Genomic DNA, 115,343 nt, shown 5'->3' on the forward strand with positions numbered 1-115,343 from the left:
GTCCGGCTTCTTCGACGGTATTACCGAGAATATCCATGGCGAAGACTGAGGCCGGGAAATAACACCCTTTTTCCAGTTTTGCCAATGCGGCGATGGGAATGCGTTTACCGCGAAATACCCCATTTAAATCATTAAGAAGAATATCGACATACTGCGTTTCAGGATGGCGTTCCAGCCAGGTTTTCACCTCCAGCTGGAACGCGCTTGTTCGTTTCTCTTCACTATGTCGCGTGAAGTCTTCTACTTCTACGAGGTTCGTCATGATCCCACCCGCCCTTTACCGTTTAGAATTGGTGCGCGCAATGCTCAAAATAACAGCCATTCCTCTAACATAGCGCTAACGCAAAAAGTGTGCAAATGTAACAAATCTGTTTGAAGAACGAACAAGCGGTTGCTAGATTGACAAAACATTGCACACTTTTAACGCCAGCCGTGCCATTTCGGCGAAAATATTGAACAGCAGCGCGGAGACGTTATGGGCATTATTTTTGACAAGCCTTTGATTGGTGTAGTGATGTGCCAAAATGTTATTGGCAACCATTCAGCGCAAACGGTTCACAACAAGTATCTCGACGCTGTCGTTTTGGCCGGTGGCGTGCCGCTGCCGTTGCCCCACCAACTGATGCATTCTCCACATCTATTAGAAAACAGTATGACGGTGCTGGATGGCATTTTGCTGACCGGCAGCCCCAGCAATATCGAACCCTGGCACTATGGCGAGGATGGCAAAGAGGCGCATGCCGATCCGGCGCGCGATCGTCTCGCCTTCGGGCTTATCACACATGCGGCGGGTAAAAAGATGCCGATGTTTGGCATCTGTCGCGGCTTGCAAGAGTTGGTGGTCGCGAACGGCGGCGCGCTGCATCGCCAATTGCATATGACACATCTTTTCCACGAACACCGGGAAGACGACACGCTGTCGCTGGATGAGCAGTATGCGCCGGTGCATGAGGTGCAGCCAGAAATTGATGGCATGCTGAGCCAGCTGCTCGGCAGCAGCGAGGCGTTTGCTGTCAATTCATTACATGGTCAGGGCATTCGCGAGCCTGGGCCGCAATTGCGCGTCGAAGCACGTGCGCCCGACGGGCTGATTGAGGCGGTAAGCCTGCGCCAGCACCCTTTCGCGCTTGCCGTGCAGTGGCATCCGGAATGGCACTCCGATCGCGATCCGATTTCGCGCCAGTTGTTTGCGGCCTTTATCCAGGCCGCTATCCATTATCACAACGAAAAACAGCCATGAATCGTGCCACTTTGGCATCTGGAAAAGTGCATACGTCAGCTCATTTCTAAGGTTGCGCGCTTAAGGAGGATGTTATGCAACATGTGGGAAGTTATTACGCGGCCACCGCCAACGCTCACGCGCCGTGGCCTGAACTGCAAGAATCGGTGCAGTGTGATGTCTGTATTATTGGTGGAGGCTTTACCGGCCTCTCTTCCGCCCTGTTTCTGACGGAAGCCGGTTACGATGTGGTGGTGTTAGAGGCGGCAAAAATTGGCTTCGGCGCCAGCGGTCGTAACGGCGGCCAGGTGGTGAACTCCTACAGCCGGGATGTGGATGTGATTGAGCAGCGTTACGGTAAAGAGACCGCACAACTGCTTGGCAGCATGATGTTTGAAGGCGCGGAGATTATTCGCGATCGCATCGATCGTTATGCCATTGCCTGTGATTATCGTCCCGGCGGGATTTTTGCGGCGTTCAATCAGCGACAAATGGGCCACCTGCGCAGCCAGAAAGCCAGCTGGGCCCGCTATGGCAATCACGATTTGGAACTGCTGGATGAACGCGCTATTCGCCGCGAAGTCGCCACCGATCGTTATGTGGGTGGATTACTCGATAAGCGCGGCGGCCACCTGCATCCCCTGAATCTGGCGCTGGGTGAAGCAGAAGCCATTCGCCGCCATGGCGGACGCATCTATGAGCAATCGGCGGCAATTGAAGTGCAATATGGCGCACCGCATCGAATAAAAACCGCCAAAGGAGCAGTCTCCGCCACCTTTGTGATTTTTGCAGGCAATGCCTATTTACCTGCGCAGCTCGAACCGCGCCTGAGCCGCAAAAGTATGCCGTGCGGCTCGCAAATCGTCACCACCGAACCTTTAACGCGCGATCAGGCGCTAGGGTTGTTGCCAAACAATTACTGCGTGGAAGATTGTAACTATCTGCTCGATTACTTCCGTCTGACTGCCGACAACCGCCTGCTGTATGGCGGTGGCGTGGTGTATGGTGCGCGCGAGCCGGATGATATCGAAGCGCTGATTCGTCCTAAACTGTTGCGTACGTTCCCACAGCTGCGCGATATCAAAATCAGCCATCGCTGGAGCGGCAATTTCCTGCTGACCTTGTCGCGCATGCCGCAGTTCGGCCAGGTGGAGAAGAATGCCTTCTTTATGCAGGGCGACAGCGGCCACGGCGTTACCTGTACGCATCTCTCTGGGAAGTTGATTGCTGAAGTGCTGCGTGGGCATGCGGAGCGTTTTGATGCGTTCGCGAAACTGCCGCACCTGCCATTTCCGGGCGGACGAAGATTTAAAGTGCCGCTCACGGCGATGGGCGCGGCCTGGTATGCGTTAAGGGATCGGTTTGGGGTGTGACCAGGTCGCCATGAATGGCGCCCCTACATCGTAGGGTGCGCATTAATGCGCACCTGAAAAACTACTCCAGCGGCATTTTCATCGGGTCATCGTAGGTGTACTCAAAGCCCAGCTCATTGGCGATTTTTGAGCCATCCACCACTTTTCCGGCCGAGCGCTCCGGCTCCGCCACAAACGTTGGCGGCTCTAGCCCTAACTGCTTCGACACGCTGGGGTAAAAACTGTCGCGCGACGGATGTTTCGAGGCACACAGATTGTAAACGTGGCCGCCCTTCGGCGTTTGCAGCAGCAGCACAATCGCGTCCACTACGTCGTCGAGATGCACCAGATTCACCGCATGGCCGCCATTTTCCAGCCCGGTTTTGCCCGCCAGGAAACGCCCCGGATGACGATTCGGCCCGACTAATCCCGCGAGGCGTACAATGTCCACGCTGGTGCCCGGCAGATCGTGCAACCAGTTTTCCAGTTCCACCAGCGTCTTACCGGCCACCGTTTCCGGCTGCAGCGGGCTGTTCTCTTTCATCACGCCCTCGCCACTGCCGTAAACTGACGATGAGCTGGTAAAGATGATGCGCGGCACTTTTTTCGCCAGCGCAGTATCCACCACGTTCTGTACTGCCTGCATGTAATCTTCCGCGCCTTTCACCGTGCGGCTGGCGGGCAAGGTCACCACCAGCGCATCCACTGCCATCAGCGTATCTAATTCTTCGGCTTCACACTCCAGTTCGGGCGTCAGCACCAGCTGAAACGCCTCAATGCCGCAGCGGCGTGCGGCATCCACGCCATCCGGCGAGGTTTTACTGCCGGTCACCTGCCAGCCGCGTGTCGTTAGCGCCATCGCCAGCGGCATACCCAGCCATCCCAGACCTACAATCGCGACCTTTTTCATATCGACTCCTGCTATGGGCTCAGACTTCATCTTAGTGCCGGTAGATGTGCCAAACCAGCGCAAACTGTTTCGGGAGATTCCGGAAATTGACGCTTAAAAAAGGGTTGCCAATTGTCACCATCTTCGTTAGGTTAATCAGCACGCAAATGAATACTCATTCAGCAACGGAATTTACTATGACACGCGTTCAGTTCAACCACCATCATCACCATCATCCTGACTAGTCTTTCAGGCGATGTGTGCTGGGAGACGATTAGGATCTTCCAGTGGTGCGAACGCAAAGAGAGCCCCCGGAAGATCTTCTTCCGGGGGTTTTTTTATGGGCGGACGCAACCCAATACGTTCAGACAGGATTGAATAAGAGGACAGGAACCATGTTAGATAACACCCGAATTCGCATAGCTATGCAGAAATCTGGCCGTTTAAGCGATGAATCACGCGAACTGCTGGCCCGTTGCGGTATCAAAATCAACCTTCAGCAGCAGCGTCTGATTGCGTTTGCGGAGAACATGCCCATCGATATCCTGCGCGTGCGTGATGACGATATTCCTGGCCTGGTGATGGATGGCGTAGTGGATCTCGGCATCGTCGGTGAGAACGTGCTGGAAGAAGAGCTGCTGAACCGCCGTGCTCAGGGCGAAGATCCGCGCTACTTCACGCTGCGTCGTCTGGATTTCGGCGGTTGTCGCCTGTCGCTGGCGATGCCGGTTGATGAAGAGTACACCGGCCCGCAATGCCTGAATAACGCCCGCATCGCCACCTCTTATCCTCACCTGCTGAAGAAATATCTCGATAAACAAGGCGTCGCCTTTAAATCCTGTCTGCTGAACGGTTCTGTCGAAGTCGCACCACGTGCTGGCCTGGCCGATGCGATTTGTGACCTGGTGTCTACCGGCGCCACGCTGGAAGCCAACGGTCTGCGCGAAGTGGAAGTCATCTACCGCTCTAAAGCGGTGCTGATTCAGCGCGACGGCGAACTGCCTGCCGCCAAGCAGGAACTGGTTGATAAAATGATGACGCGCATTCAGGGCGTGATCAAAGCGCGTGAGTCTAAGTACATCATGCTGCACGCGCCAAGCGAGCGTCTGGAAGAAGTGATTGCCCTGCTGCCGGGCGCCGAGCGTCCAACCGTGCTGCCGCTGGCCGGTGACGTGAGCCGCGTGGCGATGCACATGGTGAGCACCGAAACCCTGTTCTGGGAAACCATGGAAAAGCTGAAAGCGCTGGGCGCCAGCTCAATCCTCGTACTGCCAATTGAAAAAATGTTGGAGTAACACGATGAGCAACCTGATGACACCGATTGATTGGCAACAGTGCAGCGCAGAGCAGCAGCAAGCGCTGCTGATGCGTCCGGCGATGTCGGCTTCAGAAAGCATCAGTCACATCGTGCGCGACGTGCTGGTGAAAGTGAAAAATGAAGGCGATGCAGCGCTGCGCGAATTTAGCGCGCGCTTCGACAAGGCGCAGGTGGATAATTTGCGCGTCACGCCAGAAGAGATGCAAGCCGCCAGCGATCGCCTGAGCGACACGCTGAAGCAGGCAATGGCTGCCGCAATGGCTAATATTGAAACCTTCCATAACGCACAGATTCTAGCCGAAGTGGATGTCGAAACTCAGCCCGGCGTGCGCTGCCAGCAGATTACCCGGCCGGTGAAATCGGTGGGTTTGTACATTCCTGGCGGTTCCGCCCCGCTGTTCTCAACCGTGTTGATGCTGGCGACGCCAGCTCGTATCGCCAGTTGCGGCCGCGTGGTGTTGTGCTCGCCGCCGCCGATTGCCGATGAAATCCTTTACGCCGCGCAGCTGTGCGGTGTGAAAGAGGTGTTTCAGGTTGGCGGCTCACAAGCCATCGCCGCCCTCGCCTTCGGCACCGAAACTGTGCCGAAAGTGGACAAGATTTTTGGCCCAGGCAACGCGTATGTGACGGAAGCGAAACGTCAGGTCAGCCAGCGTCTCGACGGTGCGGCAATTGATATGCCTGCCGGTCCATCGGAAGTGCTGGTAATTGCGGATGAAGGCGCAACGCCGGCATTCGTGGCATCCGATTTGCTGTCGCAGGCGGAGCATGGCCCGGATTCGCAGGTGATTTTGCTGACGCCGTCGCTGCAGCTGGCTGCAGGCGTGGCGCAAGCGGTTGAGGAACAGCTGGCACAGCTGCCGCGTGCCGCCACCGCGCGTAAGGCGTTAGAGAGCAGCCGTTTGATTGTGCTGCGCGACCTGGATCAGTGCATCGAGATCTCCAACTTGTACGGCCCGGAGCACCTGATTATTCAGACGCGTCAGCCGCGCGAGCTGGTAGACAGCATCACCAGCGCCGGTTCCGTGTTTCTTGGCGACTGGTCGCCGGAATCGGCGGGCGATTACGCGTCTGGCACCAATCATGTGCTGCCGACCTACGGTTACACCGCCACCTGTTCCAGCCTTGGACTGGCCGATTTCCAGAAACGTATGACGGTGCAAGAGTTAACGCCACAAGGTTTCCTTAATCTTGCCGCGACAATTGAAACCCTGGCCGCCGCCGAGCAGCTGGAAGCCCACAAAAATGCCGTTACCCTGCGTGTTGCCGCGCTGAAGGAGCAAGCATGAGCCTGAATATTGAAGAGTTAGCGCGCGCCAACGTGCGTGCGCTAACGCCGTATCAATCGGCGCGTCGTCTGGGTGGCAACGGTGATGTGTGGCTGAACGCCAACGAATTCCCGCTGCCGGTGCCGTTTGAACTGTCGCAGCAGACGCTAAACCGCTATCCGGAATGCCAGCCGAAGTTGGTGATTGAGCGTTACGCCGCTTACGCCGGTTTAACGCCGGAGCAGGTTCTGGTGAGCCGCGGTGCCGATGAAGGCATTGAGCTGCTGATGCGCGCTTTCTGCGAGCCGGGCAAAGATGCCATTCTGTTCTGCCCGCCAACCTACGGCATGTACAGCGTCAGTGCCGAAACCATCGGCATTGAATATCGCACCGTAGCCGCGCTCGACGACTGGCAGCTCAATCTGCCAGCGATTGCCGAGCAGATCGACGGCGTAAAAGTCGTCTATATGTGCAGCCCGAACAATCCTACCGGCAACCTGATCAATCAGGATGACATCCGCGAGCTGCTGGCGATGACCGCCGGTAAAGCGCTGGTGGTGGCTGATGAAGCCTATATCGAGTTCTGCCCGGAAGCGACGCTGGCGAGCTGGCTGCAGGATTATCCGCACTTAGTGATTCTGCGTACGCTGTCAAAAGCCTTTGCGCTGGCCGGTTTGCGCTGCGGCTTCACCCTGGCCAACAAACCGGTGATCGATCTGCTGATGAAGGTGATTGCGCCCTATCCGCTTGCCACGCCGGTGGCCGATGTCGCCGGGCAAGCGCTGAGCGAGCAAGGCATCGCGCTGATGCGCCAGCACGTCGCCGAACTGAACGCCAATCGCGCCTGGCTGTTTGAGCAGTTACCGCAGATTGAGGTGGTGCAGCAAGTGTTCCCGAGTGAAACCAACTACATTCTGGCGCGCTTCACGGATTCACCAAAAGTGTTTAAAACGCTGTGGGATCAAGGCATTATTCTGCGCGACCAAAACAAAAACCCCGGCCTTGCGGGATGCCTGCGCATCTCCATCGGCACCCGTAAAGAGTGCGAGCGCCTGATCGCCGCGCTGCAAGCCTTATCAGTGGAGCAAGCATGAGTCAGAAGATCCTTTTTATCGACCGCGACGGCACCCTCATCTCTGAGCCACCTACCGATTATCAGGTGGATCGTATGGAGAAGCTGGCGTTTGAGAAGAATGCCATTCCTGCGCTGCTGGCGTTGCAGGAAGCCGGTTATCAGCTGGTGATGATCACCAATCAGGATGGCCTGGGTACCGACAGCTTCCCGCAGGCCGATTTTGATGGTCCGCACAACCTGATGATGCAGATTCTCAGCTCGCAAGGCGTGAACTTCAGCGACATCCTGATCTGCCCGCACATGCCGGAAGATAACTGCGATTGCCGCAAGCCGAAAACCAAAATGGTGGAAGCCTGGCTGGCCGCTGGCGCGCTGGATACCGCCAACAGCTATGTGATTGGCGATCGCCTCACCGACATTCAGCTGGCGCAGAACATGGGCATTCAGGGCCTGCGTTATGGCGCGGAAGGCGAAGATTGGGATGCGATTCAGGCTCGCCTGACTAAGCGCGATCGCTACGCGCTGGTGCAACGCAACACCAAAGAGACGCAGATTAAAGTCGAAGTGTGGCTGGACCGCGAAGGCGGCAGCAAAATTAACACTGGCGTCGGCTTCTTTGATCACATGCTGGATCAGATTGCGGTGCACGGCGGCTTCCGCATGAACATTGATGTAAAAGGCGATCTCTATATCGACGATCACCACACGGTAGAAGATACCGGTTTGGCGCTCGGCGAAGCGCTGCTGAAAGCGCTGGGCGACAAACGTGGCATCGGCCGTTTCGGCTTCGTGCTGCCAATGGATGAGTGCCTAGCGCGCTGCGCGCTGGATATCTCCGGCCGCCCGCACATCGAATTCAAAGCCGAATTTAGCTATCAGCGCGTCGGCGATCTCAGCACCGAGATGGTTGAGCACTTCTTTAGCTCGCTCTCCTACGCCATGATGAGCACGCTGCACCTGAAAACCAAAGGCCGCAACGATCACCATCGCGTAGAGAGCCTGTTCAAAGCCTTTGGCCGCACGCTGCGCCAGGCAATTCGCGTGGAAGGCAACACCCTGCCGAGCTCGAAAGGAGTGCTGTGATGAACGTGGTGATCCTTGATACCGGCTGCGCCAACCTGTCGTCGGTGAAGTGGGCGATTGAGCGCCTTGGCTACACGCCGCAGGTTAGCCGCGATCCGGACGTGGTGCTGCATGCTGACAAACTGCTGTTGCCGGGCGTGGGTACCGCGCAGGCAGCGATGAATCAGCTGCAGGAGCGCGATCTCATCGACCTGATCAAAGCCTGTACCCAGCCGGTGCTGGGCATTTGCCTCGGTATGCAGCTACTCGGCCGCGGCAGCGATGAGAACGGTGGCGTGACCACGCTCGGTTTGATCGATGAGCCGGTGTCGCTGATGGATACGCAAGGTTTACCGCTGCCGCACATGGGCTGGAACCAGATCACCGCCAGAGCGGGTCATCATCTGTTCCGCGATATTCCCGATGGCAGCTACTTCTATTTCGTGCACAGCTACGCCATGCCGGTGAATGCGGCGACCATCGCCCAGTGCGACTACGGCCATCCGTTCACCGCGGCCCTGCAGAAAGATAACTTCTTTGGCGTGCAGTTCCACCCGGAGCGTTCAGGCAAAGCCGGCGCGCAGCTGCTGAAAAATTTCCTGGAGATGTGATGATTATCCCCGCATTAGATTTAATCGACGGCAAAGTGGTGCGCCTGCATCAGGGCGATTACGGCCAGCAGCGCGATTACGGTAGCGACCCGCTGCCACGCTTGCAGGACTACCAACGCCAGGGCGCCGAGGTGCTGCATCTGGTGGATTTGACCGGCGCGAAAGATCCGGCGAAACGCCAGATTCCCCTGCTCACCACCTTGCTGCGCGGCGTGAATGTGCCGGTGCAGGTGGGCGGCGGCATCCGCAACCGTGATGACGTGGCGGCGCTGCTGGCTGCCGGCGCTACGCGCGTGGTGGTCGGTTCCACCGCGGTGAAGCAACCGGAAGAGGTGAAAAGCTGGTTTAGCGAGTTTGGCGCGGACGCCATCGTGCTGGCATTAGATGTGCGCATTGACGCCAACAATCGCAAAGACGTAGCGATCAGCGGCTGGCAGGAAGCGGCGGGCGTCACGCTGGAAGAGGTGATTGGCTGGTATCTGCCGGTTGGCCTCAAGCATGTGCTGTGTACCGATATTTCTCGCGACGGCACGCTGAGCGGCTCTAACGTCGCGCTGTATAAAGAGGTGTCTGCGGCCTTCCCGGATATCGCTTTCCAGTCTTCCGGCGGCATCGGTTCGCTGGATGATATCGCGGCATTACGCGGCTGCGGCGCGCAGGGCGTGATCGTTGGTCGCGCTTTACTGGAAGATAAATTCACGGTAGCGGAGGCGATTGCATGCTGGCAAAACGGATAATTCCTTGTCTCGATGTGCGTGACGGGCAAGTGGTGAAAGGCGTTCAGTTCCGCAACCACGAAATCATTGGCGACATCGTGCCGCTGGCGCAGCGTTATGCGCAGGAAGGCGCGGACGAGCTGGTCTTCTACGATATCACCGCCTCATCGGATGGCCGGGTGGTGGACAAAAGCTGGGTATCGCGCGTAGCGGAAGTGATTGATATTCCTTTCTGCGTGGCGGGCGGCATTAAGAGTGAGGAAGACGCAGCGCGCATTCTGCAGTTCGGCGCTGACAAGATTTCTATCAACTCCCCGGCGCTGGCCGATCCTACACTGATTACGCGCCTGGCCGATCGCTTTGGCGTGCAGTGTATTGTGGTGGGCATTGATACCTGGTTCGACGAAGCGAGCGGTAAGTATCACGTTAATCAGTACACCGGCGACGAAGCGCGCACCAAAGTCACCACGTGGGAAACCCTCGATTGGGTGCAGGAAGTGCAGAAACTGGGCGCAGGTGAAATCGTCCTCAATATGATGAACCAGGATGGCGTGCGTAACGGCTACGATCTGGTGCAGCTGAAGAAAGTGCGCGATGTCTGCAAAGTGCCGCTGATCGCCTCCGGCGGCGCAGGCACCATGCCGCACTTCCTTGAAGCCTTTGAGCAGGCAAACGTCGATGGCGCGCTGGCGGCTTCGGTGTTTCACAAACAAATTATCAATATCGGCGAGTTGAAAAACTTCCTGATCGACAACGGTGTGGAGATTCGCGCGTGTTAACTGCAGAACAACTGGCCAGGCTGGATTGGGTCAAAACCGCGGGCATGATGCCCGTTATCGTCCAGCACAACGTTTCCGGCGAAGTGCTGATGCACGGTTATATGAACGAAGAAGCGCTGCAAAAAACCCTCAGCGAGGGCAACGTCACCTTCTTCTCACGCACCAAAAACCGTTTATGGACCAAAGGCGAAACCTCGGGCCATTTCCTGCAAGTGGCGAGCATTACGCCGGACTGCGACAACGACACGCTGTTGGTGCTGGCGAATCCGATTGGCCCAACCTGCCATCTCGGCACTTCCAGCTGCTTCTCACCGGCCGCGCCGGACTGGACGTTCCTCTATCAGTTGGAGCAGCTGCTGGCTTCGCGCAAAAGCGCCGACCCTGAGAGTTCGTACACTGCGAAGCTTTATGCCAGCGGCACCAAGCGTATCGCGCAGAAAGTGGGTGAAGAAGGCGTGGAAACGGCGTTGGCGGCAACGGTTAACGATCGTCACGAGTTGACCAATGAAGCTTCGGATCTGCTTTATCACCTGATGGTGCTGTTGCAAGATCAGGAGCTGGATTTGAGCACCATCATCAATAATCTGCGCGCGCGGCATAAATAATTTTCCGTAGGGTCGCCATTCATGGCGACCAATCTTCCAGGTGCGCATAAATGCACACCCTACGCTATTCATCAGCATGGAAAAAAACATGACCACCCATGAAAAACTGCTCGCCCTGCTCGACCAGCATCGGGCGCGCTATCGCGTGATGACGCATGAAGCGACTGGCAAATGTGAAGCGGTGGCGGCGATTCGCGGAACTGAAGTGGGACAAGGCGCGAAAGCGCTGGTGTGTCATGTGAAAGGTAACGGCATCAAACAGCATGTGCTGGCGGTGTTGCCCGCCGATCGGCAAGCCGATCTCAGCAAAGTGGCAGCGGCAGTTGGCGGCCGTCGTGCGTCGCTGGCCTCGCCGGCGGAAGTGGATGCGCTAACCGGCTGCGTGTTTGGTGCCATTCCGCCGTTTAGTTTCCATCCGGATTTACAATTAGTGGTGGATCCGCTGCTGTTTGAACGCTATGACGAAATTGCCTTTAATGCAGGCTTGCTGGAGCAGTCGGTGGTGCTGAATATCGCGGATTATCAGGCGCTGCATAATGGTAACGTGATGAAAATAATCCTCTAATTGCCATGTCCGACGGTGAGCGGTACTCTTCGTGATTCAACATCACAACACAAGAAGACCGATATTATGGCAAGTTCTCGTTTTACCGCCCGCCTGCGTCAGACGCTGGCGCTGGCTGTGCTGGCAGGTTGCGCATTCGGCGCACAGGCGAAAATTGATCAGGTGCGTTTCGCGGTTGATCCAACCTATCCCCCATTCGAATCCAAAACGCCACAGGGCAAGCTGGTCGGTTTTGATATCGATCTCGGCAATGCGCTGTGCGAACAGATGCAAACCAAATGCGTCTGGGTAGAGAGCCAGTTCGATGGCATGATCCCGGCGCTAAAAGCGCGTAAGTTTGATGCCATTCTGTCTGATATGGGCATCACCGAAGAGCGTCTGAAGCAGATTGATTTCACCGTGCCGCTGTATGACACCCATACTCAACTGATTGCGCGTAAAGGCTCCGGCCTGCTGCCAACCGCCGAATCACTGAAAGGCAAAACCGTGGGCGTTGAGCAAGGCACGGTGCAGGAGCGTTATGCACTTGCTAAATGGCAACCACACGGCGTGCAGGTGGTGCCTTACGGCGATCAGGCGCAGGTTGAGAGCGACTTAATTTCAGGCCGACTTGACGTGGTGTTCACCGATGCGGCACAGGCGGCCAATGGCTTCCTGAAGCATCCGCAGGGTAAAGATTTCGAACTGGCGGGCCCGATTGTGCAGGATCCGATTATCGGTCCAGGCACCGCCATTGGTCTGCGTAAAGGCGACACCGAACTGAAAACCGCACTGGATAACGCGTTTGCCGAACTGAAGAACAACGGCACTTTCGATAAAATTCAGAAACAGTACTTCGCGACTGACATCTCCATCCAGCAGTAATCTTTTGGGCGGCTTTTTTGCCGCCCTTTTTGCACTCAGCACTATAATTCCATCAGAAAATGCATCTGGCGTCGCTGAAAGCGTGCCATGAATAAAGGACATCGATAGCGTTATGCAACAACAACATCATCCTCTATTAAGCGCCTCGCTGGGCACGCAACGCGAAATTGTTAGTTTCCACTTTGGTACTGATTCGCAGCAGCGCGTTTATATTCAGGCCGCTCTGCATGGCGATGAACTGCCAGGTATGGCGGTGGCATGGTATTTGAAGCAAAAGCTATTAGCGCTGGAATCTGCTGGCAAGCTCAAATCCAAAATCACACTGGTGCCGGTGGCTAATCCTCTGGCGATGGGCCAACACTGGCACGGCAGCCATCTGGGCCGTTTTCATACTTTATCGGGTCAGGACTTCAATCGCCGCTTCCCGGCACTGGGAGAAGCCCTGATTGAGGAGCTGGCAGACTCGCTCACGCAGAGTGAATACGAAAACAAACGTCTGATTCGCGAGGCGATCGATCGTCACTATCGCAGCCTGATGGCGCGCACCGAGCTCGATTCTCAGCGCTTTACGCTGATGCGTATGGCCAGCCAGGCAGATTTGATGATTGACCTGCACTGCGATTGGGACGCGCTGCCGCATCTGTACACCACGCCGCACGCGTGGCCGGATATCGAACCGCTGGCGCGCTGGCTGGGAAGTGAAGTGCAGCTGCTGGCACAGATATCAGGTGGTGAGCCGTTTGATGAAGCCTGCTGTGAGCCGTGGCTAACCCTGGCTGAGCGCTTTGGCGACGAGTACCCTATGCCGCGCGGATTGCTGCCGGTAACGCTGGAGCTGCGCGGTTTGGCGGATGTATCGCCAGAGCAGGCGGAAAAGGATGCTGACGCGATCATCAATGCGCTGATTGAAGGCGGCTATATCACCGGCGAATTGGGCGATTCCCCTGCCCTGCTCCATCCAGCGACTCAGCTGGCAGGCTGTGAGTATATCCATGCGGCGCATTCGGGGCTGGTGCTTTATCGACGCAAGCTGGGCGAATGGATTAAAGCCGGGGAAGTTGTCGCAGAAGTCGTAGATCCGATTACTGACCAGGTAACACCGCTGGTGGCTGAGTTTGGTGGCGTGCTGTATGCAAGGAATCTGACTAAGTTTGTCACGGCTGGGATGCTGGTGGTGCGGCTGGCTGGGGAGAATGCGGGGAGACGGGGGGAGTTGTTGGTATAAAAAAAGGCTTCCCGAAGGAAGCCTTATTGCTATTAATCCAACCACTCGGTGTGGAATACGCCATCTTTATCGATGCGCTTATAAGTATGAGCACCGAAGTAGTCACGCTGAGCCTGAATCAGATTAGCTGGCAGAACTTCTGAACGGTAGCTATCGTAATAAGCGATCGCCGCTGAGAAGGTTGGCGTCGGGATACCATTCTGAATTGCATAAGAAACAACATCACGCAACGCCTGCTGGTATTCATCAGCGATATTCTTGAAGTATGGATCCAGCAGCAAGTTAGCGATGTCTGCATCGTTCGCGTAAGCATCAGTGATTTTCTGCAGGAACTGAGCACGGATGATGCAACCCGCACGGAAGATTTTAGCAATCTCACCGTAATGCAGATCCCAGTTGTTCTCTTCCGATGCAGCGCGCAGCTGAGAGAAGCCCTGAGCGTAAGAAACGATTTTGCCCAGATACAGAGCGCGACGCACTTTTTCTACGAACTCAGCTTTATCACCAGTGAAGGCTTTCGCCTGCGGGCCGCTCAATACTTTGGAAGCCGCAACGCGCTGGGTTTTCAGGGAAGATAAATAACGGGCAAATACAGATTCAGTGATCAGTGAAAGCGGCTCACCAAGATCCAGTGAGCTCTGGCTGGTCCATTTACCGGTACCTTTATTGGCTGCTTCATCAAGAATCACATCAACCAAATATTTACCGTCTTCGTCTTTCTTGGTGAAGATATCTTTAGTGATGTCGATCAGGTAGCTGCTCAGCTCGCCGTTGTTCCACTCGGTGAATGTTTCAGCCAGCTCTTCGTTGTTCAGACCGAGCGCGCCTTTCAACAGCGCATAGGCTTCAGCAATCAGCTGCATGTCACCGTATTCGATGCCGTTATGTACCATCTTCACATAGTGACCAGCGCCATTCGGGCCGATGTAAGCTACACAAGCTTCACCATCTTCCGCACGCGCAGCGATCTTATCCAGAATAGGCGCAACCAGTTCATATGCTTCTTTCTGGCCACCAGGCATGATAGATGGCCCTTTCAGTGCACCCTCTTCACCACCAGAAACGCCGGTACCGATGAAGTTGAAGCCCTGGTCAGAAAGCTCTTTGTTACGACGAATGGTGTCTTTATAGAAGGTGTTACCGCCATCGATCAGGATATCGCCCTTATCCAGGTGCGGAGTCAGGGAAGCGATGGTTTTATCAGTCGCTTCACCAGCCTGTACCATCAGCAGGATACGGCGTGGTTTTTCCAGCGATTCAACAAACTCTTCAACAGTATAGAAAGGAGCGAGTTTCTTTTCTTGGTTCTCAGCGATGACTTCATCAGTCTTTTCGCGTGAACGGTTGAAGATAGAAACAGTGTAACCGCGGCTCTCAATGTTAAGAGCCAAGTTGCGGCCCATTACTGCCATACCTACAACACCGATTTGTTGCTTGGACATTTTGTACTCCTGTCTGAAGGTCTCATTACCAGACAAATTCTGCTGGCGAACAAAGGTGGAAATTATGTTAACTCACTACAGTCATATTCGGGTAGTGAATGATGCTAAAGTCACCAACCAAAAAAACAACTACTTTATCAATGACTTATACAGAAACTGGTATGCTGAGACCATTTTTTCACCTGTAAAATGTTCCCGGTAACGCTCGTAAGCCTTATTTCCGTAAGTCTTTGCCAATTCCGGGTTTTCCCACAATGTCTCTAGCGCCATTGCCAATGCTTCCGGATCAGATGGTGGAATGACAATACCAGTCTCATTATGAATGTTTATCCATGATGTTCCTGTACCTATCTCACTCGAGATGAGAGGTTTGCTAAACATCGCCCCTTCTAATAATGAAATACCAAATGCTTCTGATCTTAAATGTGATGGGAAAACCATCGCATAGCAGAGATGTAACAACGCTATTTTATCAACGTCATCTAGTGCACCAAGGAAAATAATATTCTTGAGACCAAGTTTTTCGACTTGCAATTTCAATTCATTCTCGATGGGTCCAGATCCCACAATAATTACTGGGAAATCTTTATCCTTATTAGCATCTAATAGTACATGCAATCCTTTATAATAACGAAGTGTTCCGACAAAAAGAAAAAAACGCTCAGGTAGTCTGGTTCGCCAGGAATTAAGCACCGCGGAATTTGGTAGGTCATACCCTTCCTGATTAATTCCAATAGGTATTACCTCAACCTTATCTAGGTATTTTTTTAAGGTTGGACTTGTTTCCACATAGTTTGGTGAAGTAGCAATTATCTTGTCTACAGATGATAAAAACTTATGCATTAATGGTGTGTAAATTTTTAGTAATTTCTTCTGACGCACTATATCAGAATGATAGCTTACTACCGTTGGCTTGTTTATCTTACAAATAAAATGCAAAGCATCCATGAATGGCCATGGGAAGTGGTAATGAATAATGTCGGCCTCACTTGAAAGTTCTTTAAACAGTGATAGTGCGCTAAATGAAAATGGACTTGATGCTACGGAGAAATCCGAATGGATCTTGAAGGCGTTATGAGAGGCTATGGTTGCGTTAAGATTTGTCTCACCGGGGGTCAATGAGAGAACATTAGTCTCAATATCGCTATTTTTTGAGCCCTCGGCAAGTTGGAATATAACTTGTTCAATACCACCGAACGTATCTGGATAATAAGTTTTATAAAAATGAAGAACTTTTATCATAAATGAATTAATTCTTTATAAACATCCATCGTTTGTTGGGCGCACTTTTCCCAACTGAAACGTCTGGCATGAATGATTCCCCGCTCAATTGCATGATTTCTATGTTCATCAGAGCATAATGCAATTTCGAGCTGATTTCGTATACCCTCAACATCCCCTGCCTCATGAAAAAATGAGTTTTCACCGGCTACCTCTGGTAATGAGGAGTTATTTGAACATACTACCGGAACACCAGACTGTAGTGCTTCTAAAACAGGCAAGCCAAACCCCTCATAATTACTGGGAAAACAAAATACTTTGGCTGCACTGTAAAGCAGAGGTATATCCGCATTAGGAATATATCCCAGGTAAATCAGCCATCCCTCACTTTGTGCTTTTTTAATTCTAAAAAGAATCTGCTCGTTTCTCCACCCCTTAAACCCACTAATAACCAGTGGATAAGAGAGCCTAAGTTCAGCTGGCATAGATTCATAAGCGTCGATGAGAGAAACTATATTTTTACGGGGCTCAATAGTGCCGACGAATAGTGAAAACCCTTGGTATTTTAAGTTATATTTTTTTAATACCGATGATGTTTGTAACTCATCCCTCGGAAAAAAGTTCTTTGAAGCAGCCAAATGCGTAGTTTTTATTTTATCACTCGGGTAATCGAAACGCTCACACAGTTCTTTTTTGATATATTCCGAAACCGTAATAATAAAATCGCTGCGTTTAAGTCCTTTTAGAATTTCTTGCTGGGTGTATTTACACCTTTTCGGCTCAAAAAAACTCGGGTATATGAACGGACTGAGATCATGAAATGTACACACTTTTTTAGCTTCATGCTCTGGTAAAAAAAAATTCGGACCATGATAAATATAGTTGCCGTAGCGTGACAGTATTCTTTTTTTTATTTTTGGTGAAAGCGTTTGATATATTTTAATTGCTGCGGAATTGTTTTTAAGAATGTTTTTTAATCCATGTGATAATGTTATACCTGTGTTTTCATCAGGTATATCCTGAACAATCTTTTTCCCATCAAAGTAGAGAAGCTCATCGATTTTTTTTATTTTTTTTAACGCTTTTGCTAATTCGTAAGTATAACGACCAATACCTGTTATGGGATATTTTATTGGTTCGATAGAGAGAATAACCTTCATAAATTCCTCATGAGAGCCTTATAACTATGGCTCATAGTACAATTAATTGAAATCTTTGATTACTCTATTTCTAATCAAACCGTTACAGATATTATCAAGTCGCATGCCTACAACACGATAATCATGCTGACTGCGCCAACTCTCCGCTGAATTCGTAACCGCTTCCCATTTCGGGCTTTCGCTTTTAATTTCATTAAGCTGTGTAGTGATGTCTTTAGCAATCTGGGCGGCAGTGAATCCATTAAACTTAAATACTGCATCACCAAGGTCGTCAAAGATGGGAATAGGAGTAACCATAACAGGTTTGCTTGTAGCCATCCCATATCGTACCGCCCCGCTAGCAGACTCCCCAGTATCTTGATAGGCAAAAAGGAGCAGATCAGCTTCTGACAATAAGTTTAAACTTTCATCATCAGATAAGAAACTATTATGGAATTCCACGAGATCGCAAATATTATTTTCGTTAACATATTTTTTCAATTCAAAAATTAAATCTCGGGACTCACCAACAGGAAATTCAGCATTAACCAGTTTTAATTTAACTGTATTGTTTTGGTCTCTTAGAATTTTTACCGCTTGTACAATTTCACTAAGACCTTTATGAGGTAAGCAGAAACCATAACTAGCGATAACTGGCATGCTTTTTTTAGTTTGTGGCTTAAGTGATAAACTTCCGTTGCTTAAAACACCATGGGGAAAAAGCATTACGTTTTCTTCCACCCCAAGAGACTTTAAGCGATTCATGTCGGCAAAGGAATGCACTAACAGACGGTCACAGCATTTTAAGGCATCAAGCATATGCTCTAATTTAAAATTCTGTTCTGGTTTCTTTTCAGGATCAACTGTCGAATGCAGTGTCATCACAATAACTACATTTTTTTGTTTTAATGCGTAGATTAATTCTGACAGCTCGGCATGATTAAAAAATCCAAAATTAAACTGAATAATAATAGTATTAAGTCCAATACGCTCTATATGCTGGATGATAGAGTCGAAATCATTTCTTTCTTTACCAATATTCCAACTACGTATACTAAAGTCATTTTCTTTGTCAATGAGCTCTTGCCCATTGGGTGAAAAAATAACTGGATTAACACCAGACATATTATCAATCAAATGCTGTGAGTAAGTTGCGATGCCGCATTTGGTATTCCAGGTCGTTATCCAACCTATTTTTGCTTGTTGATTACACTCCCAATTTTTAGTTTCAAGAGAACGTATTGCAGAGACAGAACGCTGTGCGACAGCAGACCACGTAAAGCCAGAAAGAATTTTCTCACGTCCGTTTTTAGCCATTTCACTTCGCTGCTCTCTTGGTGTCAACACTGCAAGTTTCATATTTCTCGCCAGGTCATCAACATCGATATTGACCCAAGCAGAAGAGTAAAGACCAAAATGAGTTTTGGCATGAGCATAATGGTAATCCACCAGCCAACTATTCGTTGAATCACAAAAATCCTTTTGCCCGCTCCAGTTTGTGACAATAGCAGGCATTCCACTCAACATGGCTTCCGCAATGGGTAGCCCAAAGCCTTCCGCACAACTTGGCGCAACGAGCACATCGCATTGTTCATAGATGCTCTTAAGGCTACTTTCGTCAAGATCCTCTTTGATAATGATAACCTCAGGAAAATTCGGGCGTTCTTTCTGCCATGCTTCAAGGCTCTCAGAGATTGTATTATGGGGGTTGTCAAAAGTCTTAATGACTAAAGTCACATCATCTTCACGACTGAATGCTTGACCGTAGGCCTCAAGCATTGCTTCTGCCCCTTTACGCGGGAAGCATGATGAGACATGCAGAAAATGGAATCTTTTAATGGTTCCAAGTGAGTAGTCCTTTGCGTAAACACTTTCCCAGTGATCACAACCATTACCCGTTACTATTGCAGGTATGCGCAGGCCGTTATCAATGAGAATCTTTTTAACATGGTGTGAAGTACAGAGAACCGCATCAAGCTCTTGATTAAAACTATGAATCCACTCAAGCGGATATCCCGTTTCTTCCCAAGCATAACAGTGTAAAAATTTTACCTTAGAATTGAGCCCAGACACTCTTGGCGGGTAGATATTACGTGACTGAATGGAAACTGATTGAGTCTTCTCTTTGTCAGCCTTCTCATTCCATGCTAGCAAGTCAGCATTGGCCGATCTTTGCATGAAAGATAAGTTTGGGGAGAAATCGCCAGGCCCCTCAGTGGAATGCAGAATAATCTCTACGCCTTCTCTGGCAAGGCCACGAGCAAATTCACGATTGACCAAGGCGAGACTATAAGATGAGTCAAAGGGGCCATCGACCTGCCATTCCAATGGTTTAGATAGAACATGATTCAGTTCTACCCGTTTAAGATTACGGTCTAGCGCCTCGGCGACGCGTAAAATGTCCTGATCATTAGGCCTCACTTTGGTGCTAATTTTTTTTATGCTGTCGATTGCAGAGATAGCCTCTAAGGTACTCCCGCCTGCAACATTGATTTCAGACTCGAAGTGTTCAAGAGCTTCAAGAGCACGTAGAGCAGAAATGTCCCAAGAAAATTTTGTGGCTTGACTCGAAGCATGCTTTTGGAGGGAATGACGGAATTTGTCATTAATAATAACGTCACGAATTTTACACTTGATGGAGTTGACAGAAAATGGGTCGAAAAGCGCCTCTTCCAACCCAATAACTTCAGGTATACTGGTCACATTCGAACCAATTGTTGGCGCGCCACATCTCATTGCTTCTAAAATAGGAAGCCCGAACCCTTCATGCTCAGAGGCAAAAATAAATAGGAAGCAGTTCCGATAGAGAAGAATTAGTTCATCATCACTAACATAACCGGTCAAAATAACATCATTTTTTGACAGACCTGCCTTTTTTACGATAGATAGCAGATAGTTGCGTTCAGCCTCATTGACCTTGCTGATAATAACTAATTGCTTACTAAAGCGCAGTTCAGGTTCAATTTCAGAAAATGCAACAATAAGTCTTTCAAAATTTTTACGCTTATCAAAACCACCAGGCGCATAAAGAATAATATCTTTATTGATTGAGAATTTTTCTTTTACTTTATCGATTGTAATATCAATGATCTCTTTATCGTACCAGTCATCCTCAGTGGCAGATGAGATTGAAACAATTTTACCTAAAGCTTCAGGTAAACATTTATGAGTTTCATGGGCGGTATAATCTGAATTTGTCAGAATAAGATCTGCTATTTTCAGACATTCAATTTTCTTCATGTAGTATTGGCGAAAATGACCATCTTGCAGATAAGTCTTTTCATTGACTAAGGGTATAAGATCGTGATGAAGCACCGCTACTTTCGTATTGGTTTGCAATTTTTTAATGGTGAGCGTGGCGTCATCAATATGACCTTCGAATAGGCTAGTAATAAAAACCCAATCAACTGAAAGTGTGCGTATCATTTCCTCGCGAATAATTGCAGCAGCACTCTGTCTCCATTCATTTCCTTCATCGCAGGCACGAAGAGGTGCCGGTAGTTGACATACCAGAATGTTTTTTTCAGGTAACAGACCATCTAGAGTATTTTTTATGCCCTCAATAGTATGTTCAAAGTTACCATTAAGAAGAACATAGAAGTCGTGGTACCTGTTATTACGTAGTAAACTTTTAGTAATAGATAATGAATAGCGCCCTATCCCTCTGAATCTACTTTCAGTTTGTGCGCCCTGTAAATCGATTATAATTCTCATTATTTATTACCTTTATGATTCTTTACTTCATGGTCATGAAGATCTTGGTAGATCTCCTTAGCCCTGGTTGTCAAATTATCAAAATGCGATACAGATGAAGAATTATTATAATGATGCACGTGTTTTTTTTCTTTTAAAGATCTAAAATATACACTCTTTACTAAAGAATATATTCCGAGTTTACGCATCAAGCCCAAAACTCCAGACCTAGCCTTTGGGTATTTCATGGACACAAGGACAAGCCGCTGCAATATTTTGCGTACTATAGCTTTAGCAAGATATTTATGGCCTTTTTTACGAGCAACGTTTGCACGCTTACCTATTTCTATCATACCCCGTAAAGGAGCAGTAATGCGCCAAGAATTACTAGAATAAACTGCAGACAATCTTTGTTCTAATTCTTTATTAAAATCATTATTTCTTTTAATTTCAGCACGAATGCTTTCAATTTCCTTAGCATGCTCCAAGGAGATAACATCCAGTTTATCTCCTATTACCATATCGTAGCGATCAGCAAGTTCATCTAAGGTTACACCGATCTTTTTAACAAAAAACTCGTCAAATTCGGTAGTTAACTCTAGAGAAGCTGCCTTTTGAGAAACACAACTATAATCCGGACTGACCCCCTTCAATACTTCCGATAGTGTAAGTTTAGAAGAACTATCTTTAATTCGGGCACTTTCTTGGAGTCTGACTATTCGCGTTCTTTCAAATCCATAATAATCATGCAGAAACTTTAATAGTTCCGGTGGGATAGGGTTATGATGAGTAGGATCCATGTAGAACGAACAACTTCCTACACTTATATTTTCGGGGTTCGGCGTTTCAAGTATAAGAAGACCACCGGGTTTTAATACCCGAAGCGCTTCTAGTACCAGCGTATGAACAATTTCAAACGGAAGATGCTCGACAATATGAAAGCCCGTGACTGCAATAACACTGTCACTATTTTGCCTCTTGAGAAAATTGATACAATCGTCTAATTCAACTGTGAGGCCATCTTTATGTGCTTCAGCAAGCATCCCCTCATCAAGGTCGACCCCTACTGCCTGAATATTGTTATCACGCAGTAATTTTAACCATTCACCACGTCCGCAACCTATATCGACGACGCTCGCATCAGGAAAGTAAGAATTAAGTTTAGTAATTAACGGCAAGTATACTGTTAATCTTTGACGGATATCGGCAACGCTACCACGATGTTTGTCTTCAAATGCACGGTAAAAATTATTACTCACCTTTAATCTCCAATTGGGGTGGCATCCAGGCTACGCCTATAAAGGATGGTTTACCGCTGTTCACAACTGTGAAAACTAAAGCAAGATCGCGCCATTCATAGTTTCTAGCAACATGTGTATCTGATGAATGTAAAGCGACTGCAATGGAATAGGAGCCAACGCCCAAATTGGCGTCAAAACTAAAGGTATACTCAATTTTTTTTCCAGCCGCAATCCCACTCAACACTTTATTCATGTGATGAGTATTTGTACCAAACACAGGCTGCCCTAAGCGATCTTTAATAACATAGCCCACGACTAATTCATCAATATCGTCATGTATATCAGCTTGAATTTTTAGTGAGACAGCTTCTCCGACCTGTAAAGTTTCAATCGACTCATTATCTTCATTTAGCAGCTCTATACGGCTAATACGCGCTTCTGCAGTACCTGAGAGCGTCGCTAATTTTCCATTATTATCACTCAACTTAATGGATTTTTTTTCTTTATCTGCAAGCAGCGCATTATAATAATCCATTACAGCCTCTGGTTTCCCCTCCATAGCCACCTCACCTTGGTTTAATAGGATGGCTCGATCGCAAATGCTTTGGATAGCCTGCTTATCGTGCGAGACTAGAAGCAATGTTGTTCCCTTTCTTCTAAATTCGCGAATGCGTTCGAAACTTTTGTGCTGGAAATAGGCATCTCCAACCGACAGCGCTTCATCAATGATCAGGATGTCTGGTCGAATAGCCGTTGCCACGCTAAAGGCCAGCCTTACCTGCATACCACTTGAATAAACTCGGACGGGTTGGTCAATATAGTCATCAATCTCAGCAAAGGACTCAATTTCTGGCATTAGTTGATTAATTTGTTCAATCGACAAGCCGAGTAATTGGCCAGACATGTAGACGTTTTGCCTGCCGGTGAAATCCGCATGAAATCCCATACCAAGTTCAAGCATTGCGGCAACACGGCCTGAAATATCAATATTACCTGTCGTAGGTTTAGCTGTGCCAGTAATTAATTTCAGCAATGTGCTCTTTCCAGCACCATTGATGCCAATGATGCCAACTGCTTCACCCTCATTTATTTCAAAATTAATATCTTTCAAAATCCACTTAAGGGAGTGTTGCGGCTTAATACCGGGAATCATCCATTCCTTCAATCGATGAACTTTTCTCTGATAAATTTTGTATGCTTTTCCAAGGCCGGAAACCAAGATATGAGTCATCAGAGTTCATCCACCATTTCAGTCGCGTGTCTTCTAAATAAAATAAATCCGTAGACACAAAAGATAATACTCAAAATCAGTACCGGAATTAGTGAGCTCCATTCTGGTATTTTATGGTAAGCAAATATCCCCTGATAAGACTGCATCAGACGTGCAACCGGATTAAACATAAGGATTTTGTGCGCCCATTGAGGCAGAGAATTTAATACGTAGACAATCGGGGTAAACCAGAACCAGAATTGTAATAACACACCAACAAACTGCCCAACATCTCTGAAAAACACATTCACAACACCAAAGATCATCCCTAACCCTGTCGCAAATGCTATTTGCAGCAAGATAACTGGAATCATTGTTAGAATCAGCCATCCAGGGAAGTTTCCGGTAAATATAAGGAATATAATGAAAAGTGAAAAAATTATTAAAAAATTAAGTATAGCTGATGCGACAACAATTAACGGCAAACAAATTTTAGGGAAGCTGAGTTTTTTTATCAAGTTGGCATTATTAATAAATACGCCCTGACTTTTATCTAAAATTTCGGTAAACAGCCCCCACGTTAAAACACCTGAACAAAGATAAATGCTATATGCAAATGATCCTGTGTTATCAGGCATTCTGGCTTTCATTACTTGAGAAAAAACCAATGTATACACTAAAATCATCGCAAGTGGTTGGAGCACTAACCATAGTGCTCCTAACATACTTGTTTGATAACGAGATTGAAAATCTCGCTTTATGCTGCTGATAATAAAACCGCGATATTGATAAATAGATTTCAACATGTCAAACATAATTACCCTTATCAAGTAAAGACAATATATCTGATGTCTTCTTCATCATGAGCTCAGGATTCTGTCGACTCTCTACGTTCAATCTCATTAATGGTTCAGTATTGGACGTTCTCAAATTAAAACGCCAATCCTCAAACGACATACTGAGTCCATCAGTTTTATCAATCTCCAGAGCGCCTGCACTGTATTTGTCTTCTATCAACTCAATGAGTTTGGCAGCATTATTAACTTTGCGATTAATTTCACCGGAGGCGGGAAACTTAGCCATTCGCTCTTTGACTAAAGATTGAAGACTCGCCTCATTCGTTTGGAGGAGCTCAGCCACTAAAAGCCATGGGATCATGCCGCTATCACAATAGGCAAAATCACGAAAATAGTGATGGGCGCTCATCTCACCACCATAAACAGCATCTTCTTCACGCATACGTTCTTTAATGAATGCATGCCCTGTTTTTGACATTATCGGGGTTCCTCCCACACTATTGACGACATCAACCGTATTCCAGCTGAGTCGAGGATCGTGGATTATTTTAGAACCTTGTTCTTTTTTTAAGAACGCTTCGGCTAATAGACCAACAATGTAATAGCCTTCAATAAATTCCGCATTTTCATCAAACAGGAAGCAGCGATCAAAATCACCATCAAAGGCAATACCCATATCTGCTGTATGCTCACGCACTGCATCAGACGTATCTTTGCGGCATTCAGGTAACAGAGGATTAGGAATACCGTTCGGGAAGTGACCATCTGCCTGATGATGAACCTTGATGAAACTAACCGGAGCATTAGCCTGCTGGAAGCGCTTTTCAATCTCGTCAATCACATGACCAGCGGCACCGTTACCTGAGTTAATCACCAGCTTCATTGGCTTTTTAAAATTAGCCAAATCAATGTAACCCATCAAATGATCAACATAGGCATCCAGAACGGAAATCTGCTTATAACTACCACGCTTGGCAGGATCAATTTCTGCAAATTGATTAGCTTCCGCGAGGCGCTGAACATCACGCAAACCAGTGTCACCGCTTATAGGGCGTGCACCTTCACGAACTAATTTCATTCCGTTGTAATTCATAGGATTATGGCTGGCCGTTACTTCAATGCCACCATCAATTCCCAGATGGAAAGTGGCAAAGTAGATCTCTTCTGTGCCACTCATACCAATATCCAGCACATCGGTGCCGGCATCCATTAAGCCATTTGCCAGCGCCATTTTAAGCGGTTCGCTTGTCAGGCGGACATCGCCTCCAACCACAATGGTTTTGGGTTTGATAAATTCGCCGTAAGCGCGGCCAATACGATAAGCGATATCTTCATTGAGCTCTTTACCAAGCTCACCGCGAATGTCATACGCTTTGAAACAAGTCAGTGCTTCCATTTTTTCTTATTATCCTTCTTTGCGAGCAAACTGTTCTTTAATCAAGATAAGATCATCATCACCAAGGTAAGAACCAGACTGGATTTCGAGGAGTTCTAATGGAATTTTGCCCGGGTTCTCTAACGTATGCTGGTGGCCAATCGGGATGAAGGTCGATTGGTTTTCCGTCAGCAGCAAGGTTTTATCCTGAATAGTAACTTTGGCCGTTCCGGAAAGAATGACCCAGTGCTCAGTTCTGTGGTAATGCATCTGCAGATCAAATGCTTCACCTGGTTTCACCGTAATGCGGTTTACGTTAAATCGACCGGTATTTACGATTAAATCGCAGCGTCCCCAAGGCCAATACGTTTCGCGGTGGCGACGATATTCGCTACGACATTCACTCTTCAGGAATTCGACCACGCGTTTAACGTCTTGTACCTGATCCTTACGCGCTACCAGCACCGCGTCTTTAGTATTAACGATGACCAAATCTTCCACGCCAATGGCAGCGACTAATTGATCTTCGCTATTGATGTAACAATTTTTGGTGTTATGCAGGAAAGTGTCACCTTTGAGCGAGTTGCCTGCAGCATCTTTCTCGTTTACTTCCCACAGCGCTGACCATGAGCCGACATCGCTCCACCCTGCATCAAGTGGCACAACCACCGCAGCATCAGTTTTTTCCATCACGGCATAATCAACCGATTCATCTGGACAGGCAGTGAAGTCTTCTTTATCAATGCTGATGAAGTCGCTGCCTTCATTAACATTAGCCATTGCTCGATGGCAGGCTTCCAGAATATCGGGACGGAACTTCTCAAGCTCTTGCAGATAGCGCTTGGCACGGAACATAAACATACCGCTGTTCCAGTAATATTCACCGGACGCTAAATAATCTTCTGCGGTTTTTAAATTTGGTTTCTCAACAAAGCGCTGCACGCCAAATGGCGCATCTTCGGAACCGGCAATCTGTGCACCACGATGGATATAACCGTAACCGGTTTCGGGGCCTGTTGGCACAATGCCAAAAGTAACTAAATGCCCCTGTTTGGCATATTTAGTAGCCGTTGAAATAGCTTGATGAAATGCCTCGCAGTTTTCGATCACATGATCAGCAGCCAGAACCAGCAGCACAGGATCATCACCCTGCTCAATCGCATTAATGGCCGCGAGAGCTATCGCCGGAGCGGTATTACGGCCGACCGGTTCGAGAATAATGTTGTGTGAAAGTTTGTTGATTTGACGCAGCTGCTCTGCAACCAGAAAACGGTGCTCTTCATTACAAATCACCAGCGGAGCACGGGCTTCCACGCCGTTAAGGCGATTTACCGTTTCCTGCAGCATTGAGTGCTGTCCATGCAAGCTGATGAACTGCTTGGGATAGAGTTCGCGTGAAAGGGGCCACAAACGACTGCCGGTTCCTCCGGCCATGATTACGGGAAGTAACATTCCACAACCTCTAATGTGTCTCTTTTAGACTGCTATATCATTTATCAGCGGGTTATTTTTTCATCAAAAATAAAAAACAGCCACGCTACCGCCCTTGGCTTGCAGCAACCACTTTGCTGTGTAACAAGTCAATCCTGTGCTTTTTATCTCAGACTGTTAAGCGCTCAATTATTCTGCAAAAACTGACTCAGTCTGAGACCACCGCAAATAATACATTTTGTGCTGCCGAATTAACATGGTTATTGTCTCATGGATTAGCCTGGAATCTTCACAGTGGCTTATCGGATGAGCTGAACCCAACCAAATGATTCAAAAGAATATAGTCTATTTTTCAGACAATTAAAGCCTCGGTAATTTTCATGCTAAAACAGCAAGATGGATAGAGCTGCTGGATATTTTATACTGATTTGCGTTTAGGAGTTTTCCTGCTATCAAAATGATTTTGGCGAATAAATTTCAATCAATCTAGATGCAGGAAAAATTATTAAGACGTAAAAAAACCCGGCATTTGCCGGGCTTCTAATTATACATTCAGCTTTACTTAAATCCATTCGGATTCTTCGACTGCCAGTTCCACGTATCACGCATCATGGCATCAATCCCGCGCGTCACGCGCCAGTCCAGCTCTGTATTGGCGAGACTTGCATCCGCCCAGAACGCCGGCAAATCACCATCACGGCGTGGCTTGAACTCGTACGGAATCAGCTTACCAGACGCCTTCTCGAACGCCTTGATCATCTCCAGCACGGAGAAGCCCACGCCGCCGCCGAGGTTGTAAGCTTTGTAGCCTTCAACCTTCGCCAGATGGTCCAGCGCCTTCAGGTGCCCTTCCGCCAAATCGACAACGTGAATGTAGTCACGCTGTGCGGTGCCGTCTGGGGTGTCATAATCGTTACCGAATACGCCCAGCTTATCCAAACGTCCAATCGCGACCTGTGCGATATACGGCAGCAGGTTGTTAGGAATGCCGCTTGGGTCTTCACCGATTTCGCCAGATTCATGTGCGCCAACCGGGTTGAAGTAGCGCAGCGCGATGGCTTTGAAATTCGGGTCGGCTTTCGCGAAATCGCGCATCACGAATTCAACCATCAGCTTAGAGGTGCCGTACGGGCTGGTGGTACCGCCGATTGGTGTGGTTTCCACATACGGCACCGGCGCATCTGCACCATAAACGGTAGCGGATGAGCTGAAGATAAAGTTCCACACGCCAGCAGCGCGCATCTCTTCCAACAGCACCACGGTACCGGCGACGTTGTTCTCATAGTATTCCAGCGGCATGCGCGTGGATTCGCCAACGGCTTTCAGCGCGGCGAAGTGAATCACGGCGCTGATATCGTTGGTGGCAAACAGGTCACGCAGGCAGGCGCGATCGCGGATGTCGCCTTCAACGAAGACGGCTTTTTTACCGGAGAGCTTCTCTACGCGATTGATAGCTTCGCGTGAGGCATTGCAAAGATTATCCAGCACCACCACGTCGTCGCCGCGCTCTAACAGCGCCAGCACCGTATGGGAGCCGATATAGCCTGCCCCGCCCGTTACCAAAATAGCCATGTGTACTCCTTTAAAACCGCGCGATGGGCGCGGTAGAGAATGAGAAAGCTTATTTCGCCAGGATTTTCTGGATGGATTCGCGGAAATCACGACCCTGTGCGTTGTTACGCAAGCCGTAAGAGACGAATGCCTGCATGTAACCCAGTTTACGGCCGCAGTCGTAGCTGGTACCGGTTAGCAGTTGCACGTCCACAGGCTTCTTCTTGCTGAGTGAGGCGATAGCATCGGTCAGCTGAATGCGGCCCCATGCGCCTGGCTCAGTACGCTCAAGCTCTTCCCAGATATCCGCAGAAAGCACGTAGCGGCCAACCGCGGTCAGATCGGAATCGGTTGAGCCCGCTTCTGGCTTCTCAACAAAGCTGGTGATGGTGCTGATATCGCCTGGATTATCAATCGGCTCTTCGGTGGTCAGCACGCCGTATTCGGTCAGATCTTCGCCCGGCATGTGTTTTGCCAGTACCTGGCTGTGGCCAGTATCTTCGAAACGCGCAACCATAGAAGCGAGGTTGTAACGCAGGTGGTCAGCGGTGGAATCATCCAGCAGCACGTCTGGCAGCACAACCACAAACGGGTTATCGCCAATCATCGGACGCGCGCACAAGACGGAGTGGCCCAGACCCAGCGGGTTAGCCTGACGCACGTTCATAATTGTCACGCCTGGCGGGCAGATTGACTGCACTTCGCTCAGCAACTGGCGCTTAACGCGTGCTTCAAGCAGCGCTTCCAGCTCGTAGGTGGTATCGAAGTGGTTTTCCACTGCATTTTTGGAAGCATGCGTGACCAGCACAATCTCCTTGATGCCAGCCGCGACGCATTCGTCAACAATGTATTGAATCATTGGTTTGTCGACGATTGGCAGCATCTCTTTCGGAATGGCTTTCGTCGCCGGAAGCATATGCATACCGAGACCTGCAACGGGGATTACTGCTTTAAGCTTGGTCATATTTATTCCATTTCATGAAGTGAATGCGTGAGGTCGATTATGCAGGATCGGCCGGTCGAGCAAGTATAATCTTAATCTGAAAATCCGACACTAACTCTCTGTCACGACATCAGAAATCGCCATTTTGGCCGGTAAAAACGCCGCAGTCCCAATGGGAAACGGATGCCCTAAACCGCTGAAAAATCGTGAAAGGATTTGTGATGATGAGACCAGAGATTGATAGAAAGGTGTGCCAACATCGCGCCATAAATGGCGCCGCTACGGACCGTGAAAATGTTGCGTCAGCTGTAGCGGCGCGATTCATCGCGCGTGTTTGAAGTTGATGACTACAATATGCCTTCAAACCACTCCGGCATAATAAACAGGTTGAAGTGGTTCACCAGCATCATCAGGCCAACGAACACCACCGATACCGATACCCACTGGCGCGCATAAGGCAAAAAGCGAATGCCAATCACCGGCTTGATGAAGAACGGATGCGCGAAGGCAGAGATCAGCACCTGCGAAATCGACAGCGTCAGCGCCACGTACAGCACATTCGGCCAGATATAGGTCGTCGCAAGAACGGCTACCACCACCAGGCTCGCCACAATGTTCCAGTAAAACTCAACGTTGGTGCGCCCGTTCGCCTGCGAAATCGCGCCGGTTAAGCCGCCCATCGGACGCAGCATGCCAAACAGCAGCATCAGCGGAATCAGATGGTAAACCTGCTCGTGCGAAGCGCCGTATAGTACGCGCACAATCACCGGTGAAAGGATACCAATCGCCAGATACATCGCGCTGCTGAACAGCATGATGACGAAGGTGCCTTTCAGGAACAGCTTTTTCAGCTGCTCGGGATCCTGCTGCTTCTCCGCAAAGCGCGGCAGAGCCAGACGGTTAATCACCGGCGAAACCAACTTCAGCGGCTGCAGAATCAGCTCTTTTGCCAGCGAGTAAATCCCCAGCATCTCCGCACCCATCACTTTACCGACGATCAGCGCATCCGCCTGAGTACGCAGCTGGTTAATGGTCTGCGAACCGAGCTGATAGATGCCGTAACGCACGGCGCTAACAAAGGTTTTGCCGTCGAATTCCCAGGTGGGACGCCACGATTTCTCGCCGAAGTAGATCATGCAAAGAATGCGCGTAAAGGCATTGATAAAGAGACCAAGAATCGCTGCGGCGACCGTCAGAGAGGTGAAATACAGCATCGCTACGGTACACAGGAACGCAAACAGCTTGGTGGCCATCTCAATCTTCGCCAGCGTTACCATGCGTTTGGTTTTCACATAGTGCGCCTGATACTGCGACAAATGTCCCAGCACCAGGAAGTTGAGGCTGGTGAGCATAATCAGCCCCACCAGTTCCGGCAGGTGATAGAACCACGCCACCGGATAGGCAATCGCCAGCATAATCAGGCCAGTACAAAAACTGAGCGAGACGTTCACCCAGTAAATAGTGCTCTGTTCACGGCGATTGATATCCTGACGGTGCACGATGTAGCTGCTCATGCCCATATCCTGCAGCACGGTCGCTACCGCCAGAATCGCATTGATGATCGCCAGTAACCCCAGCTCGTGGGTTTCCAGTTTGCGCGCCAGTACGGCGAGCTGTAACACCTGAAGCAATGCGGCAAAACAGGTACTACCAAACAGCCAAACGGCCTGTTTTTTTAATCCGCTCACACCATGCGCTCCAGAATTTTCGCCAGCTCACCGTAAGCGATGTGCTGATTGAACTCAGTTTCCACTTTCTGCCGCGCCGCCGCGACCACCGGTGCCACATCCACATCGCCGCGTGACAAACGCAGCAGCGTCGCCGCCAGCTCGTCCGGATCGTTTTCCGCCACCAGCCAGCCGCTCACGTCATTCTCAATCAGCTCGGGAATGCCGCTGTGATAGGTGGACACCACCGGCAAGCCAACCGCCATCGCTTCCATCAGTGCCACCGGGATGCCTTCCATATCGCCATCCGCCGCGGTTTTGGACGGCAGCAGGAAGATGTCTGCTTCGTTCAACGCCTGACGAATCTCATCCTGCGGTTTAAAGCCCGGCATGGTGACGAACTCCTGCAGTCCGGCGCGCGCAATATGCTCGCGCATCATGCCATCCTGCTCGCCGTTACCGATGATGGTGAACTGGAACTGGCCGCCGTTATTGCGCAGAATTTCACTGGCTTTCACCGCCACATCCAACCCTTTTTTCTCGGTCAGACGCGCCACCGAAACGATACGCAGCGGCTGATGGAACGCGTCGCGCGGTCGGAAGTTAAATTTCTCCGGCTCGATGCCCATGCGCGTCACGCGCACTTTTTCCCGCGGGCAGCCCATCTCAATCAGCTTGTTTTCCCACAGGTGGCTGATGGGCAGCATCAGTTCGCTCTGTTTGAACAGGTTGATGTAGTCGAGCTTATGCTCCTCAAGAATATGACGACGTGAAATGTCCGCGCCGTGGAACACTGTCGCCTGTTTGCCTTTCAGCACGCCGAGTTCGCGCAGCTTATTAGCCAGCGCGCCGGCATAGCCAAAGTGCACCAGGAAAACATCGGCGGTGTAAGGCTGCTTAGTGTTGGCGACAATCGCCGGCAGCAGTAATTTGCTGGCCTGTGCGCCATAGCGGCGCACGTTTAGCGACTTAAGTAACGCGCCCTTGGTGATTTTCGGCAGTATCAAACCGATACGCTGCGTCAGCTTATCAAGGTTGGATACCTTCTCTTCCGGCAGTAAATAGTGGGTTTTCGCTGCCAAATTGTAGTCATCGAACGCGGCGTGGCGATTGATCATATCACCCGGAAACACGGAGATAATCTCCACGTCGTAGCCTGCGTCGATGAAATGCGTCACCTGATTGAGCACAAACGTCTCAGAGGCAACAGGAAAACGCATGGTGAAAAAGGTCAGCTTCATCACTTCACCCCAGGACGTTGAGAATTTCTGCTGTAATGCGGTTGCCAATCTCACGCTCCTGCGCCACCGCGGTATCAACTTTGCGTTTCACATTGTCGTAGTCGGCCAGCACCGTCTGCACTTTATCGATGAGCGATCCATCCATTAGGCTCTGCACATCGGTGGCCATCTGCGGCAGGCCGAGCTGCTTCATCACACCAAGCGACTTGTGCTCATAATTGATAGCCACGGCCGGCGTACCGAAGTTCATGGAGATGATGGCAGAGTGCAGGCGGGTACCAATCGTCAGATGACAATGGCTCAGCAGGATGCCGAGTTCGAGGTCGTTGAATTCGTCCATGATGACATGGTAATGCTCAGGATGCTCGACATGATCGCGCAGCGTCAGCGCCACCATGCGGTCATCTTTGGCGTAGCTGTCGATACCGGTGCAGGTTGAAAATGCAACCACCTGATAACCCTCAGCAATCATCGCATTGATGACGCGCCCAAAGGCAGCTTCATACTCTTTCTGCGTCACGCCAAGACGTTTATCGAACGGCGCCAGTTCACGAACGGTGATGGCAATGGTTTTGCGCGCGCTGATAATTGCCTGCCAGTGCAGCAGATTGTGGCTGGGATTCTCCACTTCGCGAGCCTGCACCAGGAAGGCGGTATCGACGCCCTTCTTCACTTTGCTGGTGGTAACGCCGTCTTGTTTCAGACGATCGTGGCTCACCTCCTCGCGCAGTACCAGGCTATCGACGCGATCGAACACGAAGTTGGCCAGCGCGTTGACGCGTGGATTTTCAAACGGCCCCACCGAGTGGCCTACCATATGCAGCGGCTTTTTCGCCATCAACGCACAGAGCGCGTGGTCGAACTGCGTGACGCCATACAGATCGACGAAGAACGAGCCGCCAACCTGAATGATCGCATCATATTGCGCCAGGCTTTTAGTGAACGCCGCCAAATGCGGTGGCACCGAAAATGATTTGTACAGGCCGCCTTTTCCCAGATGCGCCATCATGATGTCGGGCATCAGACGGTTCGCCACTTTGCGTTTCAGGCTGCCCACTAAACCCTTGCCAGATTTGCTGTTATGCAGGAACAGGGAATCCTGCTGAATATCCTGCTGCAATAAATAGCCAGAGCTTGTCGGATAACGGCTGATGACATCGATCTGCAAATCCGCGCGCGCAGAGTTGAGTGAATCAATCAGCCCACGTAAAATCGCGCCATCCCCACGATTTCCACAGGTATGGTTTCCTACCAATAAAATTTTCATAAAAAAACTCCGGAAAAATTTTTGTAATTTTTACAAGCCGCCAACTATCGAACTGGCAAAGTGAACTCTGTGTTAAATGACTGCAATGGGATCAAAACCCAAAAAGTAGTGCTAAACAGCGGTACTGCTATCCGGTGCGCATCAATGCGCACCCTACAAAACCATCATCAAATGCTGAGTCAAGGTAGGGTCGCCATTAATGGCGACCGGTTTTATCCATCACTGATTACGATTTAATGGCGAAATACGGCATAGCCACCTGCTCACCATTAATGACGACGGAAATAAATCCCTTCGGCTCACGCGTATCCACCTGTTCCGGCTTCAGCGCGCGCGATGCCAGCAGCAAATCGCCCTGCTCGTTGCCACCGACGCCCGCTTTACCATTGTGCAGGCTAAAGCGCTGCGGAGCCTGCTGGGTGCCGCTCCCCGGCGCGCCTTTGTCCATCACGGCATCCACGCGCGCACAGCGACCGGTCAGGAAGCGATCCTTGGCGGTACTTTTAATCAGCACCGCGGTGGTCGGCGTCCAGCCCGCCAGCTTGACGAACACTTTGGTATCGGTCTCGGTGCGTGGCTCAATACGCACCTCAACCACAGGCGAGCTGCCTTCGGCTGACCAGCTGGCTTCAGCTTTGCTCTTCTTGCGCTGCAGATGGATTACCGCGCGTCCACCCGTGCCTTTGCCGTCGATAACCTCCATCAACGGCTGATTAGTGGTGCCGTTGCTGAACTGCGACTGGCCAAACACTTCGATTTCCCAACTATCGCCCACCGTCGGCGAATAGAAGTTGCCCAACTCAAACCAGGTTTCCTGATTGGTGTTGTTGGTCAGACGGAATCGCGAAGTGATGTAGTTGTATTTCAGGCTGCCATCAATCGCCACGCCGTAAGATTCAACGCGCGTTGAGCCCATCTCCCAAATGTTCAGCCAGCGATCGCCTTCAAGCGAGTTATCAATCCAGCTGCCCGACTGCAAATTGGTCTGACGCATATTCAGGCGCGAGTTGCGTGCATTGAGCGGGTTCTTACAATCCTCGATGCTCAGCGCATCAATAATCCACTGTCCGTTCGAGATATCGCCAGGAAAATCACTGTGTTCAATCCAGCCGTTATGAATGATCGATTGGCTGCAGCGCGGCAGATTCAGCACCATGCCGCCTTTACAGTGCTGAGCATTGAAGTTAGAGAGCTCAATCGCGGTGCTGTGATCCCAGGCTCCCGCCTTTTGTCCTGACCAGCTGGCTTTAATCACATCACCCGTACAGGCGTTGGCGTACCACTGATCGATTTTACAATCCAGCGTATCCAGCAGGCTGAGCGAAACACCGCCGACCTGATTGAAGCGCAAGCAGGCACCGCGGAAGAACTGGCCACCCGGGCAGGTATTGCGGAACAAGCCCTGCTTGTTGGGACGCTTATCGTTGTTACCGTTGAAGTTGAGGTTGGAGATTTCGGTCCAGCGCGCATTCACCTGGAACAAAAATTCAGAACGTCCATCCGAGACCAGCGTGGTCGCCGGGAAGTATCCAAAGTTGACCATGGCGCCGGAAATGCGGAAGAAGCGACGTCCTTCGTCACCAAAATCACATTCGGTGACGAAGAAGGTCCCTGCCGGGAACTGCACGCAGATTTGCTGGCTGGCATCAATCGACCATTGGTACATGGCTTTAATTGCTGGTGCCGTATCGGTTTTGCCATCGGCAATCGCACCGAAATCAAACAGCGTCAGGCGGTTAAAATCTTCTACCACGCGGCGCCAGGTAAACCCGTTGCCGCTGAAGTTCACGCCGCCATCATCTTTGCCATCGCCGAAGGTGCCAACGAATTCGCCGCCGCCCACTTCCAGCCCTTCGTGCCAGCTTTTCAGCTTAATTTTGGCACCGGCGAACAGCGGACGCGTTTTGCGCAGCTCTTCGACCGACGGGATTTCACCAATCAACTGATAGCCGTTCGGCTGCGCCAGACGCTGGCTGAAGTTGCTCTGATTAGGGCGTGAGACATCGCTGATGGAAAACAGCGTATTGCCCTGATTATCTTCCACCACCATTGAGTGAGCAGGATCGGCAATTAACGCGGCGTTATCATGAATAAATTGCGCAAAGTTGCCCTTATTCAGCGCGATAGGCTGGCTGATTTGTGACACTTTGCCATTGGCGTCGCGCAGGAAAACCGGGATTTGATTACCGGACTGACTGGCATCGCTACCCGCCTTACCAATCCACAGTTTGCCTTCAAAGTTCTGCCAGAACTGTGGCGGCATGGTGTAAACGTTTTCTGGCGTTAAAATCGGTACATCGCCCGGCGGTACGCTAGAGGGATCGACCGCTTTTAAGGCCGGTTGGCCGCTTTTTGCGGCGTAGCTGGAAAACGCACTCACCGAGAGCGCGGCAACAATGGAGGAGGCTGCGGTCTGCAAGACTTCTCTTCTTTTCATGCTTCAATTCCCGTGGTTATACGGCCAAAAAGGATTCCCGAGGCACGATAGTTGTCGCTAAACAAGCGCGAGCCAGCTCTGTTTGATCTGGTTACCGTCAAACTTGAGCGCGGTTTCTTTGGTTTTTTCACTCATCGCGTAGAACAGAGCATCATCACTGGCCAACTGTTCCATGCGCTTTAAGAACTGGGTTTTGTCATTCATCGGCACCAGGAAACCATCTTCACCATGATTGATGATCTCCTGCGGGCCGGTTGGGCAATCGTATGCCACCACCGGCAGCGACCAGGATTTCGCTTCCAGCAGCACCAGCGGCAAGCCTTCGTAGCGCGAGGTCATCAGCGCCATGTCGCTTTCGCGATAGTAATCGTTGATATTGCTGACTTTGCCAACAAAGTTGACGCTGTTGGTGATCCCCAACGCCGCAGCCTGGTCGTGCAGCTGCTGACGCAGTTCACCGTCACCGGCAATCACCAGCGTCCACTCTGGATGTTTCTTGCTGAAATCCGCCCAGATATCCAGCAGCAGGTCGAATCCTTTCTGGTTATCAAGACGCCCCACCGCTAATGCCTGGCGGCTGCGCGTCTGGCGCTGAAACGCCTTATAAACCACAGGATTGGGGATTTGCTGGCTGGCGATGTTCCAGCGATTAAACACCTGATGATCTTTGTCGGTTAAGACGATCACCTGGTCGTAATAGCGCAGCATCAGCCATTTCAGCAACTTGATTGGCTTGCTGAAGGAGTTAATCGCGATATGTTCGCAGGCATAGGCTTTAAAACGCTTTTTCTTCAGCGCCATCAGGTTCCAGAACGCAAACATCACGCTCAGGCGGCCCATACTGATCAGAAATACGCTGTCGAAGCCTTCCTGATGAATACTAGCGACGGCGCTTTTAATCGGGTTGCTGTGGCCTTCAAAGCTGACAATCTTCTTCACCCGTTCAAACGGATAAAAGGTTTTGCCGCTGCCTTCCAACGAGTAAATGGTGACGTCATGCTGTTCGCCGAGGCACTCAGACATAAAGTTGCAGATGTTTTCCGTGCCCGCATACGAGTAGGCATCTTTAATCACCAAAACGATCTTTTTCATTAATCCTTTCCACCTCAAACGACTGTTTAATTGAGACCCAAATCATTCGTGCTGCAACAAGGCGGCAAGTGCGACCATCCCCCGGAGCTTACTTCAGTAAGTGACTGGGGTGGACGTGCGCAGCCAACGCAGTTGCAGCGTGAAGGATGCCGGGTATCAACGATGCTTCAGAGCGAAAAGAACCCCGTTCACCATGTACCACGTGTAATAGTAATATACTTTTAACGGATTGTTTTTATAGATAATTCTTAATAGTTCGAGGTGCCACTTCGCCGCTTTATTCTTGTTACGTGACAGGGAATCACCCAGCTCGTAATAGTTGACCAGGATGTTCTGGATCACGCGGGCTTGTTTGTAGCGCTGGAACAATTCATAGAGGAACAGGAAATCTTCGTGACCTTTACGCTGGAAGAAGATGCCTTGAGGAGGACGGCGGAAACACACCGATGAGAAGCACACGCGATACTGCTTCTTCACGAAGTTTTCCTGCTGCAGGTAGGGTTTGCTGTAAGTAATGTCGTGATCGGCGGTTTTGGTTTTGTAGTGATAGTGCGTAATCACAAAATCGTCGCCAGCGGCGATGGCCGCAGCCTGCTCCGCCAGCTTTTCCACGTGCCATTCATCATCGCTGTCAAGAAACGCGATGATCTCTTCTTTTGCCGCGCGCAGCCCAACGTTACGGGTCTCGGCGGCACCAAGATTCATCTCATTATCCAGGATGGTGATACGCGTGTCCTGACAGTGTTCACGCACCAGAGCAAGTGAATCATCGGTCGATTTGTCGTTGATCAGGTAAAGATGCCAGTCGCTGTAGGTCTGGTTGCTGATCGACTCAACCGCGCGCAATACGGTATTCCGCGCGTTATACATCGGCATCACAATACCGATGGTGCCAACATGATTTGTCATTTATCTACCCGGAGTTTCAGGAACCAAAAAATTGCCCCCGTTATGGGAGCAAGTGAAAGTCAAATAAGTGAATCAGGAAACGGCTCTTCTACCCGTGAAGCGTGACTTGACCTTATCGAGCAGGCGATTCATGAAGTAAGCGCGATTGTCACGATTGGTCAGAAAGAAGTAGCGCGCGAAACTGAGGCTGGCCTGCAGCGATTTGCCATCCATCTTGTAGCGCAGCGGTAGCTTGAATGCCTTATAAGTATGGATATCGCGCGTGGTCAGATGCGGCTTCATGGTATCGAGCCAGAAGAACGAGTATTTCACCGACTCGCCTTTGTGCTTGGAACCAAATTTGGTCACCAGATGGTACGTTGCCAGCGGCTTGTCGATCATCACGAAGTCATAACCCATGCGGTCGGCACGAATACAGAAATCGTAATCCTGATGGCGGATATAACGCGCATCAAACTGGATTTTCGCTGCATCTTCACGCTTCAACACAATGGTGCTGGTCTGGATAAAGCCATAACAGCCAAACAGATACTCAGCCACGGTTTCGTTTTTACCGGGCGGTTGCATCGGCATCACCTTGAGGAAGCTGCCATCCTGATGGATGTTCACCTGACTAAAGATGACGTAGCGTGACTTGCCCTGCGCCTCGAGCCTGGCGATGGTTTCACTGACTACCCGCAGTTTATCGGGATGCCACTCATCATCGGCATCAAGGAAGCTGATAAAATCGCCCGTTGCCAATTCGATGCCTTTATTACGGGCACCCGCGCCGTTGAGTTTCACCTCAGACAGCTCAAGTTTGATATCCAGATCCTGATAACGCTCGCCGCGTACTACCTGCGCCAGTTCGGCTGCATCAGCCGATTTGTCATCCACAATGATGACTTCAAAATTGCGATAGGTTTGCGCTTTGACGCAATCAAGCGTCGTAACAATCGATTTCGACGCGTTATACGCGGGAATTACAATTGAGAAGCGGATGTCCTGCATTGCCAGCACCTCTTAAACAGCTGTTCCAGATTCAACGGTATCGCGTTCGGCCCTGAGAAAGGAATCGGCTTTGCTCTGAAAAATCATGCCGTTAGTATCTTTTCTCATTAGGACTTTACGTACCATCACGGGAATACCTAAGACTGTGCTGTGTGTATGTGTTTGGACGCAAAATGCACCCGATAAAAATTGCACCGGTCGCCCTGTATGGCGCCTCTACAAGACGTAGAGTGCGCATTTTTGCGCACCTGGCGTAAAGCGTCATTGCCATAAAAAAGGGGCGGTAAACCGCCCCCTTTGTTTACTGCTTAGCTTTTGGTTTCTTTGCCGTATTCGTAGTTGTAGTAGTCGTAGCCATAACCATAGGCATTCGTCGCTTTACGTACGACGGCGTTGAGGATGACGCCTTTGATCTCGATGCCATTCTGCGCAAAGCGCTTGTAGCTGACATCCAGTTCTTTGCTGGTGTTGGTTTCGAAGCGCGCCACCATCAGCGAAGTGCCGGCCAGCTTACCGATGATAGAGGCATCGGTGACGGCCAGAATCGGCGGCGTATCAATCAATACCAGGTCATAGTTTTTGCTCGCCCAATCCAGCAGCTCACTCATACGACGGTGCATCAACAGCTCAGACGGGTTCGGCGGTACCTGACCGCGCGGCAGGAAGTCAAAGCCGTAAACGCCTTTCTGAATCATCGCAGGCGAGAACTCGCTTTTACCTGACAGCACGTTTGACAGACCGGATTTGTTATCCGCACCCAGCAGTTCGTGGGTATAGCCGCGGCGCATATCACCATCAATGAACAGCACGCGCTGACCCGCTTTTGATACCAGCGTTGCCAGGTTGGCACAGATAAAGGTTTTACCAATACCTGGGCTTGCACCGGTGATCATCAGGATGTTGTTTTTCGCTTCCATCATGGCGAAGTGCAGGCTGGTACGCAGGCTACGAATCGCTTCAATTGACAGATCGGTGGGATTACCCAACGCCAGCAGCGTATTGTGCGGGTCACTTTTCTCTTTATGACCGCGACGCGCCAACGCTTCGGTATCTTTCTTACGTTGCCATTCAGAGAGCGGTACGCTGGCATAGACGTTCATGCCCAGCTCTTCCAGCTGCTCTGGATTTTCGATGCCGTGGTGGAACAGCGCTTTCAGCAGAATCAGACCTACAGAGAGCATCAAGCCGAGAATCAAGCTAGCAGCGATGATCAGCGGCTTCTTCGGTGCCACCGGGCTACCGGCCGTTTCGGCGCCATCGATAATACGCACATCACCGACGGTGCTGGCTTTACTGATGCCCAGCTCCTGCTGACGATTCAGCAGCTGCATGTAGATTTCCTGACCTGACTGCACATCACGCGTCAGACGCAGAATCTCTTGCTGAGTTTGTGGCATACCTGAAATGCGTTTATTCAGTTTTGCCTGCTCATCTTCCAGCGTTTTGCGTTTTTCCAGCAGGGCGCGGTACGTTGGGTGATCTTTGGTGAACAGCTGCGAAACTTCCGCTTCTTTGAAGGTCAGTTCGTTCAGCTGGCTCTGCACGCTCACAGAAGAGTCGAGTGCCGATTTGGCTTCCAGCGACATATCCACTGACTCATTCTGACGACGGAACGTATTCAGCTTATCTTCAGCCTCATCCAGGTTGCTACGCACCTGTGGCAGCTGAGTGCGCAGGAACTCAAGGCTCTTCTCTGCCTGCTCTGATTTGCGCTCAACGTTCTGCAGCAGATAGTTGTTAACGATCTGGTTCAGTACGCGGCTGGCCTGCTCTGGATCTTCATCCTGATACTCCAGACCAAGGACGCCGGTGGTTTTGCCTTTATCCGCCACGGTCAGTGCACCCAGAACGTTTTTAATCGCCTGCAGTTCGCTGAGTTTCGTTACGTTGAAGCTGGTGCCTTCGTCCGCCTGAATACCACTGACCAACATGGTCACGTCGCCGTGGTTTTCCAGTTGTCCAACCCGACCTTTAAACAGCTCGTCGCCATTGTTGGTGACGGTGTAGGTTTCTGGGCCAGTCACTTCCAGCTGCACGGTGCGTTTGTCGATAGACTGCGGAATTTCCAGACGTGAGATAGCGATTTGCGCCGGTTTGTTGCCCATCAGGCGCGACATACCTTTACCAATCACCGGGAAGTACTTTTGCTGCACCACCGTGTCCAGACCGAGGTCGGCAACCGTTTTACCAATTACCATGCGGGATTCAACAATCTGAATCTCGGTATCGGAAGCTGGCGTCGTCGGCAATACATCCTGCAGCTCGTTCAGAACCGAGGCGGTGTTCTTCTGCTCAACCTGCACCATGGCATCAGCGCTGTAGATTGGCGTGGCAAACAGTGTGTAGAGGGTCGCCACCAGCATAAAGAATGCGGTAACGGCAACAATGATCCAGCGATGATCAATCAGCTGTCCCACAAGATGCGCCAGATCCCATCCATTCGAATCTTCCTTTGGCGCGGTCATAACCTTGTTTTTGATATTCATGGATAATCCCAACTATCGGCTTAATACGTTGACCCATTTCTGGGTAGCGTTTTCCAGTAACCCGTAGACCTCTTCAAAGGCCTCGCGACTTTTTTTGTACGGATCCGCAATTTCCTGTTGGTTGAGCCAGTGCCCAAGCAGCATGGTTTTTCCGCGTGCGGCTGGATCGATGCGATTCACCTGCTCAACATGACGCTTTTCCATCACCAGAATCAGGTCAAAGTCACGGCACATGCTGGCCGTTAACTGTTGTGCCTGATGGCCCTCGAGCGACACGCCGTGTTCGGCGGCCACATCAAGCGCGGTCTGATCGGCCGGATAACCTTTCAGAGCGCCCAGCCCTGCAGAAGCAACCCGGATATTCGGAAGTGCGCGTTTGAACAGACGCTCCCCGGTAGGGGAGCGGCAAATGTTGCCGACGCAGACGACTAACACGGACTTAATCATGGCGAAACCTTAGTTACCCCAGGTGCGGAAACGGAGTGCCGCGGAGCTGGCGTCGTCTACACCGACGATGGTCGGCAGCAGACCTGAAATCACACGGTTCCAACGGGTAATTGGGGTGGCGGTGACGTAGACGATGTCGTACGGCTCCAGTTGGAATTCGGTACCCATCACCATGGATGCCGCATCTTTCGTGTTCAGCTGATAGATGTTGGCAATCTTAGTGCGATTGGCGCCGCGAATCGGACGAATTACGAACACGCCGGTAGCATCAGAGGTGGTCTGATCCATACCCTGCGAGTTGCCCAGTGCTTCAGCCAGCGTCATGCCGCTGCGGTCCATCTTCAGCGTTGACTGCTGCTTCACTTCACCCATCACGAAGACTTTCAGGTCATCGTTACGAGGTACGTAAAGGATATCGCCCGGATAAAGCAAGTGGTTCTGGCTCAGGTCGCCGTTTTGCATCAGCGCCTGCAGCGAAATACGTTGTTCTTTACCGTTGTGCGTCAGCACCACGTTGCGCCAGTCAGCGTCGGCGGCTAAGCCACCTGCGGCGTTCACGGCATCCAGTACGGTCAGCGGTACGTTGGTGATCGGCTGTTGTCCCGACGTCGTCACAGAACCGGTGATGTAGGCTTTCTGCGAACGGAACGAGGCTACGTTAACGTCAACCTGCGGGCTCTCGATGAACTGTGCCAGACGGCGCGCCATCTCGGTGCGGATCTCTGTCACGGTACGACCGGCTACGCGCACTTTACCGATATACGGGTAGAAGATGCTGCCATCGGCCTGTACCCAGTTACCGGTGTCGCTGGCGCTACGGTATTGACCGGCTGGGGTGGTCAGCTCGGGGTGATCCCAAACGGTGACGTTAAGCACGTCGCCCACACCGATGCGATATTCATAGCTTTGGATTTCATTTTGCAGCAGCGGGTTAGCCTGCGCGACCAATGGCTTCGGACGCATCTGCTCAACCAGACGCGGCGTGAGCGGGAAGACGTTTACATATTTGTCGATGTCATAGTTGCTATCCTGTTGCTCAATGACATCTTTTCCACTGGTGGAAAGGTGAGAACCCGGCTCAATGGTACATCCGGAGAGAAAAGTCGCGGATACCAGTAAAGGTATCAATTTAGTTTTCATTATCATCTGATTCTTCGCTATCAGTTAATGATTGATAGAGGCGAAATCGCCCGCTGTGTAAGCGTCTTACAAAAAATTAATGTGACGGGTTAAACACTGAAACTGTGGGTCATTATTATGCGCTCCCTTGGTTTTATGTTGTCACCGTGCCATAAGACGACATCAATTAAAGTGGGTAATTCATCAGCCGGCAAATAACCCGTTTAATCAGGCGCATTGACGGCAGTTGTTTTTATAACGACACGCCCAGCGCCGGCAGTTTATAGGCGAGGACGCCACATCCGTCCCCTGCCCCGCTGTCTATCAATAGGCGCCATCGCGTTTGAGTACTACGCCAACCGTCTTGAACAGAATCGCAATATCGTTCCACAGCGACCAGTTCTTGACATACCACGAGTCGAAATAGACGCGCGTTTCATAGTCAACGTCGTTACGACCGCTAACCTGCCACAATCCCGTCATGCCTGGTTTCGCCATCAGGTAATAATCGACATCACCGGCATAACGGCAGAGTTCATCTTCAATCACCGGGCGAGGGCCGACCAGGCTCATATCGCCACGCACCACGTTCCACAGCTGCGGCAGCTCATCCAGGCTGGTTTTACGGATGAAATGGCCGACTTTGGTAATGCGCGGATCGTTCTTCAGTTTGAAGTCTTTATCCCACTCGGCGCGCGCCACCGGATCGGTACGCAGTACTTCTTCCAGCACCTCTTTCGAGTTGATCACCATTGAGCGGAATTTCAGGCATTTGAATTTGCGGCCGTTGAGCCCCACACGTTCGTGACCATAAATAGGCGGTCCACCATCGCGACCCACCATAAAGCCAAGCACCAGTAACGCCGGGGACAACGCCAGGATGATGCTCAGCGCGCCGACGATATCGAAAGTGCGCTTGAGGAAACGCGAGGTGCGCTTCGCCAGGTTGTTATTCACACGCAGAATCATCACTTCATGGCTGAAGATATAGGCCATGTCAGTGCCGTAAAGCGGTACGCCGCGCAGCGTGGGGATCACCGATACGGAACGGCAATTATGCATGGCTAAGGTTTTCAGCCAGTGATCGCGATGTTGGCTCTGCTCAAACTCCACCGCGACGATGAATTGGGTTTCACTGTTGGTCAGCTGCCACAGCTCTTGCTCGTTGTGCAGCACCGGCACGCCCGAAATGCTGGCTTGTGGGCAGCTTTTGTCCACGTCGAAAAAGGCAATGACATCAAAGCCCATCACTTCTTCGCTCTGCAGTGCCTGCCAGGCTTCCTGTGCATTGCGGCTGCTGCCGATAATGATGGTCTGCTTCTTCCACATGCCGTAATGATTCAGCACGCGCTTGGAGATGGCACGCGCCAGCGGCAGGAGAATCAGCGCCAGGATCCAGGTAGTGACCCAGACGAAGCGAGACATTTGCCATTGTGAAAGTGCTGAAATTGACAAATCAATGACAGAAAATATAAGAATGGTACGAAAGATCTCTTTAAGCTCGAACCAGAATGGCTTGCGGTAGGTATAATGACGCAGGCGAACCCAGAACCAGCCTACACAAATAACCGACAGCGCAATGTGCGTGGCTATTTTTAACTGCAGATATTTTTCAGATATATCTGCCAATGGTGAGTCGGTGAACGAATTAATCAGCGCCATAGCAATAAACAACGCCGCGTTGAAACAAATTAAATCCGAGCACGCCAGTAAAATTTTGGTCAGAAGACTTTTATATGTAATTTCGTTATCGCGCATATTTAACTCTTTTATATTATTTCTCTAATCCCTAACGCCTCAATGCTGTTTAATAAATGAGCGATATATTCGCTGCATTCGTTGAGGCAATCTGCGGCAAATTCTCTGAGGCCAAACCAATTCTTACTTTAGTAAGCAAGAGAATTATGATTAATACCAACAGATTAGTCTGACTTCCCTTGCCACAGTGACAGACTTTATTACCGAGTAAAAACGCGCTTTAGGCACGCTACCGCCCTTGGCTGTCGCTGCCAATGCCGCTTTCATCATCCTATTTACAGCCTGTTTTATGCGGCATTTATGCGCTAATTACTGGCCGTGGTCCGCGTGCGATCACAATTCACAACATTAGGAGGCTGAAGAGCACGCTATTAACAACATTGGCGCAGACATTTACTAACACGTTGCTATACTAGTTATTACTGGCTTGTTTACAAGTAGGCCCCGTCTTCCCTGCACTATTTTAGGAAAAAGACTACCAGCGATAAGTATTGGTGCCAGCGCTTTCAGGCCATTCCCCGCTAAAATTCAGATTAATTCGATACTCCCCGCATCATTATTTTGCATTAAAAATGCACGTGCTTAGCTGTGGATAAGAAATAATAGTGGCCTTCACTTTGCTGCGTTGTTTATCCATACTTTCGTCTTATCTTTCGCGGACAACCAACATGAATATTGTGCATGCTTGACCTATTGCGCGGATTCAACGCGCTGGAAGGTATTTGTACCCTCTTCGACGATTCACTATCATCAGATAAAGCTCAACCCCTAGACATTAAGGTGATTAACACATGTTGGAGTGGATCGTTGATCCATCGCTCTGGGCTGGATTAGTAACGCTAATCGTTCTGGAGTTGGTATTGGGCATTGATAACCTGGTTTTCATTGCCATCCTCGTAGAAAAGTTGCCGCCGACGCTGCGCGATCGGGCGCGCATATTTGGCCTGCTGCTTGCGCTGATCTCGCGTTTAGCGCTCCTCGCCTCACTTTCCTGGCTGGTTACGCTGACTCAACCGCTGTTAACGCTGTGGCAACACGACTTCAGCGCGCGCGATCTGCTGCTGCTCGCCGGAGGATTCTTTCTTCTTTATAAAGCCACTACCGAGCTGAACAGCCGCCTTGAAGGCGGTGATGAGGAAACGGGTCAAAATAAGAGCGGTGCTAAATTCTGGCCGGTGGTGGCGCAAATAGTGGTGCTGGATGCCATTTTCTCTCTGGATTCGGTGATCACGGCCGTTGGCATGGTGAATGAGCTACCGGTGATGATGGCCGCCGTCACCGTCGCGATATTGCTGATGTTGCTGGCGAGCAAGCCGTTAACGCGTTTCATCAATGGCCATCCCACCATTGTGATTCTCTGCCTGAGTTTCCTGCTGATGATTGGTTTCAGCCTGGTGGCAGAAGGTGTGGGTTTCATTATTCCAAAGGGCTATCTCTACGCCGCTATCGGCTTCTCAATATTGATAGAGATCCTTAACCAGCTGGCAATTTTCAATCGCCGTCGTTATCTCTCTGCAGGCCGCCCGCTGCGCCAACGCACATCGGAAGCGGTGTTGCGCATTCTGCGTGGCGAGGCACAGCGCGCAGAACTGGATGCCGATACCGCTTCATTAGTGGGCGACAGCGAAGAAGGCGCGCTGTTTAATCGTCAGGAGCGACGCATGATTGCGCGCGTGCTGGGACTGGGCCAGCGGCAGATTAATAGCATCATGACCTCGCGCCATGACGTTGAACACATCGACCTCAGCGAAGATCCCGCGGAGATTATGGCCAAGCTTGATCGTAATCAACATACGCGCATTCTTATTACCGAGCAGGGACGCGACCCGCTTGGCGTGGTACACGTCATTGATCTGCTTCATCAATCACTGCATACCAAATCACTGGATTTACGCGCGTTGGTTCGCCAACCGTTGATCTTCCCTGAGCGCGTTACGCTGCTGCAAGCGCTGGAGCAGTTCCGCAATGCTCGTACTCATTTTGCCTTCGTGGTCGATGAGTTTGGATCGGTCGAAGGGGTGGTTACGCTGAGCGATCTCATGGAAACCATTGCGGGTAATCTGCCTATTGAAGGGGAAAAAGTGGACGCGCGCTACGATATACAGCCGCTGCCAGATGGGGGTTGGGTGGCGAATGGACATATGCCGCTGGAGGATTTAGCGGTTTATGTGCGCCTGCCGCTGGATGAGAAACGTAATTATCACACGCTGGCGGGATTACTGATGGATAGCCTGCAGCATGTGCCGCAGGAAGGGGAAGAGTTACAGATTGGCGATTATTTGCTGCGGACGCTTCAGGTGGAAAACCACCGCGTGCAGAAGGTAGAGATTGTGCCGGTGGCATCGATATAACAAGGTGGAATATTTGGTAGGGTGCGCATTAATGCGCACCAGGTCGCCATGAATGGCGACCCTACAACATTCGCACCGGCCCATTGTAGGGTGCGCATTAATGCGCACCAGGTCGCCACCAATGGCGCCTCTACAACATTCGCACCGGCCCATTGTAGGGTGCGCATTAATGCACACCAGGTCGCCACCAATGGCAACTCTACGAATATTGTTACGGCTGCTTCGGCGGTTGCTGGCGATCCAGCCATTCATTCAGGCGGGATTTAGCTTGGTTCTGCAGCTGCTGACGCACCACATCATCCACCGGTAACGAATACTGCAAATTATTCCATCCGCCATACATGCGCAGCGGAATAGTTTGCTGATTCAACAAATTGGCGAGCTTATCGTCACCCTTCCAGCCGCGCAGCATCATATTGACGGTGACGTCCAGCTGCTGTTTCACCAGATCGACACTGCCTTTAGTTTGTACCGCCAGGCGACTGTTGCCACCTTGCAAGTCCGGCATAGAGATAATGCCCTGCTTAAGGCTGACTCTTCCGCTCAACTGCTGAATGCCCTGATCGTCAGGCTGATCGTTAGTTACGCGATTACTGACGCGCGCCACCGCACGACGCACCATCTGCTGCAGATTCAGCTGTGCCAGTTGCAGATTGGCCGCTTCCAGATCTGCACTGCCCTGCCAGTTGCGTTTGCCCTCTTCAATGCTCAAGCCTGCTCCGCTGAGATCGCCCTGCAGAGAAATGGTACCCTGTAAAGTTTCCGGCAGCTCTAACGCTTTGAGCAATGGCGCAATCGCGATGTTCTCCAGTTCTGGCTGCAGCGTGACTTGCGTCACCGGATTGCGAATGTCGACCGTTCCCGGCAGAGAGAAATGGCCTTCACCGAATTTCCCCTGCAGCTTACTCAGCGTCATTAACCCCTGCTGATTGCTGGCGTCGATCTGTAAACTGGTGAGCGTTAAGCCGCGCCACACGCTGCTATCTGCGGTGAGGTTGAGCATCAGATCCATTTGATTAAGCGGCGAGTCACTGTTATCGCGCATGCGCGGCTCGGCGATCACCGGGGTCCGCATAACGCTGGCGTGCTGTGTGGTGCTGCTGTCAGTCGCGGGCGCGCTGGCCATCAAATTATCGAGATTTAACGTGGTGGCATGCAGCGCCAGATTGAGCTGCTGCGGTAATGCCAAACGCCCCTCAGCGTTGCCGTCTAGCGCACTGTCATTGGCGGTAAGCTGCATGTTTTGCAGTGAGAAGTGCTGGTTATCGCCGTTCCATTCGCCCTGAGCGCTCAAGGTCCCTTTAATCCCCTGCGGCGGTAGATTGGCACCGTCCAGCGCATAGTTCAGCTCACTCAACTGTCCAACCAGACGATGTGGATACTGCGCCACATTCATTTGCCCTTTGAGATTTACGCTGAAGTTGCGCTGGTTGCGCGAGACACGCGTAGCGAGTTCGATATTCGCCTGCTTGCTGGCATCCTGATCGAGGTTGAGATTGAGGTCGCGGAAGTTGTACTCATCGCCGCCCTGCTGTTGCCAAATCAGCAGGCTGTCTGCCAGACGCAGTTTGCCAATATTGAATGACCAGCCATTATTAACGCTACTGACCGGTTCCGCGTCGCTCGGCCCCACCGGCGCACCGCTTGGCTTCTGCGCGTCGCTTTCGGGCGTCACACGGATAATGGCATTTTTTAACATCACCTGGCTGACGCTGAGCTGATGTGATAACAGCGGCCAAAGATTGACATCCAGCCGCATATTATCGGCTGTCACCATTGGCTGTGTGGCACCGGGTGCGGTTAAGCTCATGCGCCCGGCAAGGATGCTCAGCTGCGGCCAGACATGCCAGCGCAGATCGCCGCTCACCTGAAGCTGATAACCACTGCGCTGCTCAACCTGCTGCACCATATAGGTACGAAAGTCGTTGGGATTGACCAGCAACACCAGTGCCGTCATGCCCGCTACGACCACCACTAACAGGATGGCCAGTGTTGTTATCACTCTTCTCATCAAATCCTCATTGCCTTGATGCTTCAAGTTGCAGCAGCGTTGGCTGCGCTCGCTCACCCCAGTCACTTACTGATGTAAGCTCCCGGAGATTGACTCGCTTGCCGCCTTGCTGCACCTCGACGTATTTTGGCAAGCCTTTTTTAGTCAGTCTTTGTCGATGCGGCTGGCATCCGCGCCCTGCTGACCACGATATTTCGCATCTTCGCGGCGGTTATACGGGCGTGCCGCCGGGCCTGATAATGGCTCAAAGCTCAAAGCACCAATTAACATGCCCGGACGCAGCGCCAGCGGCAGTTTGCCCGAGTTGTAGAATTCCAGCACGATACGGCCTTGCCAGCCAGGGTCGATGCGGTGTGCCGTCACGTGCACCATCAGACCAAGACGCGCCAGCGAAGAGCGTCCATCCAGCCAGCCGACCAAATCGTCTGGAATGGTCACCGATTCCAGCGTCACCGCCAGCGCCAGTTCGCCCGGATGCAGGAAAAAGGCTTCGCCTTCCGGTAGCACAATCTCATCGCTCATGACGCGGTCCAGCGCGGCACTGACTTCGTGCTTCGGACCACTCAAATCGATAAAAGCTGCCGTGTGGCCGCTAAACGTACGGAACTGATTGCCAAGACGGACATCTACCGTCGCGCCGTTAATACGTTCCACTGGCGGGCGCGGCTCAATCGCCAACTTTCCGTTGTCCAGCCAGGCTTCAATATCGCGATCGCATAATCTCATCGCTGGTACTCCCTGATTTAAGTGTAGCGAAAGGCTACGACAGCGCGTCACGCTCATCCGGACGCCGTGTCGTTAAAGATACTGATTAATCTTGGCCTTAAGGATATCAATCGCGATACGGTTTTTCCCGCCGCGTGGCACAATGATGTCAGCGTACTGCTTAGAAGGTTCAATAAATTGCAGGAACATAGGGCGCACCGTCTTCTGATACTGACTCATCACTGAATCCATCGAACGTCCGCGCTCATTCACATCGCGTTTCATGCGGCGCATCAGGCAAATATCCAGCGGCGTATCGACGAAGATGGAGAAATTCATCTCCTGGCGCAGGCGCGCATCGGTTAACAGCAGAATGCCCTCAAGGATGATCACTTTCTTGGGTTTGAGATGAATGCAATCGCTGGTGCGGGTGTGTTCAACGTAGCTGTAAACCGGCAACTCAATATCCTGTCCTGCCTTGATCGCACGCAGATGCTGCAGTAGCAAATCGTGATCCATCGCACTCGGATGGTCGTAATTGGTTTTTACCCTCTCTTCCATGGTGAGGTGGCTCTGATCTTTATAGTAGGCATCTTCGGGGATCACACCGATATGCTCGTCACCGACCTGGTCACGGATTTCACGATAGAGCGTGCTGGCGATAAGACTTTTTCCGGATGCGGATGCACCTGCGATGCCAACGATCACGCACTGATGAGACTTGTCAGTCATACTTTTTTAAGACCTGATAACTGGAGCCTGCCTAAGCCGAAGCTGCAACGGGCCGAATGAGAGGGTTAGTTGGCGGCAATTATAGGTATTTCACCGGTTTGATGCCAGAGAAATGGGCCAGCGGCTTTTCAGAATATCCCCTTTTGCAGCCAGACGCTTAATCGATACACTGTTCATCTGCCAATACTGTAACCGTATTGGCTATCGAATAAGAGCCGCAAGGAAAAGTATGAGCTGGAAAACCCTGACCTATTTTGGCGACAGCATGTTGCTGATCCCCACCGCGGTGATTATCGCACTCGTTTTACCCTGGAAAAGCGACAACCGCCAAACCGTTTGGTATTGGGTGTTAGCCTTTGGTCTCGCCGGCCTGCTGGTGAGCATCTCGAAAATTATGTTCCTTGGCTTTGGCATTGGTAGCGCCAGATTCAACTTTACCGGTTTTAGCGGCCACAGCGCCATGTCTGCCACGCTGTGGCCGGTCATGATGTGGCTGGTCTCCGGGCGCTGGTCGCCGCGCTGGCGCGTGGTCACTATTGGCATTGGCTACCTTATCCCGCTGATGGTCGGTTTATCTCGCCTGGTGATTCATGCCCACTCTAAAAGCGAAGTGCTGGCTGGACTGATGTTGGGCTTCATGCTCAGCACGGCTTTCTTACTGAGCCAGCGCCACACTGCGCTAAAAGGCTTCAGCCTGGCGCAGATCAGCGTGGCATTATTGGTGCCGCTGTTACTGCTCGGTCATGGGCGTGTAGCAACCACACAACAGTTTCTTGAACGTTTCTCGGCCAACCTTGCAGGTTTGGAAAAACCTTACACCCGCGCCGATCTTTTTCGCCATTAATCGTTTGGCCCTTGGTGCGCAAAGGGCCAATTAATTCAGGGAATAAGCCGTAAAATAGATTTCCCCACAGATATCTTAAACAGATGTGCTAGCATGAAAAATAGAGATTAGATTGGCGCATTTTCCAATGTGGCGCAGCTGGATTCCTGCATGACCCTCGAAATATTAACCTCACAGGATCGACCGCAAAATACCTGGCTTCATGCGCTAATTTTTGGCGCGCTGGCCTTTCTGCTGACACTGTTTTGTCTGGAACTGATTGTCATTAGCGGACGTATTTCCCCGCTGTGGTACTCCACCGCGCTGATGACCGTCATTGTGTTTCGGGCGCCTTTAAAATATGTGCCTTTATTGCTTATCGCGTGCGTGATTGGCACTGCGTTAGCGAGTCTCATCATTATTGGCCCCGCCCTCAGCAACATTAAATTTGCCATCTTAAATATGTGTCAGGCTATCCTGGGTGGCCTGATGCTGCGCGCCCTGCTCGATCGCCGCGCGCCGCTCAATTCGCTGCTGGACTGGGTGCGTTTTGCGTTATGCGCTGGCCTGCTTGCGCCGCTGCTCGGTGGGTTGCTGGCGTTATGGATGTTGCATGTCGAAGGTCACGCTTCCCTGCCCTTTTTCTCAACGTGGGTTATTTCGGAAGTGATTGGCGTACTGGCTTTTGGCCCCGTTTTGCTGCTCTGGCCCAACAAACCGCTGCGCCAGTTGATTACGCCCGGCCGCCAGCTGGAAACATGCCTGACCTTGTTCGGCACCCTGCTGGCAAGCTATTTATCGCTGCGCTTTCTGCCCTGGCCCTTTACCTTTATCGTAGTGATCCTGTTCTGGTGTTCGGTACGCCTGCCGAAATTTGAAGCTTTCCTGCTGTTCTTCCTGAATGCCAGTTTCATCTCGATACTGCTCGCTTTTAACTGGGTGAACCTGACGCAAAATGGCCTGCTGCTGGGTCAGGTCAGCACCTGGCTACCGTTCCTGTTGGTGCTGCTGCCCAGTCATGCTATGGCGCTGGTGATGGATGCTTTCCAGCGCGAAAAGCGCCATATCAGCGAGAGTGAAACGCGCTTTCGCAATGCCATGGAGTATTCGGCCATTGGCATGGCGTTGGTCTCTCCCAACGGTGGCTGGCAGCAGGTTAATCAGTCGCTGTGCCGGACGCTGGGCTTCCCGGCGGATGAGTTAAAAAAGCTGACCTTTCAGCAAATTACGCATCCTGACGATCTCAACAGCGATCTGCAGCAGCTGCAACGCTTGGTGGCCGGTGACATCATGACGTACACCATGGAGAAGCGCTATTTCCGCAAAGATGGCGAGATCGTCTGGGCGCGGCTGACCGTCTCTATGGTGCGCGACGCTGCGCTGCAGCCGCATTATTTCATCGCTCAGATTATCGATATTTCCGAACTGAAGCAGAGCGAGCAGATAAATCGCCGCCTGATGGAGCGCATCACGCTGGCGAACGAAGCCGGCGGCATTGGCGTCTGGGAATGGAATTTGCTAACCGGCGAAATGCTGTGGGATAAACGCATGTATGAGCTGTTTGCGCTGGCTCCTCATCAAACGCCAACCTATGATTTGTGGCTGCATCTTCTCGACCCGGCAGAGCGCGAAAGCGCAGCGCTGATTGTTCAGCAGGCCATTGAGCGCCGCAGCGCCTTCCAGATTGAATACCGTATTAATTTGCCCGAAGGCCCGCGCTATGTGCGCTCTGAGGCCAACCGCATTCTGAGTCAGGATGGACAGATTGAACGCATGTTGGGCATCTGTCAGGACATCACGCCGCTGCGCGCGCTGAACGAAGCGCTATTCCAGGAAAAAGAGCGCATGGCAATCACCCTGGATTCTATCGGTGAAGCGGTCATCAGTACCGATGATGAAATGCGCGTTACCTTTATGAATCCGGTGGCAGAAACGCTCAGCGGTTGGTCACAAGAGAAAGCCGCAGGCGTGCCGATTACCGAACTCCTTAATATTACCCGCGGCGAAACCGGGCCGCGCGTGGATAATCTGCTGCTGTGCCAACTGCCCGGTGAAAAAATCTCACCCGATCTTGATGAAGAGCTGGTGCTGCACACGCCGGATGGCGCATTAGTGGAGATCCACTACAGCATTACGCCGCTGAAAACCTTAGCGGGTAGCAGCATCGGCGCGGTGATGGTTATTCAGGACGTCAGCGAATCCCGCAGAGTGATGAAGCGCCTGAGCTACAGCGCTTCACACGACATGCTGACGCGCCTGCCGAATCGTCATAGCTTTGAGCAGCGGCTAAAACGCCTGGTCAACGATGCCGCGACCCACCACACCCAGCATGTCCTGGTGTTTATCGATCTCGATAAATTTAAAGCGGTCAATGATACCGCCGGACACGCCGCGGGTGATGCGCTACTGCGCGAGCTCGCAGAACTGATGCCGCATTATCTACGCTCCAGCGATATGCTGGCGCGCTTAGGTGGCGATGAATTTGGCCTGCTCTTACCGAACTGTGAAGTGGATCAGGTGCGGGATGTGGTACAGCAGATAGTTGCGGCGGTGAGCGAACACCGTTTTATATGGCACGATGCACCTTATTACGTCGGCGCAAGTGCAGGCATTACGCAAATCGATGAAAACAATTGCATCAGCACCGTAGTGATGTCACAGGCGGATGTTGCCTGCTATAGCGCAAAACATGCCGGCCGTGGTCAGTATCACGTTTATCAGGAAGTGCAGATGTAATCTGCCACGTCTACCCATTGCCAGCCCGCGCTGGCTGCGCTAAAGTCGCCCCCTTTTTTCCGGCATGGGGGATAAATATGTTTATCGGATTCGATTACGGCACGGCCAACTGTTCAATTGCAGTCAGTGATAATGGCACGCCGCGTCTGCTGACGCTGGAGAATGGTCAGCGACTGCTTCCCTCCATGATTTGTGCGCCAACGCGCGAAGCGATCAGTGAATGGCTACATCGCCATCATCAGGTGCCAACGCCAGACAGTGAAGGCACGGCATTATTGCAGCGTGCGCTGCGCTTTAACCGCGAAGAAGATATTGATGTCACGCCGGGTAGCGTGCAGTTTGGCTTAACCGCCTTGCAGCAATATATGGTCGATCCCGAAGAAGTGTGGTTTGTGAAATCACCAAAATCCTTCCTCGGCGCCAACGGCCTGAAACCGCAGCAAATCGCCTTCTTTGAAGATCTGGTGTGCGCCATGATGCTGCACATCCGCCAGCAGGGTGAAACCCAGCTCGATCGCCCGATTGAGCAAGCGGTGATTGGTCGCCCGATTAACTTCCAGGGATTAGGTGGCGAAGACGCCAACCAGCAGGCGCAAGGCATTTTGCTACGCGCGGCACAGCGTGCGGGTTTCCGTGATGTGGAGTTTCAGTTTGAACCGGTGGCAGCGGGCCTGGATTTCGAAGCCACGCTGGAGAAAGAGACGCGCGTGCTGGTGGTGGATATCGGCGGCGGCACCACCGACTGCTCAATGTTGCTGATGGGTCCGGAGTGGCGCAATAAAACCGATCGTCGGGAAAGTTTACTGGGACACAGCGGCTGCCGCGTGGGCGGTAACGATCTCGACATCATGCTCGCGTTCAAAACCCTGATGCCACTGCTTGGTCTGGGAGGCAACACCCAGAAAGGGACCGCGCTACCTGCGTTGCCATGGTGGAACGCGGTGGCCATTAACGATGTGCCAGCGCAAAGTGATTTCTACTCCGCCGCCAGCGGCAAGCTGCTGCGTGATTTAATTCGTGATGCCGAGCAAGGCGACAAGGTGGCGCATCTGCTGAAGGTGTGGCAGCAGAAGCTGAGCTATCGTTTGGTGCGCGCGGCTGAGGAGAGCAAAATTGCGCTGTCGGAAGTCACCGAAAGCGATGCCTCACTGGCGTTTATCGCCGCCCAGTTACAGGCCCAAATCAGCGCGACACAGCTGGAAGAAGCCATTAATCAGCCGCTGGAGCGTATCCTTGAACAGGTGCATCTGGCCCTTGCCACCTGCGAAACCCAACCCGAAGTGATCTACCTCACCGGCGGCAGTGCACGTTCTCCAGTCATTCGCGCCGCATTACAGCAGGCGCTTCCCGATACGCCGATCGCCGGTGGCGATGATTTCGGATCGGTCACAGCCGGTTTGGCGCGCTGGGCGGAAGTGATGTTCGGTTAAGCTAATTGGGCGGCATAAATGACGCCCCTACGATCGGATGTAGGGTCGTCATTGATGGCGACCCACATTAAACATCAGAAATTCACGTTCGCACTAATCCCACCAACAAACGCATCTTTCACTTCGCTCACGGCGCCCGGCGCCACCACATACTGCAGGTTCGGGCGCAGCTGCAGCCATTTGGTCAGCTGGGCGTTGTAGTAAATCTCATAGTTGTACTCCGAGCCATCCTGAATCGGCAGATAGGTTGGGCTATCGAAGTTGGTTTCACCGTTGGCATCGTTCTGGTCACGCAGCGAACGCGTATAGGCGCTGTTGACGTGAATACGCGCCGCACCTACGCCAATCTCATCCTGTGGACGTGCATCGAACGGCCCTTTCCAGGTAAAGCTAACGGACTGATAGTTGTCTGTTTTTGAGGTTTTGTGGTCATTCATCACCGCTTGCACGGTTACGCCCAGGCCGCGGCTGACATCGCCGCCTTGCGCGGTCAGCTGTTGTTGCAACAGCACGTAACCGCCGTAGGCGTGATCCTTACTCTGGTACGCACCATCACGCCAGCTGCCGTAGTTATCGCCGTTAGCTGACGAGTAGTAATAACCAATACGGTAATTACCCGGCAGCTTGTCTGCGCCTAAGGTCGGTTTCCAGCCCAACTCCACCGGCACCAGATTCCCTTCAGAGTTACTGGTGTCGAGACGGAAGCCATCGCCGCGATCGTAGTTCGCGCGGTTTTGGTTATAGAAGCCTACCTGGAAGAATACTTCCGGCGTGAAGTTCACTTTCACACGGCCGCCCCACTGGGAAACAGGCCAGTTGAACCAGCGATCGCCACGCCAGTTACCGGCCTGGCCGCTACCAAATGCCAGGTTCTGGAACTTGCTGTCAAAGTTATCGAAGTCTTCACCGACGGTCACGCGACCACCTTTCAGGTTCACGGTGTTATCAAACAAACCTTTGCTCAACCAAAACTGGGTTAAGCGCCAGGTTTGTCCACGTCCGTAAACTTCCTGGGTGGAAGAGAGCATACCGGTACGACGATCGGCAACCTGATCGGAGATGTTCTGACCGTTACGATCGGTAATCGTTACCTGGAACTGCGCATCCTGCCAGTCAAGTAGCTTTTGCAGATCGAAGTTCGCGCCAAACGCCCACTGATCGCTATAACGCATGGAGGTATTAGTATCGGCACCACCGCCGAGGTTAGAGGCGCTTTCCATGGTGTAGTTGACGTCAAATTTAATGCCGTCATTTTCCAGCTGTGATCGGTATCCGCCCCAATCGCCAAACATGTAGGGTGAGTCGTAACTGAATGCATCAGCGGCCATCGCTGAGGCACTCAGCATCGCAAACATCAAGGTTCCCGCTGCCAGGCGAGGTAATTGCTGCACTGCTTCTTTTCTGTTCATGATAATTTTTCTTATATGAGTGACTGAAAGGGATCGAACAGAGGATAGTGCTGGGGATATGTCAGTTTTTGCAAATATGTGCGCAGTAAGGGTAATGTTGCCAGTGGGTTAGCGCAATTGTGACGACGATCGATGAATGGAAATTTTTTAGCAGGAATGGCATTTTTTGCGTGGCAAAAAATGAAAATAAAGGGACGCCGTAACGCCCCTAAATCATTACAGTTTACTGGCGCTCGCCAGTTCTTCGATTTCTTGCTTACTCAACTCAAGCTGAGTTGCTTTTACCAGCTCATCCAGTTGCGCCAGCGACGTGGCGCTGACAATCGGCGCGGTAATGCTGGGACGCGCGATTTGCCACGCCAACGCGACCTGCGTTGCCGAAACATCGTGTGAGGCAGCAACATCTTCTAAAGCTTCAATAATACGCTTACCGCGTTCGTTCAGATATTTATCCACGATGCCCTGCCCGCGCTTACTTTTGCTGGCGTCTTCCGGTTTTTTGTATTTGCCACTGAGGAAACCGCTGGCCAGCGAATAGTAGTTGATCACGCCCAGGCCATTTTTCACCGCCACCTGCTCCAGTCCGCTCTCGTACTCCTGACGATCGTACAGATTGTACTCCGGCTGCAGAGTTTCATAACGCGCTAGCCCGTGTTGCTTGCTCACATCCAACGCTTCCTGCAGACGGTTGGCGCTGTAGTTAGACGCACCAATAGCGCGCACTTTGCCCTCTTTGATCAGCGAATCGAAAGCTTTGAGCGTATCCAGCAGCGGCGTGGTGTCATCATCGCGGTGCGCCTGATAGAGATCGATGACGTCAGTTTGCAGACGACGCAACGAATCCTCTACCGCCTGGCGAATGTAGGCGGGCTTCAGCCCGGTTTTCTCGGGTGACAACTCCATGCCCACTTTGGTCGCCAGCACGATGCGGTCGCGCTTGCCGCTTTTCTTCAGCCATTTACCGATAATCGTTTCCGACTCACCGCCTTCATTGCCCGGTGCCCAGCGCGAATAGACATCGGCGGTATCAATGAAGAACAAGCCTTTCTCCACCAGCGCGTCCAGTAGTGAAAATGAGGTCTTTTCATCTACCGTCCAGCCAAATACATTGCCGCCAAACGTAAGACGGGGAACCTCAATACCACTGTCGCCAAGCTGGCGGAGTTTTTGTTGACTCATTTTGTTCTCCTTTATTCAAACGAGACATGCCTGTTATTGAGCTTAGCAAAGTAAATCGATGCGCTTATGCGTATTACTGCCAGAATATTTACAGAATATGAATACTTAGCCTCGCCGGGGCGATATTCTTATTTCCTTCAAATTTTGCCCGATTCGGGCGACTACAATCATTTCGTTTGCGAAACGGCTTTTTTGTTTTCGCATTTGGGGAAAACGAAACCGCTGGAGAGCACACACATTGAGCAATCGTCGACTAAAAACAACCTTGCTAGCCATCACTGTTATCGCCGTGCTGGCAGGAGGATATTTCTGGTGGCAGCATCCAGCAGAGCCAAATAAACAGGCGCAGGCGGAAGGCCAGCAGCATCGGGGACGCGGGGCTGGCGGCGGCTCAGCTCGTCGTCCGTTAGCACCGGTGCAGGCAGCCACGGCCACCACCCAAAGCGTGCCCTATTATCTGAGCGGCCTTGGCACGGTGACCGCCGCGAATACCGTGACGGTGCGCAGCCGGGTTGATGGGCAGCTGATGGCGCTGCATTTCCAGGAAGGTCAACAGGTCGCCGCCGGCGCGCTGCTGGCGGAAATCGATCCCCGTCCCTACCAGGTAGCGTTAACGCAGGCGCAGGGTCAGCTGGCAAAAGACCAGGCCACGCTTGCCAATGCGCGTCGCGATCTCAGCCGCTATGAAAAATTGGCGAAAACGTCACTGGTTTCGCAGCAGGAGCTTGATACGCAGCGCTCGCTGGTCAGCGAAACCCTCGGCACCATCAAAGCCGATGAAGGCAATGTTGCTAGCGCCCAGCTTAATCTCACCTATAGCCGTATTACTGCGCCAATCGGCGGACGCGTCGGGTTGAAACAGGTGGATGTCGGCAACTACATCACCTCTGGCGACACCACCGGTTTAGTGGTGATCACTGAAACGCACCCGATCGACGTGGTATTCAGCGTCGCAGAGAACAACATCAGCCAAATTCTCAAGGCGCAGAAAAGCGGCCAGCCGCTCATCGTCGAAGCCTGGGATCGCAGCAATAAAACGTTACTGACCACGGGCGCATTGTTGAGTCTGGATAACCAGATTGATGCCACCACCGGCACCATCAAGCTTAAAGCGCGCTTCAGCAACGAAGATGACACGCTGTTTCCCAACCAGTTTGTTAACGCCCGTTTGAAAGTCGACACCTTGCAAGATGCGGTAGTGATTCCGACCGCTGCGCTGCAAATGAGTAACGATGGCCACTTTGTCTGGGTAGTGAACAGCGACAATAAAGTGAGCAAAAAACGCGTCACGGCCGGGTTGCAGGATAGCCAGAAAGTGGTGATTAGCGCCGGACTTGAAGCGGGCGATCGCGTGGTGACCGACGGCCTCGATCGTCTGACCGAAGGCTCAACGGTAGAAGTGGTCGCCCCGCAAAGCACCGCAACGCACAGCACGCGCGCCGCGCAGCCGGCACGTGGAGAGCGTCAATAATGCAGGTCATGCCTCCAGACGCCAGCGGCGGCCCATCACGCCTATTTATTCTGCGCCCGGTTGCCACCACGCTATTAATGATCGCCATTCTTTTGGCAGGCGTACTCGGCTACCGTTTTCTGCCGGTCTCCGCGCTGCCGGAAGTGGATTATCCGACGATTCAGGTGGTAACGCTCTATCCTGGCGCCAGTCCGGATGTGGTGACCTCATCCATCACCGCCCCGCTGGAACGCCAGTTTGGCCAGATGTCCGGCCTGAAACAGATGGCATCGCAGAGTTCAGGCGGAGCTTCGGTGGTGACGTTACAGTTTCAATTGACGCTGCCACTGGATGTGGCCGAGCAGGAAGTCCAGGCGGCGATCAACTCCGCTACCAATCTGCTGCCGAGCGATCTGCCTAATCCGCCGGTTTACAGCAAAGTAAACCCGGCAGATCCGCCGATCATGACGTTAGCGGTGACGACCACCAGCATGCCGCTTACGCAGGTGCAGGATATGGTGGAAACCCGCGTAGCGCAGAAAATCTCGCAGGTGTCTGGCGTCGGTTTAGTGACGCTCTCGGGCGGACAACGCCCAGCGGTACGGGTGAAAATGAACACCCAGGCGCTGGCCGCACTCGGTTTGACCAGCGAATCCGTGCGAACTGCCATCACCAACGCCAACGTGAACTCGGCGAAAGGTAGCCTTGACGGTCCAACCCGCTCAATTACGCTGTCGGCCAACGACCAGATGACCTCGGCGGAGGACTACCGCAAGCTGATCGTCAGCTACAACAACGGCGCACCGGTGCGGCTTGGCGATGTCGCGACCATTGAACAAGGGGCGGAGAACAGCTGGCTTGGCGCCTGGGCTAACCGCCAGCAGGCAATCGTACTCAATGTGCAGCGCCAGCCGGGCGCCAATATCATCGCCACCGCCGATAACATTCGCGCGATGCTGCCAACGTTGACCGCCACGCTGCCGAAATCGGTGGATGTGAAGCTGCTCACCGACCGCACCACCAACATCCGTGCCTCAGTCAGCGATACGCAGCACGAGCTGATGCTGGCGATGGGTTTGGTGGTGATGATCATCTATCTGTTCCTGCGTAACGTGCCGGCGACCATTATTCCTGCGGTCGCCGTGCCGTTATCGCTGGTCGGCACCTTTGCCGCGATGTATTTCCTCGGCTTCTCGATCAACAACCTGACGCTGATGGCGCTGACCATCGCCACCGGTTTTGTGGTCGATGACGCCATCGTGGTCATTGAGAACATTTCGCGCTATATCGAAAAAGGCGAAAAACCGCTCACCGCGGCGCTTAAAGGTGCGGGGGAAATAGGCTTTACCATTATCTCCCTCACCTTCTCGCTGATTGCCGTGCTGATTCCGCTGCTGTTTATGGGCGATGTGATTGGTCGCCTGTTCCGTGAATTTGCCGTAACGCTGGCAGTCGCGATTTTGATCTCCGCCGTGGTGTCACTGACGCTGACGCCGATGATGTGCGCCCGCATGCTGAGCGTCGAATCGCTGCGCAAACAGAACCGTTTCTCCCGGGCGAGCGAAGCGCTGTTTGATCGCGTGATCGCCAGCTATGGCCGCGGATTAACGCGCGTGCTGCGTCATCCGTGGCTCACCCTTTCCGTTGCGCTGGGCACCTTGGTGATCACCGTGCTGCTGTGGGTGGTGATCCCCAAGGGCTTCTTCCCGCAGCAGGATAACAGCATCATTCAGGGCACGTTGCAGGCACCGCAGTCGGTCTCTTATGCCAACATGTCTGAACGTACGCGCGATGTTGCCTCGATCATCATGAAAGATCCGGCAGTACAAAGCATGACGTCATTCGTCGGCGTCGATGGCACCAACGCTGCGCTCAACAGCGCACGGCTGCAAATCAACCTCAAACCGCTCAACCAACGTGACGATCGTATTCCAGCGGTACAGCAGCGCCTGCAGCAGGCGTTAGCGCAGGTGCCGGGCGTCTCGCTGTGGCTGCAGCCGGTGCAGGATTTGACCATTGACACTCAGGCCAGCCGCACGCCTTACCAGTTCACCTTGCAATCCGGATCGCTGGATTCGCTCAGCACCTGGGTGCCGAAGCTGCTGGAACAGCTCAACACGCTGCCGCAGCTGCGTGATGTCAGTAGCGACTGGCAGGATCAAGGCCTGGAAGCCTTTGTGCGCGTCGATCGCGACAGCGCCAGCCGGCTAGGCATTAGCATGGCCGACGTCGATAACGCACTGTACAACGCCTTTGGCCAGCGGCTGATCTCTACCATTTACACCCAAGCCAACCAATATCGCGTGGTGCTGGAGCAGAACAACGATGCCACGCCAGGGCTGGCAAGCCTCGACGGTATTCGGCTCAACAGCAGCGATGGCGGCAGTGTACCGCTGAGCGCCATTGCGCAGATCGAGCAACGTCACGCGGCGTTAAGCATTAATCATCTCGACCAGTTCCCCTCCGCCACCTTCTCGTTTGATGTCGCGGAGGGCTATTCGCTGGGTGATGCGGTGAAAGCGGTGAGCGCGGCGGAAGATCGGGTCGGCATGCCCGCAGAAATGATGACGCAGTTCCAGGGCAGCACGCTGGCATTTGAAGCCGCGTTGTCCAGCACCGTGTGGCTGATTGTGGCCGCGGTGGTGGCGATGTATATCGTGCTTGGCGTGCTGTATGAGAGTTTTATCCATCCGATTACCATTCTCTCGACGCTGCCGACGGCGGGCGTGGGTGCACTGCTGGCGCTGATGCTGAGCGGCAACGAGCTGGATATCATCGCCATCATCGGCATTATCCTGCTCATCGGCATTGTGAAGAAAAACGCCATCATGATGATCGACTTCGCCCTGGCGGCGGAACGTGAGCAAGGCATGCCGCCGCGCCAGGCAATTTATCAGGCGTGCTTACTGCGTTTCCGCCCGATCCTGATGACCACCCTGGCGGCACTGCTCGGTGCGCTGCCGCTGATGCTGAGTACTGGCGTGGGTGCCGAACTGCGGCGTCCGCTGGGGATTGCGATGGTTGGCGGCCTGGTTGTCAGCCAGGTATTAACGTTATTCACCACGCCGGTGATCTATCTGCTGTTCGATCGTCTCGCCCACGCTACGCGCCGTCGCTTTAAGCGCTCGGAGGCGGCATCGTGAAGTTTTTCGCCCTGTTTATCCATCGTCCCGTTGCCACGACGCTGCTGACGCTGGCGATAGCGCTGGCCGGTATTCTGGGCTTTCGCCTGCTGCCGGTCGCGCCGCTGCCACAGCTGGATTTCCCGGTGATTTTGATCTCCGCCTCCCTGCCCGGCGCTTCACCGGAAACCATGGCGGCCTCGGTGGCGACGCCGCTGGAACGTTCGCTCGGCCGCATTGCTGGCGTAAGCGAAATGACCTCGACCAGCTCGCTCGGCAGTACGCGCATCATTCTGGTCTTCGATTTTGATCGCGACATTAACGGCGCAGCGCGCGACGTGCAGGCGGCAATCAACGCGGCACAAAGCCTGTTGCCCACCGGTATGCCGAGCCGTCCCAGCTATCGCAAAGCCAACCCGTCCGATGCGCCGATCATGATTCTGACGCTGACCTCGGATATTTATAATCCCGGTCAGCTGTATGATTACGCCTCAACGCAGCTGGCGCAGAAGCTCTCGCAGATTGAGGGGGTCGGCGACGTCACGGTGGGCGGCAGCTCGTTGCCAGCGGTGCGCGTCGACCTGAATCCGCAGGCGCTGTTCAACCAGGGCGTGTCGCTCGATGCGGTGCGCACCGCCATCAGCAATGCCAATCAGCGCCGTCCGCAGGGGGCGATTGATGATGTGCAGCAGCGCTGGCAAGTGCGCACCAACGATGAGCTGCAAACGGCGAGCGAATATCAGCCGCTGGTGGTGCACTACAACAACGGTGCAGCGGTACGGCTCAGCGATGTCGCCAACGTGCAGGATTCGGTGCAGGACGTACGCAACGCCGGTATGACCCAAGGTAAACCGGCGGTGTTACTGGTGGTGCGGAAATCGCCGGAAGCCAACATCATCAATACCGTCGACCGCATTCGCAGCGAGCTGCCGGCGTTGCATGAGGTTATTCCCGCCGCCATCGATCTGCAAATCGCCCAGGATCGCTCACCGACTATTCGCGCCTCGCTGCATGAGGTGGAGCAGTCGCTGATTATCGCCGTGGCGCTGGTGATTCTGGTGGTGTTTGCCTTTCTGCGCGACTGGCGCGCCACGCTGATCCCCGCCGCTGCGGTGCCGGTGTCGCTGATTGGCACCTTCGCCGCCATGTATCTGTGCGGCTTCAGCCTGAATAACCTGTCGTTGATGGCGCTGACTATCGCCACCGGCTTTGTGGTGGATGACGCCATTGTGGTGCTGGAGAATATTGCGCGCCACGTTGAAGCGGGGATGAAACCGTTGCAGGCAGCCTTAACCGGCGTGCGCGAAGTGGGTTTTACCGTGCTGTCGATGAGCCTGTCGCTGATTGCCGTGTTCCTGCCGTTGCTGATGATAGGCGGGATTATCGGCCGCTTCTTCTCTGAATTTGCCATTACGCTGTCGGTGGCCATTCTTATCTCGCTGTTTATCTCGGTCACGCTGACGCCGATGATGTGCGCCTACGTGCTAAAGCCGCAGGAAAAGCGCAGCCAGCCGCGCACGCGCGGTTTTGGCAAACTGCTGCTCAAGGTACAAAACGGCTACGCGCGATCGCTCGGCTGGGTGCTGAATCACGCCATTTGGGTATTAATGCTGCTGCTTGGCACCGTAGCGCTCACCGTCTGGCTGTTTATCGCGATCCCGAAAACCTTTATGCCGGAACAAGATACCGGCCGCCTGCAAGGCTTTATTTCGGCGGATCAGAGTATTTCGTTCCAGGCGATGCGCGGTAAGCTGCAGGATTTCATGAATATCATCAAGGCCGATCCGGCGGTGGATAACGTCACCGGCTTTACCGGCGGATCGCGCACCAACAGCGGCTCGATGTTTGTCTCGTTGAAACCGCTCTCTGAGCGCAGCGAAAGCGCACAGCAGGTGATTGCGCGACTGCGCATCAAGCTGGCGAAAGAGCCCGGCGCGAACCTCTATCTTAACGCGGTGCAGGACATTCGCATCGGCGGCCGCGAATCAAATGCCAGCTATCAGTACAGTTTACTGTCCGATAACCTGAATGATTTACGTGAATGGGAACCGAAAATACGCCAGGTCTTTGCCGCGTTGCCGGAGCTGGCCGACGTCAATTCGGATCAGCAGGATAACGGCAGCGAAATGAATCTGACTTACGATCGCGAAAGCATGGCGCGGCTAGGCATTGATGTCTCGGCAGCCAATGCCTTACTGAATAACGCCTTTGGTCAGCGTCAGATTTCCACCATTTACCAGCCGCTTAATCAGTACAAAGTGGTGATGGAAGTCGATCCGCGCTACACCCAGGACATCAGCTCGCTGGATCAGATGTTCGTGATCAATAGCGACGGTAAAGCGATTCCGCTCAGCTGGTTTGCTAAGTGGCAACCGGCAAATGCGCCGCTTTCGGTGAACCATGAAGGCTTGTCGGCCGCCTCCACCATCTCGTTTAACCTGCCGGAAGGCGTATCGCTGTCGCAGGCGTCCGAGGCAATTGATCGCGCGGTGACGGCGATTGGCGTGCCCTCCACCGTACGCGGCAGCTTTGCCGGTACTGCGCAGGTGTTCCAGCAGTCGCAATCCAACCAGCTCTACCTGATGCTGGCGGCGATTGCTGCGGTGTATATCGTGCTGGGCATCCTGTATGAGAGCTACGTGCATCCGCTGACCATTCTCTCTACCCTGCCGTCGGCGGGCGTTGGTGCACTGCTGGCGCTGGAGCTGTTCAGCACGCCGTTCAGCCTGATTGCCTTGATCGGTATTTTGCTGCTGATCGGTATCGTGAAGAAAAACGCCATCATGATGGTCGACTTTGCGCTTGAGGCCGAGCGCAACGGCAATCTGTCGGCGCGCGACGCCATTTTCCAGGCATGTCTCTTGCGCTTCCGCCCGATTCTGATGACGACGCTGGCCGCCCTGTTTGGTGCTTTGCCACTGGTGTTAACCAGCGGTGATGGCGCTGAACTGCGCCAGCCGCTCGGTATTACCATCGCGGGCGGTTTGATAATGAGCCAGCTGCTGACGCTCTATACCACGCCGGTGGTGTATTTGATGATGGATAAGCTGCGGCGGCGGAAGAAGAGGGTATTGGTGACGGGTTAAGGGAGCTCGCCATGAATGGCGCCCCTACGCACCCCACATTTGTAGGGTCGCCATTAATGGTGTAATGCCGCTCACTTAAGCAAAAAAATGCCTGTTTATGCAGGTGCGCATGAATGCGCACCCTACGAAAACCCGGCGATATTCACGTAGGGTCACCATTCATGGTGACCGATTCACGCTTAACTGACGAGCATTACGCCATTTATGGTGACCGTATAACAGAGGAGATTCAGTGGACACCAAAAACGCTACCGTGCGCTGGCAGCTGTGGATCGTCGCGTTTGGCTTCTTTATGCAGGCGCTGGACACCACCATCGTAAATACCGCCATCCCCTCGATGGCGCGCGATCTCAACGTCAGCCCGCTAAATATGCATTCGGTCATCGTCTCCTACGTGCTGACGGTCGCAGTGACGCTGCCCATCAGCGGCTGGCTGGCCGACCGCTTTGGCGTGCGCAATATTTTCTTCTGCGCCATCGTGCTGTTCAGTATTGGTTCGCTGCTGTGTGCCTTCTCCAGCACGCTTGATGAGCTGATCATGGCGCGCGTGGTGCAAGGCATTGGCGGCGCAATGATGGTGCCGGTTGGGCGATTAACAGTGATGAAAATCGTGCCGCGTGAGCAATACATGTCGGCGATGACTTTTGTCACCACGCCGGGACAGATTGGTCCGCTACTCGGTCCGGCGCTGGGCGGTATTCTGGTGCAGTACGCCAGCTGGCACTGGATCTTCCTGATTAACATCCCGGTTGGCATCATTGGCGCAATTGCCACGTTGACGCTGATGCCCAATTACACCATGCAAACGCGGCGCTTCGATTTTCTCGGCTTTGTGCTGCTGGCGGTAGGCATGGCAACGCTGACGCTGGCGCTCGACGGGCAGCGCAGTTCGGGCGGTTCCCCACTGCTGCTCGGCTTACTGATTTTAGTTGGCGTGTTTTCCCTGCTGTTCTATCTGATGCATGGCCGCAACAATGACAACGCACTCTTCAGCCTGAAACTGTTCGATAACCGCATCTATTCCATTGGGCTGCTCGGCAGTTTTACCGGGCGCATCGGTAGCGGCATGCTGCCGTTTATGACGCCGATTTTCCTGCAGGTTGGCCTTGGCTACAGCCCTTTCCACGCCGGCTTAATGATGATTCCGATGGTGCTCGGCAATATGGGGACGAAACGCGTAGTGGTCCGCATTGTGAATATATTCGGCTATCGCCATGCGCTGGTGGGTGCCACGATCGCGCTGGCGTTGGTGGTGCTGCTGTTCCCGCTGGTGGCGCTGCTCGGCTGGATCTGGCTGCTGCCGGTGGTGCTGTTACTCCAGGGTATGGTCAATGCCATCCGCTTCTCCTCCATGAATACTCTGACGCTGAAAGAGCTGCCGGACGATCTCGCCTCCAGCGGCAACAGTTTGCTTTCAATGATTATGCAGCTATCGATGAGTATTGGCGTCACCGTTGCCGGTTTACTGCTCGGGGCCTTCGGCCATGGCGTCATTACCGATAGCGCGGCCGCCCATCAGACATTCATCTACACCTATCTGTGCATGGCGCTGGTGATTGTGCTGCCTGCGCTGGTGTTCTGGCGGGTGCCAAAAGATGTCAGTAAAAACGTTGATTTAAGAAGCAGGAGTAAAGGATGAAACGGCCGGTAAAACTGGGCATTGGCGCCAAACTGTTTGCGGCGATTTTCTCTACCTGCATGCTGGTGATCATCACTATGCACTGGGGCGTACGTCTCAGCTTTGAACATGGTTTTGTGGATTACATCAAAAAAGGCAACGAGCAGCGCTTAACCTTGCTGAGCGATGCGCTGGCCGATCAATATGAGCAGCACGGCAACTGGGATTTTCTGCGCACCAATGATCGGCTGGTGTTCTCGATTTTGCGCTCATTAGAGCAGAATCCCGGCAGCAGCAATCAGCTACCGCCACACGGCTGGCGCACACAATTCTGGATTATCGATCAGCAATATAAAGTATTATCCGGCCCGCGCCAGCCGGTGCCGCCGGAAGGCACGCGGCGTAACATCACCCTCAGCAACGGTAAGATTGTCGGCTGGGTGATTGCCTCACCTGCCGAACGGTTGACGCGCAGCACCGATATTAATTTTGATCAGCAACAGCGGCGCACCAGCTGGATGATTGTCGCGCTTACGGGATTATTGGCGGCGCTGGTTACCTGGCTCTTAGCACGCGGCCTGCTGGCGCCGGTGAAACGTCTGGTGGATGGCACGCATCATCTGGCGGCGGGCAATTTCGCCACGCGCGTGGAAGTGGGCAGCAGTGATGAGTTGGGCCAGTTAGGACGCGATTTTAATCAGCTCGCCAGCTCGCTGGAAAAGAACGAAAGCAACCGCCGCGCCTTTATGGCTGACATTTCCCACGAGCTGCGTACCCCGCTGGCGATCCTGCGCGGTGAACTGGAAGCGATGCAGGATGGCGTACGCAAACTCACGCCCGATGCTATTAGCTCGCTGCAAAGTGAAGTTTCGCTACTCACCAAGCTGGTGGACGATCTGCATCAGCTGTCGCTCTCCGACGCGGGCGCTCTTGCTTATCGCAAGCAGCCGGTAGATTTAGTGAATCTGCTGGAAGTGGTGGCGGGCAGCTTTGGCGAACGCTATCGCAGCCGCGGTTTAACCCTCAATCTGGCCATTCCTCCTCAGGCGGAGAGTTTTGGCGACCCCGACCGCCTGATGCAGCTGTTCACTAATCTGCTGGAAAACAGCCTGCGCTATACCGATGCTGGCGGCGTGGTCCAGCTCAGCATGCAGCAGGTGGGCGATTACTGGCAGCTGACCTGCGCGGATAGCGCACCGGGTGTTGATCCTGCTCATCAGGAAAAACTATTTGAGCGTTTTTTCCGTGCCGAAAGTTCACGCAATCGCGCCAGCGGCGGCTCTGGGCTTGGCCTGGCGATATGTAAAAATATCGCTGAAGCGCATAACGGCAGCATCAGTGCAGATCACTCTGATTTAGGTGGACTGCAAATCAGGCTAAACTTGCCGTATGTTCCTCACTAGACGCAACTTATGAGCCCGGAAAATAGCGATCCTCTGATCCTTGTCGTAGAAGATGAGCCCAAACTGGCGCAGCTGATGATTGATTATCTGCAGGCGTCCAACTACCGCACGCACCATATTGCTGATGGCAACGAGGTGCTGAACTATGTACAGCAAACGCCACCTGACCTGATGCTGCTGGATTTGATGCTGCCAGGCCGCGATGGCTTGACGCTGTGCCGTGAAATTCGCCGCTTCTCTGAGCTACCGATCATCATGGTTACCGCGCGTACCGAAGAGATCGACCGCCTGCTTGGGCTGGAAATTGGCGCCGATGACTATGTCTGCAAGCCGTTTAGCCCGCGTGAAGTGGTGGCTCGCGTTAAAACCATTCTGCGCCGGGTCAAACGCTCGCCGGAGGAGGCGCAACAGGCATCGCCTCTGCACATTGATGAAAGTCGTTTCCAGGCCAGCTGGCGCGAACAGCAACTGGAACTGACGCCCGCCGAGTTTCGTCTGCTGAAAACCCTGGCGCTGGAGCCGGGAAAAGTCTTTTCGCGCGAGCAACTGCTAAATAACCTCTATGATGATTATCGCGTGGTCACCGATCGCACCATCGATAGCCATATTAAAAACCTGCGCCGTAAGCTGGAAAATCTGGATGCGGAACAGCCGTTTATCCGCGCGGTGTACGGTATGGGTTATCGCTGGGAAGCGGACGTTTGCCGCTTGTTGTAGCCCGCAACGGGTTACATTGATCCAGGTCAATTTACATCGGGTGTGGCCCTGCCTACAATTCCCCACCTTTTGCAGGGCCGCCTGACGCGGCCGCTGCACCTGCCATCCACGATGGCATGCTGACCTGACATCAGTGAGACATTCCATGTTTAAACCTGAACTGCTTTCTCCAGCGGGATCGCTGAAGAATATGCGTTACGCCTTTGCCTATGGCGCTGACGCGGTCTATGCCGGGCAACCCCGTTACAGCCTGCGCGTACGTAATAATGAATTCACCCATGAGGTACTGGCTGCGGGCATTAATGAAGCTCATGAGCTGGGTAAGAAATTCTACGTGGTGGTCAACATTGCCCCGCATAACGCCAAACTTAAAACGTTTATCCGCGATTTAACGCCGGTGGTGGCGATGCAGCCGGATGCGCTGATCATGTCCGATCCTGGCCTGATTATGCTAGTGCGTGAAGCCTTCCCGGAAATGCCGATCCATCTGTCAGTGCAGGCCAACGCGGTGAACTGGGCGACGGTGAAGTTTTGGCAGCAAATGGGTTTAACCCGCGTCATTCTGTCACGTGAACTGTCGCTGGATGAGATCGCCGAAATTCGCCAGCAGGTGCCGGAAATGGAGATTGAAATCTTCGTGCACGGTGCGTTGTGCATGGCTTATTCCGGTCGCTGCCTGCTCTCCGGTTACCTCAATAAGCGCGACCCGAACCAGGGTACCTGCACCAACGCCTGCCGCTGGGAATACAAAGTGGAAGAAGGTAAGCAGGATGAGGTCGGTAATATTGTCAGCTTCCATGAGCCGGTCAACGTGCAGGCGCCAACGCTCGGCCTCGGCGCTAATACCGATCGCGTATTCATGCTGGAAGAGAAGAAAAACCCGGGTGAAATGATGAGTGCCTTCGAGGACGAACACGGCACCTATATCATGAACTCCAAAGATCTGCGCGCCGTGGCACACGTTGAACGGCTAAGCCAAATGGGCGTGCACTCATTAAAAATTGAAGGCCGCACCAAATCCTTCTACTACTGTGCACGTACCGCCCAGGTTTATCGGCGTGCCATTGATGATGCCGCCGCGGGTAAACCTTTCGATCCCGCGCTGCTGGAGACGCTGGAAGGTCTGGCGCATCGCGGTTACACCGAAGGTTTTCTGCGTCGTCACACCCATGACAGTTATCAGAACTACGAAAACGGATTTTCTATCTCAGAGCGCCAGCAGTTTGTTGGTGAATTTACCGGTGAACGTCGCGGTGACTGGGCGCAGATTGCGGTAAAAAACAAGTTTATGCTGGGGGATTCCGTGGAGATCATGACGCCGGAAGGCAATCTCAACTGCCGACTCGAAAGCATGCAGAATGATAAAGGCGCGGCGGTTGACGTTGCTCCGGGCGATGGGCATCGCGTTTGGATCCCGGTGCCAGAATCGGTCAATCTGTCCTTTGCCCTGTTGCTGCGTAACTTCACCGACGGCAACAGCACTTACGATCCGCACGGCAAAAATCGCACATAATGAAAAGAAAGCGGTGAAGTTAGAACAGGATCACAGACCGCCGCATCGTCCCGCTTTAGAATCCCGCCTGCTGCTAACGAGTAACAATAATCAGCAGGTTGTAACAGGAACCACCTCATTCACCCGCCCGGCTCCCCCGTGCGGGTTTTCTTTTTTCATCGCCCGCCGATAAAGTTCTCGCCGCAGCTATGCTATAACCACTTCTCTTTCTCTGGCATCAAGGAACTGATCATGCAAAATAAACCGCTGGCGCTGTTGATCCTCAATGGGAAAGGCGCAGGTAATGAAGATTTGCGCGCTGCGGTGCAAACGCTGCGTGACGAAGGCTTTAATCTGGCGGTGCGCGTCACGTTCGAAAAGGGTGATGGCGATCGCTATGTGCAGGAAGCGGTCGATTTGCAGGCAGAAACCGTGGTGGCGGGCGGCGGCGATGGCACGATTAATGAAGTGGCGACGGCGCTGGCACAGCTGCCGGAACCGCAGCGCCCGGCGCTGGGTATTTTACCGCTCGGTACCGCCAATGATTTCGCCACCAGCGTGGGTATTCCGGAAGGTATGGAGCCGGCGCTGCGGCTGGCGCTGGTAGGAAAAGCTACCGCGATTGATTTGGCGCGCGTCAACGGCAATCGCTATTTTATCAATATGGCGACCGGCGGTTTTGGCACCCGTATTACCACCGAAACGCCCGAAAAGCTGAAATCAGCGTTGGGCGGCGTGTCGTACTTTATTCACGGTTTGATGCGTGTGGATGCCCTGAAGCCGGACAGCTGTGAAATTAGCGGCCCCGGTTTCAACTGGCAGGGCGATGCGCTGGTGATTGGGATTGGTAATGGGCGTCAGGCGGGTGGCGGCCAAAGGCTTTGCCCGGATGCGCTGATTAATGACGGGCAACTGAATTTGAGCATCGTCACCGCGCAAGAGTTATTGCCGACGTTGCTGCATTCGCTGACGCGTGATGATGAGAATCCGAATATCGTTTCAGCGCAGCTGCAGTCATTGACCATTCGCTCACCGCATGAAATGACGTTTAATCTGGATGGTGAACCGCTCAGCGGCAGCGCGTTTGACATTGAAGTGATGCCGGGTGCGCTGAGCTGTCGTTTACCACCGCAGTGCCCGTTGCTGGCTTAACGCACATTACCGTAGCGGCGTAATAAATGCGTAATGCCGCTCACTTAAGCAAAAAAGCCTTTTTATGCAGGTGCGCATGAATGCGCACCCTACGAAAAGCCGGTTATATCCATGTAGGGGCACCATTTATGGTGACCCATTCACGCTTAACTGACGAGCATTACGCAATAAATTGCGCCGCTACGATTTGGCATAAATCTCGTCATTACACCTTCATCCAGCGGCGTTCCAGCGCTGAAACAGCCACGGCTTCCAACACTTTCTGCACCTGTAATCCTTCGGCGAAATCGGGCCACATACGATCGCCTGCCGCAATCCCGTTAATTAAATCGCGAATCTCAACGGTCTTCTGATCGTTAAATCCGATGCCGTGCCCGGCTGAGACGCAGAAATTGGCGTAGTCCGGATGCGCAGGACCGGTCAAAATGGTTTTGAATCCCTGGCGCCCTGCCGGTTCATCATGGATATACAGCTCCAGCTCGGCCATGCGTTCCTGGGTATAGCGCAGCGTGCCTTTGGTGCCGGTAACCACATAGGTCAGGCCCATTTTACTGCCACAGGCGATGCGCGATGTTTCAAACACACCGTGCGCACCGTTTTTGAAACGCAGCAGCGCGCTAGCCTGATCTTCGTTTTCCACCGGCAACAGGCGCGAAGTATCTTTCGGATCCGGGCGCTGCTGAATTACCGTCATCATATCGCCACTGACTTCATCAATATCGCCAACCAGGTAGTGCGCCATGTTGACAATGTGTGCGGCCAAATCGCCAAGCGCGCCCAATCCTGCCAGCGCTTTCTGGCAGTGCCAGTCGAGCGGGGTTTCCGGACGCGCCAGATAATCTTCATTGTGCGTGCCATAGAAGTGCACCACATCGCCGATTTCACCGCGAGCAATAATCTCGCGCGCGAGCTGGCTGGTGGGATTCTTCATGTAGTTGAAGCCGACCAGCGTTTTCACACCGGCCTGCTGCGCCGCCTGAACCATCTCTTCCGCATCCGCCACCGACAGCGACAGCGGTTTCTCGGAATAGACGTGCTTGCCGTTGCGGATTGCTTCCAGCGCCATCTCTTTATGCAGGAAATTCGGCGCGCAGATATCAACAACATCGATGTTGGGATCGCGTACCAGCTCGCGCCAGTCGCCGGTAGATCGCGCAAAGCCAAAGGTAGCCGCCTGTTTCGCGGCCAGGTCTGGACTCACTTCCGCCAGCATTTCACGCACGATTTCTCCTTTCAGGGCAAAAACCGTGGGGGCCTGCGCATAGGCTATCGCGTGACAACGACCAATATATCCACTGCCAATCATACCGATTCTGACTTTGTTCATGATGATTCCTGCGTTCGTTCGAGTATCAAGTGATATGGAATATATGTTTCGCTTTTTGGCCCGACAACGACGAAATGAAATATCTGTGATCATGCATGCGAGGTATCTGACAAAAACGACAAATCAGAATGTAATTTTGCATAACATTGGTGATAACCATCACAAATACGGCTGCGGCTGGCGCTATTTTTCGGCTTTAAAGCAGTATCAACACTGGAATTGACGCTTTATTCAGCAGTCAGAAAAAATTGTGAAAAAGAGTTTTGACAAGGTGCAGCCTGCTCGTTAATATGCGCCCCGTTCAAACGATTCCTCTGTAGTTCAGTCGGTAGAACGGCGGACTGTTAATCCGTATGTCACTGGTTCGAGTCCAGTCAGAGGAGCCAAATTTAAAAACCCGCTCAGGGAAACCTGAGCGGGTTTTGTCTTTTTCAACGGCACCATTTAGCCTGCCTTGATATCACGATCGCCATTAATGGCGTCCCTGTAAAAGAGTTCCTGAGTGATGGAACAACTTACGCACTGCAATCATCTCTCCCTGTTTCACGCTCTGTGACTTTCTTCACAACTCTGCAACGCCGACTTGTATGGTAGTATTGGTGCGCGTATTTTTTCAGCATTGCTTTCCCATTGATGCCGGCTTCACAACTTAGGTTGGCAGCAGGCAAGGAGTAAATGATGAAAAGTGTGGTGATTGAACAACCCGGTGAATTGGTTTTGGCAGAGCGCCCGCTGCCGCAGCCCGCTGCAGGTGAAGTACGCGTTAAAGTGCAATATGCCAGCATCTGCGGTTCCGATGTGCATATCTGGCATGGGCATAATCCTTTTGCGAAATATCCGCGCGTGATTGGTCACGAATTCTTTGGCCTGATTGATGCCGTAGGTGATGGCGTGGCAAACAATCGCATTGGTGAACGTGTGGCTGTCGATCCGGTGGTGAGCTGTGGTCACTGCTATCCCTGCTCTATTGGCCGCCCTAATGTGTGCAAAGAGCTGCAGGTGATTGGGGTACATCGCGACGGTGGCTTTAGTGAGTATGCGGTGGCACCGGCGAAAAATGCCTACCGTCTGCCCGATAGCGTTCCCGATAAACTTGCCAGCATGGTTGAGCCTTTCACCATTGCCGCCAACATTACCGCCTTTCTCAAACCACAGCCGAACGACGTGGCGCTGATCTACGGTGCCGGCCCGATGGGCCTTACCGCTATTCAGGTGCTGAAAGGCGTTTACGACGTCGAGCAGGTGCTGGTGGTCGATCGTCTGCCGGAGCGTCTGGCGCTGGCGCAGGAAAACGGTGCCGATGGCGTGTTTAACAACAGCGAAATCCCCCTAGCAGCCCAGCTTGAAGGTGTGCAACCCACGTTGATTATTGATGCCGCCTGCCATCCGTCTATTCTCGCTGAAGCCGCGGCTCTCGCCTCACCTGCGGCGCGCATCGGTCTGCTCGGCTTCTCCGGCGAACCTTGCAGCATTACGCAGCAAAGTCTCACCAGTAAAGAGCTGTCGCTGTTCACCTCTCGCCTCAACAGCAATCGCTTTCCACAGGTGATTGAGTGGATTGAGCAAGGTCAGATCCAGCCGGAAAAGCTGGTAACACACTATTTCCCGCTGGCGGACGTTGAGCAAGCCATGACGCTGTTCGAAAAAGATCCCCGCACCTGCTGCAAAGTGATCCTACAAATGGGTTAAGTTAACCCGCACACCAGGTGTCCCCATGCCGGTCATAACCCGCCGGCATTATTACTATAAAAAATGACGATGACGGAGTTTCTATGTTTAAGAACCTGCGCTGGACCCTCGTACTGCTGTTGTTCCTGGTGTTTATGATCAATTACCTCGATCGTATCGCCCTCTCGCTGACCGTACCTTTGGTGGAAAAAGACCTGACGATTAACGCCGAACAGTTCGGCATGATTTTCGGCAGCTTCTTCTTTGGTTACGCCCTTTTCAACTTTATCGGTGGCTTAGCGACCGATAAATTCGGCCCGACCATCGTACTCGGCACCGCCGTCGGCATGTGGTCACTGTTCTGCGGCCTGACCGCCATGGCAACCGGCTTCTGGTCAATGATGATTCTGCGCGTGCTGTTTGGCATGGCGGAAGGGCCGATTTCTGCCTCGGCGAACAAGGCCATTAACGGCTGGTTCCCGAAAAAACAAGCCGCGACGGCGATGGGTTTACTGAGTTCGGGTTCACCGCTGGGCGGCGCTGTTGCTGGGCCGATTGTCGGCTATCTGGCACTGTCGTTCGGCTGGCGTCCGGCGTTTGTCGTCATCGCCGCAATTGGTTTCGTGTGGCTGGCGCTGTGGTTCTTCTTTGCTGCAGATAACCCGGCGAAAAGTAAACGCGTATCCCCAGAAGAGCGTGCGCTGGTGGAAAAACTGAAAGCCGAAGAACCGGCTGACGTTATCGACCCGAGCGGCAACGCGCACGGACTGGGTTTCTACCTGCGCCAGCCGATCATTCTGGTCACCGCGTTTGCCTTCTTCTGCTACAACTACATTCTGTTCTTCTTCCTGAGCTGGTTCCCGGCGTATCTGGTGCAGGCGCATGGCCTCGATATCAAAGCGATGAGCATCACCACCATGATCCCGTGGATTGTCGGTTTCGTGGGACTGGCGCTGGGTGGCTGGATTTCCGATAAGATTTTCAACCTCACCGGTAAACTGCTGCTATCACGCAAAATTGTGCTGGTGGTTTCACTTACTGCCGCCGCTATTTGCGTAGCGCTGGCAGGTACGATAAAAGAGGTCAACTCGGCGGTGATCATGATGTCGATCTCCATCTTCTTCCTCTACATCACCGGCGCGATTTACTGGGCAATCGTGCAGGACGTGGTGCACAAAAGCCGTGTCGGCAGTATCAGCGGCTTTATCCATCTGATTGGTAGCTTGTCAGGCGTTATCGGCCCTGTCGTCACCGGTTTCATCGTACAACACTCGGGTAAATTCGACAGTGCGTTTATCCTGGCAGGTGCAGTGGCGGGTGTCGGTGCCCTGCTGGTGCTGCTGGTGATTCGTGAACCCAAGGCCAACAACAAACCAGTTTCGGTGTAATTCTCGTGGGGCGCTCAGCGCCCCATTTGCTAAAAGGAATGATTATGTTAGAGCTTGAACGCCTCCCCGCTGATGTACAACGCCCTTCTTACGATCGCACACAACTCAAAACCCGTATGGTGCACATTGGCTTTGGTGCGTTTCATCGTGCGCATCAGGCGCTTGCGACCGATAAACTGGCCGCACAGGGCAGCGACTGGGGCTATTGTGAAGTGAATCTCAACAGCGGCGAGCTGATTCAGGCGCTGCGTCAGCAGGATTTGCTCTACACGCTGACGGAAATGGCCGATGAGACGTTGCACACGCGCGTGATTGGCGTGGTGACGCAGGCGCTGCACGGCAAAAGTGACGGCATTGAGGCGGTGATTGAAGCCATGAGCCAGCCGGAAGTGGCAATTGTCTCGATGACGGTGACCGAGAAAGGCTATTGCTATATGCCCTCCAGCGGCAAGCTGAATCCCGATCATCCGGATATCGTGCATGACCTCGCACATCCAACGGCACCACGTTCGTTACCGGGGCTGATTCTGGCGGCGATTATTCGCCGTCGTGAACGTAATCTACCGCCGTTTAGCGTGATGTCATGCGACAACATGCCGGAAAACGGCCACGTCACGCGCAATGTGGTGACTCAGCTGGCGGAGCGCCATAGCCCGGCACTGGCGGCCTACATCCAGACGCACATCACGTTCCCTTCAACCATGGTGGATCGCATCGTTCCGGCCATGACCGATGCGGCATTCGACACGCTGAGCGCACGTTTAGGCAGCCGCGATCCAGTGGCGGTGGAAGCCGAACCGTTCTTTCAATGGGTGATTGAGGACAACTTCGTAAACGGTCGCCCGGCCTGGGAAAACGCCGGCGCGGAGCTGGTCAGCGACGTATTACCGTTTGAGGAGATGAAGCTGCGCATGCTGAACGGTAGCCATTCGTTCCTCGCCTATCTTGGCTTTCTTGCCGGTTACGACCACATCAGCGATTGCATGGCTGATGCCAGCTATCGCCAGGCGGCACGTGCATTGATGTTGCAGGATCAGGCACCTACGCTGCGTACGCAAGGCGTCGATCTCGAGGCCTATGCCAACTCACTGATTGCACGCTACGAAAATCGCGCCATTAAGCATCGCACTTATCAGATCGCCACCGACGGCACGCAAAAACTGCCGCAGCGTTTGCTCGATAGCGTGCGCTGGCATCTGCGCAACGGCACCTCATGCGATTATCTGCTGCTGGGTGTAGCTGGCTGGATGCGCTATGTCAGCGGTGTGGACGAGCAAGGCGCGCCGATTGAGATCCGTGATCCGCTGAAAGATCGGTTGGCGGACATCGTGGCCAACAGTGAGGAAGGCGCAGCGCGCGTCAAAGCGCTGTTGGGGCTGAAGGCGGTGTTCGGCGACGATCTGCTGCAGCACACCGCCTTTGTCACCCGTGTGACCGAGCTCTATCAGCAGTTAGTGAATCAGGGCGCGCGCGCCACGGTGCATGCCCTTGTCACACAAGGCTAAGCGCCTTCATAAATGAGTAGCGCAGACGCAGCGTGCTGATTAGACTGAACCTTTCTCATCGGGCTGGCACATGCCAGCCGTAATACGGATATTGCTGCATGTCGACTGCCTATACCATAACCACCAGCGAACCGGTAAATCAGCAGATCTATCGTTACCTGCGTAAAGATATCGTGACCTGTGTCATTCATCCGGGCTCGCTGCTGTCGGAGAAGGAAGTGTCGGCGCGCTTTAACGTTTCCCGTCAGCCGGTACGAGAAGCTTTTATTAAACTGGCCGAAGCTGGATTGGTACAGGTTTTACCGCAGCGCGGCACTTTCGTGCGCAAGATTTCCGCTCAGCGCGTGGCCGACGGCCGTTTTATCCGTGAAGCGGTAGAGATTGCTGTCGTCCGCCGCGCCGCGCAGGAGATTGATGCAGCGGGACTGATGGCGCTGGAGCACAATCTGCAGCTGCAGCGTTTGGCCGCTGAACGGCATGACAGTCAGGCTTTTTTAGCGCTGGACGATGAGTTCCATCGCTTAATTGCCGAAGGGATCCATTGCCTGCTGGCATGGGAAACGGTGGAAAATATTAAAGCCACCATGGATCGCGTACGCTTTCTGACGCTGAGTGAAGTCTCACCGCCGGAACGGTTGATTCAGCAGCACGAAGATATTTTCAATGCGTTGAAAGCGCATGATGTTGAAGCCGCTGAAAGCGCGATGCGCCGCCATTTACAGGAAATGATTTTGACCATCACGCCCATCGCCGAGCGCAACAGCGAGTGGTTTGAGGCGCCTTAATGCTAAGAGGTCGCCATGAATGGCGACCCTACGATATGCATAATATTCAATGTGTTGTAGGGTCAGCATTTATGCTGACCTTTCACGCAATCACGCAATCGACACATCTTTCGACAAATAGACATCTTGCACCGCATTAATCAACTGCACGCCCTCTTTCAGCGACTTCTTAAACGCTTTACGGCCAAGGATCAGCCCCATACCGCCCGCACGCTTGTTGATCACCGCCGTACGCACCGATTCAGCGATATCTGTTTCACCGGCAGAGGCGCCGCCTGAGTTAATCAAACCTGCGCGCCCCATATAGCAGTTCGCCAACTGATAACGTACCAAATCAATCGGATTTTCCGTGGTCAGTTTGCTGTACACGCGCTCATCGGTGTGACCAAATTTCACGGCGTTATAGCCACCATTATTCTCAGCCATCTTCTGCTTAACGATATCTGCACCGATGGTGGCCGCCAGATGGTTGGCCTGGCCGGTCAGGTCGGCGCTGGCGTGATAATCTACCCCCTCCTTCTTGAATGCATCATTACGCAGATAGGCCCACAGCACCGTCACCATTCCCAGCTCGTGTGCGCGTTCAAACGCCGCAGAGATCTCTTCAATCTGCCGACGTGATTGTTCAGAGCCAAAATAGATGGTGGCGCCAACGGCTACCGCACCTAAATTAAACGCCTGCTCCACGCTGGCATACAGCGTTTGATCGTATTGCGTTGGATAGCTCAGGGTTTCGTTATGGTTCAGCTTCACCATAAACGGGATACGGTGCGCGTAGCGACGCGAAACCGAAGCCAAAACGCCATATGTGGACGCCACGCAGTTGCAACCGGCTTCAATCGCCAGTTCAACGATGTTTTTCGGATCGAAATAGGCAGGATTGGCAGCAAACGATGCGCCCGCCGAGTGCTCCACGCCCTGATCGACCGGTAGAATGGATAAATAGCCGGTGCCCGCCAGACGTCCGGTGTTGTACAGGGTTTGCATGTTGCGTAATACGGTAGGAGAACGATTGTTGTCGATCATCACACGATCAACATAATCCGAGCCGGGTAAATAGAGGCTGTCCGCTGGAATGGTCATGCAGCGATGTTGAAGAAGGCTATCCGCCTCTTTGCCCAATAACTGTACGATGTCCGTCATGTTCGCTCCTGATAAATGGCTGGATTGGAACCGACACCTGTCGATTCCCCCCCAACAGCCTGGACCGGAATGCCGCAGGCTGGCAAATTGCTGACTCCATTTTTCAGACGGATTCGCAGTGAAAAAGCGGCAATCTGGCGTTACGCCCTACCACCACTGATGGAAATGGTGCACTGGCCCAATGCCTTTGCCCACTTCCAGCGAATCGGCATGCAGCAGCGCCTGCTGCAGCCAGGCTTTGGCTTCAGCCACCGTCGCCGCCCAATCATTATGCCGTGGCCGCAGTGCGGCCAGCGCCGCTGAGAGTGAACAACCGGTGCCGTGCGTGTGTTGGGTATTGACGCGCGGCGCGGTAAAACGCTGGCGTCCCGCGCGGGTGATCAGCCAATCCGGGCTCTCGGCATCACTAAGATGTCCCCCTTTCATCAGTACCGCCTCACAGCCAAGATCCAGCAGCGCATCGCCCTGCTGCAGCATGGTTTTTTCATCCTGCGCCATAGCGCGCCCCAACAGTGCTGCGGCTTCCGGCAGGTTCGGCGTGATCAGCGAGACCTGCGGCAGCAGCAGTTCGCGTACGCTGGCTACCGCATCCGGCGACAGCAGCGCATCGCCACTTTTGGCAATCATTACCGTATCCAGCACCACAAACGGCAGGCTGGCGCGTTTCAGCCGCTCGACCACCACTTCAACGATCGCCGTTTCTGCCAACATGCCGATCTTTGCGCTATCAATGCGCACATCGTCCAGCACCGAATCGAGCTGCGCGGCAACAAAATCGGGTTCGATACGATAAACCGACTGCACGCCGCAGGTATTCTGCGCCACCAGCGCAGTGATGACGCTGGTGCCATACGCGCCCAGCGCGGAGAAGGCTTTCAAATCGGCCTGGATACCGGCGCCGCCACTTGGATCGGTACCGGCGATGGTTAATGCGTTGATGCGTTTCATACTGTCATCTCCAGCGTCCAGAGCGCATCAAGAAAAGCCGACGCAAAACTGCCCGGCCCCTCGACTTGACGCGCCGTGATTTCACCGGCTAGCGACATCACACGACAGGCAGCGGCCACATGCAGCAGACGCTCGCCCGGTAAGCTGGTGAAAGCCGCCACCACCGCCGACAACGCGCAACCGGTGCCGACCACCCGCGTCATCAGCGGACTCCCGCCGGGGATCGCCAACGTTTGAGTGCCATCGGTAACGTAATCCACTTCGCCGGTTACGGCGACGACAGTGTCATAGTCACGCGCCAGCTGTTGCGCAGCGCTCAGCGCGGCATCGGCCTGATGCAGACTATCCACGCCACGACCGCCCGTTGCCTGATTAGCCAGGGCGAGAATTTCTGAGGCGTTACCACGAATCGCCGCCGGATGCAGACCAAGCAGCTGCTGGCAGAATTCGGTGCGCAGCGTTAATGCGCCGACCGCGACCGGATCCAGCGTCCACGGCGTGCCGGCTTTTTGCGCGGCCTGCACCGCCGCTAACATCGCGTCTCGACGATCGCGCGTAAGCGTGCCGACGTTTATCAATAACGCATCGGCAAACCCGGCAAACTGCGCGGCCTCTTCAGCATCAATCACCATCGCCGGAGAAGCGTGCAGCACCAGCAATACATTGGCGGTAAAGGTTTGCACCACGTCGTTGGTCATACAGTGCACCAGTGGCGCTTGCTGTCGCAGGAGAAGCAAGGATTGCGCGAGTTGCGCAGTGGAGAGAAGGTTAGGCTGTGTCATAAAGCTCCCAACCGGCGATCAAGAAGGCGAATGCGGTCAGGCATCTGACTTCCCTACGCTGGCATTATCCAGATCAGGTCAGCGGGTGTATCTCAGCCCTGTTTAACAGGGGCACCCCGAGTCATTAAAGTAAATCTCTCATTACTTATCACCAGCATAAGGGAAGTGTCGCTTGCAAAGCAAGCTGGCCTAACCACATTCGCCTTCTTGCTCGCCGGAAACAGGTAAAGCCACAATACCTCACCTTTGACCTCACGTTTTACCTCACCTTTGACCTCACCTAGGGATTATCCAAAGGATTTAATAAATGACCCAACGTGCCGATTAACAAAGATGCCTGGTTGACAGGCTGCCTGATGCAACCCCTGCCGAACGTGAGTTTGTAAAAAGAAATAAAAAGGAAGTTAAAGTTTTTCTGGGGGGTGACGATAGTAGGTATGACGGCGCTGAAGCCGAAGGGGTTTAAGCCCAAACCTTAACCAAATGACTTGATTAATAGGAACTTTTACCATGGCTCAAGTAATTAACACCAACAGCCTCTCGCTGATCACTCAGAACAACATCAACAAGAACCAGTCTGCTCTGTCTACCTCTATCGAGCGTTTGTCTTCTGGTCTTCGTATCAACAGCGCGAAAGATGACGCTGCTGGTCAAGCGATTGCGAACCGCTTCACTTCTAACATCAACGGCCTGACTCAGGCCGCTCGTAACGCCAACGACGGTATCTCACTGGCGCAGACCACTGAAGGCGCACTTTCAGAAATCAACAACAACTTACAGCGCGTTCGTGAACTGACTGTTCAGGCGCAGAACGGAACCAACTCTGATTCTGACCTGTCTTCAATCCAAGACGAAATCAAATCACGTCTGGACGAAATTGACCGTGTTTCAGGTCAGACTCAGTTCAACGGCGTGAACGTTCTGGCAAAAGATAGCGCTATGAAAATTCAGGTAGGCGCTAATGATGGCCAAACGATCGATATTGACCTGAAGAAAATTGATTCGTCCACGCTAAACCTGTCTGGATATAGTGTTAAAAACAATGATGCCGTAACTACAAGTGCTGCTATTACCTCAATTGGCGGAACTAGTTCAACATCTACAATTGATACATCAGCTACAACCTTGTCTACTGATGCAGCAGCAGGAACTGGAGCTGCAATTGAAGGTGTATACAAAGATACGAATGGCGATTATTTTGCTAACGTGACTGGCGGAGATAACCCTGGTTATTACGCTGTTGCAGTAGCAAATGACGGTAAGGTTACCATGGCTACAGGCGCAACAGCTGAAGCTACTACGCCTACAGGTCTTACCAAAGAAACAAGCATTACAACAACAACTGGCGGTAACACTGTTACTTTTGGAACAGACACTGCTACAGCATCTCTGGGAACTGTTAGCCTCGTTAAATTGCAGGATGCTAATGGTAAAGATACCGATACTTATGCATTAAAAGATGCTACGGGTAATCTTTATGCGGCAACTGTAGATGCATCTGGCAAGGCCTCTGTCAAAACAGCTAGTTATACTGATGCCGATGGTAAATCTGTTACTGATGCTGTAGTTAAGTTAGGAGGCACTGATGGAAAAACTGAGGTAGTAGCCGATGCTGCTTCAGGTAAAACCTATGCGGCTGCTGATTTGGCAGGTGCTGACCTGTCCAGCGCTACAAACACAGTAGAAGCAGTTGCAGACGGTAAAACCGCTGATCCTCTTGCTGCCTTGGATGCTGCTATCGCGCAAGTAGATAAGTTCCGTTCAAGCTTGGGTGCAGTTCAAAACCGTCTGGACTCATCTATCACCAACCTGAACAACACCACAACAAACCTGTCTGAAGCACAGTCCCGTATTCAGGATGCTGACTACGCAACTGAAGTTTCAAACATGTCTAAAGCACAGATCATCCAGCAGGCAGGTAACTCAGTGTTGGCCAAAGCTAACCAGGTTCCACAGCAGGTATTATCTCTGCTTCAGGGCTAATAGCTCAAGCCTCCCCGCATTCGCGTGGGGGCTTTATTTTCAATCGTAAAAGCATTGCTATTACAGTGTGTTTACTGATGAAATACTCCCGATTTTAAGTCCACTTTTAGGTTGCATAGTTGTCGAAATGATCAGGCGCCAAGCATACAAGTTTCAATTGAAACCAACTCCAGAACAAATTGCTTCTATGAGGTCATTTGCTGGTGCTTGTCGTTTTGTGTATAACCGTGCTCTAACAATGCAAAGCGACATTTGGCGAAATGGTGATCGCTACATCCCTTATAATAAAATGGCACCATGGCTAGTTGAATGGAAAAGCCAAGAAGAAATGTCATGGTTGAGCAATGCCCCTTCCCAGATCCTTCAACAATCATTGAAGGATCTTGATAAAGCATTCAACAATCTCTTTGCACGTAGAGCAACCTTCCCTTCTCCAAAAAAGAAAGGCAGAAATGATGCTTTCCGTTACCCTATACAGCGTGTGAAGCTGGATGAAGGCAATGAAAGAATTCAATTGCCTAAGTTAGGTTGGGTGCGTTATAGAAAAAGCCGCTCCATTACAGGCGTGATCAAAAATGTCACAGTTTCAATGAAGCTGGACAAGTGGTATGTGAGTTTACAGACCGAATGTGAGGTTAATGAGTTTTCATCCCAACAGTCCTCAATAATTGGACTCGATGTAAGTAACATCGAATGCATCACGACTTCTGAAGGGACTGATTTTTTGTCTCAAGAATCTTTATCTAAAATGGAAAAGTCTCTTGAGAAAAACATTAAGCGTCTGCGCAAGAAGAAGAAATTTAGCTCTAATTGGGTCAAACAAAGATACAAAGTAAACCGCTTGTTAAATCGCATCTCGAATATGCGTAAAGACCATTTCCATAAGATTTCAACAACACTAAGCAAAAACCACGCGATTGTTGTGATCGAAAATCTCGAGGAGGCGACCTCTTTATTTAAGCATCCTAAGAGCACTAAACATTTCCTGTCCAACAAGACTTATGAATTGAAAAGGCAGCTTGATTACAAGCTGAATTGGAATGGCGGCGAACTTGTTACCGTGCGCGAACGCGATAACAATTTCAAGCCAGTTTCAGATGACGCCTCAAGCAACCATTATAGCAAGCTTAGGGCTGAAAAGATTTTAGCGGCAGGGCATGCCGTTATTGCCTGTGGAGGAGCGGAGTTGTTAGGCCATCCAATGAAACAGGAACCCTCAGAAGATAGCAAAAACACCGTTATCCTGCTGTAGGCTCGGATTGTCCGCGCCGGATGTCAACGTCTGCCCTTAACTTTAAGTTATGTGGCAAAACAAAAAAGTGTCTAGCCATTTGTGAGCATACAACCGAGAAAAAAGCAATAAGTTTTTATTGACATTTAAATTTGTTTGTGGTATTTTACCGCCGAAGTTGCGAGCGATAGCGAGTATAGCAATGCTATTATTTAAATATTCTCTCTAGCTATGTTCCATGTAGTAGATGACTATCGTAGATAGGAGTCTACTACATGGAACATAGCTAGAGAATGTGTCCCTTCCTATTAAGGGTAGAGGGATAAGATCATTGAGTGTTTAGACTTATCACCTTACTCGAGTGATAACTAAAGTTAGTTCTAATCTCTCAGTTCTAACAGATGAAACACAACACAGTTAACAAACTTTAGATTGAACTTAACCTTAGAGGTTATCCTGCTGAGATAACTCAGCACATCTCACACTTCATGTAATCCACTCTAATCTCCAACTCTAACCCAACAACCAATTCTATTAAGCGTGCTTCTTTGAACGTCACAGGAGCTATCTGACCCATCTATAAATAGTTGCCCTGCTTACTTTGTGCCGTTCCACTAATTCCCTCACATTCATGCCTCTTCTAAAGTCCTGAAGAACCTTATCCTTGATTGAAAATGTGTGAGTTGAAGGCTTGCCCGGCTTACGTCCTGCAACCGTGCATAACTCCTTTCCAGAATCGGCACAAGCTACAGTTATGCGCTTATCTCCTGCACAGTGTTCTTTTCTGAATACCACAACACAGATTGGTAATGGTGATTTAACGCTCTCAAACCATGCAGGATGGCTGAACTTTACGCCACGGTGTAGAAACCTAATTTCATGGCAATGCGGGTTAGCGAACACGCCAGAGAGAAAATATGTAGTCCGGCTTTAATGCCGAAGATGCCTTGATCTGTTTATTCTGCCTTATTAAGAAACTTAGCCGCCATTGAGAAGCCAGGATTACAGAATGGCAGTCAACCCATCCACCACAAAGCCTCCAATAGACGCATCAGGAACGAATCTACATGACACAATTTACGATTTAAGTCAATATATTTATCTTGACATTTTGTGCTTTCTCTGTTAATATAAGAGCATAGGGTAAGCAAAGCGCAAGATACTTCTCGCTGAGTTTACTTATATCTAACGAGCTTTGAGCATCACTGTCCCAGCCGTGATTGCGTCACACAGCACCATTTCATAGCAAACCTTCACTAATCAGTGAGCCGCGGTATGCCAACCCCAACAAAATCTCCCACGCGATTGCCGCGCTCATTATCAAAACTGTCATCCAAGCAGTGTCTCCTTGATGAGCCGGGCTTTACTTTCGCGTGGGATTTTTCAATTAAATAAAAGGAAATCTCATACAGATGAGTGACAAAGACCTGAACTTTATCGAGACGTGGCTACCTCGTTTCGAATATCACGTTTACCGCGACCGCCTTCGTAGTCACAACCTCCCGACAACCCCAACCCGCGTGGCCTTCCTGTATTGGGCTGAACAGATGATGAAGCACTGCTTCACCTGGGAAGACTTCGCCGCCGAATGGGACAACGGCAATCCACACCGTGTGATCAATCAGTGGCTGGAATCTGGCCTTATTCAAAAGGACTTCTACAACGGCACCTGGTATTACGTCACCGAATACGCCGCAGACAGCAAATCACCGTTTACGTGCAAAAGCTGCAACCGAATCAACATCAAACGATTATTAGAAATCAAGGAGCAACAACAATGAAACCCTTCTCACTACCACCAGCAGCAGTAAAAGAAATCAAAGCCATCTATAAGGCAGAGCGAGACGGATACGTCTCTGAGTATGTTCGACGTCACTTGCGTGAGCGTGTCGAGTTGGCAGAACCCCACCCGGTGAGCTTAGTTCGTCTACAGGAGCACATCCTCAACGGATACCGAATCGCAGACCTGAGATCGCAGGATATCTTCATTCCGGGTAGCCCAATGATGCGAGTGGTATTAGACCGTCCTCAATCTGTCATCGATGCAGATCGTGCAGAGCTTATCACCCAAGCAGAAGCCGCACTGATGGAAGAAATCACCGACGAGATTACGCAGGCTTATGAGGCAGTTTATCGCGCTGAAATGGAAGCCAAAGCAGCAGAAGAAGCCGCAGCACTTGAAGCCGAAGCACCAACAATGCGCGAACGTATCCGTGCCGCGCTATCAGAGATTGAGGTGGGCTAATGTTCAATGAGTTTGCTATGAAAAAGAATCCTGAGCGCCTGGCAACGGCGAAACGTGCACCTTATTGCAAGATGATGGCAAAAGCACAGAGCGGCGTAGATTGGATCACAGGGGCGCGTCTGCGCAAACCGAGAATTGACCACGACCACGACATCGGACATTGCCGCCTCATTCTGAACTCTAACACCAATACATTTGAGGGACGGCTCAACGCTCTACTTAGTGCCACGCTTGAGCGCAGCCAATGGAGTGCAGCCCTGTTTAACTGCCATCCAGACATTTATCCCTCAGTGGTGGATCTCATCTATGAGTTTTGGCCCTACCAGGCAAAGGATGAGTTTATCAGACGTATCTTTCTCCGTATGGGCGTCTACTACAGCGCCGTATGGGAAGAAATGGGCCATCTCAAGTATGAAGTAGTGAATGGAAGCTGACTTACTGGAACTGGTGCGGTTGGGCCTCATCGAGCTACGTTACACAGCCGAAGGAACGCCAGTTATCTATCACATTGCAACAGACAGATTTTACTCCCTTCTCGATCTGCATCACCTCACATCATAGGTAATCAAATGAACAACACAGAACGCGGGATTCCACTTCGAATCCCCCAGGATTTACGCGCCGTTATTGACCAGCAGCGCGGCGATTTATCACAGCAGGCTTTCATCCTGAAACAGCTATACAATACTTTGGAGATCCCACGAAATGACCGAACCAGACCAGACTCAAGCCTTCGCTAATCATATGAATGTTAGCGGTTGGGTATTAACAGCCGATCCCCATCACGGCACCGTTTTATTCAATCTTCCAACTGGAATCAAGCTAACCGAACAATCTATTGCCGGAACATTCTATGAGTGGTCGGGTGGCAATGGTCGGGCACCGGGCATCACTGCCCTTCAGAAGACAAAGATACTCCCTTATGTGATCGGTCAGGAGTTCAACCCTGAAACATCAGACCGTTATTTCAAGTCAGGCGCTGGCTTCAACACCCTCAACACGTATACACCATTCTACCGTATACCTGAGAATCCTGAATTGGATAAAACCTTAGCGCCATACCACAATTTTATGTCCCACTGCTTTCCTGTTGAACAAGAGAGATCCGTGGTGGAGCTTTGGATTGCTCACATGTTGCAATATCCAGCGTATCGTAAACCGTGGCACCTGATGCTCACCGGGACAAAGGGAACAGGTAAAGGAACATTGGTTGAGATGCTTGAAATGATGACCCCCAACCATCAATCAGTTGATGATTTTGCTAAAGTTAACGACCTTCACAGCACCGTGTTCAATGGCACAATCCTGTTACACCTTAATGATGTTAAATCTCTGTCAGAATCTCAGCAGACCCGTATCAAAGCTAAACTATCTGATGCTTCTGTCAGTGTTCGCAGGCTCTACAAGGAGGCGGCTGTAGAGAAGATTTACACCAGAGTGATCCTTAGTAGCAATGATACCCGTCCTTTGCGCCTCGACGAAGAAGAACGCCGCTGGTTTTGTCCAAAACGTATGGAGAAGACACAGGACACTAAAGACTTCAAAGAGTGGTTAAGAGCAGGAGGTATCAACTTTGTTTACGATCACCTGATGTCACTGGATGTCTCCCCCCTACCAAACGTGGCACCTAAGACAGCCACTTTCTACGATATGGTAGAGGCAAGCCGATCAGTGCTGGATGTTGAGCTGGAGAGTTTTCTGGACAAGCACAAGGTATTTCAGATCGCGGCAGTGTCAGATCTCTTTGGGCGTGATAGCCAAATCGCCAGCCATAAACTTACGGAACACAACTACAAACGCTCCAGACCATTCCAGAAGGTAGTCTCTAAACGATACAAAACCACAACGAATACGTGGTTTTGGCACCATAAAGATCTATCTTTGGACAGAGTGAGGGACATTATCGACACCGGAGACGACCCTAGAGACGATGCGGAGACGACCCTGGAGACGGCCCACCAAATCTTCTAAAGCCAGTGATATCAAGGGAGCCTAGGCTGGAGACGATGGAGACGACCCTCCATCAAAACCTTTTTAAATTTATATAGTGATCATTTCCGGGACTCCCGGAGATGGGCATCTCACGCAAGCAAACTTTCCCCGCGAAAGTGCCGCTTTGCTTAACAACTCTTCGTTAAAAATTATATTCAAAACACGGCATTTCATACCGCAGTTTGACCCACGGGTCACACCACTATTTAGTTTTAATTTTATAATCAACAGGAGTAACTAAGCCACGGCATACAGCCGATGCATCAGATCACCGTAGACTTACAGGAGGCCATTTGGCAGCTAACAAACGATACAAACAGAACTTAGATACCTTCCTTGCAGATCCCGCAATAAATGAGCGCATCAGCGCCATCAGGAGCGATTTAAACAAGGTTGACAATATGAGATTACAAGAACAACCTGAAGCACCTGAGAAGGCCAGACAGAAGCTAATACCGTGCCCACGCCGTATTGATGGGACACCTCTCATCGAGTATGCAACAGGCTACCTGATTCATCAGGATAACTTCGAAGATTATGTGAGTGGAAAGCGTAAGCTACCGGATGAGCAACGCGAACAGGTAGACGCAGAGAGCATCAAGGAAAGTTGGGAATGGTTTGTTGTGAAATGGCGAACAGCTTGGACATTGGAGAGTTGGGATTTTAAGGCGTGGCCTTGCACTTTGGCAGATGATTTACGGCAGGTGCACCACCCGTAAGGCAACGCGGCGTTATGCCGCTGCCAGTTCTTTTTTGATACGATAGAACGTAGCACGACTAATACCAGCAGCTTTCATCACTCGATTAGGCTCTACGCCCTTCTCCAGCAGATCACGCACCATCTCACGCGCTTCCTCATCCTTCGGTTTACCATTGTAAACGCCAGCAGATTTAGCTTTCTCAATACCTTGAGCCTGACGCGCACGGCGTGTCTCATAGTCCTGACGGGCTTGAACGGCGATCATTTCAATCATCATATCGTTTACAGCTCGCATGATCCCATCGATCAATGCGTTGCTCTCAGCTTGCAGCAGGTTCCAAGAAGTAGGCAAGTCAATCACAACCAGCTTCAATCCCTTATCCTCAATGGTGCGCTTTAGCACTTTCCATTGTGACGCCTCAAGACGGCTCAAGCGGTCGATACTCTCCACCAGCAGCACATCTCCAGCTTTACTATCAGACAATAGCTTATCCAGTTCAGGACGTGCCAGCTTTGCACCTGAAGCATTCTCTACATACTCACCGCCGATGTGCCAACCACGAGCGCCAGCGAACTCACGCAGTGAAGGCAGCGCACGAGAGCTATCCTGTCCAGCAGTAGAAGCACGAGCATAAATCAATGTATTCATCTTAAAGTCTCACAAAGGTTAATCTCAATAACCATAATGATACACACCTCACTTTATGTAGTCAATAGAGTATTATATCCACCCTAAAGATACAATTCTCACAGCTATCTATTGGGTATACTTAAATGAGACAGATTTACCATCAGATATTTGAAAGGCGTCTGCGCCAGATTTTGGGCGGGGGAAAAATTCGCGTTAGGTAGTCAGAAAGTGACAGCTACAGGCAACACTACATGACAACTAAGATTGCGGCGTGGGAATTTGGGGGTTGGTTTACTATAGGGGGCGTCAAAATTTTTTGGTAATCGCTAATAGTATTAATTAATGGGGTAACAGAAGGTATCGGGGAGCGAAAAAAGTTAGAATTTTTATATACATATAGTTAAAATCGCCTTAGCAGGCGAAATGAATTAATTCTCTAACACTAGGGAATTAATCACTTTATGACAAAAATCACTCAGGAAGAACTAACGTTGATGTTAGTTTATCTTCGATCACCTCAGCACTTTTAACGATATATCGTGATCTTTCAAGCAACTCATCATAAAAGAGTATGTCGATATTTTTTAAATTCCTACGATATAGCTCTAAAGTTTTCCTTTTTATTGCTTTTTCTTTATCCGTCCCTTCGATTGAAGAAAGAGAGCCTATAATGAGAATGCACTCAGCATCAAATGTTTCTTCGCGAATCAAATTACCATCAGCAGTATAGTTACGAGTTTGACTTTCAATTTCCCAATTGGCTTTCTGTGCAATAATTTGACTCACTGCATCCGTTAATTCGCTTGATAAAAACCAAGTGTCAGACCTACCCTGACGTTTCGTGAAAAGCTTCGTCGTTGGTGTTTTCAATTCAACTATTTTAGTATAACGGGAATCTGACATCAGAAAATCAGTAATGACATCATTTGCGCCATTTAGATCAGTCTTTGAGACATGGGCTTCACGTTGTAATATCTTAAGATATTTATAAGTCAGCCCATAACCAAAAATCCACTCATTACGCTCAAAGAATTTTTGCCAATCAGGCTCATTGTATTGATCTGACTTCTTAAGCATATCTTCATATTCTGCCAAGGAGTCTTTTCTGCCAAGGATGGTATTAATATCATTGTGGGTTAACTTCTTGCTAACCAAATGCTGTAGGGCCATGATTAAGGATGCATTATCTGTATTTTCCAGGATATTAATCACCTCCTGATAATTACCTTTAACTTCAACAAAGCGTCCAGTTGACAGCGATTCGTGATCGCAAATGATACTATATTTCGAAAGGTGATGATGTAACTCTCGCAAATTTTGAACATTCAATTTGCAAGTAAATTTTGACACACCTGTATTCGAGCACAAAGCATAAAAGTTTGCTGATAAATCTGCCACATTCTTTTCACAAGAATCAAGACCAGATATATTTAACATTAACTCATTATTATCATCACTTCCAATAATATAAGAATGATCAAGACTCATAATCACACCTTAGCAATAACATTCAAGTAGTAATCAGATTCTGGTCTATATTTATCATCAATTGGAAAATCAGGCTCACCACTCAAAATTACAACATCAGTGATTGACTCTATATCAAATTGGCGAAACTCGGGGAAATTAACTTCACTATCTGTTACACCAGACGTCTGAACTATATGCAGCTTGGTAGTTTCAACGCCATCAGATTTTCGACGAAGTATATATATTGCGTGCACATTACCTACACGCTCTCCGCTCACCTTGCCGGGCTTATTGTATTGAAAGGATATTGGTTTGCGGCTAATAACAGACTCTCTTAAAAGCTTTAGACTCATTTCAACATCCTTTTGCAGTAAGATAGCTTAATGTGATTTTGAGAGGTTTCTTATTGACCATCTGAACATATCTAAATGTCATCAAACATGTCAATGTATTTTGAATGATTATTGACCGTTGATTTTATGTCATTGTCCCATAAGTCGCCTTCATCTATTAGAGACTCGATGAATCGCCGTTGTTGTTCAGATAATTCCCAACCATCCAGCGGCGTTTTTACTGCTTCACCCTCTTCTACTTCTAAAGCATCATCCATAACACACTACCCCAAAAGAGAAAACAACTTCCAAACATTAACATCCATGCAGTTCTACGGGTCATTTTACACGCCTTAATTGATAGGATTAATAGATCATTATTATTATATTGATCGGCATTAACGATCAATGTTTATCATTCCCTTACCATTTTCATTAGCATTTTTTGTGTATTTTATTTCAACTTGCATTGAGGCAGATTGAACGCAACTGTATATAAAAACAGTATATGTGAGTTGTGAAATGGGTAACAAAGACGGATTTGATCCGAGCATCACGCGCGGCGTGCAATTCTATCGGGAGCATGGGGAACGGGTCACAGTAGTTCATAGAGGCGGCTATCTGGAACGCATTGATCAGGGGGCTGTGGTGTTGTTTGAGACTAAGCGTGTAGAGGATAAACGCTTGTATTGGTTTGGGCGTGTCACAAACACAGCCTTTTGGTTAGTGCTGGAAACGCCAGTGACAATCTTTGAGGTGGGCATGTGGTTTACCCACCACCAGATGATGCTAGATGCGCATAACGGCAACCTTGATGAATTCTGCGACATGCAAGGCGAATTACCGTTTTAAATATATTCAATATCATCATCATCGGGATAATCTATACCAAAGGAATAGCTATTGTTCCTTATTGATAATGAAACCAATTCGATATCAGAGTTTATGTTACCTTGAATCACTTCAAGTAAATGCCTTTGATGGATATCCATTCTACCACCGATAAATATTCTTGAAATTGAGGTGGGATCATAGGAGTGCAACCCCTTAGACTGGATCGAGTCGCCTTCATTATTAATATCCCCAATTAACACTATTCGAAACTCATCTTCATATTCCCATGATGAATGTTTTTTAAACATTACATCTACGTCAAATATTTGGATAAAATCATTAAATTCATGAATTCTATCTTCGTAAGTCACTGAATCTGAGAAAACAAGCTGATTCTCTCTTGTTCTTAGTGAGGAAAGCAGTTTTTGAGTATTAAACTCAATGCAAATCCCTGAGAATTGATTAGCGTAATGTGACCACATGAGCGAAGTAGTTTTGAAATTACCCTTATCAAGAGGGGAAACTTTACTAAAACTACAGACCGCAGATTTACTGATACTCTTTTTTATCACATCATCAAATCTGTAGTTGTGGGCGTCTTTGCTGAATATGAGTTTTGCAGCTACTTCGTAAGACGCCTCAAATGGATCATTTAAACTTGCAAAATCTGAAAACCAAAGATTAGAACTGTTTAGCGCTGATAGGTTATTAATATTTAGCGCTTGGTATTTATAAATGTATTCAGGCGTGTCCATTATGCCACCTCATTTAAGAGCTTGTAGAAAAGAGGAACGAATTTTTATATGCAGTCCCAATTCAAACCATCAATAACATAGCATATTGTTGAAAGAGGAAACGAGTGCAAGTATCGCTTTGTTACGCCAATCCCCGTCATTTGATGTCCTAATGTTGCCTGAAGATGCGCAACGTTTTTCACCCAACCAGCCATTGAGGTTGTGGCTACAGCATGACGCATTGAATGAAGCAACCTTCTTTGCTGGTGATCATCAAGATAGGGAATACCAAGTTGATCCCTGATATCCGAGAAAGTTTTACCAATCTTTGTCATGTTGCTTCCTGAGACATCAGGGAAAAGAACATCATCACACTGTGCTACAAAATCCAAGAAGCCCCATTCAATCAAGTGCAAATGTATAACCACTCTACGGGTTGCATTGTCTGTCTTACCCTGCCCACCTTCAGCAATAAGTAGATAATGACGTTTGCTGTCTTCGTCATACTTGATTTGGTGCTTACGTAATGTGGCAATCTCTGCCCTTCTACACCCTGTGTAAGCAAGCAGCAGCATTATCCATTTCTCCCAGCCCTCCGGCTGCTCAATAGCCCACTGAACAAACTTCCTCATCTCAGATGCAGAGTAAGCGCCATACCGTGCTTTAGAGGCTGAAGCGGAGATCCCGTCTGTAGGACTCTTTTCAAGTATTCCCTTGTCATCTGTAAGGAAGGTTTTGAACAGACTTTTGTAGATCTTCAGATGCTTATGCATCGCCTCATCACCCACAAGATCAGCCTCTGGAACATCTTCAAGTGCAATCAATTGTTCTAACGTCATTGAGCGGTATGGCTGCACTACGCGCTTAGGCAGATTTTCAACAACTTCCATTACTTGCTTTATATCCTGTTTATTGACTGTGATTACATCCTTATCCCTACCTAGCACAACAAACAAAACTTCCATAAAGCGCTCATTGGCCTGTGATATTCCACGACTCCACTTTGTGCCTTTAGCCGCCTTATACATTTCCCAGGCTTTGACGAGTGACAAGCCAGACTTTACCTCTTTAGGCTTCACAGCTTTCTCTGATTTTGATTTACCACCTGCAAACGAAAGAACGCTTTTCAAATCACCTGCTATTGAGGATTTGATTGCATCAATGCGTTTTGTGAAATCTGTTAGTGCAAGAGTTTGATCTTGGACAAATGGAACCAGAGGAATTAGCGAGGCCATTATTGCGCTGGCAACACGATAGCTATCAGTGTCGAGGCTACGTTTAAAAGATTTACCGTCAGAAAAGCGGAATTGGATGTAATACGTATTTGAACGCTGAAACGTATAGCGAAGAGATTTATACCCCACAATGTCACCCTCATTTGACCTCAGTGAAAAACAGAGAGCAATGAGAGATAAGTAACCCATTGTTTTTACTCAAAACGGGTTACAATTCCTTCTTTGACGGTGGCCCTACGCTGGCATTATCCAGATCAGGTCAGCGGGTGTATCTCAGCCCTGTGTTACAGGGGCACCCCGAGTCATAGCATGAATGTATTGCTTCATGCCGCAGACAGGATAATGGCAGCATCGGAGCTTGTAAATCAGTGGATGCCTCGTTCATTCATCCTGAGCAAACGAGGACGTTCCACGCCACACCACCTTAAAATCGAGACCTGTCTGAATAACGCTTGATAAATATCAAGCCCATCTCGCGTGAAAATCGGCCTAATGGCATCCCGGATTTAAAGACAGACACCGCCCACCCCAATCCGGTAGCGATAATGAAATTAAAATTCTTCAGCTTTATTCCGCATGCACATCGATGGCGCAACGTCCAAATATCCCGTAAAGGCGCAATTTCGCCAGCGGGTCGCCACTATTTTTCTACTCATGTAGAAGCACAATGCAAAAGCTGCGGTGAACGACTGCATAAAGTCTATTACCGCGATATCAGCGATGCCGAAGCAAAACGCTGGTTAGGCTAAGGACGTATAAAGATAAAAAAAAGCCCCGCAACACAGGTTACGGGGCTATTGCGTGGCTATCGCAAAAATTATTCAGCCGGTTTAGTACGAATCAGATAATCAAAGGCGCTGAGTGAGGCTTTCGCACCTTCACCGCTGGCGATGATGATCTGCTTATATGGCACCGTGGTGCAGTCGCCGGCGGCGAATACGCCTTTCAGGCTGGTTTCGCACTTGGCATCAATAATGATTTCGCCCATTTTAGTGCGCTCAACCGCACCTTCCAGCCAGGTGGTGTTTGGCAGCAGGCCAATTTGCACGAAGATACCGCTCAGCGCGATTTCATGGCTGGTTTGGTTATTACGATCGATGTAGGTCAGGCTGGTAACCTTACTACCGTCACCTTTCACTTCCGTGGTCTGCGCATTCAGAATTACGTCGACGTTTTTCAGGCTGCGCAGTTTGTCCTGCAGCACTTTATCGGCGCGCATTTCGCTGGCAAATTCCAGCAGCGTGACGTGCTCAACAATGCCGGCCAGATCGATCGCCGCTTCAACTCCTGAGTTACCGCCGCCGATCACCGCCGTGCGTTTACCTTTGAACAGCGGACCGTCGCAGTGCGGGCAATAGGTGACGCCCTTGGTGCGATACTGCTCTTCGCCCGGTACGCCCATGTTGCGCCAGCGCGCCCCGGTGGCAATGATAATGCTGCGAGATTTCAGTACCGCGCCGGATGCGGTTTCAATCGCGTGCAGACCGCCCTCTTTCGCCGCAGGAATCAGCTTAATGGCGCTCTGGGTATCAATCACATCCACGTCGTAATCATCAACGTGAGCGCGCAATGAACCAGCCAGCTTGGCGCCTTCGGTTTTCGGCACGGAGATGTAGTTTTCAATGTCGACGGTGTCGAGCACCTGGCCACCAAAGCGTTCGCCCATCAGGCCAGTACGAATACCTTTACGTGCCGAGTAGATGGCCGCTGCTGCGCCCGCTGGGCCGCTGCCGACGATCAGCACTTCATAGGCATCACGTTTGTTCAGCTCTTCCGCCGCGCGTTTATCGGCGTTGGTGTCCACTTTACCGACGATTTCCGCCAGGCTCAGACGGCCCTGACCGAACTCTTTGCCATTCAGAAATACCGCTGGCACGCCCATCACGTTGCGTTCGGTGATTTCGTTCTGGAACATACCGCCATCAATCGCGGTATGGCTGATGCGCGGATTCAGTACCGCCATCAGGTTCAGCGCCTGTACCACGTCAGGACAGTTGTGGCACGACAGTGAATAATAGGTTTCGAAATGGAAGTCACCTTCCAGCGCTACCACTTGATCCAGCAGGCTCTGCGCTTCTTTCGAAGGGTGTCCACCGGTTTGCAGCAGGGCTAAAACCAGTGAAGTGAATTCATGGCCCATTGGCGAACCGGCAAAGCGCGGACCGCTCTGGCTGCCTGGGTTAGTAATCAGGAAAGAGGGTTTACGCACCGGACGATCGTTCTCTTCACGGAAGCTGACTTTATCTGACAAGCTCGCGATATCGACCAGCAGAGTACGGATCTCTGCCGATTTAGCGCCATCATCCAATGTGGCAATCAACTCAACCGGTTTCGTTAGTTTCTCAAGGTAAGCCTTGAGCTGGGTTTTTAAATTGGTGTCGAGCATAGTGAGTTCCTGTCATGAAAATCGGGTGCCGTAGCACCCGATAGAGAAAGATCGAATGGCGTGATGTTGGCTTAGATTTTGCCAACCAGGTCCAGTGATGGAGCCAGCGTTGCTTCGCCTTCTTTCCATTTTGCCGGGCAAACTTCGCCTGGGTGAGAAGCCACGTACTGTGCTGCTTTCACTTTGCGGATCAGGTCTGATGCGTCACGGCCAATGCCTTCTGCGGTGATTTCGATCGCCTGAATGATGCCTTCCGGGTCAACGATGAAGGTACCACGGTCTGCCAGGCCTTCGTCTTCACGCATGATTTCGAAGTTACGGGTCAGCGCGCCAGTTGGGTCACCGATCATCGCGTATTTGATTTTTGCGATGGTGTCAGAAGAACCGTGCCAGGCTTTGTGGGTAAAGTGCGTGTCGGTAGAAACAGAGTAGATATCTACGCCCAGTTTCTGGAACTCTTCATGATGGTCTGCAACGTCACCCAGTTCGGTTGGGCATACGAAGGTGAAGTCAGCCGGGTAGAAGAAGAAAACACTCCATTTACCTTCAACGTCTTTCTCGGTGACTTCGATGAATTCGCCGTTTTTGAACGCTGCGTTTTTAAATGGTTTGATCTTGGTATTAATGATGGACATGGTGACCTCCGTTAAAAGATGTGATGCAAGTTACAGAATTTTCGGGCCAACTTCTAATATGCAGACGTTATCAATCAGATAACCAAAAGCTATCAAAGCGCCGACGCCAGATTTCATGCGGCTCGCGCGGGCATTCTACACAAAAAAGCCGTTGTTCTGACAGGCTTTATCTTTTCGGCGTGAAACTGCTACTTTTGACTGATGGCTTAATCATTAACTGGTCGCCATGAATGGCGCCCCTACATTTGACCCGTGAGGATTTCGTAGGGTGCGCATTTATGCGCACCTGCAAATCACGAGAATGGAGTTGTTGAGTGCATATACGTTTTTTTGACGAAGCCGATCGCCCTTTTCTGCGCACGCTGTATCTGGCCGCGCGTCGCCATAACTGGACGTGGCTGGCTGGCGATGATTGGCAATTAGAAGATTTTGATGCGGTGATTTTGGGTGAAACCGTGCTGGTAGCCGAGCTGGACGGGCATCGCGTGGGGTTTGCGGCGGTGCTGGATAACGACAACTTCCTGCATAGCCTGTATGTCGATCCGGATGCGCAAGGGCAAGGCGTTGGCAGCGCGCTGCTGGAAAAGGTTCAAGAACGTTTCACCTCCACCGGCGCATTGAAATGCTTGCAAAAGAATCAGGCGGCGATGGATTTTTATCTGAAACACGGCTGGCGGCGTGAAGCGGTTGGCGAAAGTGAGCAGGGAAAATATGTGCTGATGCATTTTCCGCTGGCGGCTCGCGCCAGCGAAAGTGGACGGCGTTAAACCGCGCGGAAAGCAATATCGCCCGGGATGATTTCACCTTGCCAATAGAGCTGTGCCGCGACGCGTCCTGCCAGCTGGCGATACAGCGCGGTAAAATCACTGTCAGGACGGCGCACCACGGTTGGTTCACCATCATCCAGATCTTCACGCAGCGTAATGTGCAGCGGCAGCTGTGCCAGCAGGCGGGTGTGGTAATCCTCCACCAGCTTCTGCGCGCCGCCGGTGCCGAAAATCGGTTCGTGGTGGCCACATTGGCTACAAATGTGCATGCTCATGTTCTCGACCACGCCCAATACCGGTACGCTCACTTTCTCAAACATCACCATGCCTTTGCGTGCATCGATTAACGCGATGTCCTGCGGCGTCGTCACCACTAACGCGCCGGTCACCGGCACGTTCTGCGCCAGCGTGAGCTGAATATCGCCGGTGCCTGGCGGCATATCGAGAATCAAATAGTCGAGATCCGGCCACATGGTTTCGTTCAGCAGCTGCATCAAGGCTTTGCTGGCCATCGGGCCGCGCCACACCATGGCGTTATCGTCGGTTACCAGATAGCCGATGGAGTTGGTTGCCAGGCCGTGCGCCATAATCGGCGCCATGTGCGTGCCATCCGGTGAAGTGGGACGCTGATTTTCGGTGCCGAGCATGTTAGGAATCGACGGGCCGTAAATATCCGCATCAAGAATCCCCACGCGCGCGCCTTCCGCAATCAACGCCAGCGCCATGTTCACTGCGGTGCTGGATTTGCCTACGCCACCTTTGCCAGAGCTCACCGCGATGATATTTTTCACACCGGTCGCACCTGGATGGTTTTTCACGCGCTTCAGCGTGGCAATATCGTGGCGCAGCCGCCAGTCGATGGCGCTGGCATCGGTTAAGCGCAGCAATTCTGCACTGGTTTGCGCTTTCAAAACTTCAAAGGCGCTGGCCCACGCAAACGGCATCACCAGCTCGATATGCAGCTTGTCATCCAGCAGCGCCACGTGGCGCAAAGCTTTCAGCGTGGTGAGGTTGTGTTGCAGCGTCGGATGTTCAAAGTCACTCAGCACGCCGCTGACCAGGGCCCGCAGCGCTTCAGGTGAATGATGTTGCTGGGATTGTGAAGTCATCCCTACTCCTTGTTTTTTCATCTCGCCAGATTGCGGCGGTGTCTGTTCAATAATATCAGATAGGCGCTAAAAGTGACGCGGATGTCCTGTCGTGTTTACGCCAGAGAGTGCTTCGGTTAACATCTAAACCCGATTTTTCTTCAACGGAACGCTACGCAAACATGACTCAAGTCGCTAAAAAAATTCTGGTAACGTGCGCGCTGCCGTACGCAAACGGTTCAATCCATCTCGGTCACATGCTTGAACACATTCAGGCTGACATTTGGGTCCGTTACCAGCGAATGCGTGGCAACCAGGTTCACTTCATCTGTGCTGACGACGCACATGGCACGCCAATCATGCTGAAAGCGCAGCAGTTGGGTGTGGCACCAGAGCAGATGATTGCCGAAATGAAGCAAGAGCACGAGACCGATTTCGCCGGCTTCAACATCGGCTACGACAACTATCACTCGACGCACAGCGATGAGAACCGTCAGCTGTCCGAGCTGATTTATGGTCGTCTGAAAGAGAATGGTTTTATTAAGAACCGTACCATTTCGCAGCTGTACGATCCTGAGAAAGGCATGTTCCTGCCGGACCGTTTCGTCAAGGGCACCTGCCCGAAATGTAAATCACCGGATCAATATGGCGACAACTGCGAAGTGTGCAGCGCGACCTACAGCCCAACCGAGCTGATCGACCCGAAATCGGTGGTTTCTGGCGCTACGCCGGTGCTGCGTGATTCCGAACACTTCTTCTTCGATCTGCCGTCCTTCAGCGCCATGCTGCAGGCGTGGACGCGTTCAGGCGCGCTGCAGGAGCAGGTGGCGAATAAAATGCAGGAGTGGTTCGAATCGGGGTTACAGCAGTGGGATATCTCTCGCGATGCGCCTTACTTTGGCTTCGAAATTCCAGGCGCGCCGGGTAAATACTTCTACGTTTGGCTGGATGCGCCAATCGGCTACATGGGTTCATTTAAAAACCTGTGCGATAAGCGCGGCAATATCGATTTCGACGAGTTCTGGAAGAAAGATTCGGCCACCGAGCTGTATCACTTTATCGGTAAAGATATCGTCTATTTCCACAGCCTGTTCTGGCCGGCAATGCTGGAAGGCAGCCACTTCCGCAAGCCAACCAACCTGTTCGTGCATGGTTATGTAACGGTAAACGGCGCGAAGATGTCGAAATCGCGCGGCACCTTTATTAAAGCCAGCACCTGGCTGCAGCATCTGGATGCCGACAGCCTGCGTTATTACTACGCGGCCAAGCTCTCCTCACGCATCGACGATATCGACCTGAATCTGGAAGATTTCGTGCAGCGCGTGAATGCGGATGTGGTGAATAAAGTGGTTAACCTGGCATCGCGTAACGCGGGCTTCCTGACCAAACGCTTTGGCGGCAAACTGGCGAGCGAGCTGGCCGATCCGGCGCTGTATCAGACCTTTGTTGATGCCTCTGAAAGGATTGGCGAAGCCTGGGCCAGCCGCGAATTTAACCGTGCGATTCGTGAAATCATGGCGCTGGCCGATCTGGCTAACCGCTATGTCGATGAGCAGGCGCCATGGGTGGTGGCGAAACAAGAGGGCCGTGATGCCGATCTGCAAGCCATCTGCTCAATGGGCATCAACCTGTTCCGCGTGCTGATGACCTGGCTGAAGCCGGTGCTGCCATCATTGAGTGAGCGTACTGAAGCCTTCCTGCAGAGCGAACTGAGCTGGGATGCGATTGCGCAACCGCTGCTCGATCACGACGTAGCACCGTTCAAAGCGCTGTATGGCCGTATCGAGATGAGCAAAGTTGAGGCGCTGGTTGAAGCCTCAAAAGAGGACGCGGCGGCGGCAAATAAGCCTGCAGCAACCGGGCCGCTGGCCGATGCGCCAATTGGTGACACCATCACCATTGATGATTTCGCCAAGGTCGATATGCGCGTGGCGCTGATTGAGAAAGCCGAGCTGGTAGACGGTTCTGACAAGCTGCTGCGTCTGGAGCTGGATGTGGGCGGCGAGAAGCGTCAGATCTTCTCTGGTATTCGCGCGGCGTATCCGGATCCTTCCGTGCTGGTTGGCAAAATGACCATCATCATCGCCAACCTCGCGCCGCGTAAAATGCGCTTCGGTATTTCGGAAGGCATGGTGCTGTCAGCCGGTCCGGGCGGAAAAGACCTGTTCGTGCTGTCGGTCGATAGCGGCGCAGTACCGGGAATGCCGGTTAAGTAGGATATTTTGTTTTCCCTCACCCTAGCCCTCTCCCGCGCGCGGGAGAGGGAATAGTTAGGTTGGAGCATTGATTAAATATTCACTTAAAACGGTTCCCTCGCCCGCTTGCGGGAGAGGGAATAGTTAGGTTGGAGCATTGAATCAAATATTCGCTTAAAACGGTTCCCTCGCCCGCTTGCGGGAGAGGGAATGGTTAGGTTGGAGCATTGAATCAAATATTCGCTTAAAACGGTTCCCTCACCCGCTTGCGGGAGAGGGAATGGTTAGGTTGGAGCATTAAATTAAATATTCGCTTAAAACGGTTCCCTCACCCGCTTGCGGGAGAGGGCTAGGGTGAGGGCGCAGGCCGCGGCGTCAGCTGTCGATATATCTCATCCATCACCGCATCAAACTCCTCGAAAACCTGATTATTCCAGAATCGAATCACTCGCCAGCCACTGCGCTGTAAAAATGCCGTTCGTTGTTCATCATAAATTTTTGCCGCATCTTCATTATGTTGCCCGCCATCAAGCTCCACGATTAACAGCCTTTCAATACAGGCGAAATCGACAATATAGCGTCCAATCGGATGCTGGCGCCGAAACTTCACTCCGCACAAATTCCGGTTACGTAAAAAATGCCACAATTGATGCTCCGATTCTGGCATTGCTTTGCGCAGTTCACGCTGACGTGTAACAGCCTTCATCATTCCCCTCTCCCTGAATTTTTTGTCCACCCTACACCCTGCACAGAAGAGGAAAAGAACGCGATGAAAAAGCTGGAATCTACATTCCAATGTGATCGCTAGCACGCTAAGCGCTTAATGCGTATGATGAAGCGCCATGAAAACAGGAGCCTGACATGCCCTCCGTGCTATCTGCCTGCTGGCGCTATCTGCGCGCCTTCATCATTATTTATGCGGCGCTTTACGCCGGAATGGGGATATCTGCCCTGCTCCCAATCACTATTCCCGGTAGCATTATCGGCATGCTGCTGCTGTTCCTACTGCTGGCACTGCAAATTCTGCCGGTTGACTGGGTCAAACCCGGCTGTCATTTGCTGATTCGCTACATGGCACTGCTGTTTGTTCCCATTAGCGTAGGCGTAATGGGTTATACCGACATTCTCACCGCCCAGTTTGGGCCGATTGTGGTGTCGTGCATGGTCAGCACTTTCCTGGTTTTGCTGATTGTCGGCCTGAGCGCAGAACGAATGCAGCGTCCGCAGGAGAAAAACCATGACTGATGCCTGGTGGTCGCTACCGCTGACCGTGATCGCCTATCTGCTGGCGCGCAAGCTGGCGGCGAAAATCAATATTTCCATCGTCAATCCCTTGCTGGTCGCGATGGCGATTGTCATTCCGCTCCTATTGATCACCCACATGCCCTATGCCCGCTATTTTGCTGGCAGCAGCCTGCTGAATCAGCTACTGCAACCCGCCGTGGTCGCGCTGGCCCTGCCGCTGTACGAGCAGATGCATCAAATTCGCGCACGCTGGAAAACCATTATCAGCGTGTGTTTCATTGGCAGCATTACAGCGATGGTGTCAGGCACTGCCATTGCCCTGTGGATGGGCGCGACGCCAGAAATCGCCGCCACTATCATGCCAAAATCGGTTACCACGCCGATTGCGATGGCTGTGTCTGCTTCATTACACGGTATTCCCGCGATTAGTGCGATCTGCGTGCTGATCGCCGGGGTGCTGGGCGCGGTATTTGGTCATATGTTGCTGAATCTGTTTAAGGTGAAGAGCAAATCTTCGCGAGGTTTGGCGATTGGTAACGCTTCGCATGCGTTAGGTACGGCGCGTGCTGCAGAGATCGATTATCAGGAAGGCGCATTCAGCTCTTTAGCGCTGGTGATCTGCGGCATCATTACGTCATTACTGGCACCCTTTCTTTTTCCCCTGTTAATGCATTGGTTTGGCTAAAACTTGCGAGAGATCTCGCAAAGTTGAAACAACCCAATCAGCTTGCATTGTCAGAGCGACTTGGATCACATATAAAACGTCAGGCGGCGCATTGCCGCTAACGCGAAACTGAGGTCATCACATCATGCATCCACGATTCTCTACTGCTTTTTCTGCCCTGCCCGCAGCGCTACAAACGGCGATCCAGCCGCTGCTGGATGCGGCTGATTTCCATGGCGTATTGCGTCCTCAGGATATCGCGCAATTGAAACAGCTTACCGGTCTGGATGATGATGCGCTGGCGCTGGCACTGTTGCCGCTGGCAGCAAGTTGCGCTGTGGCTACCGTTTCGAATTTCAACGTCGGCGCCATTTCTCGCGGCGTTAGCGGCCATTGGTATTTCGGGGCCAATATGGAGTTCCTGCACGCGCCGCTGCAGCAGACGGTACATGCCGAGCAAAGTGCGATTACCCATGCCTGGCTACGCGGTGAAGAGAAATTAGCGGCAATTACCGTCAACTACACGCCGTGCGGCCATTGCCGCCAGTTCATGAATGAGCTTAATAGCGGCACCGCAATTCGCATTAGCTTGCCGGGACGCGCCGTGAGCACGCTCGGTGATTATCTGCCGGATGCGTTTGGCCCCGCTGATTTGAACATCACCGAACGTTTGTTAACGCCGGTCAATCATGGTTTTGCCGTAAAGGGTGATGCATTGCAACAAGCAGCCATTGAGGCCGCAAATCACAGTCACGCACCTTACAGCCAGAGCTACAGCGGCGTAGCACTTCGCAGCCAGAGTGGTAAAACCTTTACGGGCCGCTATGCGGAAAATGCCGCTTTTAACCCAAGCTTGCCACCGTTACAGGCCGCGTTGATTTTAATGAACATGAGCAATGAAGCGCTCGATACTATTCAGCAGGCCGTGCTGGCCGAATCTCAGGGCAGCACGCTAAGTCAGTCGGATGCCACACGCGCGACGCTGGCAGCCCTGGGATGTGAAGATTTCTCACTTACTTTAGTTTCGAAAACATCAGTTTAGTGATCCTTTTACCGCTTTTGTGACCTTCTGTTAACAAAAGCTGTACATCTGCAGGAATTTTCATAGGATCGGGCGCCAGACCCTCTTCACATCCAGATGGACTGGCGTTACCTTTTCTCGGCGATACGTCAGAAAACACTGCAACCGGAGCAAGCACTGCATGGAACTCGACTACGAAAGTAAACGTCCGCTGTATATTCCTTACGCGGGTCCGATCCTGCTGGAATTTCCGCTGTTGAACAAAGGCAGCGCCTTCAGCCTTGAAGAACGTAACGAATTTAACCTAAACGGTCTGCTGCCTGAGGCAGTGGAATCCATTGAAGAGCAGGCAGAACGAGCCTGGCGCCAGTTCCTGGATTTCAAAAACAATAACGACAAGCATGTTTACCTGCGCAACATCCAGGACACCAACGAAACCCTCTTCTACCGACTGCTCGATAATCATCTGGAAGAGATGATGCCGATTATCTACACCCCAACCGTCGGCGCCGCCTGTGAGCACTTCTCAGAAATCTACCGCCGCGCACGTGGTGTATTCATCTCTTATAACAACCGCGATCGCATTGAAGACATGCTGCAAAACGCCACCAAGCAGAATGTGAAGGTGATTGTGGTGACCGATGGCGAGCGTATTCTTGGCCTCGGCGATCTGGGCATTGGCGGCATGGGTATCCCAATCGGTAAGCTGTCGCTGTATACCGCGTGCGGTGGCATCAGCCCGGCTTATACCTTGCCGGTTGTGCTGGACGTAGGTACCAATAACCAGCAGCTGCTGAACGATCCGCTCTACATGGGCTGGCGTCATCCGCGTATCACCGGTGAAGAATACGAAGAATTCGTTAACGAATTCATTCAGGCGGTTAATCGCCGCTGGCCAAATGTGCTGTTGCAGTTTGAAGACTTCGCACAGAAAAACGCCATGCCGCTGCTGGAACGCTATCGTGATGAGATCTGCTGCTTTAACGACGACATTCAGGGCACCGCCGCCGTTACTGTTGGCACCCTAATCGCTGCCAGCCGCGCTGCGGGCAGCCGCCTGTGTGAGCAGAAAGTGGTATTCCTGGGTGCCGGTTCTGCCGGTTGTGGTATCGCCGAGCAGATTATCGCGCAGATGAAATCTGAAGGCTTGAGTGATGATGAAGCCCGCAGCCGGGTGATGATGGTGGACCGTTTTGGTCTGCTGACCGACAAGCTGCCTAATCTGCTTAATTTCCAGAGCAAGCTGGTGCAGAAGAGCGACAGCTTGAAAGAGTGGGACACCAGCAGCGACTCAATTTCTCTGCTGGACGTGGTGCGCAATGCCAAACCAGATATTCTGATCGGCGTGTCTGGCCAGCCTGGCCTGTTCACCGAAGAGATTATCCGCGAGATGCACAAACACACGAAGCGGCCGATCGTTATGCCGTTGTCGAACCCGACGTCACGCGTGGAAGCAACGCCAGCCGACATCATCGCCTGGACCGACGGTGCAGCGCTGGTTGCCACCGGCAGCCCATTCTCGCCGGTGACATGGAAAGGGAAAACCTATCCAATCGCCCAGTGCAATAACTCCTATATCTTCCCTGGAATTGGTTTGGGCGTAATCGCTTCTGGCGCCAGCCGCGTGACGGATTCGATGCTGATGACCGCCAGCCGCGCTTTGGCTGACTGTTCACCGCTGGCGAATGATGGTGAAGGACCGGTTCTGCCGGAAATCAAAGATATTCAGGGCGTTTCGAAGCTGATTGCCATCGAAGTAGGTAAAGCGGCGCAGCTGGCTGGTGTGGCGGTTGTCACTTCAGAAGATGTCTTGTCGAAAGCCGTGAGCAACAACTTCTGGCTGCCGCAGTATCGTCACTATCGCCGTACCTCGATTTAAGTCGCAGCACGATCGGACTTTGCAGGTCCGATCGTGTTTAAAAAAACGCCGGCCAAATGGCGTTTACTTGCTTCCCCCGTCCGCCTCAAGTAGCCTTTAGCCATTCTGAATTCTGCCAACCGAGTGCCCGCGCGCATGATTAAACGCGTATTGTTTGGTCTGTTTTTCATCATCTTATTGGTGGTGGCGACCGCGCTCGGCCTGGATCGCTGGATCAGCTGGAAAACCGCCCCCTTTATTTATGAAGATGTCACCTCGCTGCCGCATCGTCAGGTCGGCGTGGTCTTGGGCACGGCTAAGTATTACCGCACCGGCGTTATCAATCAGTATTACCTCTACCGTATTCAGGGGGCATTGAACGCCTACAATAGCGGCAAGGTAAATTATCTGCTGCTGAGCGGTGATAATGCGCAGCAAAGCTATAACGAGCCAATGACCATGCGTCGTGATTTGATCAAAGCCGGCGTAGCGCCGGCAGATATCGTGCTGGATTATGCCGGTTTTCGCACGCTGGATTCGATTGTGCGCACGCGCAAAGTGTTCGATACCAACGATTTCATCATTATTACCCAGCGTTTTCACTGTGAGCGTGCGTTGTATATTGCGCTGCATTTAGGCATTCAGGCGCAGTGTTATGCGGTACCATCGCCGAAGAATATGTTGTCGGTGCGTTTCCGTGAAGTGGGGGCGCGTTTAGGCGCGCTGGCGGACTTATATTTGATGAAACGTGAACCGCGCTTCCTTGGGCCGTTAGTGCCAATTCCGGCGGTGCATGAAGTCCCTGAGGACGCGCAGAGTTATCCGGCGGTCACGCCAGAGCAGCTGTTAGAGCTGGAAGAGAAGTTACAGAAATAAAAAAGGGTCGCCTGAAGGTGACCCTTTTTTGATGACGTTTGTTACTTCTTACGCGCGTATTTCAACGAATCCAGCGCCACGGCGAAGATGATGATGCCGCCCTTAATAATGTACTGCCAGTAAGGGTTCACGCCGATGTAGGTCAAACCGTAGTTGATGACGGTAAAGATGATTACACCGGTTACCACACCCGCCACTGAACCCACACCCCCGGCAAACGACACGCCGCCGACGACACACGCCGCAATCGCATCCAGCTCATACATAAAACCGAGGTTGTTGGTGGCGCTGCCGATACGGCCCGCTTCCAGCATCCCACCGAACGCGTAGAACACACCCGACAAGGCATAAATCAGAATCAGGTTGAATGGAACGTTTACGCCTGACACTTTTGCGGCTTCCGGGTTACCGCCGATGGCAAAGATGTTGCGACCGAAGCGGGTTTTATTCCACAGCACCCAAACAAAGACGATGGCAATGACGGCGTAGAAGGTGATAAATGACAGTTTAAAATCACCGAAACGCAGGAAGCCCTGGGCAAATTTGGAGAAGCCCGGATCGAAACCGGCAATCGGCGAGGCACCCACAAAGTCGTAATAGAGTGAGTTGATACCGTAAACGATGATCATGGTGCCCAAGGTGGTGATAAATGGCGTTACCTTGAGGTAAGCAATAATCACACCGTTCACCAAACCAATTACACCGCCGATGATGCAAACAGTCAGAATAACTAACGGGATTGGCACGGTATCCAGATGCGGGAACACTTTGTTGGCGTTATCCATGGCCTGCAGCAATGTGGCAGCAACCACCGCCGCTAAGCCCACCTGACGTCCTGCCGAAAGATCGGTACCTTGCGTAACAATCAAGCCGGCAACACCCAGCGCGATAATGATACGCACAGAGGATTGGGTCAGGATATTACTCAGGTTCATTAAACTTAAAAAAGTGGGATCCTGGAAAATAATAATTGCCAGCAGTACAAACAGGACAACATAAATGCCACCCTCTTTTAACCAGGTTAGCGCATTCTTTTTAGTAGTCGCTTTCATGTTAAAGCCCTTGCTTCATTAAAGGTGTAATGACGCTAAACGCAGGATTTCATTCTGCGAGGTCGTTTTGGTATCAACAATGCCCGCTACCTGGCCATTACTCATCACTAAAATACGATCGGTAATACCCAACAGTTCTGGCATTTCAGAAGAGATAATAATGATGCCCTTCTCTTTCTTCGCCAACTCAGCAATCAGTTGGTAAATTTCGAATTTTGCACCCACGTCAATGCCACGCGTTGGCTCATCAAGCATCAATATTTCCGGCTGCGTTAATAACCAGCGACCAATAATTACTTTTTGTTGGTTACCACCGGAAAGCGAGCCAATTTGCGTATGATGACCCGGCGTTTTCACGCGCATTGAATCAATTACCCATTGGGTATCACTCTTCATGCGTTTATTATCGAGCAATCCCATGCTGGATTTATACTTTTTAATATTGGAGATAAGCGAGTTAAAGCCAATATCCAGATAAGCATAAATACCGGTGGAACGACGCTCTTCCGTCACCAGCGCAAAACCGTGATTAATGGCTTCATTGGCGCTGTGGTTATTAATACTTTTCCCGTGCAGCTTAATGGTGCCACCCGACTTTTCGCGAATACCAAACAGGGTTTCGACGATGTCAGTTCGCTTCGCCCCCACCAAACCTGCAATGCCGAGAATCTCCCCTTTATGCAGATCAAATGAGATGTCGCGAATGGAAGGCTGACGCAACGAGGTTAAGTGGCGCACCTCTAGAATGACTTCACCCGGTACGTTCGATTTGTCTGGGAAACGCTGGTTCAATGAACGGCCAACCATCATTGAGATGATTTTGTCCATATCCAACCCTTCCAGCGGCTGGGTAGCAATCCACTGTCCATCACGTAAAATGGTGATCTCATCGCACAGCTGGAAGATCTCTTCCATCTTGTGTGAGATATACACGATGCCGCAGCCACGGTCTTTTAGCTTACGGATGATGGTGAACAGATGGTTTACTTCTTTTTCGGTCAGCGACGAGGTCGGCTCATCCATAATAACGATTTTGGCGTTATACGAGAAAGCTTTGGCGATCTCAATCATCTGCATTTGCGAAACAGACAAGGTGGCGACTTTATCGCGCGGATCGATATCAATATCTAATTCATCAAAGATCGCTTTGGTATCGCGATACATTTTATCCTGATCGACAAACACACCTTTACGCGGATAACGACCAAGCCACATGTTATCCATCACGTTGCGTTGCAAAACCAGGTTTAATTCCTGATGCACCATCGACACGCCATTTTCCAGCGCCTCTTTGGAGCTTTTGCAATCAATTTCCTCACCCTGAAACAGGATGCTCCCCGTATCCTTTTTATAAATCCCAAACAGACATTTTAATAATGTAGATTTCCCGGCACCGTTTTCTCCCATTAATGCATGAACGGAGTGCGGCCGCACTTTTAAATTCACATTATCTAAGGCTTTAACCCCTGGAAATGATTTCGAGACATTCGTCATCTCCAGCAGATATTCACGCTGTGTGGTCGGATTCTCACTGGCCATAATTTACCTGGCTAAATAAAGCGTTGGTCAGATGCAATAAGGCGCGGCGAAGTGCCGCGCCCAGGATGAATTACTTCACAAACTGCGACAGATTTTCTTTATCTACTGGTACGTAAGGAACACGTACGATTTTATTTTCCATCTTGAAGTTAGTGCCTGCGGTGGCTTCTTTGCCATTGGCCAGGTTATTGGCAATATCCAATGTGGCTTTTGCCTGGTTTTCCGCATCATTCAACACGGTACCCGCCAGCGCACCAGATTTCACCAGCGCCAGCGCTTCTGGCAGTGCATCCACGCCAAACACCGGAATATTGGTTTTGTTGTGTGCTTTCAGCGCTTCAACCGCACCCATCGCCATCGCATCGTTGTTGGCGATGATCACTTCAATTTTGTCGGCGTTCGGGCCAGACAGCCAGGCATCCACTTTGTCTTTTGCCTGCGCGGTATCCCACATCGCTGTATCCATCATCAGCTGCTGCGTTTTCAGGCCGTCTTTGTTCAGGGTATCAATCACGTATTTAGTACGCGCTTCAGCGTCCGGGTGGCCCGGCTCGCCTTTCAGCAGCGCGAACTGAATTTGACCATCTTTGTTCAGATCCCAGGCTGGCGTCGCCTTCCAGTGCTTCTCAATCAGCTGACCCTGGATAATGCCTGACTCTTTAGAATCGGTACCAACGTAATAGGCCTTCGGATAGCTGGCCAGCACTTTGGCGTTTGGTTCTTTGTTGAAGAACACCACCGGCACGTCATTGCCGCGTGCTTTATCAATCACCACTGCCGCAGCAGCCGGATCCACCAGGTTGATCGCCAGCGCTTTCACACCTTTCGCCATCAACACGTCGATCTGGTCATTTTGCTTGGATTGGTCGTTCTGCGAGTCATTCATCAGCAGCTGGACGCCGCCGACGGTTTTGGCTTCTTTCTCAATGTCCTTACGCACCATCGACATGAAGTTATCGTCGTATTTGTAAATGGTCACGCCAATGCGAGTATCGGCGGCGTGCGCAGTTGCACCAAACATCATGCTGGCAACCAGTGCTGTGAGCGTGAAAACCTTCTTATTCATGGTATCTCCGGTTTTTATGTAGGGCATTTCATTGCGCCGTAATGCCTGCGGGCAGACAGCGCCGTCGGTTTTAATTTGAATCCATGGGGCGGACGCGTAACGCAAAGCCGGGCCACCATCGCAATCCTGACTTCCCTGTACGTAAACGCTTCCTGAAGAGTGTTGTGAACTATTTCAATCGGCTACTGAAACCTGCTGAGAGAAGGATTACCCAGCGTTACATGATGTTTCAGTCCGGTAAGACGCTGCCATCATAGTGAGCGGCATGTTAATTAACTGTGAATACAATCACAGATTGGAAACGGTTACACAGGGCTATCGCCTGAATTAGTGACCGACTCCACAATTTGCCGCTGCGCCACCGAATGACGACGCACTAGCGTCGGCATAAAGCAGTGTGTGGCATGTTGATCCAGCTCGCCTGCAGCTCCCTTCAGCGCCAGTTCTGTAGCAAGTTTAGCCATGGAAACAATAGGATAGCGGACGGTAGTTAATTGCGGATCGGTGTATCTTGAGATGGGAATATCATCAAAACCAATGACTGAAAAATGCTGTGGAACCTGGATGCCGTTGTCCTTAAGCGCCGTCAATGCCCCCGCCGCCATGCCGTCATTGTAGGAAAACACGGCGGTTAAATGTAAATTGCGCCCAAGCAGTTCCACCATCGCCGCTTCCCCCCCTTGCATATCGGGCTCGGCATGCGCAATCCACGCCTCCTGCGGGCGAATACCCTGTTCTGCCAGGGCTTGCAGCCAGCCATCACGCCGCTGCGTCACATCTTCAATTGGGTGACTGGAGCTGAGAAAACCAATGCGTTGATGGCCCTGCTGTAACAGCATGCGCGTGGCAACCTGTGCGCCTGTAACGTTATCAAGGCAAACACAGCGATGCTCATAACCAGGAATTGTGCGATTAATCAGTACCATACCAGGAACGTGATCCATAAATTGCATCAACTCTGCGTCTGAAAGCGTTTTCGCATGCACCACTAACGCATTGCAGCGTTGACGTATCAGCACCTCAATCGCGTGTCGTTCTTTCTCTTCCAAGTGCCATGAGTTGCTGATGAGCACGTGTTTATGTACGCGCTGCGCCACGGTATCCACCGCTTTAACTAATGCGCCGAAGAAGGGGTCGGAGACGTCCATCACCACCACACCAATGGTATCGCTGACTTGCGTTGCTAAGGCTTGCGCATTGGCGTTAGGGCGATAGTCGAGTGCATCAACCGCGGCCAACACGGCTTCTCGGGTATCGGCGGTGACTGCACTGCTGTTATTGAGCACACGTGACACGGTGGCAACTGACACACCGGCCTGACGAGCGACATCACGAATCGTTATCATGCAGCTGTTCCACAGGGGCTGAAAATGCGCGACAAGCGCGTAACGGCGCTATTCTGGCAGGGCACAGGGAACGACTACGTGAATTACGTCACACCAATGAAAGCGGTTACATACAATTCTGCAACCTTTGTGATGAATATCATTATCTGGTGGAGGAAGAAGGTGTGGTTTTTCCGGCGGCAAGACGCGTCAATTTACGCCACAGCCACTCCAGCGGCCCCTGTGGGAAAAATCGCAGCCATAGCACAGAAAACAAGATGTTAATCAGCCAGATTGCCGGGACAAAGGCCAGCAGATGCAGGCGATCAAACTTGAGGAAGAGATTGAAACGATAGAAGAGCGTGGTGCAAATGAGCGTCTGTAACAGATAATTGCTCAATGCCATGCGGCCAACGCATTGAATGGCATAGCTGAAGCGCGTTGAAGCAATTTGTGGCCAGAAGCCGAGGCAAAGTGCGGCATAGCCAAGGCTGATGAACGGGCTGGCGAGGTCGCGCGGTATTTGCAGAAAAAAGCCGGTCCAGCGGAACTCCCAGCCTATCATCCACTGCGCTGCAATGCCTGGAATCGCAATCAGCCAGCCAATCGTCAGCAGTAATGCTGCAGAGCGTCGATAGTGCTGCACGCTAAATTGCCCGCTAAGCCAGCCGCTACGCATCAGGGCAGCGCCAATCAGCATTAGCCCCGCCAGCTGCCAGCCATATTGGGAGGCCAGCGCCATCAACCCCGATGACAAGTGGTCAAGCCGGTTCTGCACCGCTTCCCAACCACCAAGCATTTTCCAATAGCTTTCATATTCCAGATCGGCCGCGCCAGGCAGCCAGGAGCGCGTGGGATTCGGGCTCGAAATGGCACCAAACACCAGCAAAACGCCGCAGCCAACGAGATAAAGCAACGCGCCAGTTTGTAGCAGAGCGCGGTCAGACGGCACGTCGCGCAGCATGCGCCAGATAATCAGCCCAATCAGGCCGTAATCCAGCAGAATGTCGCCTTCCCAGAAAAATAGTGCGTGAATAAAGCCGATGAACACCAGCAACGTCAGGCGCGCTGACATCCAGCGGCTGCCGCGCGGCGCTTGCAAATAAAGCCCAGCGCCAAACAGCAAAGCAAATAGCGTAAGAAACTTGAGCTGCGCCAGACCATCCATGACCGCCCAGGTCCAGGCGTCAGATGTGGAAGCCTGCCCTTGCCACGCCGGATTTAGATAGGCTGCCGCGGGCAGCGCAAAACCGACGATATTCAACAGCAATATTCCGAGAATGGCGCAGCCACGAATGAAATCCAGCGCGAGATAGCGTTGCATCGAGTGCCTTGACGGAGACAGGAAATCGGGCGACAAACCGCCGCCCCAAAGATTAGCTGTGGCGAACCGCGCGCAGGAATTCCTGACGCGTGTTCTGGCTGGATTTGAACAAGCCACCCAGCGAGGTAGTGGTTGTCGCGCTGGTCGCATCCTTCACGCCACGCGCTTTCACGCAGTAGTGCACGGCATCAATCGACACGGCAACGTTATTGGTGCCGAGCAGCGTTTGCAGGGCGACCAACACTTGCTGCGTCAGGCGCTCTTGCACCTGCGGACGCTGGGCGAAGAACTGCACAATGCGGTTAATTTTCGACAGGCCAATCACTTTGTCTTTCGGGATGTAGGCCACGGTGGCTTTGCCGTCGATGATCACAAAATGATGCTCGCAGGTGCTGGTCAGCGTGATATCACGCACGGTCACCATCTCATCAACCTTCATCTTGTTTTCGATGACAGTGATCTTCGGGAAGTTGGCGTAATCGAGACCCGAAAAAATTTCATCCACATACATTTTGGCGATGCGGTTGGGCGTCTCCATCAGGCTGTCATCTTCCAGATCCAGATTCAGCAGCTGCATAATTTGGGTCATGTGACCGGCGATTTCACGCTTGCGCGCGGCATCATCCATATCACGTATCGGCGCGCGTAATGGCGTTTCCAGACCACGCGCCAACAGCGCTTCGTGAACCAGGGCGGCTTCCTGACTTAAGGTGCTCATCTTACTCTTCTCCGGCAGGTGATGCGCCCGCGGGTCTTCGCCCACGGGGGAAATTCTGAGCGCGTATTGTGAAACACTCCGCGCCTGTAATCCAGCAATCAATCTGGGGAAGTCGAGGAATAATCATGTAAAAAAGAACGGTAAGTTGATAATTCATTGTTTATTTTGAAATGCTCCCCCACACGTTTTTTTGTAAATACCATTTACTGAAGGCGAACGTCTAGAATGCAA

General features: G+C 51.6%; 95 protein-coding genes, 1 tRNA gene, 2 riboswitches and 1 other annotated feature (1 of these 99 only partly in view). Of the genes, 47 read left to right on the forward strand and 49 right to left on the reverse strand.

Translation table 11 applies throughout. The features are described 5' to 3' along the window. Positions 1-265, reverse strand: the 5' portion of a protein-coding gene (locus ACIP6T_RS08485; protein ID WP_176519214.1) for a glutamine synthetase. Its footprint begins 1,154 nt before the window's first position; 265 of the gene's 1,419 nt are visible here — the first part of the coding sequence; its start codon is at positions 263-265; its stop codon lies beyond the left edge, outside the window. A gap of 210 nt (positions 266-475) precedes the next feature. Between ACIP6T_RS08485 and puuD the strand changes: the two genes are divergently transcribed. Both puuD and ACIP6T_RS08495 read left to right on the forward strand, forming a co-directional pair. Further along, positions 476-1,240, forward strand: coding sequence for a gamma-glutamyl-gamma-aminobutyrate hydrolase (gene puuD / locus ACIP6T_RS08490; RefSeq protein ID WP_345829075.1), 765 nt, complete (start codon positions 476-478; stop codon positions 1,238-1,240). A gap of 74 nt (positions 1,241-1,314) precedes the next feature. Further along, on the forward strand, positions 1,315-2,592 hold the full coding sequence (locus ACIP6T_RS08495; RefSeq protein WP_345829073.1) for an FAD-binding oxidoreductase: 1,278 nt from the start codon (positions 1,315-1,317) through the stop codon (positions 2,590-2,592). 61 nt (positions 2,593-2,653) lie between these two features. On the opposite strand, the gene ACIP6T_RS08500 is transcribed toward ACIP6T_RS08495, so the two are convergent. Beyond that, the gene (locus tag ACIP6T_RS08500) at positions 2,654-3,481 is read right to left on the reverse strand and encodes an SDR family oxidoreductase (protein WP_345829071.1); all 828 of its coding nucleotides are present in this window, start codon (positions 3,479-3,481) and stop codon (positions 2,654-2,656) included. 176 nt (positions 3,482-3,657) lie between these two features. On the opposite strand from ACIP6T_RS08500, the gene hisL reads away from it, so the two are divergent. The 12 genes from hisL (at position 3,658) to ACIP6T_RS08560 (ending at position 13,548) form a co-directional block, all read left to right on the forward strand. Further along, on the forward strand, positions 3,658-3,705 hold the full coding sequence (gene hisL, locus ACIP6T_RS08505; RefSeq protein ID WP_100396937.1) for a his operon leader peptide: 48 nt from the start codon (positions 3,658-3,660) through the stop codon (positions 3,703-3,705). After that, positions 3,681-3,802: a sequence feature (His leader region), on the forward strand. Its footprint overlaps the gene before it by 25 nt. Before the next feature lie 53 nt (positions 3,803-3,855). Continuing rightward, a complete protein-coding gene (gene hisG, locus ACIP6T_RS08510) occupies positions 3,856-4,755 on the forward strand; it encodes an ATP phosphoribosyltransferase (protein ID WP_097096747.1) in 900 nt (299 codons plus the stop codon). 4 nt (positions 4,756-4,759) lie between these two features. Beyond that, positions 4,760-6,067: a histidinol dehydrogenase gene (gene hisD, locus ACIP6T_RS08515; RefSeq protein WP_400456395.1), complete on the forward strand. Its 1,308-nt coding sequence runs from the start codon at positions 4,760-4,762 to the stop codon at positions 6,065-6,067. Then, positions 6,064-7,140 carry a histidinol-phosphate transaminase gene (gene hisC / locus ACIP6T_RS08520; RefSeq protein ID WP_345829067.1) on the forward strand — a complete coding sequence of 359 codons (1,077 nt, stop codon included), beginning with the start codon at positions 6,064-6,066 and terminating at the stop codon, positions 7,138-7,140. Before hisD ends, hisC begins: the two co-directional genes overlap by 4 nt. After that, positions 7,137-8,204 (forward strand): bifunctional histidinol-phosphatase/imidazoleglycerol-phosphate dehydratase HisB, encoded by a 1,068-nt coding sequence (gene hisB, locus ACIP6T_RS08525; RefSeq protein WP_400456398.1) that lies wholly within the window; start codon positions 7,137-7,139, stop codon positions 8,202-8,204. The genes hisC and hisB overlap by 4 nt, the downstream gene beginning before the upstream one ends. Continuing rightward, a complete protein-coding gene (hisH, locus tag ACIP6T_RS08530; protein WP_400456400.1) occupies positions 8,204-8,794 on the forward strand; it encodes an imidazole glycerol phosphate synthase subunit HisH in 591 nt (196 codons plus the stop codon). Before hisB ends, hisH begins: the two co-directional genes overlap by 1 nt. After that, complete coding sequence (gene hisA / locus ACIP6T_RS08535) at positions 8,794-9,531, forward strand: 1-(5-phosphoribosyl)-5-[(5-phosphoribosylamino)methylideneamino]imidazole-4-carboxamide isomerase (protein WP_400456402.1); 738 nt, start codon at positions 8,794-8,796, stop codon at positions 9,529-9,531. Before hisH ends, hisA begins: the two co-directional genes overlap by 1 nt. After that, positions 9,513-10,289: an imidazole glycerol phosphate synthase subunit HisF gene (gene hisF, locus ACIP6T_RS08540; RefSeq protein WP_007888882.1), complete on the forward strand. Its 777-nt coding sequence runs from the start codon at positions 9,513-9,515 to the stop codon at positions 10,287-10,289. Before hisA ends, hisF begins: the two co-directional genes overlap by 19 nt. Next, positions 10,283-10,894, forward strand: coding sequence for a bifunctional phosphoribosyl-AMP cyclohydrolase/phosphoribosyl-ATP diphosphatase HisIE (gene hisIE / locus ACIP6T_RS08545; RefSeq protein WP_101763386.1), 612 nt, complete (start codon positions 10,283-10,285; stop codon positions 10,892-10,894). Before hisF ends, hisIE begins: the two co-directional genes overlap by 7 nt. Positions 10,895-10,982: 88 nt before the next feature. After that, positions 10,983-11,459, forward strand: a complete 477-nt coding sequence (locus ACIP6T_RS08550) for a YbaK/prolyl-tRNA synthetase associated domain-containing protein (protein WP_345829057.1) — start codon at positions 10,983-10,985, stop codon at positions 11,457-11,459. Between the two features lie 66 nt (positions 11,460-11,525). Further along, positions 11,526-12,323 carry an ABC transporter substrate-binding protein gene (locus ACIP6T_RS08555; protein ID WP_345829055.1) on the forward strand — a complete coding sequence of 266 codons (798 nt, stop codon included), beginning with the start codon at positions 11,526-11,528 and terminating at the stop codon, positions 12,321-12,323. Between the two features lie 112 nt (positions 12,324-12,435). Continuing rightward, entirely contained in the window at positions 12,436-13,548 is a 1,113-nt protein-coding gene (locus ACIP6T_RS08560) for a succinylglutamate desuccinylase/aspartoacylase family protein (protein WP_345829053.1), read from the forward strand. A gap of 32 nt (positions 13,549-13,580) precedes the next feature. On the opposite strand, the gene gndA is transcribed toward ACIP6T_RS08560, so the two are convergent. From gndA to wbaP, 22 genes are all read right to left on the reverse strand, one after another. After that, positions 13,581-14,990 (reverse strand): NADP-dependent phosphogluconate dehydrogenase, encoded by a 1,410-nt coding sequence (gene gndA / locus ACIP6T_RS08565; protein ID WP_345829051.1) that lies wholly within the window; start codon positions 14,988-14,990, stop codon positions 13,581-13,583. 129 nt (positions 14,991-15,119) lie between these two features. Then, positions 15,120-16,232, reverse strand: a complete 1,113-nt coding sequence (locus tag ACIP6T_RS08570) for a glycosyltransferase family 4 protein (RefSeq protein ID WP_400456406.1) — start codon at positions 16,230-16,232, stop codon at positions 15,120-15,122. Continuing rightward, positions 16,229-17,371 (reverse strand): glycosyltransferase family 1 protein, encoded by a 1,143-nt coding sequence (locus tag ACIP6T_RS08575; RefSeq protein WP_345829047.1) that lies wholly within the window; start codon positions 17,369-17,371, stop codon positions 16,229-16,231. Before ACIP6T_RS08575 ends, ACIP6T_RS08570 begins: the two co-directional genes overlap by 4 nt. A 42-nt stretch (positions 17,372-17,413) precedes the next feature. Continuing rightward, entirely contained in the window at positions 17,414-21,064 is a 3,651-nt protein-coding gene (locus ACIP6T_RS08580; protein WP_400456408.1) for a glycosyltransferase, read from the reverse strand. Further along, positions 21,064-22,302 (reverse strand): class I SAM-dependent methyltransferase, encoded by a 1,239-nt coding sequence (locus ACIP6T_RS08585; RefSeq protein ID WP_345829043.1) that lies wholly within the window; start codon positions 22,300-22,302, stop codon positions 21,064-21,066. Before ACIP6T_RS08585 ends, ACIP6T_RS08580 begins: the two co-directional genes overlap by 1 nt. After that, a complete protein-coding gene (locus ACIP6T_RS08590; protein ID WP_345829041.1) occupies positions 22,295-23,515 on the reverse strand; it encodes an ABC transporter ATP-binding protein in 1,221 nt (406 codons plus the stop codon). The genes ACIP6T_RS08585 and ACIP6T_RS08590 overlap by 8 nt, the downstream gene beginning before the upstream one ends. Further along, positions 23,515-24,309: an ABC transporter permease gene (locus tag ACIP6T_RS08595; RefSeq protein ID WP_345829039.1), complete on the reverse strand. Its 795-nt coding sequence runs from the start codon at positions 24,307-24,309 to the stop codon at positions 23,515-23,517. Before ACIP6T_RS08595 ends, ACIP6T_RS08590 begins: the two co-directional genes overlap by 1 nt. Further along, positions 24,302-25,687 carry a phosphomannomutase CpsG gene (cpsG, locus tag ACIP6T_RS08600; protein WP_345829038.1) on the reverse strand — a complete coding sequence of 462 codons (1,386 nt, stop codon included), beginning with the start codon at positions 25,685-25,687 and terminating at the stop codon, positions 24,302-24,304. Before cpsG ends, ACIP6T_RS08595 begins: the two co-directional genes overlap by 8 nt. Positions 25,688-25,696: 9 nt before the next feature. Then, positions 25,697-27,118 carry a mannose-1-phosphate guanylyltransferase/mannose-6-phosphate isomerase gene (locus ACIP6T_RS08605; protein WP_345829036.1) on the reverse strand — a complete coding sequence of 474 codons (1,422 nt, stop codon included), beginning with the start codon at positions 27,116-27,118 and terminating at the stop codon, positions 25,697-25,699. A 537-nt stretch (positions 27,119-27,655) separates the two neighbouring features. Next, complete coding sequence (gene galE, locus ACIP6T_RS08610; protein WP_345829034.1) at positions 27,656-28,669, reverse strand: UDP-glucose 4-epimerase GalE; 1,014 nt, start codon at positions 28,667-28,669, stop codon at positions 27,656-27,658. A gap of 49 nt (positions 28,670-28,718) precedes the next feature. Beyond that, entirely contained in the window at positions 28,719-29,612 is an 894-nt protein-coding gene (gene galF / locus ACIP6T_RS08615; protein ID WP_345829032.1) for a UTP--glucose-1-phosphate uridylyltransferase GalF, read from the reverse strand. A 326-nt stretch (positions 29,613-29,938) separates the two neighbouring features. Beyond that, positions 29,939-31,279 (reverse strand): MOP flippase family protein, encoded by a 1,341-nt coding sequence (locus tag ACIP6T_RS08620; RefSeq protein ID WP_400456412.1) that lies wholly within the window; start codon positions 31,277-31,279, stop codon positions 29,939-29,941. Continuing rightward, positions 31,276-32,499 (reverse strand): glycosyltransferase, encoded by a 1,224-nt coding sequence (locus ACIP6T_RS08625; RefSeq protein ID WP_097097680.1) that lies wholly within the window; start codon positions 32,497-32,499, stop codon positions 31,276-31,278. Before ACIP6T_RS08625 ends, ACIP6T_RS08620 begins: the two co-directional genes overlap by 4 nt. Positions 32,500-32,503: 4 nt before the next feature. After that, complete coding sequence (wcaK, locus tag ACIP6T_RS08630; protein ID WP_097096716.1) at positions 32,504-33,766, reverse strand: colanic acid biosynthesis pyruvyl transferase WcaK; 1,263 nt, start codon at positions 33,764-33,766, stop codon at positions 32,504-32,506. 226 nt (positions 33,767-33,992) lie between these two features. Then, positions 33,993-36,203 (reverse strand): phage tailspike protein, encoded by a 2,211-nt coding sequence (locus tag ACIP6T_RS08635; RefSeq protein ID WP_097096715.1) that lies wholly within the window; start codon positions 36,201-36,203, stop codon positions 33,993-33,995. Positions 36,204-36,260: 57 nt separating this feature from the next. Then, entirely contained in the window at positions 36,261-37,295 is a 1,035-nt protein-coding gene (locus tag ACIP6T_RS08640) for a glycosyltransferase family 4 protein (RefSeq protein WP_097096714.1), read from the reverse strand. 156 nt (positions 37,296-37,451) lie between these two features. Next, a complete protein-coding gene (locus ACIP6T_RS08645) occupies positions 37,452-38,204 on the reverse strand; it encodes a glycosyltransferase family 2 protein (RefSeq protein WP_097096712.1) in 753 nt (250 codons plus the stop codon). A gap of 72 nt (positions 38,205-38,276) precedes the next feature. Beyond that, on the reverse strand, positions 38,277-39,194 hold the full coding sequence (locus tag ACIP6T_RS08650; RefSeq protein WP_400456416.1) for a glycosyltransferase family 2 protein: 918 nt from the start codon (positions 39,192-39,194) through the stop codon (positions 38,277-38,279). 308 nt (positions 39,195-39,502) lie between these two features. Continuing rightward, positions 39,503-41,680 carry a tyrosine-protein kinase Wzc gene (gene wzc, locus ACIP6T_RS08655; protein WP_400456418.1) on the reverse strand — a complete coding sequence of 726 codons (2,178 nt, stop codon included), beginning with the start codon at positions 41,678-41,680 and terminating at the stop codon, positions 39,503-39,505. Between the two features lie 12 nt (positions 41,681-41,692). Next, positions 41,693-42,127, reverse strand: a complete 435-nt coding sequence (locus ACIP6T_RS08660; RefSeq protein ID WP_097096709.1) for a protein tyrosine phosphatase — start codon at positions 42,125-42,127, stop codon at positions 41,693-41,695. A 9-nt stretch (positions 42,128-42,136) separates the two neighbouring features. After that, positions 42,137-43,267 (reverse strand): polysaccharide export protein, encoded by a 1,131-nt coding sequence (locus ACIP6T_RS08665; protein WP_097096708.1) that lies wholly within the window; start codon positions 43,265-43,267, stop codon positions 42,137-42,139. Between the two features lie 303 nt (positions 43,268-43,570). Beyond that, the gene (gene wbaP, locus ACIP6T_RS08670; RefSeq protein ID WP_097096707.1) at positions 43,571-45,004 is read right to left on the reverse strand and encodes an undecaprenyl-phosphate galactose phosphotransferase WbaP; all 1,434 of its coding nucleotides are present in this window, start codon (positions 45,002-45,004) and stop codon (positions 43,571-43,573) included. A 791-nt stretch (positions 45,005-45,795) separates the two neighbouring features. On the opposite strand from wbaP, the gene ACIP6T_RS08675 reads away from it, so the two are divergent. Continuing rightward, positions 45,796-47,355, forward strand: coding sequence for a TerC family protein (locus ACIP6T_RS08675; RefSeq protein ID WP_400456421.1), 1,560 nt, complete (start codon positions 45,796-45,798; stop codon positions 47,353-47,355). A gap of 211 nt (positions 47,356-47,566) precedes the next feature. On the opposite strand, the gene asmA is transcribed toward ACIP6T_RS08675, so the two are convergent. From asmA to udk, 3 genes are all read right to left on the reverse strand, one after another. After that, positions 47,567-49,366, reverse strand: coding sequence for an outer membrane assembly protein AsmA (gene asmA / locus ACIP6T_RS08680; RefSeq protein ID WP_400456423.1), 1,800 nt, complete (start codon positions 49,364-49,366; stop codon positions 47,567-47,569). Between the two features lie 144 nt (positions 49,367-49,510). Continuing rightward, positions 49,511-50,092, reverse strand: a complete 582-nt coding sequence (gene dcd, locus ACIP6T_RS08685; protein ID WP_007888946.1) for a dCTP deaminase — start codon at positions 50,090-50,092, stop codon at positions 49,511-49,513. A gap of 72 nt (positions 50,093-50,164) precedes the next feature. Next, positions 50,165-50,803 carry a uridine kinase gene (gene udk, locus ACIP6T_RS08690; RefSeq protein ID WP_007888949.1) on the reverse strand — a complete coding sequence of 213 codons (639 nt, stop codon included), beginning with the start codon at positions 50,801-50,803 and terminating at the stop codon, positions 50,165-50,167. A 229-nt stretch (positions 50,804-51,032) separates the two neighbouring features. On the opposite strand from udk, the gene ACIP6T_RS08695 reads away from it, so the two are divergent. From ACIP6T_RS08695 to yegD, 3 genes are all read left to right on the forward strand, one after another. Next, complete coding sequence (locus ACIP6T_RS08695) at positions 51,033-51,647, forward strand: phosphatase PAP2 family protein (RefSeq protein WP_097096703.1); 615 nt, start codon at positions 51,033-51,035, stop codon at positions 51,645-51,647. A 150-nt stretch (positions 51,648-51,797) separates the two neighbouring features. Further along, on the forward strand, positions 51,798-54,362 hold the full coding sequence (locus ACIP6T_RS08700; RefSeq protein ID WP_345829017.1) for a diguanylate cyclase: 2,565 nt from the start codon (positions 51,798-51,800) through the stop codon (positions 54,360-54,362). A gap of 77 nt (positions 54,363-54,439) precedes the next feature. After that, positions 54,440-55,792 carry a molecular chaperone gene (gene yegD / locus ACIP6T_RS08705; protein WP_097096701.1) on the forward strand — a complete coding sequence of 451 codons (1,353 nt, stop codon included), beginning with the start codon at positions 54,440-54,442 and terminating at the stop codon, positions 55,790-55,792. Positions 55,793-55,866: 74 nt separating this feature from the next. On the opposite strand, the gene ACIP6T_RS08710 is transcribed toward yegD, so the two are convergent. Both ACIP6T_RS08710 and ACIP6T_RS08715 read right to left on the reverse strand, forming a co-directional pair. Continuing rightward, positions 55,867-57,201: a carbohydrate porin gene (locus ACIP6T_RS08710; RefSeq protein WP_345829016.1), complete on the reverse strand. Its 1,335-nt coding sequence runs from the start codon at positions 57,199-57,201 to the stop codon at positions 55,867-55,869. 216 nt (positions 57,202-57,417) lie between these two features. Next, positions 57,418-58,380 (reverse strand): aldo/keto reductase, encoded by a 963-nt coding sequence (locus ACIP6T_RS08715; protein ID WP_097096700.1) that lies wholly within the window; start codon positions 58,378-58,380, stop codon positions 57,418-57,420. Positions 58,381-58,618: 238 nt separating this feature from the next. Between ACIP6T_RS08715 and ACIP6T_RS08720 the strand changes: the two genes are divergently transcribed. The 8 genes from ACIP6T_RS08720 (at position 58,619) to yegS (ending at position 72,420) form a co-directional block, all read left to right on the forward strand. Continuing rightward, positions 58,619-59,851, forward strand: a complete 1,233-nt coding sequence (locus ACIP6T_RS08720) for an MdtA/MuxA family multidrug efflux RND transporter periplasmic adaptor subunit (RefSeq protein ID WP_097096699.1) — start codon at positions 58,619-58,621, stop codon at positions 59,849-59,851. Beyond that, on the forward strand, positions 59,851-62,973 hold the full coding sequence (locus ACIP6T_RS08725; RefSeq protein WP_400456428.1) for an MdtB/MuxB family multidrug efflux RND transporter permease subunit: 3,123 nt from the start codon (positions 59,851-59,853) through the stop codon (positions 62,971-62,973). The genes ACIP6T_RS08720 and ACIP6T_RS08725 overlap by 1 nt, the downstream gene beginning before the upstream one ends. Further along, positions 62,970-66,038 (forward strand): multidrug efflux RND transporter permease subunit MdtC, encoded by a 3,069-nt coding sequence (gene mdtC, locus ACIP6T_RS08730; protein ID WP_400456430.1) that lies wholly within the window; start codon positions 62,970-62,972, stop codon positions 66,036-66,038. The genes ACIP6T_RS08725 and mdtC overlap by 4 nt, the downstream gene beginning before the upstream one ends. Before the next feature lie 232 nt (positions 66,039-66,270). Next, positions 66,271-67,677 carry a multidrug transporter subunit MdtD gene (gene mdtD / locus ACIP6T_RS08735; RefSeq protein ID WP_097096696.1) on the forward strand — a complete coding sequence of 469 codons (1,407 nt, stop codon included), beginning with the start codon at positions 66,271-66,273 and terminating at the stop codon, positions 67,675-67,677. After that, entirely contained in the window at positions 67,674-69,059 is a 1,386-nt protein-coding gene (gene baeS, locus ACIP6T_RS08740; protein ID WP_400456432.1) for a two-component system sensor histidine kinase BaeS, read from the forward strand. The genes mdtD and baeS overlap by 4 nt, the downstream gene beginning before the upstream one ends. A 9-nt stretch (positions 69,060-69,068) precedes the next feature. Continuing rightward, on the forward strand, positions 69,069-69,776 hold the full coding sequence (baeR, locus tag ACIP6T_RS08745; protein ID WP_097096694.1) for a two-component system response regulator BaeR: 708 nt from the start codon (positions 69,069-69,071) through the stop codon (positions 69,774-69,776). Between the two features lie 145 nt (positions 69,777-69,921). After that, positions 69,922-71,289, forward strand: coding sequence for a tRNA 5-hydroxyuridine modification protein YegQ (gene yegQ, locus ACIP6T_RS08750; RefSeq protein WP_400456434.1), 1,368 nt, complete (start codon positions 69,922-69,924; stop codon positions 71,287-71,289). A gap of 231 nt (positions 71,290-71,520) precedes the next feature. After that, positions 71,521-72,420 (forward strand): lipid kinase YegS, encoded by a 900-nt coding sequence (yegS, locus tag ACIP6T_RS08755; protein WP_097096692.1) that lies wholly within the window; start codon positions 71,521-71,523, stop codon positions 72,418-72,420. Positions 72,421-72,625: 205 nt separating this feature from the next. Here yegS and ACIP6T_RS08760 read toward each other — a convergent pair whose 3' ends face one another. Next, a complete protein-coding gene (locus ACIP6T_RS08760; RefSeq protein WP_097096691.1) occupies positions 72,626-73,747 on the reverse strand; it encodes a Gfo/Idh/MocA family protein in 1,122 nt (373 codons plus the stop codon). Between the two features lie 310 nt (positions 73,748-74,057). On the opposite strand from ACIP6T_RS08760, the gene ACIP6T_RS08765 reads away from it, so the two are divergent. The 5 genes from ACIP6T_RS08765 (at position 74,058) to ACIP6T_RS08785 (ending at position 79,093) form a co-directional block, all read left to right on the forward strand. Next, positions 74,058-74,133 (forward strand) — tRNA-Asn (locus ACIP6T_RS08765). Positions 74,134-74,425: 292 nt separating this feature from the next. Further along, on the forward strand, positions 74,426-75,436 hold the full coding sequence (locus ACIP6T_RS08770) for a Zn-dependent oxidoreductase (RefSeq protein ID WP_400456437.1): 1,011 nt from the start codon (positions 74,426-74,428) through the stop codon (positions 75,434-75,436). An 83-nt stretch (positions 75,437-75,519) separates the two neighbouring features. Next, a complete protein-coding gene (locus ACIP6T_RS08775) occupies positions 75,520-76,803 on the forward strand; it encodes an MFS transporter (RefSeq protein WP_097096689.1) in 1,284 nt (427 codons plus the stop codon). A gap of 44 nt (positions 76,804-76,847) precedes the next feature. Further along, positions 76,848-78,308: a mannitol dehydrogenase family protein gene (locus tag ACIP6T_RS08780; protein WP_097096688.1), complete on the forward strand. Its 1,461-nt coding sequence runs from the start codon at positions 76,848-76,850 to the stop codon at positions 78,306-78,308. A 98-nt stretch (positions 78,309-78,406) separates the two neighbouring features. Continuing rightward, positions 78,407-79,093 carry a GntR family transcriptional regulator gene (locus ACIP6T_RS08785; protein WP_097096687.1) on the forward strand — a complete coding sequence of 229 codons (687 nt, stop codon included), beginning with the start codon at positions 78,407-78,409 and terminating at the stop codon, positions 79,091-79,093. Positions 79,094-79,183: 90 nt separating this feature from the next. Here ACIP6T_RS08785 and fbaB read toward each other — a convergent pair whose 3' ends face one another. The 3 genes from fbaB to thiM all read right to left on the reverse strand — a co-directional run bounded on the left by fbaB (position 79,184) and on the right by thiM (position 81,966). Then, positions 79,184-80,236 carry a class I fructose-bisphosphate aldolase gene (gene fbaB, locus ACIP6T_RS08790; RefSeq protein WP_400456440.1) on the reverse strand — a complete coding sequence of 351 codons (1,053 nt, stop codon included), beginning with the start codon at positions 80,234-80,236 and terminating at the stop codon, positions 79,184-79,186. A gap of 147 nt (positions 80,237-80,383) precedes the next feature. Next, positions 80,384-81,184 carry a bifunctional hydroxymethylpyrimidine kinase/phosphomethylpyrimidine kinase gene (thiD, locus tag ACIP6T_RS08795; protein ID WP_400456442.1) on the reverse strand — a complete coding sequence of 267 codons (801 nt, stop codon included), beginning with the start codon at positions 81,182-81,184 and terminating at the stop codon, positions 80,384-80,386. After that, positions 81,181-81,966, reverse strand: coding sequence for a hydroxyethylthiazole kinase (gene thiM / locus ACIP6T_RS08800; RefSeq protein WP_400456444.1), 786 nt, complete (start codon positions 81,964-81,966; stop codon positions 81,181-81,183). The genes thiD and thiM overlap by 4 nt, the downstream gene beginning before the upstream one ends. A 33-nt stretch (positions 81,967-81,999) precedes the next feature. After that, positions 82,000-82,095, reverse strand: a riboswitch (TPP riboswitch). A 381-nt stretch (positions 82,096-82,476) separates the two neighbouring features. Between thiM and ACIP6T_RS08805 the strand changes: the two genes are divergently transcribed. The 7 genes from ACIP6T_RS08805 to ACIP6T_RS08835 all read left to right on the forward strand — a co-directional run bounded on the left by ACIP6T_RS08805 (position 82,477) and on the right by ACIP6T_RS08835 (position 90,136). After that, positions 82,477-83,949: a flagellin gene (locus ACIP6T_RS08805; RefSeq protein WP_400456446.1), complete on the forward strand. Its 1,473-nt coding sequence runs from the start codon at positions 82,477-82,479 to the stop codon at positions 83,947-83,949. A 127-nt stretch (positions 83,950-84,076) separates the two neighbouring features. Next, positions 84,077-85,201, forward strand: a complete 1,125-nt coding sequence (locus ACIP6T_RS08810; RefSeq protein ID WP_400457110.1) for an RNA-guided endonuclease InsQ/TnpB family protein — start codon at positions 84,077-84,079, stop codon at positions 85,199-85,201. A 1,391-nt stretch (positions 85,202-86,592) separates the two neighbouring features. Next, on the forward strand, positions 86,593-86,961 hold the full coding sequence (locus tag ACIP6T_RS08815; RefSeq protein WP_400456447.1) for a hypothetical protein: 369 nt from the start codon (positions 86,593-86,595) through the stop codon (positions 86,959-86,961). Next, positions 86,958-87,425 carry a hypothetical protein gene (locus ACIP6T_RS08820; protein WP_400456449.1) on the forward strand — a complete coding sequence of 156 codons (468 nt, stop codon included), beginning with the start codon at positions 86,958-86,960 and terminating at the stop codon, positions 87,423-87,425. The genes ACIP6T_RS08815 and ACIP6T_RS08820 overlap by 4 nt, the downstream gene beginning before the upstream one ends. Positions 87,426-87,442: 17 nt before the next feature. Then, positions 87,443-87,859, forward strand: a complete 417-nt coding sequence (locus ACIP6T_RS08825) for a hypothetical protein (RefSeq protein ID WP_400456451.1) — start codon at positions 87,443-87,445, stop codon at positions 87,857-87,859. A gap of 271 nt (positions 87,860-88,130) precedes the next feature. Continuing rightward, positions 88,131-89,396, forward strand: coding sequence for a primase-helicase family protein (locus ACIP6T_RS08830; protein WP_400456452.1), 1,266 nt, complete (start codon positions 88,131-88,133; stop codon positions 89,394-89,396). Between the two features lie 314 nt (positions 89,397-89,710). After that, entirely contained in the window at positions 89,711-90,136 is a 426-nt protein-coding gene (locus ACIP6T_RS08835; RefSeq protein WP_400456454.1) for a hypothetical protein, read from the forward strand. 12 nt (positions 90,137-90,148) lie between these two features. Here the strand turns inward: ACIP6T_RS08835 and ACIP6T_RS08840 are convergent, their stop codons facing one another. The 4 genes from ACIP6T_RS08840 to ACIP6T_RS08855 all read right to left on the reverse strand — a co-directional run bounded on the left by ACIP6T_RS08840 (position 90,149) and on the right by ACIP6T_RS08855 (position 92,828). Continuing rightward, a complete protein-coding gene (locus ACIP6T_RS08840) occupies positions 90,149-90,766 on the reverse strand; it encodes a recombinase family protein (protein WP_400456456.1) in 618 nt (205 codons plus the stop codon). A 453-nt stretch (positions 90,767-91,219) separates the two neighbouring features. Further along, entirely contained in the window at positions 91,220-92,236 is a 1,017-nt protein-coding gene (locus ACIP6T_RS08845; RefSeq protein ID WP_400456458.1) for a Shedu immune nuclease family protein, read from the reverse strand. Between the two features lie 2 nt (positions 92,237-92,238). Continuing rightward, on the reverse strand, positions 92,239-92,571 hold the full coding sequence (locus ACIP6T_RS08850) for a hypothetical protein (RefSeq protein ID WP_400456459.1): 333 nt from the start codon (positions 92,569-92,571) through the stop codon (positions 92,239-92,241). Positions 92,572-92,642: 71 nt separating this feature from the next. Next, complete coding sequence (locus ACIP6T_RS08855; protein WP_400456461.1) at positions 92,643-92,828, reverse strand: hypothetical protein; 186 nt, start codon at positions 92,826-92,828, stop codon at positions 92,643-92,645. Between the two features lie 244 nt (positions 92,829-93,072). Here ACIP6T_RS08855 and ACIP6T_RS08860 point away from each other — a divergent pair, with 244 nt between their 5' ends. Further along, positions 93,073-93,402 carry a hypothetical protein gene (locus tag ACIP6T_RS08860; RefSeq protein WP_312158454.1) on the forward strand — a complete coding sequence of 110 codons (330 nt, stop codon included), beginning with the start codon at positions 93,073-93,075 and terminating at the stop codon, positions 93,400-93,402. On the opposite strand, the gene ACIP6T_RS08865 is transcribed toward ACIP6T_RS08860, so the two are convergent. Then, positions 93,399-94,139 (reverse strand): DUF2971 domain-containing protein, encoded by a 741-nt coding sequence (locus ACIP6T_RS08865; protein WP_400456463.1) that lies wholly within the window; start codon positions 94,137-94,139, stop codon positions 93,399-93,401. The two genes, ACIP6T_RS08860 and ACIP6T_RS08865, sit on opposite strands and share 4 nt — an antisense overlap. 44 nt (positions 94,140-94,183) lie before the next feature. Next, positions 94,184-95,482, reverse strand: a complete 1,299-nt coding sequence (locus ACIP6T_RS08870) for a tyrosine-type recombinase/integrase (protein ID WP_400456465.1) — start codon at positions 95,480-95,482, stop codon at positions 94,184-94,186. 82 nt (positions 95,483-95,564) lie between these two features. Next, positions 95,565-95,663, reverse strand: a riboswitch (TPP riboswitch). Positions 95,664-95,898: 235 nt separating this feature from the next. On the opposite strand from ACIP6T_RS08870, the gene ACIP6T_RS08875 reads away from it, so the two are divergent. Next, positions 95,899-96,102, forward strand: coding sequence for a hypothetical protein (locus ACIP6T_RS08875; protein WP_097096670.1), 204 nt, complete (start codon positions 95,899-95,901; stop codon positions 96,100-96,102). 68 nt (positions 96,103-96,170) lie between these two features. On the opposite strand, the gene ahpF is transcribed toward ACIP6T_RS08875, so the two are convergent. Together ahpF and ahpC are read right to left on the reverse strand one after the other, a co-directional pair. Continuing rightward, positions 96,171-97,739 (reverse strand): alkyl hydroperoxide reductase subunit F, encoded by a 1,569-nt coding sequence (gene ahpF, locus ACIP6T_RS08880; RefSeq protein WP_345828993.1) that lies wholly within the window; start codon positions 97,737-97,739, stop codon positions 96,171-96,173. Positions 97,740-97,810: 71 nt separating this feature from the next. Then, on the reverse strand, positions 97,811-98,374 hold the full coding sequence (gene ahpC, locus ACIP6T_RS08885) for an alkyl hydroperoxide reductase subunit C (RefSeq protein ID WP_007889514.1): 564 nt from the start codon (positions 98,372-98,374) through the stop codon (positions 97,811-97,813). A 314-nt stretch (positions 98,375-98,688) separates the two neighbouring features. Between ahpC and ACIP6T_RS08890 the strand changes: the two genes are divergently transcribed. Next, complete coding sequence (locus ACIP6T_RS08890; protein WP_345828991.1) at positions 98,689-99,141, forward strand: GNAT family N-acetyltransferase; 453 nt, start codon at positions 98,689-98,691, stop codon at positions 99,139-99,141. Here the strand turns inward: ACIP6T_RS08890 and apbC are convergent. Then, a complete protein-coding gene (apbC, locus tag ACIP6T_RS08895) occupies positions 99,138-100,250 on the reverse strand; it encodes an iron-sulfur cluster carrier protein ApbC (protein WP_097096667.1) in 1,113 nt (370 codons plus the stop codon). The two genes, ACIP6T_RS08890 and apbC, sit on opposite strands and share 4 nt — an antisense overlap. A gap of 161 nt (positions 100,251-100,411) precedes the next feature. Here apbC and metG point away from each other — a divergent pair, with 161 nt between their 5' ends. Then, positions 100,412-102,445 (forward strand): methionine--tRNA ligase, encoded by a 2,034-nt coding sequence (metG, locus tag ACIP6T_RS08900; protein WP_400456469.1) that lies wholly within the window; start codon positions 100,412-100,414, stop codon positions 102,443-102,445. 328 nt (positions 102,446-102,773) lie between these two features. On the opposite strand, the gene ACIP6T_RS08905 is transcribed toward metG, so the two are convergent. Next, positions 102,774-103,133, reverse strand: coding sequence for an endonuclease domain-containing protein (locus tag ACIP6T_RS08905; RefSeq protein ID WP_400456471.1), 360 nt, complete (start codon positions 103,131-103,133; stop codon positions 102,774-102,776). 152 nt (positions 103,134-103,285) lie between these two features. Here ACIP6T_RS08905 and ACIP6T_RS08910 point away from each other — a divergent pair, with 152 nt between their 5' ends. From ACIP6T_RS08910 to sanA, 5 genes are all read left to right on the forward strand, one after another. After that, positions 103,286-103,669 (forward strand): CidA/LrgA family protein, encoded by a 384-nt coding sequence (locus ACIP6T_RS08910; protein WP_097096665.1) that lies wholly within the window; start codon positions 103,286-103,288, stop codon positions 103,667-103,669. Continuing rightward, positions 103,662-104,354 carry a CidB/LrgB family autolysis modulator gene (locus tag ACIP6T_RS08915; protein WP_097096664.1) on the forward strand — a complete coding sequence of 231 codons (693 nt, stop codon included), beginning with the start codon at positions 103,662-103,664 and terminating at the stop codon, positions 104,352-104,354. The genes ACIP6T_RS08910 and ACIP6T_RS08915 overlap by 8 nt, the downstream gene beginning before the upstream one ends. A gap of 124 nt (positions 104,355-104,478) precedes the next feature. After that, complete coding sequence (gene cdd, locus ACIP6T_RS08920) at positions 104,479-105,375, forward strand: cytidine deaminase (protein WP_400456474.1); 897 nt, start codon at positions 104,479-104,481, stop codon at positions 105,373-105,375. Positions 105,376-105,535: 160 nt separating this feature from the next. Further along, complete coding sequence (locus ACIP6T_RS08925; RefSeq protein WP_345828979.1) at positions 105,536-107,233, forward strand: NAD-dependent malic enzyme; 1,698 nt, start codon at positions 105,536-105,538, stop codon at positions 107,231-107,233. Between the two features lie 135 nt (positions 107,234-107,368). Then, on the forward strand, positions 107,369-108,088 hold the full coding sequence (gene sanA, locus ACIP6T_RS08930) for an outer membrane permeability protein SanA (RefSeq protein ID WP_097097677.1): 720 nt from the start codon (positions 107,369-107,371) through the stop codon (positions 108,086-108,088). 41 nt (positions 108,089-108,129) lie between these two features. On the opposite strand, the gene mglC is transcribed toward sanA, so the two are convergent. The 6 genes from mglC to folE form a co-directional block, all read right to left on the reverse strand. Next, positions 108,130-109,140, reverse strand: a complete 1,011-nt coding sequence (mglC, locus tag ACIP6T_RS08935; RefSeq protein ID WP_097096661.1) for a galactose/methyl galactoside ABC transporter permease MglC — start codon at positions 109,138-109,140, stop codon at positions 108,130-108,132. An 18-nt stretch (positions 109,141-109,158) separates the two neighbouring features. Next, positions 109,159-110,679 carry a galactose/methyl galactoside ABC transporter ATP-binding protein MglA gene (gene mglA, locus ACIP6T_RS08940; RefSeq protein WP_400456477.1) on the reverse strand — a complete coding sequence of 507 codons (1,521 nt, stop codon included), beginning with the start codon at positions 110,677-110,679 and terminating at the stop codon, positions 109,159-109,161. Positions 110,680-110,749: 70 nt separating this feature from the next. After that, positions 110,750-111,745 carry a galactose/glucose ABC transporter substrate-binding protein MglB gene (mglB, locus tag ACIP6T_RS08945; RefSeq protein ID WP_400456479.1) on the reverse strand — a complete coding sequence of 332 codons (996 nt, stop codon included), beginning with the start codon at positions 111,743-111,745 and terminating at the stop codon, positions 110,750-110,752. Between the two features lie 305 nt (positions 111,746-112,050). Beyond that, positions 112,051-113,091, reverse strand: a complete 1,041-nt coding sequence (galS, locus tag ACIP6T_RS08950) for an HTH-type transcriptional regulator GalS (protein WP_097096658.1) — start codon at positions 113,089-113,091, stop codon at positions 112,051-112,053. Positions 113,092-113,233: 142 nt separating this feature from the next. Further along, complete coding sequence (gene yeiB, locus ACIP6T_RS08955) at positions 113,234-114,394, reverse strand: DUF418 domain-containing protein YeiB (RefSeq protein ID WP_400456482.1); 1,161 nt, start codon at positions 114,392-114,394, stop codon at positions 113,234-113,236. Positions 114,395-114,446: 52 nt separating this feature from the next. Further along, positions 114,447-115,112 (reverse strand): GTP cyclohydrolase I FolE, encoded by a 666-nt coding sequence (gene folE, locus ACIP6T_RS08960; protein ID WP_097096656.1) that lies wholly within the window; start codon positions 115,110-115,112, stop codon positions 114,447-114,449. Positions 115,113-115,343: the final 231 nt, after the last annotated feature.

The sequence above is a fragment of the Pantoea sp. NPDC088449 genome (assembly GCF_044753225.1).
GTDB classification, from domain to species: domain Bacteria; phylum Pseudomonadota; class Gammaproteobacteria; order Enterobacterales; family Enterobacteriaceae; genus Pantoea; species Pantoea floridensis.

Bases quoted from the DNA above. Each gene is read 5' to 3' on its own strand.
- baeS (WP_400456432.1), top strand. From the start codon at position 67,674: ATGAAACGGCCGGTAAAACTGGGCATTGGCGCCAAACTGTTTGCGGCG.
- ahpF (WP_345828993.1), bottom strand. From the start codon at position 97,739: ATGCTCGACACCAATTTAAAAACCCAGCTCAAGGCTTACCTTGAGAAA.
- ACIP6T_RS08830 (WP_400456452.1), top strand. From the start codon at position 88,131: ATGACCGAACCAGACCAGACTCAAGCCTTCGCTAATCATATGAATGTT.
- puuD (WP_345829075.1), top strand. From the start codon at position 476: ATGGGCATTATTTTTGACAAGCCTTTGATTGGTGTAGTGATGTGCCAA.
- ACIP6T_RS08675 (WP_400456421.1), top strand. From the start codon at position 45,796: ATGTTGGAGTGGATCGTTGATCCATCGCTCTGGGCTGGATTAGTAACG.
- fbaB (WP_400456440.1), bottom strand. From the start codon at position 80,236: ATGACGGACATCGTACAGTTATTGGGCAAAGAGGCGGATAGCCTTCTT.
- hisD (WP_400456395.1), top strand. From the start codon at position 4,760: ATGAGCAACCTGATGACACCGATTGATTGGCAACAGTGCAGCGCAGAG.
- dcd (WP_007888946.1), bottom strand. From the start codon at position 50,092: ATGAGATTATGCGATCGCGATATTGAAGCCTGGCTGGACAACGGAAAG.
- ACIP6T_RS08810 (WP_400457110.1), top strand. From the start codon at position 84,077: ATGATCAGGCGCCAAGCATACAAGTTTCAATTGAAACCAACTCCAGAA.
- ACIP6T_RS08770 (WP_400456437.1), top strand. From the start codon at position 74,426: ATGAAAAGTGTGGTGATTGAACAACCCGGTGAATTGGTTTTGGCAGAG.
- thiM (WP_400456444.1), bottom strand. From the start codon at position 81,966: ATGACACAGCCTAACCTTCTCTCCACTGCGCAACTCGCGCAATCCTTG.
- hisF (WP_007888882.1), top strand. From the start codon at position 9,513: ATGCTGGCAAAACGGATAATTCCTTGTCTCGATGTGCGTGACGGGCAA.
- ACIP6T_RS08760 (WP_097096691.1), bottom strand. From the start codon at position 73,747: ATGAACAAAGTCAGAATCGGTATGATTGGCAGTGGATATATTGGTCGT.
- ACIP6T_RS08915 (WP_097096664.1), top strand. From the start codon at position 103,662: ATGACTGATGCCTGGTGGTCGCTACCGCTGACCGTGATCGCCTATCTG.
- ACIP6T_RS08645 (WP_097096712.1), bottom strand. From the start codon at position 38,204: ATGACAAATCATGTTGGCACCATCGGTATTGTGATGCCGATGTATAAC.
- mglC (WP_097096661.1), bottom strand. From the start codon at position 109,140: ATGAAAGCGACTACTAAAAAGAATGCGCTAACCTGGTTAAAAGAGGGT.
- ACIP6T_RS08595 (WP_345829039.1), bottom strand. From the start codon at position 24,309: ATGTTTGACATGTTGAAATCTATTTATCAATATCGCGGTTTTATTATC.
- baeR (WP_097096694.1), top strand. From the start codon at position 69,069: ATGAGCCCGGAAAATAGCGATCCTCTGATCCTTGTCGTAGAAGATGAG.
- mglB (WP_400456479.1), bottom strand. From the start codon at position 111,745: ATGAATAAGAAGGTTTTCACGCTCACAGCACTGGTTGCCAGCATGATG.
- ACIP6T_RS08570 (WP_400456406.1), bottom strand. From the start codon at position 16,232: ATGATAAAAGTTCTTCATTTTTATAAAACTTATTATCCAGATACGTTC.
- galE (WP_345829034.1), bottom strand. From the start codon at position 28,669: ATGGCTATTTTGGTAACGGGCGGGGCAGGCTATATCGGCTCCCATACG.
- ACIP6T_RS08625 (WP_097097680.1), bottom strand. From the start codon at position 32,499: ATGAAGCTGACCTTTTTCACCATGCGTTTTCCTGTTGCCTCTGAGACG.
- galS (WP_097096658.1), bottom strand. From the start codon at position 113,091: ATGATAACGATTCGTGATGTCGCTCGTCAGGCCGGTGTGTCAGTTGCC.
- wcaK (WP_097096716.1), bottom strand. From the start codon at position 33,766: ATGAAAATTTTATTGGTAGGAAACCATACCTGTGGAAATCGTGGGGAT.
- ACIP6T_RS08775 (WP_097096689.1), top strand. From the start codon at position 75,520: ATGTTTAAGAACCTGCGCTGGACCCTCGTACTGCTGTTGTTCCTGGTG.
- hisC (WP_345829067.1), top strand. From the start codon at position 6,064: ATGAGCCTGAATATTGAAGAGTTAGCGCGCGCCAACGTGCGTGCGCTA.
- ahpC (WP_007889514.1), bottom strand. From the start codon at position 98,374: ATGTCCATCATTAATACCAAGATCAAACCATTTAAAAACGCAGCGTTC.
- ACIP6T_RS08905 (WP_400456471.1), bottom strand. From the start codon at position 103,133: ATGATGAAGGCTGTTACACGTCAGCGTGAACTGCGCAAAGCAATGCCA.
- gndA (WP_345829051.1), bottom strand. From the start codon at position 14,990: ATGTCCAAGCAACAAATCGGTGTTGTAGGTATGGCAGTAATGGGCCGC.
- udk (WP_007888949.1), bottom strand. From the start codon at position 50,803: ATGACTGACAAGTCTCATCAGTGCGTGATCGTTGGCATCGCAGGTGCA.
- galF (WP_345829032.1), bottom strand. From the start codon at position 29,612: ATGACCAAGCTTAAAGCAGTAATCCCCGTTGCAGGTCTCGGTATGCAT.
- wzc (WP_400456418.1), bottom strand. From the start codon at position 41,680: ATGAATATCAAAAACAAGGTTATGACCGCGCCAAAGGAAGATTCGAAT.
- ACIP6T_RS08865 (WP_400456463.1), bottom strand. From the start codon at position 94,139: ATGGACACGCCTGAATACATTTATAAATACCAAGCGCTAAATATTAAT.
- metG (WP_400456469.1), top strand. From the start codon at position 100,412: ATGACTCAAGTCGCTAAAAAAATTCTGGTAACGTGCGCGCTGCCGTAC.
- ACIP6T_RS08855 (WP_400456461.1), bottom strand. From the start codon at position 92,828: ATGGATGATGCTTTAGAAGTAGAAGAGGGTGAAGCAGTAAAAACGCCG.
- ACIP6T_RS08695 (WP_097096703.1), top strand. From the start codon at position 51,033: ATGAGCTGGAAAACCCTGACCTATTTTGGCGACAGCATGTTGCTGATC.
- ACIP6T_RS08785 (WP_097096687.1), top strand. From the start codon at position 78,407: ATGTCGACTGCCTATACCATAACCACCAGCGAACCGGTAAATCAGCAG.
- ACIP6T_RS08925 (WP_345828979.1), top strand. From the start codon at position 105,536: ATGGAACTCGACTACGAAAGTAAACGTCCGCTGTATATTCCTTACGCG.
- apbC (WP_097096667.1), bottom strand. From the start codon at position 100,250: ATGACTTCACAATCCCAGCAACATCATTCACCTGAAGCGCTGCGGGCC.
- ACIP6T_RS08805 (WP_400456446.1), top strand. From the start codon at position 82,477: ATGGCTCAAGTAATTAACACCAACAGCCTCTCGCTGATCACTCAGAAC.
- yegS (WP_097096692.1), top strand. From the start codon at position 71,521: ATGCAAAATAAACCGCTGGCGCTGTTGATCCTCAATGGGAAAGGCGCA.
- cdd (WP_400456474.1), top strand. From the start codon at position 104,479: ATGCATCCACGATTCTCTACTGCTTTTTCTGCCCTGCCCGCAGCGCTA.
- ACIP6T_RS08495 (WP_345829073.1), top strand. From the start codon at position 1,315: ATGCAACATGTGGGAAGTTATTACGCGGCCACCGCCAACGCTCACGCG.
- ACIP6T_RS08605 (WP_345829036.1), bottom strand. From the start codon at position 27,118: ATGTTACTTCCCGTAATCATGGCCGGAGGAACCGGCAGTCGTTTGTGG.
- ACIP6T_RS08840 (WP_400456456.1), bottom strand. From the start codon at position 90,766: ATGAATACATTGATTTATGCTCGTGCTTCTACTGCTGGACAGGATAGC.
- yegQ (WP_400456434.1), top strand. From the start codon at position 69,922: ATGTTTAAACCTGAACTGCTTTCTCCAGCGGGATCGCTGAAGAATATG.
- ACIP6T_RS08635 (WP_097096715.1), bottom strand. From the start codon at position 36,203: ATGAAAAGAAGAGAAGTCTTGCAGACCGCAGCCTCCTCCATTGTTGCC.
- hisB (WP_400456398.1), top strand. From the start codon at position 7,137: ATGAGTCAGAAGATCCTTTTTATCGACCGCGACGGCACCCTCATCTCT.
- ACIP6T_RS08910 (WP_097096665.1), top strand. From the start codon at position 103,286: ATGCCCTCCGTGCTATCTGCCTGCTGGCGCTATCTGCGCGCCTTCATC.
- ACIP6T_RS08820 (WP_400456449.1), top strand. From the start codon at position 86,958: ATGAAACCCTTCTCACTACCACCAGCAGCAGTAAAAGAAATCAAAGCC.
- ACIP6T_RS08590 (WP_345829041.1), bottom strand. From the start codon at position 23,515: ATGACTCATATCTTGGTTTCCGGCCTTGGAAAAGCATACAAAATTTAT.
- sanA (WP_097097677.1), top strand. From the start codon at position 107,369: ATGATTAAACGCGTATTGTTTGGTCTGTTTTTCATCATCTTATTGGTG.
- hisH (WP_400456400.1), top strand. From the start codon at position 8,204: ATGAACGTGGTGATCCTTGATACCGGCTGCGCCAACCTGTCGTCGGTG.
- ACIP6T_RS08845 (WP_400456458.1), bottom strand. From the start codon at position 92,236: ATGAGTCTTGATCATTCTTATATTATTGGAAGTGATGATAATAATGAG.
- ACIP6T_RS08860 (WP_312158454.1), top strand. From the start codon at position 93,073: ATGGGTAACAAAGACGGATTTGATCCGAGCATCACGCGCGGCGTGCAA.
- asmA (WP_400456423.1), bottom strand. From the start codon at position 49,366: ATGAGAAGAGTGATAACAACACTGGCCATCCTGTTAGTGGTGGTCGTA.
- hisA (WP_400456402.1), top strand. From the start codon at position 8,794: ATGATTATCCCCGCATTAGATTTAATCGACGGCAAAGTGGTGCGCCTG.
- ACIP6T_RS08825 (WP_400456451.1), top strand. From the start codon at position 87,443: ATGAAAAAGAATCCTGAGCGCCTGGCAACGGCGAAACGTGCACCTTAT.
- ACIP6T_RS08875 (WP_097096670.1), top strand. From the start codon at position 95,899: ATGAAATTAAAATTCTTCAGCTTTATTCCGCATGCACATCGATGGCGC.
- folE (WP_097096656.1), bottom strand. From the start codon at position 115,112: ATGAGCACCTTAAGTCAGGAAGCCGCCCTGGTTCACGAAGCGCTGTTG.
- thiD (WP_400456442.1), bottom strand. From the start codon at position 81,184: ATGAAACGCATCAACGCATTAACCATCGCCGGTACCGATCCAAGTGGC.
- ACIP6T_RS08665 (WP_097096708.1), bottom strand. From the start codon at position 43,267: ATGAAAACTAAATTGATACCTTTACTGGTATCCGCGACTTTTCTCTCC.
- ACIP6T_RS08500 (WP_345829071.1), bottom strand. From the start codon at position 3,481: ATGAAAAAGGTCGCGATTGTAGGTCTGGGATGGCTGGGTATGCCGCTG.
- ACIP6T_RS08710 (WP_345829016.1), bottom strand. From the start codon at position 57,201: ATGAACAGAAAAGAAGCAGTGCAGCAATTACCTCGCCTGGCAGCGGGA.
- ACIP6T_RS08650 (WP_400456416.1), bottom strand. From the start codon at position 39,194: ATGCAGGACATCCGCTTCTCAATTGTAATTCCCGCGTATAACGCGTCG.
- ACIP6T_RS08850 (WP_400456459.1), bottom strand. From the start codon at position 92,571: ATGAGTCTAAAGCTTTTAAGAGAGTCTGTTATTAGCCGCAAACCAATA.
- ACIP6T_RS08815 (WP_400456447.1), top strand. From the start codon at position 86,593: ATGAGTGACAAAGACCTGAACTTTATCGAGACGTGGCTACCTCGTTTC.
- wbaP (WP_097096707.1), bottom strand. From the start codon at position 45,004: ATGCGCGATAACGAAATTACATATAAAAGTCTTCTGACCAAAATTTTA.
- ACIP6T_RS08640 (WP_097096714.1), bottom strand. From the start codon at position 37,295: ATGAAAAAGATCGTTTTGGTGATTAAAGATGCCTACTCGTATGCGGGC.
- ACIP6T_RS08715 (WP_097096700.1), bottom strand. From the start codon at position 58,380: ATGAGTCAACAAAAACTCCGCCAGCTTGGCGACAGTGGTATTGAGGTT.
- hisG (WP_097096747.1), top strand. From the start codon at position 3,856: ATGTTAGATAACACCCGAATTCGCATAGCTATGCAGAAATCTGGCCGT.
- yegD (WP_097096701.1), top strand. From the start codon at position 54,440: ATGTTTATCGGATTCGATTACGGCACGGCCAACTGTTCAATTGCAGTC.
- mglA (WP_400456477.1), bottom strand. From the start codon at position 110,679: ATGGCCAGTGAGAATCCGACCACACAGCGTGAATATCTGCTGGAGATG.
- ACIP6T_RS08580 (WP_400456408.1), bottom strand. From the start codon at position 21,064: ATGAGAATTATAATCGATTTACAGGGCGCACAAACTGAAAGTAGATTC.
- cpsG (WP_345829038.1), bottom strand. From the start codon at position 25,687: ATGGAAGCACTGACTTGTTTCAAAGCGTATGACATTCGCGGTGAGCTT.
- ACIP6T_RS08780 (WP_097096688.1), top strand. From the start codon at position 76,848: ATGTTAGAGCTTGAACGCCTCCCCGCTGATGTACAACGCCCTTCTTAC.
- ACIP6T_RS08575 (WP_345829047.1), bottom strand. From the start codon at position 17,371: ATGAAGGTTATTCTCTCTATCGAACCAATAAAATATCCCATAACAGGT.
- yeiB (WP_400456482.1), bottom strand. From the start codon at position 114,394: ATGCAACGCTATCTCGCGCTGGATTTCATTCGTGGCTGCGCCATTCTC.
- ACIP6T_RS08700 (WP_345829017.1), top strand. From the start codon at position 51,798: ATGACCCTCGAAATATTAACCTCACAGGATCGACCGCAAAATACCTGG.
- ACIP6T_RS08560 (WP_345829053.1), top strand. From the start codon at position 12,436: ATGCAACAACAACATCATCCTCTATTAAGCGCCTCGCTGGGCACGCAA.
- ACIP6T_RS08725 (WP_400456428.1), top strand. From the start codon at position 59,851: ATGCAGGTCATGCCTCCAGACGCCAGCGGCGGCCCATCACGCCTATTT.
- ACIP6T_RS08550 (WP_345829057.1), top strand. From the start codon at position 10,983: ATGACCACCCATGAAAAACTGCTCGCCCTGCTCGACCAGCATCGGGCG.
- ACIP6T_RS08660 (WP_097096709.1), bottom strand. From the start codon at position 42,127: ATGATTAAGTCCGTGTTAGTCGTCTGCGTCGGCAACATTTGCCGCTCC.
- ACIP6T_RS08555 (WP_345829055.1), top strand. From the start codon at position 11,526: ATGGCAAGTTCTCGTTTTACCGCCCGCCTGCGTCAGACGCTGGCGCTG.